Source organism: Pseudomonas sp. SB113 (assembly GCF_040754745.1).
Taxonomy (GTDB): domain Bacteria; phylum Pseudomonadota; class Gammaproteobacteria; order Pseudomonadales; family Pseudomonadaceae; genus Aquipseudomonas; species Aquipseudomonas grimontii.
Window position 1 is genome coordinate 115,344 of record NZ_JBFMHW010000008.1, and the last position, 113,697, is coordinate 229,040.

Genomic DNA, 113,697 nt, shown 5'->3' on the forward strand with positions numbered 1-113,697 from the left:
CCGCCGCCAAGAACGCCCTGACCAACCTTGAGCAACAACTCAAGACCAGCAACGCGCTGGTGGACGACACCGTGATCTCGTCGCACCCGGACGTGCAAGCGGCCGCTGCGCAACTGCGCCAGGCTTACCTGGCCAACGCCCGCAGCACCTTGATCGCACCGGTCACCGGCTATGTGGCCAAGCGCACCGTGCAACTGGGCCAGCGTGTGCAGCCGGGCACTGCGTTGATGGCGGTGATCCCGCTGAACCAGCTGTGGATCGACGCCAACTTCAAGGAAACCCAACTGCGCGACATGCGTATTGGCCAGCCGGTGGACATCGAGTCGGACATCTATGGCAGCGATGTGAAATACAGCGGCACCGTGGATAGCCTCGGCGCCGGTACCGGCAGTGCGTTTGCCCTGCTGCCGGCGCAGAACGCCACCGGTAACTGGATCAAGATCGTGCAACGGGTGCCAGTACGCATCCACATCAATGCCGAAGAGCTGGCCAAGCACCCGCTGCGGGTCGGCTTGAGCACCGTCGTCAATGTCGACCTGCATGACCAGAGCGGCCCGGTGCTGGCGCAACAGGCGCCGCAGAAGGCTTCGTTCACCACCAACGTGTATGACCGACAATTGGCCGAGGCTGACGCCATGATCACCCAGTTGATCCATGACAACAGCATCGCCGCGCCCAAGGCTGTGCAACGCTGATGAGCAATAACGCCTCCTTCACGCCACCCAGCCTGTTGATGGCCACTATTGGCCTGTCGCTGGCGACCTTTATGCAGGTGCTCGACACCACCATCGCCAACGTGGCGTTGCCGACTATTTCCGGCAACCTCGGCGTGAGTTCGGAGCAGGGCACCTGGGTGATCACCTCGTTTGCGGTGAGCAACGCCATCGCCTTGCCGCTGACCGGCTGGCTGAGCCGGCGTTTTGGCGAAGTGAAGCTGTTCTTGTGGGCCACCATTCTGTTTGTGCTGGCCTCGTTCCTGTGTGGTATTTCCACCTCGATGCCCGAGTTGATCGGCTTCCGGGTGCTGCAAGGCCTGGTGGCCGGGCCGTTGTACCCGATGACCCAGACGTTGCTGATCGCGGTCTACCCCCCAGCGAGGCGTGGCATGGCCTTGGCGCTGCTGGCGATGGTCACGGTGGTGGCGCCGATTGCCGGGCCGATCCTCGGTGGCTGGATCACTGACAGTTACAGCTGGCCGTGGATCTTCTTTATCAACGTCCCCATCGGCATCTTCGCGGTGATGGTGGTGCGTGCGCAGCTCAAGAAACGCCCGGTGGCGACCAGCTACCAACCGATGGATTACGTCGGGCTGCTCAGCCTGATCGTGGGCGTCGGCGCGTTGCAGATCATCCTCGACAAGGGCAACGACCTGGACTGGTTCGAATCCAACTTCATCATTGTGGGCGCGGCGATTTCGGTGATTGCCCTGGCGGTGTTCATCATCTGGGAAATGACCGATAAGCACCCGGTGGTCAACCTGCGGCTGTTTGCCTACCGTAACTTTCGCATCGGCACGATTGTGTTGATCCTGGGCTACGCGGGCTTCTTCGGTATCAACCTGATCCTGCCGCAATGGCTGCAAACCCAGATGGGCTATACCGCCACCTGGGCCGGCCTGGCGGTGGCGCCGATCGGCATCCTGCCGGTGCTGATGTCGCCGTTTGTGGGCAAGTACGCGCACAAGTTCGACCTGCGCCTGCTGGCAGGCCTGGCGTTCCTGGCAATTGGCTTGAGCTGCTTTATGCGCGCGGGTTTCACCAATGAGGTGGACTTCACCCACATCGCCCTGGTGCAGTTGTTCATGGGCATCGGCGTGGCGCTGTTCTTCATGCCGACCTTGAGCATCCTGATGTCCGACCTGCCACCGCACCAGATTGCCGACGGCGCCGGTCTTGCGACCTTTCTGCGGACCTTGGGCGGCAGTTTTGCGGCATCGTTGACCACCTGGATCTGGATCCGCCGGGCTGACCAGCACCATGCGTACATGAGCGAGAACATGACCACCTATGACGCGGCCACCCGCGACGCGCTGCAGGCGCTTGGTGGGGCAGGGCACAAGGCCTATGCGCAACTGGACCAGATCCTCACCAGCCAGGCGTACATGATGTCCACCGTGGATTACTTCACGTTGCTGGGGTGGATGTTCATGGGGTTGATGTTGCTGGTGTGGCTGGCGAAGCCGCCGTTTGGCGCCAAGGCCGGGCCGGAAGCAAGCGGCCACTGATCCGCACGGATTGGAATGCAATCAAATGTGGGAGGGGGCTTGCCCCCGATAGCGGTGTGTCAGCCAAAAATAGGCTGACTGATCCACAGCCATCGGGGCATAAGTATCTACACAACTTCAGTAGGATAACGCGTAGCAGCTGTCGAGCCTTGGCGAGGCTGCGTCGGCCGCGACTCGAGCTTGAATCGGCAGCGCGCCTGACGCAGCCTCGCTTGCGCTCGGCAGCTGCTACGGGGGGAGGCATTGATGTGGATTGGCTTTCGTAGCTGTCGAGACTTGGCGAGGCTGCGTTTGCGGCGCGTCTGACACACCGCCGACGCAGCCTCGCCAAGGCTCGACAGCTGCTACGCAGGGGGCTCGGCTCAAGATGTGTAGATACTTATGGCCATCGGGGGGCAAGCCTCCTCCCACATTTTGATCTCTGTTCACATTGGATCAGTGGTGTTTGATATATCAGGCGCCAGGCAACGCCAGCTGCGGATTGACGAAGTCAAACGCCGCCAACTGAAACCCTTGCTCATCCGCCTGCAACGCCCAGCCCTGCTTGTCCCAATCCCCCAGCACAATGCGCTTGGCCGCCTGGTCACCAATCTGCAACTTATGGATCGCCGGGCGGTGCGTATGGCCGTGGACCAGGGTGCGTACGCCGAACTGCTGCATCACCCGCGGCACTTCCTCGGGCGTGACATCGACAATGTCGTTGGCCTTCATGCGCGTTTGCGCGCGGCTTTCACTGCGCAGCTTGCGCGCCAGCCGGTGGCGGGTGCGCAACGGCAAGTGACGCAGGATAAACAGCACAACCGGGTTACGCAGGATGCGCCGCAGCTTCATATAGCCAAGGTCGCGGGTGCAGAGGCTGTCGCCGTGCATCAACAGCACGGGTTCGCCTGCGAGCTGCACGACACTCGGATCCTTGAGCAAGGTGGCGCCTGCCGCTTTGCAGAACGCCTTGCCGAGCAGGAAGTCGCGGTTGCCGTGCATGATAAAAATCGGGGTGCCGCTGTCGCTCAGCTCGCGCAGAGCCTCGCAGATCGAACGCTGGAAGGGCGTCATCCCATCGTCGCCAATCCAGGCTTCAAAGAAGTCCCCCAGAATGTACAACGCCTGGGCGCCACGGGCGCGGCCGTGGAGCAGATCCAGAAACGCCCGGGTAATGTCCGGGCGCGTATCGATCAGATGCAGGTCTGAAATCAGCAATATCACCCAACGATCTCGGCTTTCTCGATGATCACGTCTTCTGCTGGAACGTCCTGGTGACCGGCCTTGGAGGTGGTCTGCACGCCTTTGATCTTGTCGACGACATCAGTGCCTTCGGTGACTTTACCGAACACGGCGTAGCCCCAGCCCTGGGTGTTCTTGCCGCTGTGGTTCAGGAAGGTATTGTCGGCCACGTTGATGAAAAACTGCGCGGAGGCCGAATGCGGCTCCATGGTACGGGCCATCGCGACGGTGTACTTGTCGTTGGAAAGGCCGTTGTCCGCTTCGTTCTGGATGCTTGGGCGCTTGTCTTTCTTTTCTTTCATGCCAGGCTCGAAACCGCCGCCCTGGACCATGAAGTTGCCGATGACACGGTGGAAAACCGTGTTTTCGTAGTGGCCGGCGTTAACGTATTCGATGAAGTTGGCGACGGTGATCGGCGCTTTCTCGGCGTTCAGCTCGATGACGATGTCACCGTGGTTGGTGGTCAGTTTGACTTGAGTCATGTTCACTACTCTTTTCAGGGAATTCGTGGGTTTGGACGCCTGGGGCGCCTTACCGGGTTGGCGCAATGGCGACCAAGGCGCGCAGTTTAGCGTGCCCAGCAGGAATTTCGAGGTGGTTTTTTACCAGCGGTGCGTTAAATGCACCTCAACGCTGTCAGCGCCTTGACAGCATCAGCTATGATACGGCCTTTGTTTTATCTGGCCCCACCTGGCCACGAACCTGTCTGTTCAAGGATCCTATGAGCAAGCCCACTGTCGACCCTACCTCGAATTCCAAGGCCGGACCTGCCGTCCCGGTCAATTTCCTGCGCCCGATCATCCAGGCGGATCTGGATTCGGGCAAGCATACGCAGATCGTCACCCGCTTCCCGCCAGAGCCCAACGGCTACCTGCACATCGGTCACGCCAAGTCGATCTGTGTGAACTTCGGCCTGGCCCAGGAGTTCGGTGGCGTCACGCACCTGCGTTTCGACGACACCAACCCGGCCAAGGAAGATCAGGAATACATCGACGCCATCGAAAGCGACATCAAGTGGCTGGGCTTCGAATGGTCCGGTGAAGTGCGCTATGCCTCCAAATATTTCGACCAACTGTTCGATTGGGCCGTCGAGCTGATCAAGGCCGGCAAGGCCTACGTCGACGACCTGACCCCGGAGCAGGCCAAGGAATACCGTGGCACCCTGACCGAACCGGGCAAGAACAGCCCGTTCCGCGACCGTTCGGTAGAAGAGAACCTCGACTGGTTCGCCCGCATGCGTGCCGGTGAGTTCCCGGACGGCGCCCGCGTGCTGCGTGCCAAGATCGACATGGCCTCGCCGAACATGAACCTGCGCGACCCGATCATGTACCGCATCCGCCACGCCCACCACCACCAGACCGGCGACAAGTGGTGCATCTACCCGAACTACGACTTCACCCACGGTCAGTCGGACGCCATCGAAGGCATCACCCACTCCATCTGCACCCTGGAGTTCGAGAGCCATCGCCCGCTGTACGAATGGTTCCTCGACAGCCTGCCGGTACCGGCGCACCCGCGTCAGTACGAATTCAGCCGCCTGAACCTGAACTACACCATCACCAGCAAGCGCAAGCTCAAGCAGTTGGTGGATGAAAAGCATGTGCATGGCTGGGATGACCCGCGCATGTCGACGCTGTCGGGCTTCCGCCGTCGCGGCTACACCCCGGCGTCGATCCGCAACTTCTGCGAGATGGTCGGCACCAACCGTTCCGACGGTGTGGTCGACTACGGCATGCTCGAGTTCAGCATTCGCCAGGACCTCGACGCGAACGCGCCGCGCGCCATGTGCGTGCTGCGTCCGTTGAAAGTCGTGATCACCAACTACCCGGAAGACAAGGTCGACCACCTCGAACTGCCGCGTCATCCGCAAAACGAAGCACTCGGCGTGCGCAAGCTGCCGTTTTCGCGTGAAATCTACATCGACCGCGATGACTTCATGGAAGAGCCGCCAAAAGGCTACAAGCGCCTGGAGCCGAACGGCGAAGTGCGCCTGCGCGGCAGCTACGTGATCCGTGCCGACGAAGCGATCAAGGACGCCGATGGCAACATCGTCGAACTGCGTTGCTCCTACGACCCGGAAACCCTGGGCAAGAACCCTGAAGGCCGCAAGGTCAAGGGCGTGGTCCACTGGGTGCCGGCCGCTGCCAGCATCGAATGCGAAGTGCGCCTGTACGATCGCCTGTTCCGTTCGCCGAATCCTGAAAAGGCCGAAGACAGCGCCAGCTTCCTCGACAACATCAACCCTGACTCCCTGCAAGTACTCACGGGTTGTCGTGCTGAACCCTCTTTGGGCGACGCACAGCCGGAAGACCGTTTCCAGTTCGAGCGCGAAGGTTACTTCTGCGCGGATATCAAGGACTCGAAACCCGGTCATCCGGTATTCAACCGTACCGTGACCTTGCGTGATTCGTGGGGCCAGTGAAGCCTTTGGCGGCTTTGCGTAGAAAGAAGGATTTGTCGTGCTAACGATCTACAACACACTCAGCAAGACCAAAGAAGTCTTCAAACCGCTGGATGGCAACAAGGTGCGCATGTACGTGTGCGGCATGACCGTGTACGACTACTGCCACATCGGCCACGGCCGCAGCATGGTTGCCTTCGACCTGGTGACCCGCTGGTTGCGTTTCAGCGGCTATGACTTGACCTATGTGCGCAACATCACCGACATCGACGACAAGATCATCAACCGCGCCAACGAGAACGGCGAGTCGTTCGACGCGCTGACCGAGCGCATGATCGCCGCCATGCACGAGGACGAGGCGCGCCTCAACATCCTCAAGCCGGATATGGAGCCGCGCGCCACGGACCACATCCCTGGCATGCACGCGATGATCCAGACCCTGATCGACAAGGGTTACGCCTACGCCCCGGGCAATGGCGACGTGTACTACCGCGTCGCCAAGTTCATGGGCTACGGCAAGTTGTCGCGCAAGAAAATCGAAGACCTGCGCATTGGTGCGCGCATCGAAGTCGACGAAGCCAAGCAGGACCCGCTCGATTTCGTGCTGTGGAAAGGCACCAAGCCCGGCGAGCCGAGCTGGGAATCGCCCTGGGGCGCCGGGCGTCCGGGCTGGCACATCGAATGCTCGGTGATGTCCACCTGCTGCCTGGGCGAGACCTTCGACATTCATGGCGGCGGCAGCGACCTTGAGTTCCCGCACCACGAAAACGAAATCGCCCAGAGCGAAGCCGCTACTGGCAAGACCTACGCCAACGCCTGGATGCACTGCGGCATGATCCGCATCAATGGCGAGAAGATGTCCAAGTCCTTGAACAACTTCTTCACCATCCGCGACGTGCTGGCAAAGTACCACCCGGAAGTGGTGCGTTACCTGCTGGTGTCCAGCCACTACCGCAGCGCCATCAACTACTCGGAAGACAACCTCAAGGACGCCAAGGGCGCCCTGGAGCGGTTCTACCACGCGTTGAAAGGTTTGCCCGCCGTTGCCCCGGCTGGCGGCGAAGCGTTCGTGGCCCGGTTCACCGAAGTCATGAACGACGACTTCGGCACCCCCGAAGCCTGCGCCGTACTGTTCGAGATGGTGCGCGAGATCAACCGCCTGCGCGAGAGTGATCTCGACGCAGCGGCTGGCCTGGCTGCGCGCCTGAAGGAACTGGCCAGTGTGTTGGGCGTGTTGCAGATGGAAGCCGACGACTTCCTGCAAGCCGGCGCCGAAGGGCGTGTGGATGCGGCTGAGGTCGATGCGCTGATCCAGGCGCGCCTGGCGGCTCGTGCCAACAAGGACTGGGCGGAATCCGACCGTATCCGCGACCAACTGACCGCGATGGGCGTGGTGTTGGAAGACGGCAAGGGCGGGACGACGTGGCGGTTGGCTGATCAGGCTTGATGGGTAAACGCTGAATGAAAAACGCCCCGACTGGTTCGGGGCGTTTTTTTGCACACCGTTTTAGTGAGTGGCTCACCCGATCCAGTGTGGGAGGGGCGGTGCGACGATTCGACTTGCCCCCGATAGCCAAGGGTATCTACACAACTTTTCAGACCCTGACAAATCTCCCTGTGGCGAGCGGGCTTGTCCCGCGTTGGGCTGCGTAGCAGCCCCAGTAAAGAAGAACGCGGTGTATCAGACAGTTTGTAGAGGCTGGTTTTGGGGCTGCTACGCAGCCCAACGCGGGACAAGCCCGCTCGCCACAACAGCCCTATCTGCCGGGCGTTCAGCGTTGAGCATAGGAGCAGTCAGCTCATCTGTAGCTGACCACCGCCATCGGGAGCAAGTCGAATCGTCGCACCGCCTCTCCCACATTTTTAACCGTGTTCGCCTCAGCGCTCAGCGGCGGCTGCTGACCTCGGCCGGTACATCATCACCAGCCATACGCTTGCGGAACAGCGCCGTACGGGCCAGCAGCAACGTGGTCACCGGCACGGTGATCGACAGCAAAATCGGAATCAACCAGCCGTGCAACACCGGCCCGGACTTGAGCACCGAAAAATAGATAATCGACGCCAACGCCACACTCCACGCGCCCAGCGTCGAGGCCAGTGCGGGCGGGTGCATGCGCTGGAAGAAGTCTTTCATGCGCAGCAAGCCAATCGCGCCGATCAGGGCGAAGACGCTGCTCAACACCAGTAGGACCGCGACGACGATTTCCATCCATAACGGCATCATTCAATCACCTCGCCACGCAGCAGGAATTTGGCCAGGGCAAACGAGCCCACGAAGCCGAACAGCGCGATCAGCAATGCCGCTTCAAAGTAGGTGTCACTGGCATAACGAATACCCAGCACCAGCATCATCAACATTGCCAGGATGTACAGGTAGTCCAGCGCCAATACGCGGTCCTGGGCCGACGGGCCTTTGAACAGGCGGATCAACGTCAGCACCATGGCCAGGGAGAACAGGAACAGGCTGAACAGGATCGCATTGGAGAGCAGGGCGCTCATTCGAAGATCTCCATCAGGGGTCGCTCGTAGGTGGTCTTGAAGTGCTCGATAAACGGCGCTTCATCCTCCAGGTCGAATACGTGCAGCAGCAGGATGCTGCGGTCCAGCGCCAGTTCCGACCAGATGGTGCCGGGGACCACGGTGGTGATCATCGACAGGGCGGCGAGGCCGTTGGGGTCGCGCAGGTCCAGGGGGATTTTGACGAAGCGCGAACGCGGTGGGCGCGAGCCGCATATCAGCACGCCCCAGGCCACTTGCAGGTTGGAGACGATCACGTCGCGACCGACCACGAAGAACAGGCGGATGATCACGCCGGGGCGGCGGATGCGGATCGGCAGCGGTCGCAGCGGCGCCATCAGCAGCGGTGCAAGGAAGCCCAGCAGCGCGCCCAGCAGCAGGTTGCCGGGGCTGACGGACAGGTTCAGCACCAGCCACAGCAACCACAACGCCAGGGACAGCCACGGGGCAGGCAACAAGCGCTTCATGGTTGCACCTCCAGCGCGGCGGTCTTGGCTTCGGGGCTTGGGACCGGGCGGGTCGCCATCACCGCCATGACGTAGTTCTCCGGATTGTTCAGGCTCTGGGCGGTGGCCTGGGTGTAGCGCATCAGCGGCTCGGCCTTGAAGGTCAGCAGGATACTCAGGCCCAGCAGGAAGAAGATCGGCACGCACTCATAGCGGCGCAGCAAAGGCGATGGGCGTTCTTCCGGGGTCCAGAAGCGCTGGATGCCCAGGCGGGCGAAGGCGATCAGCGAGGCCAGGCCGGACAGGATCAGCAACGCCATCAGGCCCCATGCCGCAGGGCGGATCGGGCCTTCCTGGCCACTGCCCAGGCCCAGGGGATTAACCAGTGCACTCAACAAACTGAGCTTGCCGATAAACCCGGACAGCGGCGGCATGCCGATAATCAGCAGGGCGCAGGCGACAAAGCTCAAGCCGAGGAAAGCCATGGTCCAGGGGATTACCTGGCCGACCACGGCTTTCTGCTCGTCATCCAGGTTGACGCCAGGACGCGGATGCAGCGACTCCATGGCCTTGGGCAGTGCGTCGATCTCTTCATCCAGCGGCAGGTCGTTGGCCGAGCGCGAACGCTCGATCAATTCGGCCAGTAGGAACAGCGCGCTCAGCGCCAGCGTGGAGCTGACCAGATAGAACAGCGCCCCGGCGGTCAGGCTTGGCTGGGCGAAACCGATGGCCGACAGCAGGATCCCGGCCGAGACCAGGATGCTCAAGCTGGCCATGCGCTCCAGCCGCTGCGCCGCCAGCATTGCCAGCGCCGCGCAGATGATCGTGGCCATGCCGCCGTACACCAGCCAGTCGCCGCCAAACAACGCCGAAGCGCCGGCCTGGCCGGAGAATAGCAGGGTCCACAAGCGCAGCACGGTGTACACGCCGACCTTGGTCATGATCGCAAACATCGCCGCCACCGGCGCACTGGCCGAGGAGTAGGCGGGGGCCAGCCAGAAGTTCAGCGGCCACATGCCGGCCTTGGCCAGGAACGCGGTGGCGAGGATCGCCGCACCCGCATGCAACAGGCCACGATCCGCCTCGGGCACCAGTGGGATTTTCAGTGCCAGGTCGGCGAAGTTCAGCGTGCCGGTAACGCCGTAGATCATCGCCGCGCCAATCAGGAACAGCGACGACGCCAGCAGGTTGATCGCGATGTAATGCAGGCCCGACGACACCCGCGCCCGGCCCGAGCCGTGCAGCATCAAGCCGTAGGACGCCGCCAGCAGCACCTCGAAGAATACGAACAGGTTGAATAGGTCCGCCGTGAGGAACGCGCCGTAGAGGCCCATCATCTGGATCTGGAACAGCGCATGGAAGCTGGTGCCGGCACGGTCCCAGCGGGCCATGGCGAACAGCAGCGCGCTCACGCCGATGATCCCGGTGAGCACCAGCATCAGTGCAGAGAGTTGGTCGACCACCAGCACAATCCCGAACGGCACCTGCCAGTTGCCCGGAAGGTATACGCCAATCGAGCCGGGGCCGCCTTTTTGCGTCCAGTACAACAGCAGGATCGCGATGCCCAGGCCGATGACGCTGGAGAACAGATTGATCTTGGCCTTCAGCGGGCGGCGTTTTTCGCCGAGCATCAGCATCAGGGCGGCGGTGAGCAACGGCAGCAGGATGGGGGCGACGATCAGTTGGTTGACCCAATTCATTCCTTGGGCTCCCGGCCGTCCACATGGTCAGTGCCGGTCAGTCCCCGTGACGCCAGCAGCACCACCAGGAACAGCGCAGTCATGGCGAAGCTGATCACGATCGCCGTGAGCACCAGGGCCTGGGGCAGGGGGTCGGTGTAGTTGAGCAGGTCTTGCGGCACGCCGTCCTTGATGATCGGCTCCTTGCCGATAAACAGGCTGCCCATGCTGAAAATGAACAGGTTGACCCCGTAGGACAACAGGCACAGGCCCATCACCACCTGGAACGTCCGCGGCCGCAGGATCAACCAGACGCCGGAGGCCGCCAGGACCCCAATGGCAATTGCGATGACTTCTTCCATCAGGCGGCTCCTTCGGTGGCGGCGACTACTTTGGCCTGGTTGCTCGGTTTATGCGCGCGCACCGACTGGTGCCCGAGGGCGGTGAGCATCAGCAGCGTCGAGCCGACGACCATGGCGTACACGCCGACGTCGAAGAACAAGGCGCTGGCGATATGAATATCGCCCAGCAGCGGCAGGCTGAAGTGCCAGGTATGGGTGGTGAGGAACGGGTAGCCGACAAACAACGCGCCGATCCCGGTCAGCGTCGCCGAGAACAGGCCGAAGCCCATCCAGCGCATCGGCCGCAGGCTCATCTGCGCCTCGACCCACTGGGTACCGGCGACCATGTATTGCAGGATAAACGCCACCGACATCACCAGGCCCGCGACAAACCCGCCGCCCGGTTGGTTGTGGCCGCGCATGAACAGGTAGAACGACACCACCACTGCAATCGGCAGCAGCAGGCGCACCAGCACCGCCGGCACCATCATGAAACCCAGGGCGGTGTCGCTGGCCTGGCGCGGGTTGACCAGGTCGGTGGCCACGTCCGGTGCCAGTTGGCGCTGTTGCGCGGGCAGTTGCATGCTTTCCTTGGACGGGCGGAAGCGCCGCAGCAGGGCGTACACGGTCAGCGCCACGGCGCCGAGCACGGTGATTTCGCCCAAGGTATCGAAGCCACGGAAGTCCACCAGCATCACGTTCACCACATTGCTGCCACCGCCCTCGGGCAGGGCGCGGCTCAAGTAGAACGAGGAAATATCGTTAGGCGTCTGGCGCGTCAGCATCGCGTAGGACAGCAGCGCCATGCCGCCGCCCACCACGGTGGAGAGCAGGAAGTCGCGCACCCGGCGAATCCGCGCCTTGCGCAAGGTATTGGGCAGTGGCCACACCTCTTCGATCCGTCGTGGCAACCAGCGCAGGCCGAGCAGGATCAGTACCGTGGTGACGACTTCCACCACCAACTGGGTCAGCGCCAGGTCGGGTGCCGAGAACCACACGAAGGTGACGCAGGTCATCAGGCCGCACACGCTGACCATGGTCAGGGCCGCGAGCCGGTGGTACTTGGCTTGCCAGGCGGCGCCCAGGGCACAGGCAATAGCCAGCAACCACAGGGTGACGAATACGATGGAGCCCGGGATCTTCGGCCGGTCGCCCCAGGTAAGGCCGCTGTTGAGCATCGGGATCATGGCGCCGATCACTGCGACGATCACCAGCAGGAACAATTGGGTTTGCAGGCGCTTGGTGCTGATGCGTTTCTCGATCTTGCGCACCCCACGCATCATCACCACCAGGCTGCGCTCGAAGCCGCGCTTGCCGTTGAAGTAGCTGATGATCGGTGGGTACTTGAAGCGGCCACGCTTGAGTTGCTTGCGCAGCAGCAGGTAAAGCACCACGCCACCGGACATGGCCACCAGGCTCATGATCATCGGCGCATTCCAGCCGTGCCAGATCGCCAGGCTGTACTCCGGCAGCACGCCACCGACCACCGGCAGCGCGGCGGCGGCGAGGATCGAACCGACCACCTGGGCCGGGAAGATGCCCACCAGCAGGCAGGTAAACACCAACAGCTCAACCGGCGCGCGCATCCAGCGCGGCGGCTCGTGAGGCGTATGGGGCAGGTCGGTGGCGGGCGGGCCGAAGAACACATCGACCGTAAACCGCAGGGCGTAGGCCACGCTGAACGTACCCGCGATGGTGGCGATCACCGGCAGGGCGATTTCCACCCATTGGGTCGCCGAGATAAACACCGTTTCGGCGAAGAACATCTCTTTGGACAGGAAACCATTGAGCAACGGCACGCCGGCCATGGATGCACTGGCAACCATGGCCAGGGTCGCGGTAAACGGGATCAAGCGCACCAGGCCACTGAGTTTGCGGATGTCCCGCGTGCCGCTTTCGTGGTCGATGATGCCCGCCGCCATGAACAGCGAGGCCTTGAAGGTGGCGTGGTTGAGGATATGGAACACGGCTGCGACGGCGGCCAGGGGACTGTTGAGGCCCAGCAGCAGGGTGATCAGCCCGAGGTGGCTGATGGTGGAATAGGCTAAAAGGCCCTTGAGATCATTCTGGAACATGGCGCAGTAAGCGCCGAGGAGGAGGGTGAGGGCGCCGGCACCGCCGACGATCCAGAACCATTCTTCGCTGCCGGACAGCGACGGCCACAGGCGGGCCAGCAGGAACACGCCGGCCTTCACCATCGTTGCCGAATGCAGATACGCCGACACCGGCGTGGGGGCCGCCATCGCGTGGGGCAGCCAGAAGTGGAACGGGAACTGCGCGCTTTTGCTCAGGGCGCCGATCAGCACCAGCGCGAGCATCACCGGGTACAGCGAATGTGCGCGAATCTGGTCGCCGGCAGCCAGCACCAGGTCCAGGTCATAGCTGCCGACGATATGCCCCAGCAGCATCACCCCGGCCAGCAGGCACAGGCCGCCCGCGCCGGTGACCATCAGCGCCATATAGGCACCGCGTCGCGCATCGGCGCGGTGGTGCCAGTAGCCGATCAACAGGAACGAGAACAGGCTGGTCAGTTCCCAGAAGAACACGATCTGGATCAGGTTGCCGGAAATCACCAGCCCGAGCATGGCACCCATGAAGGCCAGGAAAAACGCGAAGAAACGCGGCACCGGATCGTCCGGCGACATGTAGTAACGCGCATACAGCGACACCAGCGTGCCGATGCCGAGCACCAGCATCGAGAACAACCAGGCGAACCCATCCATGCGCAAGACGAAATTCAGGCCGAGGCTGGGCAACCACATGAATTCTTCGCGGATCACGCCACCGTGGGCGATCAGGGGGTAGAGCAGGGCGACTTGAACGGTTCCGACCAGGGCCACGAGGCCAGCCAGCAGGGATTCGGTGTTACGTGCATTATGCGGCAGCAAGGCCGCCAGACAGCTGCCAATGAACGGCAGAAGCAGTAGAACTATCAGGGACATAGGCTTCTAATCTGCGGGAGTTTGGGATGCATCATACGTGCCGCTTTCACGATCACCAAACGGCAAGATGTGGCAGGATCCTACAGAGGCAGTGGAAGGCGGCTACAAGCGGCAAGCTGCAAGATAATAGCCGACCGCGTATTTCTTGCAGCTTGCAGCTTGCAGCTTGCAGCTTAAAGCATCACCTGCGACTCTCCGGTTCAACTTCGGCCTCGGCATCGACAACTTTCGAGCTGCTCCTCTTCATCTCACTCACAATCACCGCCACCACAATCAACGCCGCACCCAGCATCGCAATCGGCGGGAACCGCTCGCCGGCGATCCGCCCGACTACCCCTGCCCACACCGGCTCACCGGCATAGATCAACGTGGCCCGTGTCGGCGAAACGCTCTGCTGCGCCCAGTTCATCGCGACCTGGATCACCGCACTGGTCAGGCCCAGGCCCACCGCGCTGAACAGCAGCAGCCACGAAAACCCTGGCAGCGCCTCACCCATGGGCACCACCATCAGGAACGACAGCAGCGACGCGGTAGCCAGTTGCACCACCGTCACCCGGCGTACGTCCACCTGCCCGGCAAACGCACTGATCAAAATGATCTCGGCCGCAATCGCTATCGCGCCGATCAATGTGGCGATTTCACCGGGGCTGAAATTCAACGAGGCACCGGCAGGACCGGTCAACAACATCAACCCGGCAAACGCCAGCATGATGCCGATGCTCGGCATCAACCCCGGACGACGGCCCAGCACCAGCCACTGTAATAAAGGTACGAACGGGACATAGAGCGCGGTGATGAACGCCGACTGGCTGCTCAAGATCGTCTGCAGGCCAATGGTCTGCAAGCCGTAGCCGAACATGATCGCCACGCCGATGAACACGCCGGCCTTCAGTTCGAACAACGTCAGGTCGCGCAAGGTACGCAAGGAAAAGAACCCCACCACAATCGCCGCCGCCGCAAAGCGCAGGCCCACGAAAAACATCGGCCCGCTGACGGTCATGGCATGCTGCACCAGCAAAAACGTGCCGCCCCAAATCATGGTGATAAACACCAGGATGCATTCGGCTTTGCTGAAGCGGTTGAAACGCGACGGGGAGTTCGGGGTAGTCATGGCGGCTCGGTCTTGCAAGGGAAAGGCACGGACCGCACAATGCGCCGCACGCTGGGCAGTATACTGCGCACACCCACCCATTGAGCAATATAGTGCACAAAGAAAATCCACAACGGGCCTCGGTCCTGCAGCACGTCAGCCAGAACGTTCGTCGCTTGCGCCACGCCGCCGACCTGAGCCAGACCGCGCTCTCGGAAAAGTCCGGGGTCAGCCGGCGTATGCTGGTGGCCATCGAGGCCGGGGAGAAGAACGTCAGCCTGTCCACCCTCGACCGCGTGGCCGAAGCGTTGGATGTGGCGTTCAGCGACCTGATCCAGGCGCCGGATGCACCCGACCACAGCCGCATCAACGAACTGGCCTGGGCCGGTGAAATTGCCGGCAGCAAGGCGGTGTTGCTGGCCAAGGCCACCGCGCGGCGCGAAGTCGAGTTGTGGGAAATGCGCCTGGAGCCGGGGGACCGCTACAGCCCTGAGCCAGACCCGGAAGGCTGGAGCGTGCAGGTGTTCGTGTTCGAAGGCAGCTTGACGTTGGTGGTGGGCGAGCAGGAAAACGCCATCAATGCCGGCGAATTCTTCATGTTTTCCAGCCACCAGCCTCATTCTTATCGCAACCCAGAGGGTGTGGTAGTGCGGTTCGTGAGAAATATAGTGATCTGACGATCACTGTTATTTATGCCTGTCAACTGTCAGGTTTCACAGCTTATTTTCTTTGGATAGGGGGATTAGAGTCGGTATTGCCATTCAATAAGTTGATTCATGCCAAACCAGTGAATGTTGAGTGGTTTTTATAATCTCATGGAGGAAATACTGATGAAAGCAAAACACCTATCCAGGGAACAGCTGTTACCCGCTCCAGAAATTAGACCCTCTCATGGCAATACTGTGAAGTACATTGAGGTGATCGGTGGCAAAGGCCGGATTGTTATTCCGCAGTATCCAGGGATATCGATAGGGCATAAGATTTACTGGAGTGTGAAAGGGAACGGTACTGAATTTTCCGTGATCACCGTTGAGAAGTTGGAACCCTCTTATGAGGCTGTTTTAAAGTTTGCTATCGTATTCGATTCGGAGTCCGTCTTTGCCAGTTATTTTGTTATGCTCGATGATGAAGTACTGGGTTACTCTCATGAGAGTCCATATATCGTGTTGAGATGATCCTGGATTGCTATATGCTGGTGGTTCCAATACTCAGGGCCATCGCCCTGAGTATTTAAGTTGGGTATCGAATGAATCGCAAGGTCGTAGTCTTCGAAAGGTCCAACTGTTTACGGCACCACACTGTTGGGGTAATTGTTTCTCGGCTTGGCCGAATAGTCCCGCATTTCTTTCGACTATCTGGTTTTATTGAAAGTCCCGCTATAACTCCGATATGCCATCCCTCAACGGCAACGCCGCGCGCATGAGCGTAGACCCGGACAACGCCGACGACCTCACCCAATGGCTTACCGATTGCATCGCCGCCGACCGTTGGCTGGAGTCGGCCGAGCAGCCGGTGCCGATCAGCGAGCTGTTCCCGCCGCGCGGGGTTGTTCGCCAGCCACCGACCCCATGCCTATCGCAATGACGGCCACGTCGCCGTGCGCTTCGTACGCAACGGGGCGATCTAACTGTTTACCAGCCAACAGTGGATGGACACTTTGCTGGTTTGAAACCGCGGTTGTACGTCTGTTTACGCAGCAACCGCCTGATTTTACTGACGATTAAATTCAGGCACGACTCCTGCAATCACTCCAGTATCCCATCGGAGCCTGGAGTCGGCCCATGTCTGCCCACCCTCAACAACCTGCCCATATCATCCGCTCGGACGCGGAGGCCATCGAGGTCGCCAAGCGCCTGGCCGAACGCTTTGCCGTCGACGCCAGCGAGCGTGACCGTGAGCGTCGCCTGCCTGTCGCCGAGCTTGACGAATTTTCCGCCAGCGGCCTGTGGGGCATCACCGTTCCCAAGGCCTATGGCGGCGCCGAGGTGTCCTATGTGACGGTGGCCGAGGTGATCAAGTTGATCTCCGCCGCCGACCCGTCTTTGGGACAAATTCCGCAGAACCATCTGGGCGTAGTGGACATCCTCGTGCAAACCGCCACCGAGGAACAAAAGCTCCACTACTTCGGAAAAGTCCTGGCGGGTTATCGCTTCGGTAACGCCTTCTCCGAGGCCAAGAGCAAAAACGCCGGTACCTTCGATACCCAGATCCGCTTTCACGGCGACACCGCGCAAATCAACGGCGAGAAGTTCTACTGCACCGGCGCGTTGTTCGCGCATATCGTGCCCACCGTGGGTAATAACGAAAAGGGTCAGGCGTTCATCGGCCTCGTCGAGCGCGATGCGCCAGGCCTTACCGTCATCGACAACTGGGACGGCTTCGGCCAGCGCACCACCGCCAGCGGTGGTGTGACCCTCGACGGCGTGACCGTGCCCTTGAGCGCGGTGATTCCCGCCCACCTGGCGTTTGACCAACCCACGGCCGATGGGCCGATTTCGCAAATCATCCAGGCCGCCGTTGACACCGGCATTGCCCTCGGCGCCCTTGAACAGGCAAAAATCTTCGCGCGCCAGGCCCGCCCGTGGATCGACAGCCAGCAGGATCACGGCTGGCAGGATCCATTCACCATCGCCGCCATCGGTGATCTGGAATGGCGTGTGCACGGCACCGAAGCCATCCTCGCCAAGGCCGGCCTGGCTGTCGACCGGGCCCTCGCCGAACCGAATGAAGACACGGTTGCCCAAGCCTCGCTGGTGGTCGCCCAGGCCAAGGTCCTGTCGGCCGAAACCGCGTTGCTCGCCAGCAGCAAACTCTTCGAACTGGCCGGGACCCGCTCGGTCACCGCCAAGCACAACCTCGACCGCTTCTGGCGCAACGCGCGCACCCACACCCTGCACGACCCGGCCCGCTGGAAATACCACCTGATCGGCAACTTCGTGCTCAACGGCGTGAAACCTGCGCGCCACGCCTGGAACTGAGGACCTGACCCATGACCGCACTGACGCTCGCACGCCAACTGCTGGACAGCACCCGTCGCCACGTCGAAAAAAGCGATGACCCCTACGTGATCAGCCGCTTCGGCGATTTGCAGATCCGCGTCGACGTGGCCGCTGCCTTGCTTGAACGCGCCGACACCCATCCCAGCCCGGTGGCCGCCACCGAAGCGCAGATCGCTGCCGCCGAGGCCCTTATCGCGGCCAGCAACGCTGAGTTCGAACTGACCGGCCAACGCACCGCGCTGCCACCGACCCTGGATGATCCGTTGCGCTGGAAGTACCAGGTCGTCGGCAACTACCACCTCAACGGAGTGCTGTGATGTCCCGTGAAATCCGCTTGAACGCCTTCGACATGAACTGCGTCGGCCACCAATCGCCGGGCCTGTGGGCACATCCGCGTGACCGCTCGTGGCAGTACAAGGATCTTGAGTACTGGACCGACTTGGCGAAGATCCTCGAGCGCGGCAAGTTCGACGGCCTGTTTATCGCCGACGTACTGGGCATCTACGACGTGTACAACGGTAATGGCGACGCGGCGATTCGCCAGGCGACCCAGGTGCCGGTCAACGACCCGTTGTCGCTGATCGCACCGATGGCGCTGGTCACCGAGCACTTGGGTTTTGGCCTGACCGCGTCGCTGTCGTTCGAACATCCGTATCCGTTTGCGCGCAGGCTCTCGACCCTCGACCACCTGACCAAGGGCCGCATCGGCTGGAACATCGTCACGTCCTACCTGGAAAGCGGCGCCAAGAACCTTGGCCAGAAAGCCCAGACCGAACACGATGCGCGCTACGACTACGCCGAGGAATACCTAGAGGTCTGCTACAAACTCTGGGAAGGCAGTTGGGAAGAGGGCGCGGTACTGCGTGACCGTGAACGGCGGATTTTCAGCGATCCAAGCAAAATCCACGAGATCCGCCACGTCGGCAAACACTTCCAGGTACCCGGCATCCACCTGTGCGAACCGTCGCCGCAGCGCACGCCGGTGCTGTACCAGGCCGGTGCCTCCAGCCGTGGCAAACAGTTCGCCGCCGAGCAGGCCGAATGCGTGTTCGTTGCCGCGCCGTCCAAGGTGTTGCTGAAAAAGACCGTCGCCGACATCCGCCGCCGTGCGGCCGAAGCCGGGCGCGACCCGAAGAAAATCCTGATCTTCAACTTGCAGACGGTGATCGTCGACGAGACCGATGCCAAGGCCAAGGCCAAGTTTGACGAGTACAAATCCTACGTCAGCTATGAAGGTGCGATGGCGCTGATCTCCGGCTGGACCGGGATCGATTTCAGCCAGTTCAAGCCGGATGAACCGCTCAAGCACGTGCACACCAATGCGATTCAATCGGCCGTGGAAGCCTTCTCTACGGCGGACCCGAACAAGGTCTGGACCCCCAACGAACTGGCCGATTGGGTCGGTATCGGCGGCTTTGGCCCGCTGTTCGTCGGCGGCCCGCAGACCGTCGCCGACCTGTTGCAGGAGTGGGTCGAAGAGACCGACGTCGACGGCTTCAACCTCGCCTATGCGCTGACTCACGAAACCTTTGTCGACGCCGTCGAGTGGCTGGTGCCGGAGTTGCAGAAGCGCGGCGTGTACAAGACCGAATACGCCCAGGGCACGTTGCGCGAGAAGTTGTTTGGCGACGGTGCAAGGTTGGGCTCGAACCACCCGGGCGCCGGCTACCGTGATCTATCAGGCTCACATAAAACCAATGTGGGAGGGGGCTTGCCCTAATGCCAGTCAGTTAAGGAGGAACACTGTAACTGTGGCGAGCGGGCTTGCCCCCTCCCACAGTTGTCCCGTGTCGATCCAAATAATCAAGCCAGCGGACCACCGCACGCACACCCCCCCAATAGGAGCAACCCCCTATGAGCGTGCACGAACCAACGGCCCTCCTGGAACACCTGCGCCACTGGGCGCAACTCACGCCGTTGCACATCGCCCTGCGCCACAAGCGCCAGGGCCAGTGGTATGCCTGGCGCTGGATCGACACCTTGCGCGACGTCGAACGCCTGGCCGGCGGTTTGCGCCAGCACGGTTTAAGTGAACAGTCACGCGTGGTGCTCAGCGGCGCCTTTGAGCCGAACCTGCTGTTGCTGGCGTTGGCGGCCCAGTCCGTGGGCGCACAGGTGCTGACGCTGGCCGATAACCTCGAGCCGCAGGCTCTGGAGCAACAGCTGTGGCGTATTCATCCCAGTCACGCCTACGTTCAAGGTCGCCAGCGCGATTGGACGTTCACCCAGCGGTTGGATTTCGCTCAACTGTTGGGCCCGGTCGAGCCGGCGCAATACCAGCAGCGCTGGTGGCAACCCACAGGCGAAACCGCGCTATGGAGCGAAGAAGGCACCCAGTGGCAAGGCGGCCTGGCCGTGGTGCTGGAGCAGTGGCTGAACAGCGGCCACGGCCTGGCCTTCCCGGAAAGCCTGGCCTCGGCGCGGCGTGATCGCAGTGAAGTGGCGCCCACCGGCCTGCTGCTGTCGCCCGCGCGCCTGCAGCACCTGGCCGACGACATCGAAAGCCGCCTGGCACCCCACGGCACCTGGCGTCGGCGCCTGTGCGACTGGGCCATTGCCCATCCGCAAAGTGGCCTGCGCCGCCTGCTGAAAAACCGCGTGCGCAAACTGCTGGGCTTCCAGCGGCTGGCTTATATCTGGCAGCCCCTCAAATCCAATGCTGAGCCGACGTGGCTTGCCGAATTCAAACGGGAACGTGCATGAGCCAAGCCATCCTCCAGGTGCGGGACATCTCGCTGTCGTTCAAGGGCGTCAAGGCGATCAATGCGTTGTCGTTTGAAGTGCAGCGCGGTGAAATCTGCGCGTTGATCGGGCCCAATGGCGCCGGCAAGAGTTCATTGCTCAACGTACTTAACGGCGTGTATCGCTTCGATGCCGGCGAGATCGTTTTCGAGGCGCAACACTTCCACCGCATCGACCCCTTGGGCGCCGCGCGCCGGGGCATTGGCCGTACGTTCCAGAACAACGCCCTGTTCAAGAAAATGAGCGTGCTCGACAACCTCCTCACCGGTCTGTCGCGGCATATGCGCACCAGCTTTATCGAACAGGCCCTCGGCTTGCCGCGCGCACGCCGTGAAGCCGACACCTTCCGCCTGCGTGCCCAGGGCATCCTCGAATTCCTTGAACTGCAAGCCCACCGCGATGTGCTGGTGGGCAACCTGTCCTATGGCCTGCAAAAACGCGTGGAACTCGGCCGCGCGTTGATCGCCGGGCCGAGCCTGTTGTTGCTGGACGAACCCATGGCCGGCATGAACGCCGAGGAAAAACAGGACATGGCGCGCTTTGTCGCCGACGTGAACCGCGACCTCGGCACCACCGTGGTGTTGATCGAGCATGACATGGGCGTGGTCATGGGCCTGTCCGACCATGTGGTGGTGCTCGACTACGGGCGCAAGGTCGGCGATGGCACCCCGGCGCAGGTGCAGGCCAACCCCGAGGTGATCGCGGCCTACCTGGGAGTGGCGCACTGATGACGTTCTTCTTCGAAACCCTGTTCGGCGGCCTGCTCGCCGGCACCATGTACTCGCTGGTCGCCATCGGCTTCGTGCTTATCTACAAGGCCAGCGGCGTGTTCAATTTTGCCCAGGGCTCGATGCTGCTGTTTGCCGCGCTGACCTTCGTCAGCCTGCACGACCAGGGCGTGCCGTTTGCCCTGGCGTTGCTGTTGACGGTGATCGTGATGATCGTCGGCGCCTTGCTCATCGAACGCCTGGTGCTGCGGCCGCTGGTGAACCGCTCGCAAATCACGCTGTTCATGGCGACGTTGGGCCTGTCATTCATTATCGAAGGCCTGGCCCAAGGTGTGATGGGCTCGCAAGTGCGCGCCCTGGACCTGGGCATCGACGATGTACCGCTGTTCGTCGGGCCGCTGATGCTCAGCCAATTTGACCTGATCGCCGCGGCCGTTGCCGTGGTGCTGGTGACGGTACTGGCGCTGCTGTTCAACAAGACCCGCATCGGTGTGTCGCTGCGCGCGGTGGCGGATGACACCACGGCGGCGCTGTCCATCGGTATCAACCTCAACCGCATCTGGCAGATCGTCTGGGCGGTGGCCGGCATCGTCGGGCTGGTGGCGGGGTTGTTGTGGGGCGCGCGCCAGGGCGTGCAGTTTTCGCTGTCGCTGGTGGTGCTCAAGGCGTTGCCGGTGTTGATCATCGGCGGCTTCACCTCGATTGGCGGAGCGATTGTCGGCGGGCTGATTGTCGGCGCGGCGGAGAACCTCGCCGAGGTGTATATCGGCCCGCTGATCGGTGGCGGCATCACGCCGTGGTTCGCCTATGTCCTGGCGTTGTCCTTCCTGTATATCCGTCCCGCCGGCCTGTTCGGCGAGCGTGCCATCGAGCGAGTCTGAAAGCATGTCGATCCCTGTTGCTGAACACACCGCACCGTTGCTGCTGATCCAGCGGCGCGTGCCCTGGGGCCTGCTCGGCCTGCTGGCGTTGGCGTTTATCGTGGTGCCGCTGTGGGGCAATGACTATTGGCTCAATGCGATCCTCATCCCGTTCCTGGTGCTGTCACTGGCCGGGCTGGGCCTGAATTTACTCACCGGCTATACCGGGCAGACCTCGGTCGGTGCCGCCGGGTTCATGGCCGTCGGCGCCTTCGCCACCTATGGGTTTTTGCTGCGCCTGCCGGAGCTGGGCCTGCCGGTGGCGCTGCTCGGCGGCGGGATCATCAGCGCGCTGGTCGGGCTGCTGTTTGGCTTGCCCAGCTCGCGGATCAAAGGCTTCTACCTGATGGTCACCACCTTGGCCGCGCAGTTTTTCCTGGAGTGGCTGTTCGTCAAATTCCCCTGGTTCTACAACTACGGTTCGTCCGGGACCATCTCGGCGCCGAAGCTGGTGCTGTTCGGCCATGACCTCAACACGCCGCTGGGCCGCTACTGGCTGACCCTGGTCACGGTGCTGTTGTTGACCTGGGCCGCCGTCAACCTGGTGCGCAGCCAGGTGGGCCGCAACTGGATGGCGATCCGCGACATGGACACCGCCGCCGCCGTCGTCGGCATCCCGGTGGTGCGCTACAAGCGCCTGGCGTTTGCGGTCAGTTCGTTCTACCTCGGCATCGCCGGCGCGTTGTGGGCGTTTGCCTACCTGGGCACGGCCAGCGCCAGCAGCTTCGACATCAATCGCTCATTCCAGATCCTGTTCATCATCATTATCGGCGGCATGGGCAGCATCGCCGGCAACTTCGTCGGCGCGGCGTTTATCAGTTTGCTGCCGATTTTCCTCAGCCATGCCGGGCAGGCGTTGTTCGGTGGCTCGGTGGACGCGGGGCAGTTGCAGAACCTGCAGAAAATCATTTTTGGCGTGTTGATCATCGTGTTCCTGATCAAGGAGCCCGAGGGCTTGATTCGCCTGTTGCACAACCTTCGCGATCGGCTGCGTCAGTGGCCCCTGCGTTTCTGACTTGAAGAAGAGAATCCCAATGCGTGCATCCTTGAAACGCTCCCTGGCCGGCGCCGCCTTCGCGCTGGCAGCCCTGGCCGGTGCCGTGCCACAGGCGATGGCTTCGGCCGACCAGCAGTTCTTTCCCCTGGCCACCTACCGGGTGGGTGCCTACGCGTCCAGCGGCGTGCAGGTGTGGGCCGGAATGATCGACTACCTGCGCTATATCAACGAGGTCGAAGGCGGCATCAATGGCGTCAAGCTGGTGTGGCAGGAATGCGAGACCGAGTGGACGGCGGAGAAGGGCATCGAGTGCTACGAGCGCTTCAAGAACGGCCTGGATGGCGCGCCGGTCGCGGTGTACCAGCCCAACGGTGCACCGGCGGCCTATGCGCTCAGTGAAAGGGCAGAGGTGGACAAGATCCCGCTGATCACCCTCGGCTACGGTCGCACCGAAGCCACCGACGGCACGGTGTTCCCGTACAACTTCCCGGTGATGCTGACGTTCTACAGCGAGGCGTCGACCCTGGTGAATTACATCGCCCAGCGCGAAGGCGGCTTCGACAAACTCAAGGGCAAGAAGATCGCCACGGTCTACCACGACTCGGCCTACGGCCGCGAAACCCTTGGCCCGCTGAAGTTGCTGGCGGAAAAATACGGCTTTGAAAATATCCAGATTCCGGTGGCCGACCCGGGTAACGAACAGTCCGCGCAATGGCGCCAGGTGCGCCAGGCCAACCCGGATTGGGTGTTCCTGCGTACCTGGGGCGTGTCTACCCCGGTGGCGGTGAAAACCGCCGCGCGCTTCGGCTTCCCGGTGGACCATATCATCGGCGATATATGGGCCAGTTCCAGCGAAGACGTATTGCCCGCAGGCGCCGCCGCCAAGGGCTACCTGGCGCTCACGCCTTACCCGGCAGGCGCGGATTTCGAGATCCACAAACGCCTCAAGCAGTACATCCTCGACAAGGGCCACAGCGACCTCAAGGACCTGAAGAATTTCGGCAGCGTCTACTACAACTCCGGCCTGGTGAACGCCGCCGTCGCCGTGGAAGCGATCCGCACCGGCCAGGCCAAGTTCGGCAAGCGCCCGCTCAATGGCGAAGAAGGCCGCTGGGGCCTGGAACACCTGAATATCGATGACGCGCGCCTGAAGGACATGGGCTACCTGGGCCTGATGCAGAACCTCAAGCTGTCGTGCCGCGACCACGAAGGTGGCGGTTCAGCGCGCGTGCAGCAATGGGACGGCGCCCACTGGACGCTGATCAGCGACTGGATCGCTGCCGACCGCGCCCTGTTACGCCCGCTGATCGATGAAAAATCCGCGGCCTTCGCCAAGGAAAAAGGCCTGACGCCACGCACCTGCACCGGGGATGAATAAATCATGAGCCAACTCGCTACCGAAGCCACGCGCCCGTCGTTGTTGACGGTCAACGATATTGAAGTGATCTACGACGGCGCGATCCTCGCCGTGGCCGGCGTGTCGCTGAGCGTACCCAAGGGCGCCATCGTCGCCTTGCTCGGGGCCAATGGCGCCGGCAAGAGCACCACCCTCAAGGCGATCTCCGGGTTGGTGCGTGCCGAGCGCGCCGAAGTCAGCCGGGGCGTGATCGAATACGCCGGCGTCGACCTGGCCGGCGTCGACCCCAGCCAGCGCGTGCGCCAGGGCATGGTGCATGTGCTGGAAGGCCGCCATGTGTTCGGCCAGCTCACCGTGGAAGACAACCTGCGCAGCGGCGGCTTTGTGCGGCGCCTGAGCCGAAAGGCCATGGAACAAGACCTGGAGCGCATCTACGCCTGGTTCCCCCGGCTCAAGACCAAACGCCACACCCGCGCTGGCCTGACGTCCGGCGGCGAGCAGCAAATGGTCGCCATCGGCCGCGCGTTGATGACCCGTCCTACTTTGGTACTGCTCGACGAGCCGTCCATGGGTTTGGCGCCTATGATCGTGCAGGAGATCTTCGAGATCATCGCGCAGCTCAACCGCGAGCAGCAGGTGAGCTTCCTGATCGCCGAGCAGAACATCAACGTCGCGCTCAACTATGCGTCCCAGGGCTACGTGCTGGATACTGGGCGCGTGGCCTTGAGTGGCAGCGCCGCCGAGCTGTTGGCACGCGGCGATTTGCACGATATTTATCTGGGTAAACAGTAAAGGCGAATGTGCATGACTGAATCCCTCCGCAACGCTGATGTCCTGATCATCGGCGGCGGCCTGAGCGGTACGATGCTGGCCGTGCAACTGCTGCGCCTGCCTGGGCAGCGCCGGATCCTGGTGATCGAACCGCGCGCCGAACTCGGCCGAGGCGAGGCGTACAGCGCCGTCGAACTGGGCCACACCTTGAACGGCAACGCGGCGCGCATGAGCGTCGACCCGGACAACGCCGATGACCTGACCCAATGGCTCACCGCCTACATCGGCGCCGGCGGTTGGCCGGAGTCGGACCAGCAGCACGTGCCCATCAGCGAACTGTTCCCGCCACGCGGGATCTTTGGCCTGTATGCGCAGCAGCGGCTGGCTGAGGCCAAGGCGTTGTCGGCGTCCACCGTCGAGCATATCCGCGCCGAAGTCGTCGACCTGCAAGTCGGCGACGACTCAGTGTTGCTGACCCTCGACAATGGCCAGCAACTACGCGGCGCCCAGGCGGTGTTGGCCACCGGCATGTTCCCGGCGGCGCGCACGCCGCAGACCGACTCCAGCGGGTTGAACGCCGCCGCCGTGGACCCCTGGGACGTGCAGGCCATGACCCGGATCGACCCGCAGGCGCCCGTGCTGATCATCGGCTCCGGGTTGACCATGGTGGACGCCGTGGTGTCCCTGGAACAGGCCGGGCATCGTGGGCCCATCGAGGTGTTTTCACGCCACGGTTTGTTGCCCCATGTGCGCCGGCAACCACCGAGCTGGGAAGATTTCCTCGCCGCTGACCACGCCTTGCGCAGCCCTCGGCAACTGCTGCGCGAGGTGCGTCGCCAATGCCGCCTCGCACTGGCGCAGGGTATCGATTGGCAGGCGCCACTGGACACGGTGCGCGCCCATATCGGCCGGCTGTGGAGCCAGGCCAGCGAAGGCCAGAAACATCAGTTCGTACGGCATGTACGGCCCTGGTGGGAAAGCCATCACCACCGCTCGCCGCCGTTGAGTGCGCAGTTGGTGGCAAGGCTGCATAAAGAAGGGCGGTTGCGCATTCGTGCGGCGTCGTTCAAGGGGCTGGAGCCGGCGGGTGAGGGCGTGACCATTCGTTTGCGTTATCGGGGCGAACAGGCGATCACCTTGGTGTCGGGGGCGGCGTTGATCAACTCCAGCGGCATCGAATACGACTGGCGCCGCGTGGCCCGGCCGTTGCCCCGGCAGTTGCTTCAGCGCGGGCTGATCACGCCTGGGCCGTTGGCGTTGGGGATTGCGGCGGACACCTGCGGCGCAGTGCTGGATGCCCAGGGCGAGGTCAGTACGCGATTGTTCGCCATGGGCCCGCCGTTGAGGGGGATGTGGTGGGAGAGCACAGCAGTAACGGATGTGGCGCTTCAGGCTAAAGCCCTGGCATCGAAGTTGGCGCAACTCTAAATGTGGGAGGGGGGTTGCCCCCTCCCACAGGGGTTCTCCATTTATTTTGAGGTCTTTACGAAGCCGGGTGTTAGGCCGAACACCTCCACGCCCTGCGCCGTCGATTGCCCGGTGGTTACCTTCACCCGCTCCACCGGCTTATCCATCGCTGCTCGATACTCCACCGTCATATCCGCCTGGATCGCCTCGCTCGGAATCACCATCGCCTGCGCATTGTTGTAGGTGACGATGGTCAACCGCGCACTCATGCCCAGCCGCACCCGCTGCAACTGTTGCGGGGTCAGCTTGGGGATCGACAGGGTCACCGGAAACTGCGCGCTGCCCTGGCTGTCGCTGGCAATCGCCAAGCCGCTGACCACACTCACCGAGCCGCTCAGTCGTTCGCCGTCAAAGCCATCGCCCAGCACTTCCACCGCCTGGCCCTGGTGCAGTTGGTTGATGTCCAGCTCAGAGACCTTGGCGACGATTTTCAGCCGCTCGATATTGGCCAGGCCGAACAGCACCTGGCCCTGACTGACCTTGCTGCCGGCCTGAATGGGCGCGTTCGTGCCGCCGCCTTGGGGCGTATTGTTGCCGGGCGCCGGCACGACGATGCCGGAGAACGGCGCCTTCACCTCCTTGCCCGCCAGCAGTGCGCGCAGGGCGTCGTATTTCACCGTGGCGTTGGTCAGTTCCATGTCGGCGATCTGGCGGTATTCGCCCTTGCCCTGATCGAGTGCCTGTTGCAGTTCGCTGCGGGCGGAGGCGAGGTCCAGCTGTTGCTGCTGGGCCTGTTGCTTGAGATCGTCCAGCTCATTGCGCGGGATGATGCCGCGCTTGAACAGGTTTTCGCTTTCGGTGAGTTTGCGCTGGGTGTTGCCGGCGGTCATCTCGGCGGTACGCAGGCTGCGGCGCGCACGGCTGACGGTGGGGCCGCTGTCCCAGTCCTGCAGCTCTTGCACGGTGCGGCGGGCCTTGAGCTGGGCGGAGAGGGCGTCGCGCAATTGCACTTCAAGGGTGGCCGGGTCCATGCGCAGCAGTACCTGGCCGGCCTCGACCCGCTGGCCTTGCTCCACCAGATTGGCCTGCACATTGCCGTCGAACGGCGCGGTGAGGGTGAGGGTGGTGTCGGGCTCGATCTTGCCCACCAGGCCGATCTGGTGCACCAGCGGGTCGGGCTTGACGGCCAGCCACTGTTCGGTGGCGCCGGCCGGGCCTTCTGCGGGGCTGCGCAGGGCCAGCCCCGCGCCGGCCAGCAGCAGGATCAACGCGGCGCCCAGCAGGCGTTTTCGATTAGTAGTCATTGAGGGCGATTTCCCAACTTTCCAGCGTCATGCCCAGGGTCAAGTCGAGCTGGGTCTGGGCGTTCAAATAAGCGATCAGTGCGTTGAGCTGTGCATTTTCGGCATTGCGCAGGTCGGTCTCGAAACTCAGCACCTGGAAGTTGGTGGAGCGCCCGGCGCTGAGTTTCTCGCGTTCGATCTCGATCTTGCGCCGCGACAATTCCACCGCGCGCTGGGAGATTTCATATTGGCGCCAGCGGGTGCCGAGGTCTCGCACCACATCGTTGACGTTGCGTTCCAGTTCCTGGCGGGCGTCGGTGATGCGGATCTCCTGGTCCTCCACGTTGACCCGCGCGCGCACTTCGGCCTGGCGCGTGCTGATGTCGCCGATGGGGATCTGCACCTGCACCCCGGCGTAGCTGTCCCAGGTGCGGTTGTTGGTGCTGCCGGCGTCGTTATTGTAGGCGTCGCGTATCTGGTTCGCGCCGGCTACCAGGTCCACTTGCCAGCGCCCGGAGTCCTTGGCGATCACCAGGTTGAGGTCGGCCTGCTGGCTGCCGAGCAGGGCGGCGAGGTATTCCGGTTGCTGGGTCTGCGCGAGGTTGAAGGCTTGGCGTTTATCGATCTGCATGGGTTTGGCCTCCAGGGCTTCGCTGGCGCGAATCGGCGTGGACAGGTCCAGGGCCAGCAGGCGCAACAGCGCCAGGCGGCTGGTGTCGAGCTGGTTCTGCGCCTCTTCCACGCCCAGTTGCTGGGTGGCGATGTCGGCTTCGGTCTGCACGATTTCGAATTCGGCCATGCGCCCGGCACTGATCAGGGCCTTGTTCACTTCCAGCAAGGTGCCGGAGCGCTTGAGGGCGTCCTGCACGATGCTCAGTTGCTCCTGGGCGCGCAGCAGTTCGCGGTAGGTGGCGATGATCTGGCTGATGGTCTGCGCCACGGTCGCCTTGAGGTTCAGGCGGTTGGCCTGCTCCGACAGGCGTGACAGGCGCAACGGTGCGGTGGTGGCGTCCCAGCCTGCGCCGCGCAGCAGCGGCTGGATGATCGCCAGGTCGAGGCCGTCGCTGCGGTAGCGGCCGGCGCGGTCGGCGTTGTTCAACTGCTGGGTCCAGGCCATGCTCAGGCGGGTGCCGTACTCACTGAGCAAGCTGGTGGCCGGCGCCACGTTGGCATTGCGCGCACTGTCCTGGGAGCCGCGGGTGCTGCGGTAATAGCTGTTGAGCGTGAGCTTGGGGTTGAACACGTCTTCGGCGACGCGCAGGTCGAATTTCTGCGCGACCCGTTGCAGGTACGCGCTGCGGATCGCAGGGTTGTTGCGCAGGCCCAGGTACACCGCGTCACCCAGGGTCATGGTGGTGACCTGGGCATTCAAGGACACGCCCCGGTCGTAACCGCTGCGGGTGCTGCTGGGGGCTGACGGCTTGATGAGCACATCAGCGGCCATGCCGTGCAGGCTGATCAACACGAGCAACCCTAGCCATTTACTCATCGCGCAAGGCCTCCACCGGCTGCAACCGTGAGGCCGAGACCGCCGGGTAGATGCCAAAGAACAAGCCCACCAGCAACGTACTGCCCACCCCCAATGGCAGGGCGGCGACGGCCAGGTCGAAAATCCAGCCCGACAGCCAGGCGTAGAGCCAGGCGGCCGTCATCCCGAGCACCGCGCCGCACAGCGCGCCGACGGCGGTGAGGGTGACGGCTTCGAGCAGAAACAGGTTGCGGATGTCGCGCTGGCGAGCGCCCAGGGCCATGCGAATGCCGATCTCGCGACGGCGTTCCGACACGTTCATCAGCATCACGTTCATCACCCCCACACCGCCGCCGACCAGGGAGATGGCGCCGAGGGCCAGCAGCAGGTAGGCGAAGGTGCGGCTTTGCCGGGTCATGCCGTCGATCATTTGCTGGGGCACCTGGATGTCGACAGTGTGGTCGGTGAGCTGGGTCTGCAAGGCGCTGGCGGCTTGCTTGGCAATGCGCTCCATGTCCTGGCCGGGCGCGGCGCGGATAATCACATTGCCGATCTGCGGCGTGGGGAAGATGCGGCGCATGCCGTCGGCGGGAATGAACAACGAATCGTTGGCCTGTACCGGCATCAGCATTGCCCGGGGTTGGTTATGCAGAATGCCCACCACCAGGAACAGGTAATCGTTGATGCGCACGCGGTCGCCCAGTTGCAGCGGATCGCCCGGCGTTCCAAGGGCCTGGGCCACCTGGTCACCGATCACGCCATAGGTTTCGTTGGCATCGAAGCTCGACAGGAAGCGTCCCTGCTGTACCACCAGGCGCATGGCCGCCTGGATGTCCGGCGTACTGCCGACGAAGTTGGCGTTGGTGGTGCGGCCATGGAACACGATGGGCCCGCTGAACAAGCTGAGCGCGCCGATATGGGCGATGCCCGGCACGGCTTGGCGCACGGCCTCCAGGTCGAGCCTGGCGGGCGCCGGCACAGTGCTGCTGCCCTTGGGCGGGAACTGGGCGACCAGGGTGTCGGTGCCCATGTCCTTGAAAATCATCGCGGCATCCACCGCCGCGTTATGGCCGATATTGATCAACGCCACCACCGACGAACTGCCGATGACGATGCCCAGCAGCGCCAGGACCGAGCGCTTGCCCAGGGTGCGCAGGCTGACGAAGGCTTCGTGCAGTAGTTGGCTGAAGCTCTGTTCGACCCGCAGGCTCATAGGCGCCCGACCTCGTGCACCACGCCGTTGCGCACCAGGATCTTGCGCTCCAGGCGTTCGGCGATATGCGAATCGTGGGTAACGATGATCAGCGTGACCTGTTGCTCGCGGTTTAACGCCAGCAGCAGGTCCATGATGTCCTGGGCGGTGGTGCTGTCGAGGTTACCGGTGGGTTCGTCGGCCAGGATCACCGACGGTTTGCCCACCAATGCACGGGCAATCGCCACACGTTGGCGCTGGCCGCCGGAGAGGTCGGCGGGACGGTGGTGGGCGCGCTCCGCCAGCCCGACCTGTTCGAGCATACGCAGGGCCTGCTCCACCGATTCATGCCGTGACACACCGCGATAGCTCAGGGGCAGGGCGACGTTGTCCAGGGCGCTGAGACGCGGCAGCAGGTTGAAACTCTGGAACACAAAACCGATCTGCTGGTTACGGATTGCCGCCAGTTGATCCGCAGTGGCGTTGAAAATATCGTGGCCGGCAAAGTGGTACTGGCCGCCATTGGGCAGGTCCAACAGGCCGAGGATATTAAGCAGGGTGCTTTTGCCGGAACCTGAGGCACCGAGGATGCCGCAGCTGTCACCACGGGCGATGGACAGGCACACATCATTGAGAATGGTCAGTTCTTGCCCGGCGAGCTGATAGCGCTTGCCGATGCCTTGCAGGGAAATCAAGCCTGGGTGCGCGGGGGTCTCTGTCATCATGACTACGCCTGCAGTCTCGACACCGCCGTCACGCCCCGTGTAAAGCCTTGTAACAAGTTCGGGAGCTGTCTGGTGCGCGTCACGGACTGGTTTTATTTCTTGTTTTTAAAATATTGTTTGAATACTAACCGTGTTCCCTGCGGTTCGCCAGCCATGGGTGTAGAGCGGTTTTACCCTTTGAAACGATTTCACCCATTGGCGTGGTGGGCTGCCAAAATACCCCTGACCAGCCTCAAAATGCCCGCCGGCAAAGGCTTTGGATAGTATGGCGGTGTGTCACTACTTGCTTTCGATCGGCCGCCCCGGTATAAAAAATCAAATTATTTTTTAAAACAATATTTCCCCCGTGGAACTTTTATGGCCGCGAAGAAACTTAGCGCTCCAAACATTACCAAGACTCGATTGCTGGATGCGACAGAGGCTCTCTTCATCAAATACGGCTATGACGCCGTTCTGCTGCGGCAGATTACCGAGCGTGCGCAGGTGAACCTGGCCGCCGTGAACTACCACTTCGGGGACAAGGACTCCCTGATGAAGACCCTGCTGATGCAACGCCTGGAGCCGCTCAACGAGCAGCGCCTGGAGCTGCTGGCACGCTGTGAAGCGGAGTCCGATGGCCCCCTCGATTGCGACACCTTGCTCGGCGTACTGTTTGCCCCGGCCATGGGCCTGGAGCGCAGCGACCCGGCCAGCGCCAGCGGGGAAGGGCGTTCCTTCATCCGTTTCCTTGGGCGGGTGTACAGCGACACCTCACCGTTTATCCAGGAATACCTCAAGGTGCATTACCAGCCGGTGTTCCAGCGTTTCTTCGAAGCCTTCGCCCTGGCCTTGCCGGATCTGCCGCGCAACGAACTGGGAGTGCGCCTGCAATTTGCCCTCAAGGCGATTTCCGGGGTGATGGCCGGCACCGAGCTGCGCCTGCTGATGAATTCCATGAGCCTGGGCCGCCCGGCGACGGATGCCGAAGTGATGGCCAAGCTGATCACCCTGGTGTCGGCAGCGATTCGTGTGCCGCAGCAGAGCCCGGAAGCGGAAACCGCTTTGGCCAAGGTGCTGGATACCCAGCGGGCGATTCGTGAACAGGCGTCGGCATCGGTGAGTAAGGCTGCAAGCTGAGCGCAACGCATGCCACCACAGGGGCGAACGTGCTCGCTCCTGTGAGGCTTTTTAGCTTGCTTTACACGGTCATTGGCCCGCACCGTCAAATATCATCCGGGAGGTGCACAAGATTGGCAGGCTACAGCGACGCTACGCTGCAGCGCACCGGTCCTGAAGGTTTATGGCTGTTTGAGTATCGGCGTTTTTGCTTCCCTGAACTCTGCTATCCAGGCGTCATCCAGCGGACTTTCAAAGGTCCCCGTGATACCGAAGCTGCGGGAAGTCCAAATCGTTTTTCCTTCGCGCTCCCATTGGGCCATTCGACGTTCAAACATCCGGGTGTAGTCTTTGGCTTCGCAGGTTATGCCTGCCCATGGGTCGACGATCCAGGCATCCTTCCATTCGGGCTCTGCGAAATCTACCGTAGCTCTTTCAACCGCAGAATCAGGGCCGCCAATCACGGTAAACACATGGCCCTCCTGGGCCGTACTCCATATTTTTGCCTCACCACCACTTTGCTTGATGATATAGGACGTGACTTGCGCCATTTCTCCGCAGTTACCCGCGCCGGATGTCAATATCTGGTCCATTTTTATGGATTTATCCCAGTTCGGTTTACTGCGTAGCCACGATACGACATCACTCGCAAGTGCTTGTCGCTCAAAGTCGGCTGGCGTAGGGGTGAGCTTGTTACCTGCTCCTAGACCCGTCGCGGCCATTTGTTCGTTGACGGCCTTTACCGAGCCTTTTGCATAAAATTCATTTTTTTCAAACGCTGATAAGCTGTCAAAGTTCGCAGGTTTTTTCAGGGGCAATGCTTGAATGGGCGCCAAGGCAACCTTGCCGTCTCTGCCATAGGCTTTGCTATAGACTTCATTGAGGAATTCGCGTTTTTGTATATCGGTATATTTTGAGGTTTTTTTATCCAGCGACTTCAATTCGGTTTCAGTAACGCCGTTGTTTTTCAGTTTCTCTACAAGTGACTTGTAAGTGGGTAACTGATACAGATTGGGTTTTTTTGGAATGCCAGCGGAGGCGTAAAGTGCCTCCTTTTCAGTGTTGTAAAGATTTATAAGGGGCGTTGTTGCCTTCGTGAAGGCGCCGGAACTCTCTCCAAACTTTCGGGCGTAAAAAATACCAGTGTCTGCTTCGGCGACCACGTATTTTTCGGGAGTGGGACCTTTTGTTTCTATGATCAATCCCCTCACTTCCCGTTGGTCCGCAACGCTTTTACTTATTGCGCCAAATCGGACGACGGCGGTGTTCTCTTCTATATTGCTGAACGTAGTATCACCTACGATACCGAAGCGTCGATCGTTCTTGATTGTACCCATTACAGTGTTTTCATAAATAATAGGTTTATTTCCTGTACGAATAGGGATGAACGTCTCATTTTCTATGTTGTAAATTCGGCGATCACGGATGACAGAGGGTACTTCACCGTTGATCCCTTTTGATGGGAAAAAGCGTTGATGCTCAAGCGCCTGAATCAGTTGTGCATTCGGACTAAGGTCGTGACTGAGCATTTTTGTGAAGCACAACGCCGCTGTTTCGCGTCGGCTTCTATTTACGGAGGGCGCCGGACAGAACGCCTCGATGTCCGTCGGGCTACGATAATTAGCGGCCGACTCCAGGTCGATCAAGCGATCAGGGGTTTTGGAGTCGTAGCGGTAAACTTTACCTGCGTCAACGACATCCAATCCGTTTGAGCGTCGGATTGTATAGGCCTGTTCTGACAGAGGCTTGCCGGTCACCAATGCTTGCGTGCCATCGGAAAAGGTTTCTTGGTTAAGAGGAATCGAGGCGTCAGAAGTAAATCTCTTTGGCGTCCCGTAAAAGTTCTTGGTTTCAACATCGTAGGTGTACCAGTTACCCTCTTTATACCCTGCGGTTACTCTTGTCAGTTGCCCGGCATTACCTTGCTGGCTGACGGTACCTTCGCTGATATCGGGTCGTTGTTTCAGTGCAGTCAGTGCCTCATCTGGATGACTGCCCTGCAGTCTAGCCAGGCGTGTCGTACTCCCGGAGATGGCAGATACGCTCACATCCTTGGAAGCGGCCATCTCAATGCCACTGGCCGAATTATAAAATGTCCGATACAGAGGTTTCAAAATTGCTTTTTCTGCCCCGGTGACCAAGGAACGTGTAACCGACTCTTCCACCAATGACCACACTTTAGCCGCTCCACCCGTGAGGGCGATGGACGCGGCATCGATTACCAAGTCTCTGACGGCGTCCAGGTAGTTCCCTTGATAAATGTCTTCAATGCTCGAAACGCCCGGTATTATGCGGATTGCCTCGCCCAGCCATTCAAGTGGTGTCTCCGCTGTTTCAAGGGGATTACTGCCACGCTGTGTCCGTTTGAATATGTCATGCACCAAGAAGTGTGAGTCGACCACAGTAGTTGCGATGTCATTGAGAGCGGCGTTGTCATAACTCTTAGGGATTTTATTAGCGTCGATCAGGTTGGGTGGCATGGGGCGCCTTATTGCATCGACCATTTCACCATTATAGTAATGCTGAGGAAGCAGATGATAAACAAGCACGTCCGAGGTGGCCCCCGGCGTTGGTTCGGTGGTTGAACTGAATGCGTTGAAGTCTAATGGAAGTTTGCGCTCGCCTTCATCTCCGGCCCCGAAAATAACCCCGAAACTTCCCTGGGTTCCTCCAAGCGGCATGGGGGTGGGCAGGTTTGATATTTTTTCGATGGAATTGGCCATGGGGAACACACCAAAGTCCTTCACGACGCCATTAAAGGTTGAACGGATAATTATTCCGTTATTTCCTCTGGCTCCGGTTAAACTGATACTGCCTAATGCATTGGCGGTGTCCGTTTTTCTTACCATGTAATAATCTAACTTTCCGTATACCAAGGACTTCCGATCATCGAGTTCAAGTTTTGAAAAGAGGTTCTTGATAATGTTTGTCATGTGGGTTTTACGCGCCGAGAAGTCTTGTTCAATGGCGGTCTCAAATGCCTCATTGATAGCGGGGAGGTTATGACTCTGGCGCTTTATTTTTTCCAGGGGGATTCTATGGCTGCTCGGGCTGTTATTGAACCAGTCATCGTCAAGTCCGTTGGTTTCGTAGATGTCGGCGATGCTCGCCGGAACACCTGAAAATAGCCCAAGTACTTTTTTCTTTTCAAAGTCTTTGGCTTCAAAGTCGATTCCCGTTCCGAACTCCTTAGTCAAGGCTTCAAGGGTCATGGACCGTCGGGCTGGCGCGATCGTCGTTCTTAAAAAGTCTCGGGCCGCTGTTGTTTCCCGTATTTGCTGATTCAGACTGTTCTGACAGGCCTGTAGTTGCACCAGTGTGTATTGATCTTTTTCGTTTTTTTCAATCACACCATTGACGATCCCCCAGTCCAGGATGGGGTTCATTTGAGCTCTGGCCAGATGCGTTTCTTCAACGGCAGAAATTGGCCTGATGGCACCGAAGTCCATGACTTGCTTGTAGGTCATGGTCGGAGCGGCCCCAGGTGCCATTTGCTCAATGCGGTTGACTGCGGTACAAAAGTTTGCCCAGGCAGGTGTGCCGTAGGTCAGCGTGGTGGGCAGTTCTTTTACAAGAAACTGTGGAGCCTTGCCCGAAAGCAATACATAGGCCGCCGTGGGCGCGATGGAGGACCCAATCTTGTGGGTATTCGTCAGGTGCTGGTTGAACTTGCCCTGCACCTCGCTGGCAGGTCGCCCCCAGTGGCTGCGATCCATGAAGTCAAAACCGGCGATTGAATTGCGTTTTTCATCGGCCTTGGGGTCAAGTTCAAGTACCAGAGCCGTGAGAACCCACTGACGGATGCTGGTCGGCGTAGGGAAGCCCTTCAGTTGGGTTTGCAATGCCTGTCCCAGTGCCTGGGCCTTTTCGCTGGAGAGTAAGTGCTCAAGGTTCTGTTTAAGGTTGGTACCGAGGGTGGCGGATGACGGCGCGAGAGAGTTGAACAGCCCAGTAGTTGCCCCCGGTTGTGTATTAACAACCTCGACTACTGCTTCGCGTTCAGTGGCGGTCAGTGGCACAGGCGTAGACAGAAAGCCCCAAAGGTCTGCCAAGGGTTCCCTTTGCGGGACGGGTACTCGTAGGGCCAGCAGCAGGTTAAGGGTTTCTTCTCTGGTTTGCGGCGCTTTCCAGCCATTCTCGGTAATGAACGCTTCTGCCGTCTTGTACCCTTTGGATGGATGCGATGAGTGCGAGTCGACCTGCAGGTGAAGATTTGCCAGGCGCGAGCCGCTGAGTGCTGCGTCCAAGCGGCTGATGAGCGCGTAGCGATCATTGTGGTTGCCAAGCGTTGTCTTCTGATTTTTAAGTGCTGCTTCGCTACGCTCCGGGTTTTCGGAAATGACGGGGAAAGCCTTGGCGCGCTTCATGTCGCCGGCCAGCTTGATGAAGCCTGGGCTGCTCAGGTCGCCGATATCGCCGCCGTAAAAGTTGAACACGAGGCCAAACGGTGCCGTCGTGGCGCTGGTTGGCTTGGCGATCATGATCGGTTGGTGGTAGGGCACCAGGACATTTGCTGCGGCCGCCAGCGGGGTGAGGGCGTCAAACAGTTCTGGAAAGTCATGGGCAAAATCCTTGATAAAGAACACCCGGTCGACCCCGTCAGCTTTGGCCTTCAAGGCATTGATCGCGGGGTCGAAAACCAGGGTGTCCGCATCGACCTTCTGGCCCACCATCCATTCATTGAGAGCCCGTCCTTCAAAGGCATTGCAGATATGTTCCCACCACTGTCCAAATGTCGAATGTGCGGGAATGTTTTCAAGCATTCTTGATGCGTCGGACGAGTTATCCCTTTTTAAGGCCTGCATCATGTCGCCGACGAGCACCGCCAACTCGCTATCACCGCTGGCGCGGGTTTTCGCGGGGAGTGGCGTCGATTCGGGGAGGGCAACGTGAGGCGGCGGCAGTGTATTGGCCAACGTCTGTTTGAGCGCTTGCTGTTGTTCTCTGACCGCACGAAACCGCTCATGGGTGCCAGGAGCGGTCGGCGCGAAGGCGCTGAACGAGTTGTTATTCAATTGCGTGACCTTCTGAAAAACCTGGTCAACCCCACCCTGCGCAATGACCTCCCCGTAAAAACGTAATACCAGGCTCAAAGGCGCGGTTTCCAGGGTGGAATAGCTGGCCCCGTCGCTTTTGCCAGCGGTCAGGCGTGCGGCCGCCTCGACGATAGGCGAAGCAATATCCGACCAGCCAGATAAGTCATTCAGACTGAAAACGGTGTCTTTACCCCGGGCCTTGCAGATCAAACTGCCAGTGACAGGGTCGACAGTGACGCTGCTCAGATCAATGCCTTGTTCTGTAATAAACGTCTTAAACTCGGCTGTGCTCAATGAGTGTCGGAATTGCTTCTGCGCCTGACCAAATGTCGAGTATTCAGGTATTTCGTTAATGACCTCCTGCGACTCATTAATGTCCCGTGTCTTGAACGCACTGCCGATCATGGACCGGCTGCAAAGCCGAGCCAGGCGTTGGTCGTCTGCGTCAACTCGTTGAGCCGGCGTCTGCTCGATATTTGCCCCAGACAGCTCATCGCGCTGCGCTTGCGTCAATCCATTTACATAATCAATGGCCGCCCGCTGGTGTTGTGAAAAGCCATGGGGCGATTCGGCTGTCCTGTTGCCATGAAAGGTTTTAAGGGTATTCAGGTACTTAATGGCATAGAGCCGTCCATTAGGGTGAGGGTTGGCGTCGAGATTGAGGTTGTAGAAGTGACTGACAATGTTGAGCGGGGCTTTGTCACTGGCTTTGAAGTCGATTCGGTGATCGTGACCCGGTGTCAGCCTTCCGGCCGCTGCCAATACGGCCGACGACGCGCTTGACCAGCCTGAGTTGTCACGTAAGGAAAACGTGCGAGGCCGGTCATTGGCTACACAGTTCAGGTCTCCCGTTCGGGTGGAGATTTGTACGGTGGACGGATCAATGCCGTTGTTCCGTGCAAACGTTGTAAACGGTTCGCTGCCAAGCGCTTGACCCAGCTTTGCCCACGCAATACCGAAGGTTGAGAGCGCAGGGATGTTGCGGATGTTTTCCTCTCCGGGCGCTTCACCGTTGATGAGGGTGTAAGCGTAACTGGCAGCCATTTCATCGGCACAGAGTAGGGCCATCTCGCTGTCACCATTGAGTACCAATGCTCCAGGTGTAATCGCTCCAGGGCTTGCGGCAAGGGCCATCAGGTCGCGCTTTGCTCTTGACGCTGTCGTTGCTCCTTGCGGGCCATCACTGGTCAGTTGCTCGTTGGTTTTTTGCGCATCGACTGTTGAACTGGTTCCTGTTGAACTCAGTGGGGATACGGCAGTTTGTGCCAAAGGTATATGGCGTAGAGTGTTGGCAGTTTTCATCGGGGACTTCTCGCGATTTTGAAATGGTCGCTCTCAACTGGAGGCGCCATTGAGTGGTCGCGGGATAGGTAGGGTTCCGGTATGTGCCGTGGCTTGGGACATGGACGCAGGCCTGCTGCTGGTTACATTGATCGCCCGGGCAAGGAACGCTGGACCGAGCACAGGTAACCCCCGATCACCGTAATGGCCTTCACCGACAAAAAAAGAACAAAAAAAAGCCCGCTGGGGCGGCGGGCTTGATGTGCAACATTTGTAACGGATGAGGCTTCACCCTACGTCTCGGGATGTGAATAAAACGTGAAAAATATGTCAGAGAAAGTGTGAAAGTGCTGATGTGGGTAAACAAATCAACGAGCCACCTTTCTAGATCCTCCAACGCCCGGCGCTTTTAGCCAGGCGTTGGCGCATCGCATCCACATTCGCCGCCAGTTGCACCGTCAGCAATCGATACCCATCCAGCGCGCTGTAAACCGGAGCATCCAGCGTGGGCTCGCTACCGGTGATAGGGCTGGGCCGCTGCAACCGCTCCGTCACCCCCGACTTCAATGCCCGCGCCATCCCTACCAACTGCACGCGAATCTGCCGGTGCTCGGCTTTCAATACCACCTGCATCCGCGCCATCGCCTGTTCGTCACGCGGGTTCGGGCGGGTGTTGCCGAGAATCTCCAGGGTGCTGATGCACATGCGCAGGTGGCGCTGGATCGCGTCCAACTCGGTCATGGAAATCCGTACTTCCTTGGACACCGACGGCATCAGCGAGCGCAATTGCAGCATCGCCGCGTTCAAGCGGTTGAGCAGTTTGAGGTGTTCATCGTCAGTGACCGACTGGCCATTGATGATCCGGCTATAGATCGCGGCACAATCGCGCAACGCGCTGGCCAGGTTGTAGCGCCACGAGTACACCGCATACAGCGGCAGCGCGAAGGAGAACGCCAGGGCCAGCACGATACCGATCAGGATGTCGACCGTGCGCCACAAGCCATCCGAGATCGGATTGTCACCGTGCCCGGCAACGATAAACACCGTGATCGCCGACAGCAGCGCGATGTAGCCGCCCTTGCCGATGGCGTGATAGGAGAAGAAGCCGCACACCACCGACATCAACAGGTACGTCAGCAGCGGCTGGCCGAAGTAGGCCTGTTGCACCACCAGCAACAAGCCGACGCTGGCGCCGATCAAGGTACCGTAGGCGCGCTCCATGGCTTTCTTGCCGATATTGCCGTGGTGCTGCAAGCCGCCGATCACAATCAGCATGGTCACCGACGCCCACTCACCGTGGGGCAGGTTGATGCCGGTGGTCAGCAGGATCGTCGCCAGCAAGCCGATGGACACGCGCACGGCGTGGATCAGTTTGGCATGGCGATAGCGGCGGTACGGGTCGAGCAAGGGGCGCACCAGGCGCCGGGCGAGGAGTGGCAGGTTCATCGGTACTAAAGTGGCCTCGGTTCTGGAGATGTACACAATCCAAATGTGCTTAGAAAATGTAGTCAGTGGTCAGGAAGCTCGAATCACGGTTGCGCAGGATGTCGCTGACCAGCGCCTTGTTGCTCTCCTGGAACTTGGTGGCAACCAGGGTGCGGATCGAAAACACCCGCAGCGCGTCATGTACCGACAGCGTACCCTCGGCCGAGTTCTTGCGTCCGTTGAACGGGAAGGTGTCTGGCCCGCGCTGGCACTGGGCATTGATATTGATGCGGCCGACCTGATTGGCAAAGGTGTCCACCAGGCGCCCGACTTCCACCGGGTTGCTGCCGAAGAGACTCAACTGCTGGCCGAAGTCCGAGTCGAGTACGTACTCGATCACCGTGTCCAGATCACGGTAGGGCACGATGGGCACCACCGGGCCGAACTGTTCCTCGTGGTACACGCGCATCTGCGGGTTCACCGGGTACAGCACCGCCGGGTAGAAGAACGAACCACGGCTGCTACCGCCATTGGCATTCACCACCTGGGCGCCGTGTTGTTGCGCATCGGCCACCAGCTCGTTGAGGTAATCCACCTTGCCGACTTCCGGCAGCGGTGTCAGTGAAACGCCGTCTTCCCAGGGCATGCCGGGCTTGAGGGTTTCCAGTTTGCGGTTGAATTTCTCGATGAAACTGTCGACCACGTCTTCATGCACAAACAGGATTTTCAGCGCGGTGCAGCGCTGGCCGTTGAAGGACAATGAACCGGTGACGGCCTCGCTGACGGCATTGTCCAGGTCCACCTCGGGCATCACGATGCCGGGGTTTTTCGCATCCAGGCCCAGGGCGGCACGCAAGCGGTGCGGCTTGGGGTGCAGCTTTTTCAAGTCACTGGCGGCCTTGTTGGTGCCGATAAAGGCAAAGATGTCGATCTTGCCGCTGGCCATCAACGCACTGACGGTCTCGCGGCCGCTGCCGTAGATCACGTTGATCACCCCGGCCGGGAAGCTGTCGCGGAAGGCCTCCAGCAACGGTCGAATCAACAGCACACCGAGCTTGGCCGGCTTGAACACCACGGTGTTGCCCATGATCAGCGCCGGGATCAGCGTGGTAAACGTCTCGTTGAGCGGGTAGTTATAGGGGCCCATGCACAGCGCCACGCCCAGGGGCACGCGGCGGATTTGCCCGAGGGTGTCCTGTTCCAGTTCAAAGCGGCTGCTGCGGCGGTCGAGTTCCTTGAGGGCATTGATGGTGTCGGTGATGTAGTCGCAGGTGCGGTCGAACTCTTTCTGTGAGTCCTTGAGGTTCTTGCCGATCTCCCACATCAGCAGCTTGACCACTGCGTCGCGCTGTTCGCGCATACGCCGCAAAAACGCCTCGACGTGCTGGATACGCTCCACCACCCGCATCGTCGGCCATTCACCCTGGCCACGGTCATAAGCGCGCACGGCGGCATCGAGGGCGGTGAGGGCGGTCTCGGCGTCCAGCAACGGCGTGCTGCCGATCACCACGCGGCGGTCGCCCAATTGCACCGGGCTCTGCACCTGGGCCAAGGGGCCCTTCCACACCTGCAACTGGCCGTTGACCAGGTAATCACGCTGTTCGATGGGCGCCGCCAGGCGGTATTGCTCGGGAATATCGGCGACGCTGGTGGGAAACAGCTGGTCGAGCAGGTTGCTGGTGGTCATGTCACTTCCCCTGGAATAGTTGCAAAATATGACTAGAGAGTCACCCAACACAGGGCTCTGTGGCAAGGCTTGTGCGCTTTGCAGTACGCACCGGGGCGTGTGGCCTGCTCTTCGAGATAGTAGACTGCGCGCCTTTCTTGAAGGAGTTCACATGAGTCAGTACCAGCCGGGCATTCTTGCCGCACCGGTGCCTTTGCAGGCACGCCATCTGTTTTTTGCCGTTGAAACCCTGGAAACCGTGCCTGGCGCGTTGGACGCGCTGTTGCAGCTTGTGGATTCGATGGCGGTGGTCGGCTTCGGTGAACCGCTGGTAAACGCGCTGGGCGCACAGATCGATGGCCTGCGCGCCTTCCCAGCGGTCAGCGGTCCGGGCGCGAATAACCCATCGACCCAGCAGGCGCTGTGGGTCTGGCTGCATGGTGTCGATCGCGGCGAGTTGTTGTTGCGCAGTCGCGCTTTCGAGAAGGCCCTGGCCCCGGCGTTTCGCCTGGTGCAGTCGACCGAAGGCTTCCGCTACAAGACCGGCTTCGACCTCACCGACTACGAAGACGGCACCGAAAACCCCCACGACGACGCTGCCGTTGAAGCAGCCCTGACCGACAGCGGCGCCAGCTTCGCCGCGATCCAGCAATGGCAGCACGACCTCGATGGTTTCGCCGCATTGCCCGCCCAGGAGCGCGACCACATCATCGGCCGCCGCCATGGCGACAACGAAGAGCTGGAAGACGCCCCCGAGTCCGCCCACACCAAACGCACCGCCCAGGAAAGCTTCACCCCGGAAGCCTTCGTGGTGCGCCGCTCGATGCCGTGGGCCGAGAACGGCCAGGCCGGGTTGATGTTCCTTGCATTCGGCCATTCCTTCGATGCGTTCGAAGCGCAACTGCGCCGCATGAGCGGGTTGGAAGACGGGATTGTCGATGGCCTGTACCGCATCAGCACGCCGTTGACCGGTGGTTACTACTGGTGCCCGCCGATCCTCGCTGGGCGGCTGGACCTGAGCGCTCTGGCCGGCTGATTGTCTCTGACTGGCAATCGTGGCTGAACATGAACATTCGGACAGCCACGCAATCCCCCACTGAAAAAATCCCCTTCTGCCCGTAATCTAGATGCCTCCGCCACCCTGTACGGATTGTTCATGTCTTCTGTTGCCGATGGGCTGCCCCTCAATAAACGCCTGCCTGCCGTGATCGCGATCTCCCTGGGGATCGGCATGGCGACCCTGGACACGGCCATCGTCAACACGGCGCTGCCGACCTTGGCCGAAGGGATTGGTACCGATTCCGCCTCGGTGATCTGGGTGGTCAATGCCTACCAGTTGGCGATTATCGCCACGGTGCTGCCGTTTGCGTCGCTCAGTGATGTGCTGGGGCACCGCCGGGTCTATCTCGGCGGATTGCTGCTGTTTATCGTCTCGTCGCTGTTTTGCGGGCTGGCCGGCTCGCTGGTGACCCTCACGGCAGCCCGTGTGGTGCAGGGGCTGGGGGCGGCGGCGATCATGAGCGTGAACACGGCGTTGCTGCGGCATATCTACCCGTCAAAAATGCTCGGGCGTGGCCTGGGTTATAACTCGTTGGTGGTGGGGCTGGCCTTCACCCTGGGGCCGACCGTCGCTTCGGCGATTCTGTCGGTGGCGACCTGGCACTGGCTGTACCTGATCAATGTGCCGTTGGGGCTGTTGGCGCTGGGATTGGGCCTGCGTTCATTGCCGACCCTGCCGATGACCGGGCATGCCTTTGACCGCCTCGCGGCCGCGCTGTGTGCCGGGTTGTTCGCCTTGCTGGTGTTGGGGCTGGGCACGGCGGTGCACGGTGCGCAGGGGGCGTTGCCCCTTGGCTTGATTGCGGTGGCGCTGGTGTGTGGCACCTTGCTGCTGCGCCGCCAGGCCTGTCACCCGGCACCGATGTTGGCCCTGGATCTGTTCAAACGCCCGGTGTTTGCCTTGTCTTCCCTCACGGCGATCTGCGCCTTCAGCGCCCAGGGCCTGGCCTTTGTGTCGCTGCCCTTTCTGTTGCAGGCGGTGCTGGGGCATAGCCAGGTGGAAACCGGGTTTCTGATGACGCCGTGGCCGGCGGTCGTGGCGGTGATGGCGCTGGTCGCTGGGCGCCTGGCTGACCGTGTGTCCCTGGGCCTGCTGTGCGGTATCGGGCTGTTGATGTTGAGCGTGGGGATGGCCGCGTTGGCGACCTTGGGCACCGGCGCAACGGCCTTCGATATTGGCTGGCGCATGGCGTTGTGCGGTGCCGGGTTCGGCTTCTTCCAGTCGCCCAACCTCAAGGCCTTGATGACCAGTGCGCCGTTGGCGCGCAGCGGCGGGGCCAGCGGCATCGTGGCGATTTCGCGGTTGCTGGGGCAGACGCTGGGGGCGTCGTTGGTGGCGCTGTGCTTCCACGTGTCCCTCGGCAGTGGCCCGCTGTATGCGCTGTGGTTGGGGTGTGTATTTGCGCTGGTGGGCGCCGTGGCCAGCGGCCTGCGTTTGCTGCCCTACGGGAAAAAGCCGTTGTAAAACCAGCGGCGGGAGGGCTACCGTGGCGACCTGAATATTTCGGGATGTTTCAGATTTATGTCAAGCCTGGCCCTCCGCACTGCTGATACCCATTCCCGCCGCGCTGCGTTGACCCTGGCTTTATGCCTGCCCAGTGACGTGTTGCTCTATCTGCTGCTGCCCATGGAGTCCCAGGCCTTCGGCATCACGCTGGCCCAGGCCGGGGTGTTGCTGGCGGCCAACCGCCTGGTGCGGATTTTCGGTTACCGGCATGTGTTGAATTTCTATGCGCGCAACGGTGATCGCCTGACCTGCATGATCGCCGCCGGCGCCGCAACGCTGTGCGCCCTGGGCAATTCGGTGCTGTCGGGCTTTGCCGCACTGTTGGGACTGCGGCTGGTGTGGGGCCTGTGTTTCGCTGCGTTGAACCTGTCGACCCAAGTATTGGCCACCTCCGAGCCCGAGGGCGCCGCGCGCCGGGCCGGGCGTTCGCGGGCCTTGATCGCCTGGGGGCCGATGCTGGCGTTACCGTTCGGTGGCTGGCTGACGCTATGGGCCGGGCCACGTCCGATCTTTGTGATCCTCGCCGGCTGTTGCCTGCTGGGGCTGTGGATGGCGCGCAGCCTGCCCAGCGCCGGGCATGATTTGCACAGCACTCCCGGGCGCCGCTTCAAGTGGCCCGACAGCGTGGCGATGTGGTCGTTTATCGAAGGCGTGGCGCTGGACGGACTGTTTATTTTCGGCCTGTCGATCCAGGCGCAGAAGCTGCTCGGCGGCGATGCGGTGCTGATTGCTGGCGGCTTGATGGCGCTGCGTTATGTCTCGGAAATGCTCCTGAGTCCGTTGGGCGGCCGCGCGGCGCAACGCTTTGGCGCCACCTCGATGTTGTTGCTGTTTTCGTTCCTGAGTGCCTTGGCCTTGATGGCGTTCGGCAGTTACTGGGTGATTGTCGGCGCGGCAGCGGTGTTGGTGCTGCGCGCGTTGCAACTGCCGCTGGTGACCACTTTGGTCGCCGAGCGCAACCCCGGTTCGATGCGGGTGTCGGCCCTGGCCTCCAATGCGGTATGGCGTGACATCGGCGCAGGCCTCGGGCCGCTGCTGGCGGGCCTGCTGTTGCCGGTGGCCTCGGCACCCCTGGTGTTTGGCGTGGCAGGCGCGGCGATTGCGCTGAGTGCAGTGTTTTGCTGGCGCACACGCGTGGCTGCAGACTGACTTACGCGCTTTTCAAACCTTCCAGCCAGGTGGGATCAAAGCGGGTTTGCTCGGTGTCGATCCCCAGTGCCTGCATCGTGTTCTTATGCGCGTCCATTTCGCCGACCAACTGCGCCTGGGCGCTGGAATTGGCGTCCAGGGCGTGCATCTGCGTCAGCCCCAGGTGATAGAAGCGCAGCACCTTCATGGCCGTCGGATCATTCGCCTGCACACGCTCGGTGACGGTGTGCATCACATTGGTCACGCGCATCAGGTTGCGCTTGAGCTGCCAGCCATACACGGCCGACGCCAGCCACGGTTGGGTCCAGAACGGGCCGCGCACCAGGGCGACGGTAATCAACACGCCGGCGAATACGCCGCCGACATTGAAGCGCAAGTTGTCGCCGCCGGGTTCGCCGAACAGCATCACCGCCAGGCTCGACAGCAGCATGGCCAAGGCCATGAACAGCACGGCCACGATCAGCGTGCTGCGGCGGGTCTGTTGGCGGTAGGTGACGGGGTCGCAGGGTTTGAGTTCGAACATCCGGTCCAGGTCTCCAGGGCGGGTAGGGGGGGCATCTTCTCATGGTCAGCGGTCAGGGGTGGGGCAATCAAGTTGAACCATGATCTGGAGCAGTTTCTCTAAACCGGTGAAGTCCCTTTGAGGTGAACCACCATGCCCGAATACAAGCAACCACCGCCCGGTACACCCGACCCTGATCGCACACCCGGTGAAGAGGAGCGCGACAACGATGCCCTGCGCCCCAATGACCCGAAAGAACGTGACGAACAGGATGATGTGGAGCGCGTCGAAGAAGACCTGGAAAACCTTCACGACAAAGCTCGCCCGCTCTAACAGGAGACCATGATGAACAAGCGCTCGGATGGGCCCCCCTCCAACGAACACGCCAGCGGCAAGGATGAGCTGGGATTTGATCCGGACTCGCCCGATGTGGCTGATCCCCAGGTTGATCCGGTAGGTCCGGCCATCGCCCCATTGGATAAAAAGGACAAGGACGAAGCGAAAAAAAAGCCGCCCTACGATCCGTTGGGCGACTTGAAAAAATAAGCTGAGCCCCGCCGTTGTGCGGGGCTTTTGTTTATTTGGGCGGTGCCCAGGTGACTTCGGTAATGCCGTACTTCTCGGCCCATGGGCGGGTGGTTTTTTTCACCTGCTCATGGCCAACCCGGCCGATACGACTGACATGCGCAATGTCAGCGTCAACGGCCGCCCAGTGCCAGGCCTCGGCGTTGTTCATCACTTCGGCACGCACCACGAAGGACTTCGGTTGGCCGTGCAGTTGGTAGTGGATGGTGTAGATTTTTGCGGTACTCATGTTGCCTCCCTGTCTTGTTATAGATGGATAGGGAACGGTTTAAAAAGGTTCATTCAAAATGACAATCTGCATGCTTGCGCGGCATAGTGACGCATTCCTCCCGCGCTCAAGGATCGCGCCATGACCCTCCTGAACCACAGCCGTCTGTACCTGCAACGCCTGGGTTACGAGTCGCCGCCACCGCCCACCCTGCAAACCCTGCGGGATTTGCAACTGCGTCATGTATGCACCTTCGCCTTTGAAAGCCTGTCGACCCTGCTGCGCCTGCCGGTGCCGATCGACTTGCCCAGTGTCGAGCAGAAAGTCTTGCTCGATGGGCGCGGTGGGTATTGCTATGAGTTGAACCAGATGTTCCTGGCGCTGTTGCAGGAATTGGGCTTCGAGGCGCGCGGCATTACCGGGCGGGTGGTGATGGGCGGCCCGCCGGACGCACGTACGGCACGCACCCACCGCCTGAGCCTGGTGACCCTGGACGGCGTGCGCTATATCACCGACGTTGGCTTTGGCGGCATGGTACCCAGCAGTCCGTTGCAGTTGGACACGCAGGCCGTGCAGGCCACGGCCCATGAGCCGTATCGCCTGACACTCAATGAGCAGGAAGGCAGCTACACCTTGTGGGCCGAGGTTTCGGGGGAGTGGCGTGGCTTGTATGTGTTCGACCTGCAAGTGCAGGCGGCCATCGATTACGAAATCGGCAACTGGTACGTCTCGACCCACCCGGCTTCGCCGTTCCTGGGGCAATTGAAAGTTGCGCTGTTGGCGCCCGGTAAACGCCATACCTTGAACAACGCCCATTACGCGATCCACGCCCTGGATCAGCCCAGCGAAAAGCGCGTGCTGAACAACGTGCAAGAACTGAGGGCATTGCTGCGGGACACCTTCGGTATCCGCGTGCCGGTGCACCCGTCGCTGGATGAGGTATTTGCCGGCGGGTAACTGACACAAGGGCACGCGTCGGCGTGTTTGAATAGGCGCCTTCAACCCACCCACGCTGCATTCGCAGCTTATTCCTACGCCCTGCCATGACACTGCCTGCATTCGCATGTAGGCGTATCGCTATATAAATCCGCCCACGCTGAACATTTTCGGCAGTAGGCATAGCGATAGGCTTCAACCGCCTCAGTTTTTCTGAGCCGTTGGATTCGACCTCCCGACGCGTTGCTCTACCGCCCGAGCAATTTGCACGAGGGACACATGATGGGGTTGCCCGCCGACGTTCAATCACTGGATTTCACCCGACTGTCCTTGCCACTGGGCGAGGCCGAGGGCGGTGGCCAGAACTTCGAATATTCGGCGCAATTCTTCGAACTTGAAGAAGAGGGCCAGGGTAAACCCGAGGTGCAGTACGGCGACACGCTCACCCAGGCCATCGAACCGAACTGGAAGCGGGTCATGGCCCTTGCACTGCCAATGATGGAGCACAGCCGCGATCTGCGCCTGGCCATCTGGGCCACTCGTGCCCAACTCAATGTGCACGCCTTCGCTGGCCTGGCCAGTGGCCTGGGACTGGTAGAGGGACTGTTGAAAAACTGCTGGGACGGCCTGTACCCAAGACTCGACCCGGATGACGGCTACGACCCGTTGCTGCGGATCAATATCCTCGCGTTTCTGTGCGCGCCCGACGGCCTGGTGCACGACGTGTTGGATGCGCCGTTGATCAGCGCCCGTGGTATCGGCGCGGTCAGCTTGAGGCTGATCGACCTGGTCATGTCCGATCCTGGCGGCGAGGGCGGTCAGCCGAGTCTGGCGATGATCGAAGGGGCTTTTACCGATACCGATGTGCAGCAGTTGCGGGCCGTTCACAGTGCACTGACCCAGGCGTTGGCGCACAGCGTGCAGATTGAGCAGTGGCTGACGGAAAAAGTCGGCGTAGGGCGCGCCATCGACCTCAGTGGCTTGGCTGCACCACTGCGCCGAGCTGCGGAAATAGTCAGTCGGTTCCTGCTCGATCCAGCGCCATACGAGGCCGCTGCGGCCACTGTCGCAACCTCAGCCGTGGTCGCACCGAAGCCACCGTACGCGGAGGTCCGCAGCCGCGAAGAGGCGCGCCAGGTCATCGACCGACTGTGCAGCTATTTTCAGACCCACGAACCCGCAAGCCCGGTGCCGTACCTGCTGCAACGGGCAAAGACCCTCATCGACAAGAACTTCATCGAGTTGTTGCAAGACCTCGCACCCGATGGTCTCGCGCAACTGGCGCAGGTCAGCGGCGTCCATACCCGCGACAACTGAACCTTTATCTCTCAACTCCACTCACCGGAGCCAGTTCCGTGGCCAAAGAAAGCAGCCAGAAGTTCATCGCCCGCAATCGTGCGCCCCGCGTCCAGATCGAATACGACGTGGAGATCTACGGCGCGGAAAAAACCGTGCAATTGCCTTTTGTGATGGGGGTGTTTTCAGACCTCTCCGGTAAACCGGCTGAGCCGTTGCCGCCGGTGGCCGAGCGCAAGTTCCTGGAGGTCGATGTCGACAACTTTGACGAACGCCTCAAGTCCATGAAGCCCCGGGTCGCCTTCCAGGTGCCCAATACCCTGACGGGTGACGGCAACCTGCCGGTGGAAATCACCTTTGAGAGCATGGACGACTTCACCCCAGGCGCCATCGCCAGCAAGGTGCCGAGCCTCAACCAGTTGCTGACCGCGCGCCGTCAGCTATCGAACCTGTTGACCTATATGGACGGCAAGGTGGGAGCCGAGGAATTGCTGGCCAACGTGCTCAGCGATCCCGGCTTGATGCAAGCCCTGTGCGCGGCCCCCCAGCAACCCGAATAACTGACTGACCGTTGACTCTGCCGGAGCCCCGTATGCCCCGGTATGGGGACGCTGTTGCCCACTTTTCAAGGATACCGTCATGTCCACTCCGCAATCGGAACAGCCAGCCCAGGAAACCGTGGCCACGGCATTCGACGCCGGCGACTTCGCCAGCCTGCTGCAAAAAGAATTCAAGCCCAAGACCGACAGGGCCAGGGATGCCGTGGAAACCGCCGTGCGCACCCTGGCTGAACAGGCGCTGCAGGGCACGCAACTGATGTCCCATGACGTGCTGGGCACCATTGAAGGCCTGATCGCCAGCCTCGACCAGAAGCTCACCGAGCAGGTCAACCATATCCTCCACCATGAGGAATTCCAGGCCGTGGAAAGTGCCTGGCGCGGCTTGCACTACCTGGTCAGTAACACCGAGACCGACGAGTCCCTGAAGATTCGGGTGATGAACATTTCCAAGGCCGAGGTGCACAAGACCCTGCGCAAGTTCAAAGGAGTGGCCTGGGACCAGAGCCCGATTTTCAAGAAGCTGTATGAGGAGGAATACGGTCAGTTCGGCGGCGAGCCCTACGGTGCCTTTGTCGCCGATTACTACTTCAACAACAGTGCGCCGGACGTCGAGCTGTTGACCCAGATTGCCCGCGTCAGCGCCGCCGCGCACTGCCCATTGATCACCGCCGCCGACCCCAGTGTGATGCTCATGGAGTCCTGGCAGGAACTGGCCAACCCGCGCGACCTGACCAAGATCTTCCAGACCCCGGAACATGCGGCGTGGCGCAGCTTGCGCGGCAGTGAAGACTCGCGCTACGTGGGCCTGGCCATGCCGCGTTTCCTGGCGCGCGCCCCGTACGGGGCCAGGACCAACCCGGTGGAAGACTTCGATTTTGAAGAAACCACCGATGCCGCCGACGCCAAGGATTTCACCTGGGCCAACGCTGCCTACGCCATGGCCGTGAACATCAACCGTTCGTTCAAGCACTACGGCTGGTGTTCGCAGATTCGCGGCATCGAATCCGGTGGTGTCGTGGAGGGCTTGCCGGTGCACACCTTCCCGACCGACGACGGTGGTGTGGACATGACTTGCCCGACCGAGATCGCCATCAGCGACCGGCGCGAAGCGGAGCTGGCCAAAAACGGCTTCATGCCGCTGGTGCACAAGAAAAACAGCGACCTGGCCGCCTTTATCGGCGCGCAGTCGCTGCATAAACCGGCGGAGTACGACGACCCGGATGCCACCGCCAACGCCAACCTGGCCGCGCGCCTGCCGTACCTGTTTGCCACCTGCCGTTTCGCTCACTACTTGAAGTGCATCGTGCGCGACAAGGTCGGTTCGTTCAAAGAGCGCAACGACATGCAGACCTGGCTCAACAACTGGGTCGGCCGTTACGTGGAACACAACCCGGCGACCGCCACCGATGTCGACAAAGCGCGCAAGCCGTTGGCCGGTGCCGAGGTCGTGGTGGAAGAAGTGGCAGGTAACCCCGGCTTTTACAGCGCCAAATTCTTCCTGCGACCGCACTACCAGCTTGAAGGGTTGACCGTGTCGTTGCGGTTGGTCTCCAGGCTGCCCTCCACCAAAGCGTCATAACCCCGCTGTTCAACCCTGAAAGGTACTCATCATGATCCTGCTGAACTTCAAAGGCACAAAAATCAAAGGCACTGCTACCGTCGACGGTCACAAGGACTGGATCACCGTCGACGCCCTCCAGATGGCCGTCTATCGGGGAATTAGCAGTAGCGGCGGCGGAGACCGTGACCCCAGCACCCCGAATTTCACGGAATTGTCCTTGAGCAGGGCCACCGACCCGGCTTCGCCCGACCTGTTTATGCAAGCCGTGTGCGGCATAAGCATGGGCGATGCCGAGATTGACTTTATCCAGACGGGCGGCTCGGACAAAAAACAACAGGTGTACCTCAAGCTCGTCCTGGGCGGCGCGATCATCAATTCCTACTCGGTCAGCAGTAACGGCGAGCGCCCGGTCGAAAACCTCACGATCAACTTCACCACCATCAATTACACGTTCAGCGCCTTCAGCGGTGACGCCGTGACTTCCACTACGGAGAGGGGCTGGAATTTGCAAGATGGTCAGTCACTCTGATTCGGATGCCAGCGGACGGACGGGTTCGCCCGTCCGCCGCACCGTCGATAGAGGTCTCACGCCATGGCTGAACTGACCAGTCTCGAACGCTTGCAGCCGTCCTTGCTCGATCGCTTGAGCGACGACGACACCGAGCAGGTCGCAGAGCCTCGCGACCAGCGCATTTTATCCATGCGCGGCTTGCGCAAGGCGGTACTGCGCGACTTGGGATGGCTGCTCAACAGCATCAGCCTCGGCAGCTTTCGCGACCTGAGTGAGTCGCCATTGGTGGAGCAATCGGTGGTCAATTTCGGCCTGCCCGACCTTGCTGGAAAAACCGCAGCCGGCCTGGACCGTGAAGCATTGGGGCGGCGCATTCGCCAGGCGATCTGGCGTTTCGAACCGCGAATTTTACGCGACAGCCTGCGTGTGGTGCCGGTTGCACCCTCGGGCACACCCTGCAGTCCGAACCAGATGGCTTTTGAAATTCATGGCGAACTCTGGGGCCAACCGTTGCCCGAACGCCTGTACCTGAAGACCGAACTTGACCTGGAAGCGGGTGAAGCGCGGATCTTTGATATTGAGACAAGGGACGTGCGGTGAACGCCAAACTGTTGCGCTATTACGAACGTGAACTGGCCCACCTGCGCGAAGTCGGCGGTGAGTTCGCCCGCGACTATCCCAAGGTGGCCGGGCGCCTGGGGCTGGAAACCTATGCCTGTGCCGACCCTTATGTGGAACGGCTGTTGGAGGGTTTCAGCTTTCTCGCCGCACGGGTGCAACTGAAGATCGATGCCGAATTCCCACGCTTTACCCAGCACCTGCTGGAACTGGTCTACCCACACTACCTGGCACCGACGCCATCGATGGCGGTCGTGCAATTGCAGCCGGACATGGGCGAAGGCAGCCCGGTCTCAGGCTTCAAGGTGCCGCGCAACACAGCACTGCACAGCCAATTGGGTAAGGGTGACCAGACCGCCTGCGAGTTTCGCACGGCGCACGAGGTGACCCTGTGGCCGGTGGAGTTGGTCGAGGCACGTTACTTTGCCTGCGGCACGCACGTGGCCGGGGTCGACCTGTCGCGCCTCGGCGGGGTCAAGGCCGCCTTGCGCCTGCGTCTGAGCGTGGGGGCTGGGCTGGCGTTCAGCGATCTGGCCCTCGACACGCTGGCGCTGCACATCCGTGGTGGCGACGCCCTGCCTTCGCGTGTCCTGGAGCAATTGCTGGCCCAGGCGGCCGGTGTGGTGGTGATGCCGGTGCAAGCGTCTGCGGACTGGCACCAGATCCTGCCCAAAAGTGCGATCCGCAGTGTGGGTTATAGCGACGGCGAAGCCTTGCTGCCTCCCGGGCCACGAGCGTTCCAGGGCTATCGGTTGTTGCAGGAATACTTCGCCCTGCCGCAACGCTTCATGTTCATCGATGTGGTGGGGTTGGCGGCCAGTGTCCGCCGCTGCACCGCCGGGCAACTGGATGTGATTGTGTTGTTCAAGCAGGTGGACCCGCTGCTGGAGCAGAACCTCAGTGCGGCCAATTTTGCGCTGCATTGCACGCCGGTGATCAACCTGTTCCCGATGCGCACCGAGCGTGTGCATCTGGTGCAGCAACGCTCCGAGTACCATGTGAGTCCGGACCGCATGCGGCCAATGGATTACGAGATTTACCAGATTGAAGCCGTGACCGGCTATGGCAGCGGCGCCGAAGCCAGCCAGGCGTTCGAACCCTTCTACCGTGCCAACGACCTGCATGGGCGCAAGCCGCCGCGCGCGTATTACCAGGTGCGGCGCGACGCACGGGTATTGTCCGAGCCGCAGCGCAGTCGTGGCCCGCGTTCCAGCTACGTGGGCAGCGAGTTGTTTCTATCGCTGGTGGACGGCGAGCAAGCCCCGCATCGCAGCGACCTGCGTCAATTGGGCATCGACGCCCTGTGCAGCAACCGCGACCTGGTGCTGAGCATGCCGGTGGGCAGTGGTCGCACTGACTTCAGTTGCGAATCCGCCGCGCCGCTGCAGTCGGTGCGATGTGTGGCGGGGCCGACGCTGCCGGCGCCATCGTTTGCCGAAGGTGAAACCGCGTGGCGCCTGGTCAGCCATTTGTCCCTCAACTACCTGTCGCTGCTGGACCAGGACACCGAGCAGGGCGCCGTCGCCTTGCGTGACCTGTTGCGCCTGTATTGCCGCGTCGACGACGCCGTCGCGCACAAACAGATCGAAGGCCTGCGCTCCGTGACCGCTGTGAGCATCGTGCGGCGCCTGCCGTTGCCGGGGCCTGTCACCTACGGGCGGGGCTTGCAGATCAGCGTGAGCGTGGACGAGTCGGCCTTCGAGGGCACGGGCGCCTATGTGCTGGGCTCGGTACTGGAACAGTTTTTCGCCAAGTACGTATCGCTCAACTCATTCACCGAGACGCGCATCATGAGCACGGCACGTGGCGTGATCATGCAGTGGCCGGCGCGGGTGGGCAGATGCGAGATCCTTTGACCCTGCTCGGTGCCCTTGAAGCGCACCCGAGGCTTTTTGATTTCTACGCGGCTTTGCGCCAATTGGAGTGCGCCTTTGCGCACCTGCCGCGCATCGGCCAGGCCACGCGCCCGGCGGATGAGGCCGTGCGTTTCGGCCAGCATCCCTCGCTGGCGTTCGAGCCGGCAATGATTGCGGGGCTCATACCCGGTGCCACGCCCAAGCTGCTGCTCAACTTCTTCGGCCTGATGGGCGCCAATGGCCCGTTGCCGATTCACCTCACCGAATACATCCGCGATCGTCAACGCAACCTCAACGACCCCACGCTGGCGGCGTTTTGCGATGTGTTCCATCACCGCATGATCAGCCTGTTCTACCGCGCCTGGGCGAGTGCCCAACCGACGGTGAGCCTGGACCGGCCGGGGGCGGATCGCTTTGCCGGCTATTTGGGCGCATTGATCGGTATCGGCATGCCCTCGCTGCAGGCGCGCGACAGCGTGGCGGACGTCGCCAAGCTGCATTTTGCCGGACGCCTGGGGCCGCAGACGCGCAATGCCGAGGGCCTGGCGGCATTGCTGGGCGACTACCTCGGCGTGCCTGTGCAGGTCGAGCAATTTGTCGGCCACTGGATGAGCTTGCCCAGCGACGGCCTGTGCGCCTTGCGCAGCGGCCCCGATGCGGCCGTGCTTGGCCAGGCCACGGTGCTGGGCAGGAAGGTCTGGAATGCCCAGCACAAGTTTCGCCTGCTGATCGGCCCCCTGGACCTGGCGCAAACCCGCCGCCTGCTGCCCGGTGGTGACAGCCTGCAACGCGTGCAGGACTGGGTGCGCCAGTACGTCGGCCTGGCGATGGATTGGGACATCAACCTGATCGTCAAGAAACACCACCGGCCTCGCTTTCGCCTGGGGGTCACGCCATTGGGCTGGACCAGTTGGCTGAGCAGCAAGGTGCCCGAGCAGGATGATCGGCAGTTGCTGATCAATCCTCGAACTTCATCGTCTTCTCAAGGACCTGCCCATGGCTGATATCAGTCGCGTCGCGCTTTTCGGCAAGCTCAACCGCCTGTGCTACCGGGCGATTGAAAGCAGCACCGTATTCTGCAAGCTGCGGGGCAATCCCTATGTGGAGCTGGTGCACTGGTTGCAACAACTGCTGCAATTGAGCGACTCGGACCTGCTGCGCCTGACCCGCCATTACGGCATCGATGCGGCGGTGCTGGAGCGTGATCTCACCGCCGCCCTCGACCGTTTGCCACGCGGTTCGACGTCGGTCACGGACCTGTCTTCCCAGGTCGAGGAAACCGTCGAGCGTGCCTGGGTCTACGCCACCTTGATGCTGGGCGAGTCCCAGGTGCGTTCTGGGCACTTGCTGCTGGCGCTGCTGAAAACCCCGGCGTTGCGCAACGGTTTGTATGGTGTGTCCCGTGAGTTCAGCAAGGTCAGTGGCGAAGACCTCAGCGTGCAGTTTGGCGCACTGCTCCAGGGCTCGCCTGAGGCGCAGATGACGGCCAGCGATGGCTATCAGGTACCGGGCGAGGAGGTTGGCGCACTGGCACCCGGCCGGTTGCACGCCTTGCAGCGCTTCACCGTCGACCTGACCGAGCAGGCGCGCCAGAACACCCTGGACCCCATCGTCGGGCGCGATGAGGAGATCCGGCAGGTCATCGACATCTTGCTGCGGCGTCGCCAGAACAACCCGTTGCTGGTGGGCGAGGCGGGCGTGGGCAAAACCGCCGTGGCGGAAGGGTTCGCCCAGCGCATTGCCCGCGGCGATGTGCCGCCGAGCCTCAAGGACGTGCAATTGCTTGCCCTCGATGTTGGCTTGTTGCAGGCCGGCGCGAGCATGAAAGGTGAGTTTGAACAGCGCCTGCGCTCGGTCATCGAAGAGGTTCAGGCCAGCGAACAACCGGTGGTGCTGTTCATCGATGAAACCCACACCCTGGTCGGTGCGGGTGGCGCCGCCGGGACTGGCGACGCCGCCAATCTGCTCAAGCCGGCGCTGGCCCGTGGCAGCTTGCGTACCCTGGGCGCAACCACCTTCAGCGAGTACAAAAAACACATCGAAAAAGACCCGGCGCTGAGTCGGCGCTTCCAGACTGTGCAGGTCGATGAACCGGATGAAAGCCGCGCGCTGCTGATGTTGCGTGGCCTGGCCGACACCCTGCAGGCGCACCATCAGGTGCATATCCTCGATTCGGCGCTGGAAGCGGCGGTGCGCCTGTCCAACCGGTATATCCCGGCGCGCCAGCTGCCCGACAAGGCGGTCAGCCTGATCGACACCGCCTGCGCCCGCGTCGCCGTCAGCCTGCACGCCACCCCGGCTGAAGTGGATGACAGTCGCCGGCGTATCGAATCCCTGGAAACCGAACTCGGGATCATCGGGCGTGAAACCGCTATTGGCGTGGACACCGCCAGCCGTCCAGCGTCGGTCCAGGCGTTGCTGGCGACCGAGCGCGAGCGCCTGGATACGGTGCAAGGGCGTTGGGCCAACGAGCTGGCCTTGGTGGAGCAGATCCAGCGCCTGCGCAGCCAACTTGCCGAGTCAGCCGACCGCGCAGCCGGCCTGGTGGAGCTGCGCCAATTGCAGCAGCAACTGGCGGCTTTGCAAGGCGAGCACCCGCTGGTGCTGATCAACGTCGACGAACACACGGTGGCCGCCGTGGTGCAGGACTGGACCGGCATTCCTGTGGGGCGCATGGTCAAGGACGAAATCGCAACCGTGCTGTGCCTGGCAGAACGCCTGGGCCAGCGCATCGTCGGCCAGGACCATGGGCTGGAGATGATCGCGCGGCGCATCCAGACGTCGCGCGCCGGCCTCGACAACCCTGGCAAACCGGTCGGTGTGTTCATGCTCGCCGGTACCTCCGGGGTCGGCAAGACCGAGACGGCCCTGGCTCTTGCGGAGGCGTTGTATGGCGGCGAGCAGAACGTCATCACCCTCAATATGAGCGAGTACCAGGAAGCCCATAGCGTCTCCACCCTCAAGGGTGCACCGCCCGGTTACGTGGGGTACGGCGAAGGCGGCGTGCTCACCGAGGCCGTGCGGCGCAAACCCTACAGCGTGGTGCTGCTGGACGAAGTGGAGAAGGCCCACCCGGATGTGCACGAGGTGTTTTTCCAGGTGTTCGACAAGGGCTGGATGGAGGACGGCGAAGGTCGAATCATCGACTTCAAGAACACCCTGATCCTGCTCACCACCAACACCGGCACCGACCTGATCAGCCACCTGTGCCGTGATCCGCACACCCTGCCTGCGCCGGACGCGATAGCCAAGGCTCTGCGCAAGCCGCTGCTGGAGGTGTTCCCGCCGGCCCTGCTCGGGCGCCTGGTCGTGGTCCCGTATTACCCCCTGAGCGACGCCATGCTCGCTCGCATTATTCGGCTGCAACTGGGCCGCATCGCGAAGCGCATTGCCGAAGGCCACAAGATCCCATTCACCTACAGCGATGACGTGGTGCAGTTGATCGCCAGCCGCTGCACCGAGCTGGAGAGCGGTGGGCGGATGATCGACGCAATCCTGACTCATTCGATGTTGCCAGCGATCAGTCGTGAGTTTCTCAACCGCTTGTTGCTGGGTTCCCCCGCGAGTCAGGTGCAGGTGCGTGTTGAGGACAGCGAATTTATTTATGTGTTTACGGAGCAGGAGTAAAAATGCCTTATATCGCTTGGAAGACGCCCCTCACAATGAAGTGGCACCGCGTCGCGAAGTTCAAGCAGCGTGCGCAATTGGAAAAAAATCCCCGCCTGAGGGCCATCCCCAGCCTGGCCGGCGGAGCCTGCGTCGGACTGAGCTTCGTCTGGTTGAGCCGGCATCTTCAGTTTCCCGCAGAGTCTGCGACCGGGCGATGCGCTTTTTTGAGCCGGGGCGATACCTGGTTTCTTATCGAACGCCATTGCAGCGCCTTCAACACGACCTTGACCCTGGATAACACACGCCGCATTCAGATCAACTTGCCGAACATCTGCGGCCGATCGAGCACGTCGTCGATAGAAGCCCGGGGACGTGAAGGGTTGAAGACGCTCGTGCAGCATGTAAAGAACACGCAGCCCGGCTACTACGTATGGCAAATGACCTTCGAGTGCGGTGGGGCGAGCCACATGTGCGCGTTCCACGCCAACAGTAAACACTTGCGTTTCTTTGATGCCAATTCAGGTGAGTACCTAATCCACGCTGATCGCGCGTCGGATTTTTTCAAACAGCTCTACACGCATTACCTCAATTACCTGTCGGGAGCGGGTGTGAGGAAGGAACTCAAGTTTGATGAGCATTGCCTGGTGCAGATGGGGACATAAAACCGGCGGTCGCTAATCAACGCCTCATCTGCCATCGCTGTGCCCTGTGAGTGGAGCCCATCCGTTCGCCTGGCGGTCCTGGGCAGCTTTTTTCCAATTGCTTTGTAGGTAGAACGACTATGGCGACGACTCAACGCCACCGCGAAATCCAGCTCACCAGCGTATTGCCTGTCGATGTGCTGCTGTTTCGGCGCATGCAGGCGTTCGAAGGGCTGTCCCAACTCAGCGAGTACACGCTTGAGCTGTACAGTGAACGCGTCGACGTGAACATCGATGACTTGCTGGCGACCCCGATGACCGTGGCGGTGAACCTGCCCAAGGGTGGCAGCCGCTACTTCAGCGGGCACGTCAGCCACTTTTGGTTGACCGGTCGCCAAGGCCGCTATGCCACCTATAAGGCGGTATTGCGCCCTTGGTTGTGGTTCCTGACGTTGGCCAGCGACTGTCGGATATTCCAGGCCCTGAGCGTGCCGGAGATCCTCAAGCAGGTGTTCGCACCCTATAGCATCGCCGACGTCGACACCTCGGGCCTGAGCGGCAGCTACCCCGCGCTGAACTACTGCGTGCAGTACCGCGAGAGCGATTTCAACTTCGTCAGCCGGCTGATGGAACAGGAGGGCATCTACTACTTCTTCAAAAGTACGGCCGGGCGTCACACCTTGGTGCTGGCCGATTCCTATGGGGCGCACGCGCCGGCGCCGGGGTACGCGCAGGTGCGCTTCATGCCGACCGACGACCCTGCCATCCGCGACAGCGAGGTGATTTATGCCTGGCGCGTGGGCGGCCAGGTGCAGCCAGGAGGCTACACGCTGCAGGATTTCGACTTTGAGAGGCCTGCTGCCAACCTGCTTGCCAAGTCGGCCCTGGCCGGCGGTTATCCGCAGTCGCACCATGAGCATTATGACTATCCGGGCAAGTACACCGAGCGCAAGCACGGCGAAACCTATGCACGCACCCTGCTCGAATCCCAGCAGCTAGGTACCTGGCGCGTCACCGCTGCCACCCATGCGCGCGGCCTGTTTCCGGGGGCGTTAATGACTCTGGCGGAGCACCCGCGCAGCGAGCAGAACGCGCAGTTTCTGTTGCTGGAGGCGCGCTATAGCTTGTCATCAGACACCTATGAACCGACACCCGCGGAGCATCCCGCACCGGTATTGACCTGTGAGTTCGTTGCGCTGTCGTGCCAACAACAATTCCGCGCGCCGTGCCTGGCGCGCAAGCCGCTGATGCACGGCCCGCAGACGGCCATTGTGGTGGGTAAACAGGGCGAGGAGATCTGGACCGACAAGTACGGGCGCATCAAGGTGCAATTCCACTGGGACCGCGAGGGCCAGCGCGACGAAAACAGTTCGTGCTGGATTCGCGTGGCCCAGGGCTGGGCCGGCAAGCGCTGGGGCAGCCTGTATCTCCCGCGAATCGGCCAGGAGGTGGTGGTCAGCTTCCTGGAAGGCGACCCCGACCGGCCGCTGGTCACCGGCAGCGTCTATAACGCCGACACCCTGCCGCCGTATGCCTTGCCGGAGCATGCCACGCGCTCGACGATCATGAGTCATTCGTCCAAGGGCGGCGGTGGCTACAACGAGCTGCGTTTCGACGACAAGAAAGGTGCGGAACAGGTGTTCCTGCACGCGCAGAAGAACCTCGATCAGCGTGTGCTCGAGGATTCCCTGGAGTGGGTGGGCGGCGACCGTCATACCAAGGTCGACAAGGACCTGTGCGAGAAGGTCGGCGGTGACCGGCACTCCTCGGTCGGCGGTGATCGCAACGAAAACACCGAGGGCGCGCTGTCGATGAGCGCCGGCACCGAGCTGATCCTCGCGGGCACGTTGAAGACAGGTGTCAGTGCCGGGACCGATGTGCATATCAACGGCGGCATGAACGTGGTGATCGAGGCTGGCGCGGGCATCACCCTGAAAGTCGGCTCGACCTGCCTCAACATCACCCCGGGCGCGATCCTCGCCTCGGTCGCCCCCGTGCCCTCGCCAGCGGCCGCTATTGCCGGCACGGCGGCGGCGCAGTCGGCGGCCACCGGACCTGCCGGCGTACCGCAACTGCCCAAGGAAGCCGATGATGGCAAGTAACGTCCTGCCGCTGGCACGTCTGCACAAGTGGGAATCTTATGGCTTGGAATAACAAAGTAATCTGGTCTGAAGGCATGCTGTTACAACCCCAGCATCTGCAACAACACGACCGTTTCCTGCAGGCCCAACTGGAAGCACGGGTCAGTCGATTGCGCGCTTATGCGTGGGGCTTTTCCACACTTGAAATTGACCGGCAGCAACTGGCCTTGGGCAAACTGGCCTTGCTGTCCTGTGACGGTGTATTCCCGGACGGCACGCCCATGGGCCTGCCGTTTACCGATGAGATGCCGCTGCCCCTGGACATCCCTGCAGACGCCCGTGACTTGAATGTGGTGCTGGCTCTGCCCAGCTGGCGTCCCGGCAGGGTGGAAGTGGACGATGATCCCGGTTGGGAAAATTTCGCCCGCCATCGCAGCGTTGAATACGAAGTGTGGGACAGCAACGGCCTCGACACCAGTGCGCTGATGAGCATCGGTAAACTGCGATTGCGCCTGGCATTTGCAGGTGATGTGGCCGACGCCCATACCACCCTGGGCATCGCTCGAGTGGTGGAGAAACGCGCGGATAACAGTGTGCTGCTTGACCGCGATTACTGCCCGCCGTGCCTGGATATTCGCGCCGCCGAGCCTCTGGGAAGGTGCGTTGATGAGCTGTTGGGGCTGTTGCAGCAACGGGTCGATGCCCTGGCCATGCGCCTGATTGGCGCCGATGGCAGTGGGGAGAAGCACATCGCCGATCTCCTGTTGCTACAGGTCCTTAATCGCAGCGTGCCGTTGGTGCGCCACTTGTCGCTTATGACTGGCCTGCACCCCGAGCAGCTATACCGCGACCTCGCAAGCCTGGCCGGGGAGTTGGCAACGTTTACCGGCGCCGATAAACGCGCGGCGACGTACCCGGTCTATCGTCATACCGCGCTTGCTGAAACCTTTGCCCCAGTGATGGACGACCTGCGCCGTACGCTGTCGATCATCATGGATGTGCGTGCCATTGCCATCCCATTGGAAGAACGTCAGTTCGGGATACGCGTGGCGGCATTACCGGACAAGGCGCTGCTGAGTTCGGCCACCTTCATCCTGGCGGTGCAGGCGCAGGTGCCTGCCGAAAGCCTGCGCGACAGCTTTCCACGTCGGGTCAAGATCGGCTCGGTGGAGAAGATCCGTGACCTGGTCAACCTGCAGCTGCCGGGGATCGGTTTGCTCGCGCTGACGGCCGCACCACGGCAATTGCCGTTCCACGCAGGCGTCACTTATTTCGAACTGGATCGCGCCAGCGAGTATTGGCAGTTGCTCAGCCAGTCGGCCGGCTTTGCCCTGCATGTGCCGGGGGCATTCCCGGGGTTGGTCATACAGTTCTGGGCTATTCGCGACTGACGGTGGGGGCTGCCCTGGAAATGCAAAAACGGCGCCCGAAGGCGCCGTTTTGTTTACCGCATCGACTAACCGATCAAACGCCCAGCACCGCGTGCTGCACCAGGGTGAGCAACGGTTGTGGGTACACGCCCAGGAAGAAGGCGAGCAGGGCGATGGCCAGCAGCATCACGCCACCGGCTTTCTGTTCCCAGTGCAGCTCGGCATCCACACGGCGCAGGTTTGGCTCGATCAGGTACAGGGTGACCATCACGCGCAGGTAGTAGAACACCCCGATGGCACTGCCCAGCACCAGGGACGCAACCAGCCACCACTCGTGGGCTTCGACACCGGTAGCGACGATGTAGAACTTGCCGATGAAGCCTGCGGTGAGCGGGATACCAGCCAGGGACAGCATCATCACGGTGAGTACGGCGGTCAGGTACGGACGGCGCCAGAACAGGCCGCGATACTCGTACAGGGCGTCGGCGTCACGGCCTTTGTAAGGCGAGGACATCAAGGTGATCACGCCGAACGCGCCCAGGCTGGTGATCACGTAGGTGACCAGGTACACGCCGATGGCTTCCACGGCCAGGCCTTTGCTCGCCACCAGGGCGATCAGCAGGTAGCCGAAGTGAGCGATGGACGAGTAACCCAGCAGACGCTTGAGGTTGTTCTGGGTCAGCGCCAGCAGGTTACCGAACAGGATCGACGCGATGGCGATCACGGTCAGCACGTTGCTCAGCACGCCGGTGTTGGCGGCAGGCGAGATCTGGAACAGACGCACCATCACCGCAAACACCGCAACCTTGGACGCGGTCGCCAGGAACGCCGCCACCGGCGCCGGGGCGCCTTCGTACACGTCCGGGGTCCACAGGTGGAACGGCACCAGCGACAGCTTGAACGCCAGGCCGATCAGCATCATCGCCAGGCCCAGTTGGGCAATCGGCGCGGGGCTGTTGGTGGCGGCCAGGGCGTGGCCGATACCGGTGAAGCTCAGGCTGCCGGCTTCGGCGTAGAGCAGGGCCATGCCGAACAACAGGAACGCGGAACCGGCGGCCGACAGCACCATGTACTTGATGCCGGCTTCCAGGGAGCGCTTGTTGAAGAAGGCATAGGCCACCAGGCCGTAGGTCGGGATCGACAGCAGTTCCAGGCCGATGAACAAGCCGGCCAGGTGCTGCGCGCTGACCAGCACGATACCGCCGGCCGCAGCCAGCAGGATCAGCAGGTACAGCTCTTCGCGGTTGCCCGGGTAGCCGGTGCCGCCTTCGCCGAGGTAGGCGTGGGCGAGGGTGACGCAGGCGAGGGTGGCGACGAGGATCAGCGCGATATACAGCAGCGCAAAGTCATCGACCATCATCAGCGGGGTCACCGCCAGTGGCGCGACCTTGAGTGCCGGGATAATCGACAGCAAGGCCAGGTTCAGACCGGCGCAGGACAGCAGGAACGTTTGTGAGTGATTGCGGCGCCAGGCGATCGCCAGCATCACCACCACGATGGTGAGGCTGGTGATCAGCAGCGGCGCAAGCGCGATAAAGTGTTGGATCGTGAATTCCATAGCGCTCTTACCGGGCCGAAGCGAGTTGAGAGAAGGCGGTGCCGAACCACTGCTGCACGCCATGCATCGTCGCGGCAGAAGTGTCCAGGAACGGTTGCGGGTACACGCCGATGTAGATCAGCAATACCGCAAGGCCGAGCACCATGATCAGTTCACGAGCATCCATCCCTTTCAGGACGGCGTCGGACTTGGCCGGGCCGAAGTAGGCGCGGTGGATCATGATCAGCGAGTAGACCGAACCGAATACCAGGCCGGACGTAGCAATGGCGCTGATCCACGGCGTTTGCACGAAGGTACCCATCAGGATCAGGAACTCGCCGATGAAGTTACCGGTACCCGGCAAGCCCAGGGAAGCGGCGGCGAAGAACAGGCTGATCGCCGGCAGGTACGCGATGCGCGACCACACGCCACCCATCTCACGCATGTCACGGGTGTGCAGGCGCTCGTACAACTGGCCACTCAGGATAAAGAGTGCGGCGGCCGAGACACCGTGGGCCAACATCTGGATCACTGCGCCTTGCAACGCCAGCTGGCTGCCGGAGTAGATGCCGATCAGTACGAAGCCCATGTGGGAAACGGACGAGAAGGCGATCAGGCGTTTGATGTCGGTTTGCGCGAACGCCAGGAAGGCACCGTAGAAGATCCCGATCAGACCGAGGGTCATGGCAATCGGCGCGAACTCGGCCGAGGCGTTCGGGAACAGCGGCAGGGCGAAACGCAGCAGGCCGTAGGCCGCCGTCTTCAGCAGGATACCGGCCAGGTCAACCGAACCGGCGGTCGGCGCCTGGGCGTGCGCGTCAGGCAGCCAGGAGTGGAACGGCACCACCGGCAGCTTCACCGCGAAGGCGATGAAGAAGCCCAGCATCAGGATGTACTCGGTGGTCAGGGACATCTTGGTTTTCAACAGGTCGGCGTAGTTGAAGGTAATCACGCCCGTGCTGTTGAAGTTGACCAGTACCAGGCCCAGGATCGCCACCAACATGATCAGGCCGGAAGCCTGGGTGAAGATGAAGAACTTGGTCGCCGCGTAGATCCGGGTTTTCTTGCCGTCCGAAGAACTGTGACCCCAGAGCGCGATGAGGAAGTACATCGGCACCAGCATCATTTCCCAGAAGAAGAAGAACATGAACAGGTCGAGGGCGAGGAACACGCCGACAACGCCGCCCAGGATCCACATCAGGTTCAGGTGGAAGAAGCCCACGTGACGCTGGATCTCTTTCCAGGAGCAGAGTACCGAGAGGATACCCAGCAGGCCGGTCAGCAGGATCATCAACAGCGACAGGCCATCGAGGGCCAGGTGCACGTTGATGCCGAAGCGCTGGATCCACACGTGCTTGAATTCAAGCGCGAACGTCGGATCGACACCCGGTGCCGGAGCAAATGAATAGTCGCCATGGGCCCACAGCCAGAGGCCGAGCGCGAGTTCCAGGGACATGGTCAGCAACGCAATCCAGCGGGGGAGGGTGGCGCCGAAGCGTTCACCCATCCAGCAGAGCAGGCCGCCGATAAAGGGGATCAGGATTAGCCAGGGCAGAATCATGACGGGCTCGTTTCCTTTCGCAAGTTCGCAAAGTACGCAGTGCACTTAAACATAGTCAGACCGCTACCACGACGATGGCGCCGATCACCAGCACGGCACCAGCAGCCATGGAAGCTGCATACCAACGCAATTGACCAGTCTCGGTACGGCTCAGGGCGGTGTGACCGCCTTTGGCAGCGCGCGGGATCAAACCGATGGTCTGGTCGAGCGGGTCTTTACGCAGTACATGACTGATGGCCAGGTATGGCTTGACGAACAGTTTGTCGTAGATCCAGTCGAAGCCCCAGGCAGCGAACCACCAGGCCGAGAGGAAACGGCCAACGCCACTGTTGGCCACGGCGGTCACGAAGCGACGCTTGCCGAGGAACAGCATGGCCGCCAGCAGGATACCGGCGATGGCAATGGCGCCCGAGGCGATTTCCAGGCTGTGCTTGGCGGCGCCGCCGGCATGGCCGGCGCTTTCCGGCAGTACACCGGCCAGTGGCGGGGTGATCAGGGCGCCGATGAAGGTCGACAGGATGATCAACACCGACAGGGGCAACCAGTGGGAAATGCCATGGCCTGCGTGGGCTTCGGTCTTGGCTTCACCGTGGAAGGTGATGAAGATCAGGCGGAAGGTGTACAGCGAGGTCATGAACGCACCCACCAGGCCTGCGTACAGCAGGTTCTGGTTACCGCTGGCAAAGGCTTCCCAGAGGATTTCGTCTTTGGAGTAGAAACCGGCGGTCACCAGCGGCAGGGCTGCCAGGGCGGCACCACCGACGATGAAGCTGGCGTAGGCCAGTGGCAGTTTCTTCCACAAGCCGCCCATCTTGAAGATGTTCTGCTCGTGGTGGCAGGCAACGATCACCGCGCCGGAGGCCAGGAACAGCAGGGCCTTGAAGAACGCGTGGGTCATCAGGTGGAAGATCGCCGCGTCCCAGGCGCCGACGCCCAGGGCCAGGAACATATAGCCGATCTGGCTCATGGTCGAGTAAGCGAGGATACGCTTGATGTCGGTCTGCACCAGCGCGGCGAAGCCGGCCAGTACCAGGGTCACGCCGCCGACCACGCCCACCAGGTGCAGGATGTCCGGCGCCAGGGTGAACAGGCCGTGGGTACGGGCGATCAGGTAGACACCGGCGGTGACCATGGTGGCGGCGTGGATCAGTGCCGACACCGGGGTAGGACCGGCCATCGCATCCGCCAGCCAGGTTTGCAGCGGCAGTTGCGCGGACTTACCCACGGCGCCGCCCAGCAGCATCAGGGTCGCCAGGGTGATCCAGAAGTCGCCGACCTGGAATTTCTGCGGTGCCAGCACCAGCAGTTCCTGGATGTTCAGCGTGCCCACCTGTTGGAACAGGATGAACAGGCCGATGGCCATGAACACGTCGCCGATCCGGGTGACGATAAACGCCTTGAGTGCCGCGTTACCGTTGTTGCGGTTGCTGTAGTAGAAACCGATCAACAGGTACGAGCACAGGCCCACGCCTTCCCAACCGAAGTACAGGAACAACAGGTTATCGCCGAGCACCAGGAACAGCATGCTGGCGATAAACAGGTTGGTGTACGAGAAGAAGCGCGAGTAGCCCGCTTCACCGCGCATGTACCAGGACGCGAACAGGTGGATCAGGAAGCCCACGCCCACCACCACGCCGAGCATGGTGATCGACAGGCCGTCGACGTAGAGGGCGAAGTTAGGCTTGAAGCCTTCCACCGACATCCACTGCCACAGCACCAGGGTGTAGTGACCACCTTCCGGCGGCGCCACGTTGAATTGCCAGATGACGTAGGCGGCGACAATGGCCGACAGGCCAATGGAGCCCACACCGATCAGGGCAGAAAGGTTTTCCGACCAGCGTCCGCGAGAGAACGACAGCAGCAGGAAACCGATCAGGGGAAATACGAAAGTCAGAAAGATCATGTTCATCCGCGCATCTCACTGGCAGCGTCGATATCAAGCGTGTGGAAGCGACGATACAGTTGCAGCAGGATCGCCAGGCCGATACTGGCCTCGGCGGCTGCCAGGCTGATCACCAGGATGAACATGACTTGTCCATCCGGCTGGCCCCAACGTGCACCCGCAACGATGAACGCCAGTGCCGCAGCGTTCATCATGATTTCCAGGCTCATCAACACGAACAGAATGTTACGGCGAACCATCAGGCCGACCAGGCCAAGGCAGAACAGGATGCCGGCGACCGCCAGACCATGCTCCAAAGGGATAGCAGGCATCGTCATTGCTCCTTGGCTTCGTTGCGGCCCAAGTGGAAGGCGGTGATGGCTGCGGCGAGCAGCAGCATCGAAGCCAGTTCGACCACCAGCAGGTACGGACCGAACAGGCTGATGCCCACGGCTTTCGCGTCCACGGTGGTGTGGCCGATGGCCTGGCCGCTCTGGTGAGCGAACAGCACATACAGCAGTTCACCCAGCAGCAGCGCTGCGAGGACAACCGGGCCGAGCCAGATGCCGGGCTTGAGCCAGACGCGTTCCTGGGCGACCGAGGCCGGCCCGAGGTTGAGCATCATCACCACAAACACGAACAGCACCATGATGGCGCCGGCGTAGGCGATCACTTCGAGTACACCGGCGAACGGCGCGCCGAGGCTGAAGAAGGTCATGGCCACGGCGATCAGCGAAATGATCAGGTAGAGCAGGGCGTGCACGGGGTTGGTGTTGGTGATCACGCGAAGCGTGGACACCACTGCAATACCCGATGCGAAATAGAAAGCGAATTCCATCTTTCTTCCTTAAGGCAGCAAGCTCTTCACGTTGATCGGCTCGGCTTCGTTTTGTGCGGCGCCTTTCGGCTTACCGGCAACGGCCATACCTGCAACACGATAGAAGTTGTAATCAGGGTTTTTACCGGGACCAGAGATCAGCAGATCTTCTTTCTCGTACACCAGGTCCTGACGTTTGAACTCGGCCATCTCGAAATCCGGTGTGAGCTGGATCGCGGTGGTCGGGCAAGCTTCCTCGCAGAGGCCGCAGAAAATGCAGCGCGAGAAGTTGATGCGGAAGAAGTCCGGGTACCAGCGACCGTCTTCGGTTTCAGCTTTCTGCAGGGAGATGCAACCCACCGGGCACGCCACGGCGCACAGGTTGCAGGCTACGCAACGCTCTTCGCCATCGGGGTCGCGGGTCAGCACGATGCGGCCGCGATAGCGCGGCGGCAGGTACACCGCTTCTTCCGGGTATTGCAGGGTGTCGCGTTTGCGGAAGCCATGGCCGAAAACCATCACCAGGCTTCGCAACTGGGTACCGGTACCCTTAACGATGTCGCCAATATATTTGAACATGGGTCAAATCCTCACTGAACCGCGCCCGCTGGCGTGTTCAACAACACAACGGCAGCAGTCACCAGCAAATTGATCAGGGTCAGCGGCAGGCAGAAACGCCAGCTGAAATCCATCACCTGGTCATACCGTGGACGCGGAATGGAAGCGCGCAGCAGGATAAACAGCATGATGAAGAACGCGGTCTTCAGGAAGAACCAGAAGAACGCCAGCTGCGGCAGGATGCCGAATGGACCGTGCCAGCCGCCGAAGAACAGCGTGACCAGCAGGGCCGAGATCAAGATGATGCCGATGTACTCACCGACGAAGAACATGCCCCATTTCATGCCGGCGTATTCAATGTGGTAACCGTCGGCCAGTTCCTGTTCCGCTTCCGGCTGGTCGAACGGGTGACGGTGAGTCACGGCGACGCCGGCGATGAAGAAGGTACAGAAGCCGAAGAACTGCGGAATGATGAACCACAGGTTCTGCGCCTGGTACTCGACGATGTCGCGCATGTTGAACGAGCCGACCTGCACCACGATGCCCATCAGCGCGAGGCCCATGAACACTTCGTAGGACACGGTCTGGGCCGAGGCCCGCAAGCTGCCCAGCAGGGCGAACTTGTTGTTGCTCGACCAACCGGCGAACAGCACCGCATAGACCGACAAACCGGCCATGGCGAAGAAGAACAGCAAGCCGATGTTCAGGTCCGCCACGCCCCAGGTCGGGGTGATCGGGATGACCGCGAAGGCGATCAGCAAGGCGCTCATGGCCACGACGGGTGCCAGGGTGAAGATCACCTTGTCGGCAAACGGCGGGGTCCAGTCTTCCTTGAAGAACATCTTCAGCATGTCGGCAGCGATCTGGAACATACCGAACGGGCCAACGCGGTTCGGACCGTAACGGTCCTGCCACCAGCCCAGCAGGCGACGTTCGACGAAGCTGAGCAGGGCGCCCGCGACGACCACGGCCAACAGGATCACGATGGCCTTGACGACCGAGATGATCACGTCGATCACTTCAGGGGTGAACCAGGTCATTGCGCTGCCTCCTGCAGACCGTCAACGGTTTTGCCAAAGATCGCAGGTGGGATACCGGCGAGGCCTTTAGGCAGTGCAACCAGGCCGGCGCCCAACGCTTCGTTGATGCGCAGCGGCAGACGCAGGGTCTGGCCGCCCACGCTCACGCTGAGCAGGGCACCGTCGTTGACGCCCAGGCGGTCGGCTTCGGACTTGGCCAAGGACACGTAGGCTTCGGGAATGCGCTCTTGTACCGGTGCGGCCTTGGAAGAGGTCTCTTCGCTGCCGAACAGGTGGAAGAACGGCACAACCTGCCAGGTGCCCTGGGCCGGGTTGAACGGACGCGGGACCGCCGCGAACCAGTTCAGCGAGTCGCCCTGGGTTTCGATCAGGCGGGTGCCCGGGTCGCCAGCGCGGATATGCCCACCGACTTCGTCCTGGAACTTGTTCCAGGCCTGTGGCGAGTTCCAGCCCGGCGACCAGGCAAACGGCACCTGCTGACGGGGCTCGACCGAACCCGAGTAACCTTCCATGGAGAAGGCGAACGCGGTGTCGTTGTCTTGTGGAGTGCGCGGTTCGTGCACGCTGATGTCGGCGCGCATGGCGGTACGACCGGAGTAACGCAGCGGCTCACGGGCGAGTTTCATGCCCTTGATGCGGAACGCGGCGGACGGTGCGGCGTCGACGATACGCGCCAGCTGCGGCGCGCTCGCGGCGGCGGCGGCGGTCACGTGGTCCAGCTGGGTCCAGTCGATCGGCTGGTTCAGCAAGGTGGCGCGCAGGGCATGCAGCCAGCGCCAGCCTTCGTGAACCAGGATGCTGGCGTCCATGTACTTCGGATCGAACACCTGGAAGAAGCGCTGGGCACGGCCTTCCTGGCTGACCAGGGTACCGTCGCCTTCGGCGAAGGTGGCGGCTGGCAGTACCAGGTGGGCGCGATCGCTGGTGGCGGTCTTCTGGTGGTCGGCGACGATCAGGACCTTGGCGGCGTTCAGCGCAGCGTCAACCTTGGCGGCGTCGGTGCGGGTGTACAGGTCGTTTTCCAGCACCACGATCGCATCGGCGGTGCCGTCGATAACGGTTTGCAGGGCGGCGTCCAGGGACTCGCCACCGAGCATGGCCAGGCCGAGGCTGTTGGCTTCCGGCACGACCAGGCTGATGGAACCGTTCTTGTCGCGCAGCTTCAAGGCCTTGGCGATGTTGGCGGCGGCTTCGATCAATGCCTTGGAACCCAGCGAGGTACCGGCAATGATCAATGGACGCTTGGCTGCCAGCAGGGCGTCGGCAATGCGTTGGGCCAGTTCGACGGCTTCAGTGTCCAGGCCTTCGACCGCCGGTGCGCTGGCGTCGAGGGCGTGGGCCACGGCGAAACCGATGCGCGCCAGGTCATCCGGCGCAGCGTGCACGCATTCTTCGGCGATGTCGTCGAGCTTGGTTTCCGCCAGGCTGGCGATAAACAGCGGGTTCAGCGCGTGCTGGCCGATGTTTTTCACCGCGGCGTCGAGCCAAGGCTGTACGCGCATGGCGTCGGCCATGTCTTCGGCCTTGCCTTTGACCGATTGACGCAGGGACAACGCGATACGCGCGGCGGTCTGGGTCAGGTCTTCACCGAGCACGAAGATGGCGTCGTGGTCTTCGATGTCGCGCATGTTCGGCACCGGCAGCGGGCTGTCGTTCAGCACTTGCAGGACCAGGCGGATGCGCTCCAGCTCACCGGCTTCGATACCGCAGTAGAAGTGCTCGGCACCCACCAGTTCGCGCAACGCGTAGTTGCTTTCGAGGCTGGCGCGGGGCGAACCGATACCGACGATGTTACGGCCGCGCAGCAGGTCGGCGGCTTTATCCAGCGCTGCGTCGAGGCTCAGCTTGGCGCCATCGGCCAGCAGCGGCTGGCGTGGGCGGTCTTCGCGGTTGACGTAGCCATAGCCGAAACGGCCACGGTCGCACAGGAAGTACTGGTTGACCGAACCGTTGAAGCGGTTTTCGATGCGACGCAGTTCGCCGTAGCGCTCGCCCGGGGAGATGTTGCAACCGCTCGAGCAGCCATGGCAGATGCTCGGCGAGAACTGCATGTCCCACTTACGGTTGTAGCGCTCGGAGTGAGTTTTGTCGGTGAACACACCGGTCGGGCAGACCTCGGTGAGGTTGCCGGAGAACTCGCTTTCGAGCACACCGTCTTCAACGCGACCGAAGTACACGTTGTCGTGGGCGCCGAATACGCCGAGGTCGGTGCCGCCGGCGTAGTCTTTATAGAAGCGTACGCAGCGGTAGCAGGCGATGCAGCGGTTCATTTCGTGGGAAATGAACGGGCCCAGCTGCTGGTTCTGGTGGGTACGCTTGGTGAAGCGATAACGGCGCTCGTTGTGGCCGGTCATCACCGTCATGTCTTGCAGGTGGCAGTGACCGCCTTCCTCACAGACCGGGCAGTCGTGGGGGTGGTTGGTCATCAGCCATTCGACAACGCTGGCGCGGAACGCCTTGGATTCATCATCGTCGATGGAGATCCAGGTGTTGTCGGTGGCTGGCGTCATGCAGGACATGACGATACGACCACGGGTGTCGTTTTCGTCGGTGTACTGCTTGACCGCACACTGGCGACAGGCACCGACGCTACCAAGCGCGGGGTGCCAGCAGAAATAAGGGATGTCGAGGCCTAGTGACAGACACGCCTGTAACAGGTTGTCCGCCCCATCGACTTCGAGCGCTTTGCCGTCTACGTGGATAGTGGCCATGGTTCAAAGTTCTTCGTTGGCCCGTTGTCAGCGGGCGTGGCTAATGGAATCTTGTTGTTCATGGGCATCAACACAGCCTTTACGGCGTCAGCCCATGAGAAAGCGAAGGGCACGAACCCTTCGCTTTTTAAGCGTTACGCGCCGACTACGATCGGCCTTGCCAGAGGCGGGACGGCGGCGCTGACAGGCGCGATGCCGGCTTCGAACTCCGAGCGGAAGTATTTGATTGCGCTGCCCAATGGCTCCACGGCGCCCGGTGCGTGAGCACAGAAGGTCTTGCCTGGGCCGAGGAAACCGACCAGCCCCAGCAGGGTCTCGATGTCACCCTCGCGGCCTTCGCCGTTTTCCAGGGCCATCAGCAGCTTGACGCTCCACGGCAAGCCGTCGCGGCATGGGGTGCAGAAACCGCACGATTCACGGGCAAAGAACTGCTCCATGTTGCGCAGCAGCGAGACCATGTTCACGGTGTTGTCCACCGCCATCGCCAGGCCGGTACCCATCCGGGTGCCCACCTTGCCGATGCCGCCGGCATACATCTGTGCGTCGAGGTGCTCGGGGAGCAGGAAGCCGGTGCCGGCGCCGCCTGGCTGCCAGGCCTTGAGGGTGTAGCCGTCGCGCATGCCGCCGGCGTAGTCCTCGAACAGCTCGCGTGCGGTCACGCCGAACGGCAGTTCCCACAGGCCAGGGTTCTTGACCTTGCCGGAGAAGCCCATGAGCTTGGTGCCCATGTCTTCACTGCCTTCGCGGGCCAACGATTTGTACCAGTCCACGCCGTCGGCGATGATCGCCGGCACGTTGCACAGGGTCTCGACGTTGTTCACGCAGGTCGGCTTGCCCCACACGCCCACGGCGGCAGGGAAGGGCGGCTTGGAGCGCGGGTTGGCGCGGCGGCCTTCGAGGGAGTTGATCAGTGCGGTTTCTTCACCGCAGATGTAACGCCCGGCGCCGGTGTGCACGAACAGTTCGAAGTCAAAACCCGAACCGAGGATGTTCTTGCCCAACAGGCCTGCTGCCTTGGCTTCTTCCACGGCACGGTTGAGGTGCTTGGCGGCGGTGGTGTACTCGCCGCGCAGGAAGATGTAGCCACGGTAGGTTTTCAGCGCGCGGGCGCTGATCAGCATGCCTTCGATCAGCAGATGGGGCAGTTGCTCCATCAGCATGCGGTCTTTCCAGGTGTTGGGTTCCATTTCATCCGCGTTGCACAGCAGGTAGCGGATATTGATGGATTCGTCTTTGGGCATCAGGCCCCACTTCACGCCCGTGGGGAAGCCTGCACCGCCGCGCCCCTTGAGGCCGGCGTCCTTCACGGTCTGGACGATGTCGTCCTGGGCCATGTCGGCAAAGGCCTTGCGCGCAGCGGCGTAGCCGTTCTTGGCCTGGTACTCGTCAAGCCAGACCGGCTCGCCGTCGTCACGCAGGCGCCAGGTCAGCGGGTGGGTTTCGGCCGAACGCTTGATCAGGTTGGCCGGGCCGAAGGAAGTCAGGGTCATGGGTAGCCCTCGAGCAATTGGGTCACGCCAGCAGGCTGTACGTCACCGAATGTGTCGTCGTCGATCATCAACGCCGGCGCCTTGTCGCAGTTGCCCAGGCAGCACACCGGCAGCAGCGTGAAGCGGCCGTCCGGGGTGGTTTGGCCAAGGCCGATGCCCAGCGTGCTCTGGATCTCGCTGACCACCGACTCGTGGCCACCGATGTAGCAAACCATGCTGTCGCACACGCGAATGATGTGGCGGCCGACCGGCTGGCGGAAGATCTGGCTGTAGAACGTGGCCACGCCTTCAACGTCGCTGGCGGGGATGCCGAGGATCTCGCCGATGGCGTAGAGGGCGCCGTCCGGCACCCAGCCACGTTCCTTCTGGACGATCTTCAAGGCTTCGATCGACGCCGCGCGCGGGTCTTCGTAGTGATGCAGCTCGTGCTCGATGGCCGAGCGCTCGGTTTCACTCAGGGTGAAACGGTCTGTCTGGATAAGCGTGCTGTTCATGCTTAGCGGTCCACGTCGGCCATAACGAAATCGATACTACCAAGGTACGCAATCAAGTCCGCGACCATCTCACCTTTGATCACCGAAGGGATCTGCTGCAAGTGGGCGAAGCTTGGGGTACGAATCCGGGTGCGGTAGCTCATGGTGCCGCCATCGCTCGTCAGGTAATAACTGTTGATACCCTTGGTCGCTTCGATCATCTGGAAGGATTCGTTGGCCGGCATCACCGGGCCCCACGAAACCTGCAGGAAGTGCGTGATCAGGGTTTCGATGTGCTGCAGCGTGCGCTCTTTCGGCGGCGGCGTCGTCAGCGGGTGATCCGCCTTGTACGGGCCGGCCGGCATGTTGCGCATGCACTGCTCGATGATCTTCAGGCTCTGGCGCATTTCTTCGACGCGCACGATGCAACGGTCGTAGGCATCGCCATTGGCCGCCAGCGGCACTTCGAACTCGAAGTTTTCGTAGCCGGAATAGGGGCGCGCTTTACGCAGGTCGAAGTCGCAACCGGTCGAACGCAAGCCTGCACCGGTGACGCCCCATTCCAGGGCCTCTTTGGTGTTGTAGGCGGCAACGCCGATGGTCCGACCCTTGAGGATGCTGTTGTCCAGGGCGGCTTTCTGGTACTCGTCCAGACGCTTGGGCATCCAGTCGATGAATTCCTTGACCAGGCGTTCCCAGCCATTCGGCAGGTCGTGGGCGACGCCGCCGATGCGGTACCAGGCCGGGTGCAGGCGGAAACCGGTGATGGCTTCGATGACCTTGTAGGCGCGCTGACGGTCGGTGAAGGTGAAGAACACCGGGGTCATGGCGCCGACGTCCTGGATATAGGTACCCAGGAACAGCAGGTGGCTGGTGATCCGGAAGAACTCGGCCATCATGATGCGGATGGTGTCGACGCGGTCCGGGACCTTGATGCCGGCCAGCTTCTCGACCGAGAGCACGTACGGCAGGTTGTTCATCACGCCGCCGAGGTAATCGATACGGTCGGTATAGGGGATGAAGCTGTGCCACGACTGACGCTCGGCCATCTTCTCGGCACCACGGTGGTGGTAGCCGATGTCCGGCACGCAGTCGACGATTTCTTCGCCGTCCAGTTGCAGGATGATGCGGAAGGCACCGTGGGCCGAAGGGTGGTTCGGGCCCAGGTTGAGGAACATATAGTCCTCGTTGGTGCCGGAACGCTTCATGCCCCAGTCTTCCGGACGGAAGCGCGCGGCCTCTTCTTCAAGCTGCTGCTTGGCGAGGTTGAGGCTGAACGGGTCGAACTCGGTGGCGCGGGCAGGGAAGTCCTTGCGCAGCGGGTGACCTTCCCAGGTCGGCGGCATCATGATGCGCGTCAGGTGCGGGTGGCCCGGGAAGTCGATACCGAACATGTCCCAGACTTCGCGTTCGTACCAACTGGCATTCGGCCAGATACCGGTCACGGTCGGGATGCTCAAGTCGCTTTCGGACAGCGCGACCTTGATCATCACGTCGCTGTTACGTTCCAGCGACATCAGGTGATAGAACACGGTGAAATCGGCGCCGCTCGGCAGCCCCTGGCGCTTGGTACGCAGACGCTCGTCCACGCCATGCAGGTCATAGAGCATGACGTACGGCTTGGGCAGGTTGCGCAGGAAGGTCAGGACTTCGACGAGCTTGGCGCGCGCCACCCACAGCACCGGCATACCGGTGCGTGTGGCCTGGGCGGTGAAGGCGTCAGGGCCAAAACGGTTGTTGAGTTCGACGACCACATCCTGGTCGTCTGCCTTATAAGGCGGGATGTACAGAGCACTGCCTGTAGTCATGGTTTTTTATCGCTTTCGGTCAACGTAAAGAATGAAGCCAGGTTTTCGTTCTATAAAAGAAGCGGTGCTGGATCAGACTTCGTCGGGGCTGCGCAGGTTGGTGACTGCGATTCGCTGTTCGCGGCGCTGTTCCTTTTGCGACGGCATCTCGGCGCGGTACACGCCTTGATCACCGACGACCCAGGAAAGCGGGCGACGCTCCTTGCCAATCGATTCCTGCAACAGCATCAAGCCTTGCAGGAATGCTTCGGGGCGGGGCGGGCAGCCAGGCACGTAGACGTCCACGGGCAGGAACTTGTCCACCCCCTGAACCACGGAGTAGATGTCGTACATGCCACCGGAGTTGGCGCACGAACCCATGGAGATAACCCACTTCGGTTCGAGCATTTGCTCGTAGAGACGCTGAATGATCGGCGCCATCTTGATAAAGCAGGTACCGGCGATAACCATGAAATCCGCCTGGCGCGGTGATGCCCGGATAACTTCGGCGCCAAAGCGCGCGATGTCGTGGGGCGCCGTGAAGGCGGTGGTCATTTCCACGTAGCAACACGAAAGACCGAAGTTGTACGGCCACAGGGAGTTCTTACGTCCCCAGTTGACCGCGCCACTCAGCACGTCTTCCAGCTTGCCCATGTAGATGTTTTTGTGGACTTGGTCTTCTAACGGGTCGGAAACGGTTTCCCGTTCGCCGATGGGGTACTGCTCGTTAGGAGCATCCGGGTCGATCCTGGTGAGATTGTATTGCATCGCCAAAGCCTCATTGTTTCAGCTTCGCTTGCCGCTTACGACGAGCTTCCGGAGCCCAATCAAGGGCGCCCACTCGAAATAGGTAGACAAGGCCTGCCAACAGAATTGCTATGAAAACGAGGGCTTCGACGAATCCGGTCCAGCCGCTTTCGCGGACGGACACAGACCAGGCAAAGAGAAAGAGGGCTTCGATGTCGAAGATCACGAAGAGCATCGCGACCAGATAGAATTTGGCTGAGAGCCGCAAGCGGGCGCCACCTGTAGGCAGCATGCCGGATTCGAACGGTTCATTCTTGCTGCGGCCCCAGGCTTTTGACCCGAGGAGGCTGGAAACACCGAGCATGAAGGCGCAAAGGCCGACAACACCGAGGAGGAAAATGGCAAAGCCCCAGTTGTGGGCCATGAGTCCTGTCGCTTCGGTCATGCTGGAAATCCTTAACAGAGAGCAAAGGTCTCTGAGCTCGAAAAAGTAACGATGCAGTGACGATATGTCGCACTGCAATCAATCGCGGTGATTTTATGGCTAAACACCGGGCAAGTAAAATTCCTATAGCGAAATTATTCGATGGAATAAGCACATAGTGCACCTTCTTGGGGCTGTAGCCCTTGCGGGGCGGGCATTAGCGGGCATTTGATCAATTATGTTTTGTTTAATCTGCAACGAAGTTTTCATGTTCCAAATGATAATGAATATTGTTTGCGTGGGGTTTAAGCGATTGTTTCTCATGCCGCGGGGTAAGTTGCCGTTACTTGCTTGATTAGCGCTAGTTGCCAGAGCGGATCTTTTAACCGATTTATCTGCAGCGAATACCGCTCTGGATCAAGGTTTTGTACAAAATCTTCAGGTTGCATGGGTTGCCCTTGTAGGAGGGGGCTTGCTCCCGATTGCTGAGTGTCAGTCAATAACGCTGTTGCTGGTCCACCGCTGTCGGGGGCAAGCCCCCTCCCACATTTTGCCCTTATTGAATCAGTGAGATAGGTAGCGGCAAAAAAACGCCCCGAACCAGTCGGGGCGTCAGATCGTGCGGCACTGCGGTTAGCTCTTTAACGGGTCCGCAGTGGCCGTGTGCTCACATCGATCAGTGGAACTGCTCTTCTTCGGTCGAACCGGTCAGCGCGGTCACGGACGAGGTGCCGCCCTGGATCACAGTGGTCATGTCGTCGAAGTAGCCGGTGCCCACTTCCTGCTGGTGCGCCACGAAGGTGTAGCCCTTGGCGGCGTCAGCGAATTCCTGTTCCTGCAGCTTCACGTAGGCGGTCATGTCGTTGCGGGCGTAGTCGTGCGCCAGGTTGAACATGCTGTGCCACATGTTGTGAATGCCGGCCAGGGTGATGAACTGGTGCTTGTAGCCCATGGCGGACAGTTCGCGCTGGAACTTGGCGATGGTCGCGTCGTCCAGGTTCTTCTTCCAGTTGAAAGAAGGCGAGCAGTTGTAGGACAGCAGTTGGTCCGGGTATTCCTTCTTGATCGCTTCGGCAAAGCGGCGGGCTTCGTCCAGGTCCGGCTTGGCGGTTTCGCACCAGATCAGGTCGGCGTACGGCGCGTAGGCCAGGCCGCGGGCGATGGCCTGGTCGAGACCGGCGCGCACTTTGTAGAAACCTTCCTGGGTGCGTTCGCCGGTCACGAACGGCTGGTCGTAAGGGTCGCAGTCCGAGGTCAGCAGGTCCGCAGCGTTGGCGTCGGTACGGGCCAGGATGATGGTCGGCGTGCCGGCAACGTCAGCCGCCAGGCGCGCAGCAGTCAGCTTCTGTACGGCTTCCTGGGTCGGTACCAATACCTTGCCGCCCATGTGGCCGCATTTTTTCACCGAAGCCAGTTGGTCTTCGAAGTGCACGCCGGCAGCGCCAGCTTCAATCATGCTCTTCATCAGCTCGTAGGCGTTCAGTACACCGCCGAAACCGGCTTCGGCGTCAGCCACGATTGGCGCGAAGTAGTCGATGTAGCCTTCGTCGCCCGGGCCTTTGCCGGCTTTCCACTGGATCTGGTCGGCACGACGGAACGAGTTGTTGATGCGCTTGACCACGGTCGGCACGGAGTCCACCGGGTACAGCGATTGGTCGGGGTACATGGATTCAGCGGAGTTGTTGTCCGCTGCCACTTGCCAGCCGGACAGGTAGATCGCCTGGATACCGGCTTTCACCTGTTGGACTGCCTGGCCGCCAGTGAGGGCGCCCATGCAGTTGACGAAATCTTTCTCGGGGCGGAAGGACGGCTTGGCACCTTGGGTGACCAGCTTCCACAGCTTCTCGGCGCCGAGTTTTGCAAAGGTGTGCTCAGGTTGAACCGAGCCACGCAGGCGGACGACGTCAGCAGCGGAATAAGCGCGGGTTACGCCTTTCCAGCGTGGGTTTTCAGCCCAGTCTTTCTCGAGGGCTGCAATTTGCTGTTCGCGTGTCAGTGCCATGGGGGAAAACCTCGTCGCATAGGTCTAGGTGGAAAATTCCATTTGCCAGCCACGTAGTGAATGCGTGGTTGTGGCCGCTCGCTGACCAGAAGCTTAGGTGTTCAAGTCAAGTTCGGCGGGGTAGGCGACGGGATGAACGATGGCTCAAGGGCGGGAGTTGAGCAGGTAAGGGCGAACTGCGAACGGTCTTCGGGCATCGTGGGCCTTTGTACGATCCATCAGTGTGTAGCCGGGTTACCTGGTTAGCTTCCGTCCCTCGGGACAACTTCGTTCCAGTCGCAACCTCGTCAAACACACCTTGTGGGCGGTACAGACACGAATCGGCTCGGGTGGGTAGCTTTGAGCGTCGATTCGAAGGCCCTTGCCAGGGCCCCTGATTAGCGGGAGCGAGGCCATCATGCCCATGCTTTTTTGGATCGTCAAATGTTTTGTAGTGCTTTTTTTATGGCACTACATCTTTAGTCTAATACGACTCATCAGTCAGTTTTTGGTGCTTCAGTTCAGGGTGTCGACTTTAACCCGCAACGTCAGGTCATCACGGCCCTGAGTAGAATAGCTGCGGGTTGTAGAGGATTTATCGGCCTGGGTCTCACGGTTGATGCCGGCCAGGGGGATCCATTCGCCGAGACGCCCACTGACGGTTGTGTCGGTACTTTGCACATTCACTACATCGGGACGTTCCTGGCTCATGCGGTCACGGTTGGTACTGATCGCCAGATGCACGGTCTCGCCGGTGACGCTGGCGGTGACGTAGAAGCCCTGGGTGACGTTGCGGTACTGGGTCTGGTTCTGCGGGCGACCGTAAGCATCCGGTTGGGTTGTGGTCAGTGGCACGCTCTGCCCGACCTGGATCAGCGCGGGCACGCCTTCGCTGGCCTGGATCTGCTGGATGCCGCCGTCGCGGCTGGCGGTGCCGTAGCTGATGATGCGGGTCTGGCTGTCGCCGCTGTTCTGCTGGTTGTTTTCATTGGTGTCGACGGTGATCAGCAGGCGCCTGGCCGGTGTGTCCAGTTGGGCAAGCAGTGCGCGCAGGTCCTGGATCTTGCCGGGGGCGGCGTTGACAATAAGCTGGTTGCCGTAGGCGCTGACGGTGCCGTCCTTGCCGATGAAGTTTTGCGCCACGGGCAGCAGGTCGGTGCTGGTGCGGTTGCTCAGGTTGACGACTTCGGTGTCGGCCATTGCTGAGCAACTGGCGGTCAGGAGGAGGGCGGTGAGCAGGGTGCGTAGGGACATGTCCGTTATCTCTGCGAGTCATTTAGGCTTGATAGTGCCAGTTTGTCGGCCTGGTGGGTCGCAAGTTGAATTGTAGACGGCAAAATGCCCTGGCATGGCAGGGCATTTGGGGTGTTGCTGAAGCAGCTATCGGGGGCAAGGCCTCGGATCAGCCCCCGCGCACCATATCAACATGGGGAATCCCGACTTCCAGGAATTCCTCGCTGACGATCTTGAAACCCAGCCGCTCATAGAACGGTGCCGCATAGACCTGCGCACTCAGGAACTGCTTAGCCTGGCCGCGCTTCTCGGCCACGCCAATCACCGCCTCCATCAGCTTGTCGCCGACCTTCAGCCCGCGCCAGTCCTTGAGGACCGACACACGGCCGATCTCGCCGCTGGGCAGCAGGCGCGCGGTACCAATCGGAAAGTCGCCTTCGAATGCAAGGAAATGCACCGCGTCTGCGTCGTCCGCGTCCCACTCCAGTTCGGGTGGGACCGATTGTTCCGCGATAAATACCGTTTCACGAATGCGCCGAATCTCGGCGATATCCTTATGCCAGTCCGCGACACTTACGTGAATCTTATTCATCGGCAAACCCCAGGCTTCCTTGCTTGACCAGCTCGCACAGCAGGTCGCGGGCGTCTTCGTCCAGCAGCCATTCGCCGAGGTTTTCGGCGTGCAGTGCATCGGCGGCGCAGACCAGTTTCAGCAGTTCGCGCAGTTTGCCCGGCAGGTAACGGCTCTGGCCGCTGGCGAACAGCAATACGTCGTCGTCTACTTCCGACCAGGCCATGCGGGCGCTTGGGTTGCGCACCAGGATCGCGCCGTCTTGCAGGCTGCTGATGAAGTCGTCTTCGCCCAGTTCTTCGCCCGCCACCATTTCCGGGTAGCGCGGCTCGGTCATGAATTGGCCGAACCAGGTCAGCAGCATGCGCTCGTCGCTCATGTGCTCGGCCAGCAGGCTCTTGAGGCGGTCGAGGGCGTCGCTCTGGATCTGGTGCGGGTCGCTGACCGGCTGCGCGTCGGCGTCGGTGTAGCGCTCTTCGTCGGTCAGGTACTGGGCGAGGAAGTCGGTGAAGTGGGTCAGTACTTCAGCGGCGCTTGGTGCGCGAAAGCCTACCGAGTACGTCATGCAGTCATCTTCGGCGATGCCGAAATGCGCCAGGCGCGGCGGCAGGTAGAGCATGTCGCCCGGCTCCAGCACCCATTCGGCGCTTTCTTCGAATTCGGCGAGGATGCGCAGGTCGGCGTGCTGCAGCAGCGGGCTTTCGGAGTTGCACATCTGACCGATTTTCCAGTTGCGCTTGCCCTGGGCTTGCAGCAGGAATACGTCGTAGTTGTCGAAGTGCGGGCCTACGCTGCCGCCGGGTGCGGCAAAGCTGATCATTACGTCGTCGATACGCCAGCTTGGCAGGAAGCGGAACTGCTCCAGCAGTTCGGCCACTTCCGGCACGAACTGGTCGACCGCCTGTACCAGCAGGGTCCACTCACGCTCAGGCAGGGTGCTGAAGGCGTCTTCGGCGAACGGGCCGCGGCGCAGTTCCCACGGGCGCTCGCCGTGCTCGATCACCAGGCGCGATTCGACTTCTTCTTCCAGGGCCAGGCCGGCGAGTTCGTCGGCGTCGATCGGGCTTTCGAAGTCAGGGATCGCCTGGCGGATCAGCAGTGGTTTTTTCTGCCAGTAGTCGCGCAGGAATTCCCGTGCCGTGATGCCGCCCAGAAGTTGAAGAGGGATATCAGGATTCATGTGTAACCTATTGAAAAAAAGCACTTTTCAGACTGGAATAAAAACGCCCGGCGCGGCCGGGCGTCTCAAGGGGGCTTGCGCGAATCAGATGCGCTTGGCTTGCTCTACAGCGTTGCCGATGTAGTTGGCCGGGGTGAGCAGTTTCAGCTCGGCCTTGGCCGCGGCTGGCATGTCCAGGCCGTCGATGAAAGTTTGCAGTGCTTCAGGGCTGATGCCCTTGCCACGGGTCAACTCTTTCAGCTTCTCGTAAGGGTTTTCGATGTTGTAGCGGCGCATCACGGTCTGGATCGGCTCGGCCAGCACTTCCCAGCACGCGTTCAGGTCAGCGGCGATTTTCTGCGCGTTGAGCTCCAGTTTGCTGATGCCTTTGAGGCTGGCTTCGTACGCGATCACGCTGTGGGCAAAGCCCACGCCGAGGTTGCGCAGCACGGTGGAGTCGGTCAGGTCGCGCTGCCAGCGGGAGATCGGCAACTTGCTGGCCAGGTGCTGGAACAGGGCGTTGGCGATGCCGAGGTTGCCTTCGGAGTTTTCGAAGTCGATCGGGTTGACCTTGTGCGGCATGGTCGACGAACCGATTTCACCGGCAATGGTGCGCTGCTTGAAGTAGCCCAGGGAGATGTAGCCCCAGATATCGCGATCGAAGTCGATCAGGATGGTGTTGAAGCGCGCAATGGCGTCGAACAGCTCGGCGATGTAGTCGTGCGGTTCGATCTGCGTGGTGTACGGGTTGAAGCCCAGGCCCAGCTCGTCTTCGATGAAGGCGCGGGCGTTGGCTTCCCAGTCGATCTCTGGGTAGGCCGACAGGTGGGCGTTGTAGTTGCCGACGGCGCCGTTGATCTTGCCCAGCAGTGGGACTGCGGCCACTTGGGCGATCTGACGCTCCAGGCGGTACACCACGTTGGCGAGTTCTTTGCCCAGGGTGGTCGGGGAGGCTGGCTGGCCGTGGGTGCGCGACAGCATCGGCACGTCGGCGAAGCGGATGGCCAGCTCGCGGATGGCTTCGGCGGTCTGGCGCATCAGCGGCAGCATTACGTCATCACGGCCTTCGCGCAGCATCAGGGCGTGGGACAGGTTGTTGATGTCCTCGCTGGTGCAGGCAAAGTGGATGAATTCGCTGACCTGGGCCAGTTCCGGCAGCTTGGCCGCCTGTTCCTTGAGCAGGTATTCGATGGCTTTGACGTCGTGGTTGGTGGTGCGCTCGATCTCTTTCACACGCTCGGCGTGCTCCAGGGAAAAGTTTTCCGCCAGGGTGTTGAGCACAGCATTGGCTTCGGCGGAGAACGCCGGCACTTCGCTGATGGCGGGGTGAGCGGCCAGGCGCTGGAGCCAGCGCACTTCAACCAGGACACGAGCACGGATCAGACCGTATTCGCTGAAAATAGGGCGCAGGGCCTGGGTTTTGCCGGCGTAGCGGCCGTCAACAGGGGAAACCGCAGTGAGCGAAGAGAGCTGCATGGGGTGTTCTCGGACAGTCGGGCAACGAAATGGGGCGCGTATCATACATGAAAAAATCCGCCGGTCCGTTGCCAACTGACCGGCGTATTACGCGTAACGGCTTGAAAATAGCCTGTTGATGCGACTTATTCGTTGCGCATCAACGGGTAAAGCTCTTTGAGCAATTTGCGTCGGCTGATCACCAGCTGCCAACGATGACCGCCCAATTGCCGCCACAACCGCGCCGAACGAATACCGGCCAGCAGCAGGGCACGGATTTTCGAGGCGTTGTTCGGTTGCTGCAGGTTGCGCATGTCGCCGTGCACCTGGATGCGCTGGCGCAAGGTGCTCAAGGTGTCCTGGTACAGCGCACCGCAGGCGGCGATCACGTTTTCGTGGGCCGGACCGAAGTGTTCTACCTGTGACTGGATCTGTGGCAGGCGTTTGCCGATGGTTTCCAGCATGTCTTCGCGCTTGGCCAGTTGGCGCTCGAGGCCGAGCATCGACAGGGCGTAGCGCAGCGGCTCGCGCTGCAAGGTGCTGGGGTCGCGCTCCAGGGCGCCGACCAGGGCGCGATAACCTTCACGCAGTGCCAGGTCGTCGCCGCCGTAGACTTCCAGGGTGTCCTTGGGGTCGCGGATCAGCAGGCTGCCGAGCATGCAGGTCAGGCCGGCTTCGGTGACCTGGCCGGTCTTGGCGATCTTGTCCACGAGCACGGCGGAGAGAAATACCCCGCCGAGTGCCGTCAGTTGCTCCTGGGTCGGGCTCATGCCGGGTTGCTCCAGGCTTCGGCGACTTCAATCACGCCGCCGCCCAGGCAGATTTCGCCGTCATAGAACACCACCGACTGGCCAGGCGTGACCGCACGTTGCGGGTCATCAAAGGTGGCGCGGTAGCCCGTCGCGGTTTTTTCCAGGGTGCAGGGCTGGTCGCTTTGGCGATAGCGCACCTTGGCAGTCAGGCGGCGCGGAGTGCTCAAGTCGATCGGGTTGACCCAATAGATCTCCGAGGCCAGCAGCGCGCCCGAGAACAGCAGCGGGTGCTCATTGCCCTGGCCGACGATCAGCACGTTGTGCTCCAGATCCTTGACCAGCACGTACCACGGCTCTTCGCCGGCGTCTTTCAAGCCGCCGATGCCCAGGCCCTGGCGCTGGCCGATGGTGTGGTACATCAGGCCGTGGTGACGGCCGATCACTTCACCCGCGGTGGTCTTGATCTCGCCCGGTTGTGCCGGCAGGTATTGCTTGAGGAAGTCGCTGAAGCGGCGCTCGCCGATAAAGCAGATCCCGGTGGAATCCTTCTTCTTGGCGGTCGCCAGGCCATGTTGCTCGGCGATCCTGCGCACTTCGGGTTTTTCCAGCTCACCCACCGGGAACAGGGTCTTGGCGATCTGTTCGCCGCCGACGGCGTGCAGGAAGTAGCTTTGGTCCTTGTTCGGGTCCAGGCCCTTGAGCAGTTCGGTGCGGCCATCGATGTCGCGGCGGCGCACGTAGTGGCCAGTGGCAATCAGGTCGGCGCCGAGGATCATGGCGTAGTCGAGGAACGCCTTGAACTTGATTTCGCGGTTGCACAGGATGTCCGGGTTCGGCGTGCGACCGGCCTTGTATTCGGCCAGGAAGTGCTCGAACACGTTGTCCCAGTACTCGGCGGCGAAGTTGGCGGTGTGCAGCTTGATACCGATCTTGTCGCACACGGCCTGGGCGTCCGCCAGGTCGTCCATGGCGGTGCAATATTCCGTTCCATCGTCTTCTTCCCAGTTCTTCATGAACAGGCCTTCCACCTCATAACCCTGCTCCATGAGCAGAACGGCGGAAACGGAAGAATCCACGCCGCCGGACATGCCGACGATGACGCGCTTCTTTTGTGTGTCAGAAGGGGCTGGATCACGCATAGGGTTTCAACGGGTGTCTTGAAAAAGGACGCGATTCTAGCAGGCCTGGGCCCGCAAGGCTAAAGAGAAGGGCGGATCAATTCCAGACTGTGACGCTGGCCGCTCAGATAATCATCGATACAGCGGATAATCAGCTCGCTGCGCCAGTCGTCGCGCACGGCCATCAGCTCGTCGCGGGTCAGCCAGCGGGCGCGCACGATACCTTCGTCGAGCGGATAGTCCGGGTGGTGTTTCAAGGCCTTGGCGGTGAAGCACACCCGTTGGTAAGTCACGCCATTGCTGGGTGCGGTGTACAGGTAGATGCCGACGATGCCCGTGGCTTCCACGTCCCAGCCGGTTTCCTCGAGGGTTTCGCGCACGGCGGCCTCGGTCAGGGTTTCATGCGGGTCGAGGTGGCCGGCGGGCTGGTTGAGCACGGCGCGGCCGCCCTTGAGTTCTTCGACCATCAGGAACTTGCCGTTGTCTTCGACGATGGTGGCGACAGTGATGTGGGGTTGCCAGGTCATTGGAGGCCTCGATTCAAGATATGACGCGGTGTTTGGGCGCAATTGCGATCAGTGTGGGAGGGGGGGCTTGCCCCCGATGACGGTGTGTCAGTTACCAATAGCTCGACTGATCCATCGCTATCGGGGGCAAGCCCCCTCGCACATTTGATCCGGTTTCTTCCGTTGAACGGTAGAAACAGAAGCCCCGGCACGGGGCCGGGGCTTCTTTGCAACCTTACAACCTTACTTCAACTTGGCAATTGCCGCGTTGAGGGTGTTGCTTGGGCGCATGGCCTTGCTGGTCAGCTCCGGGTTCGGCGCGTAGTAGCCGCCGATGTCCACTGGCTTGCCCTGTACGGCATTGAGCTCGGCAACGATGGTTGCTTCGTTCGCGGCCAGGGTCTTGGCCAGTTCGCCGAATTGACCTTGCAGTGCAGTGTCTTCGGTCTGGGCGGCCAGGGCTTGGGCCCAGTACAGCGCCAGGTAGAAGTGGCTGCCGCGGTTGTCGATGTTGCCGACTTTGCGCGATGGCGACTTGTTGTTGTCGAGGAACTGGCCGGTGGCCTGGTCCAGGGTCTTGGACAGCACCAGGGCTTTCGGGTTGTTGTACGTCACACCCAAATGCTCGAGGGAAGCGGCCAGGGCCAGGAACTCGCCCAGGGAATCCCAGCGCAGGAAGTTCTCTTCCAGCAGCTGTTGCACGTGCTTCGGTGCCGAACCGCCGGCGCCGGTTTCGAACAGGCCACCGCCATTCATCAGCGGCACGATCGACAGCATCTTGGCGCTGGTGCCCAGTTCCATGATCGGGAACAGGTCGGTCAGGTAGTCGCGCAGTACGTTACCGGTTACCGAGATGGTGTCCAGGCCCTTGCGGGTACGTTCCAGGGTGAACTTCATCGCGTCGACCGGCGACATGATGCGGATGTCCAGGCCTTCGGTGTTGTGGTCTTTCAGGTAGGCCTGGACTTTCTCGATCACTGCGCCATCGTGGGCGCGCTGCGGGTCCAGCCAGAAGATGGCCGGGGTGTTGCTGGCGCGAGCGCGGTTGACGGCGAGTTTGACCCAGTCCTGGATCGGCGCGTCTTTGGCCTGGCACATGCGGAAGATGTCACCGGTTTCGACTTTCTGCTCCATCAGCAGGTTGCCCTTGCTGTCGGTGACGCGGACGACGCCGTCGGCCTTGATCTGGAAGGTCTTGTCGTGGGAGCCGTATTCTTCGGCCTTCTGTGCCATCAGGCCAACGTTCGGCACGCTGCCCATGGTGGTCGGATCAAACGCGCCATTGGCCTTGCAGTCTTCGATGACGGCTTGGTAGATGGTGGCGTAGCAGCGATCCGGGATCACGGCCTTGGTGTCGTGCAGCTGGCCGTCGGTGCCCCACATTTTGCCGGAGTCACGGATCATGGCCGGCATCGAGGCGTCGACGATCACGTCGCTCGGCACGTGCAGGTTGGTGATGCCTTTGTCGGAGTTGACCATCGCCAGGGAAGGGCGAGCGGCGTAGACCGCCTGGATGTCAGCTTCGATCTGCGCCTGTTGCTCGGCCGGCAGGGCCTTGATGCGGGCGTACAGGTCGCCGATGCCATTGTTCAGGTTGAAGCCGATCTGTGCCAGCACGTCTGCGTGCTTGGCCAGGGCGTCTTTATAGAACTCGGCAACGATCTGGCCGAACATGATCGGGTCGGAGACCTTCATCATGGTGGCTTTCAGGTGGACCGACAGCAGCACGCCTTGTTTCTTGGCGTCTTCGATTTCAGCGGCGATGAAGCTGCGCAGGGCGTTCTTGCTCAGTACGGCGCTGTCGATGATTTCGCCGGCCTTCACGGTGGTCTTTTCTTTCAGGACGGTGGTGGTGCCGTCTTGGGCGACCAGCTCGATTTTGACCGCGTCAGCGGCTTCGATCTGCACGGCTTTTTCGCTGCCGTAGAAGTCGCCGTTGCTCATGTGGGCAACGTGGGACTTGGAGTCGGCAGCCCAGGCGCCCATCTTGTGCGGGTGCTTGCGCGCGTAGTTCTTGACCGACAGTGGTGCGCGGCGGTCGGAGTTGCCTTCGCGCAGTACCGGGTTCACGGCGCTGCCCTTGACCTTGTCGTAACGTGCGCGGGTTTCTTTTTCCGCGTCGGTGGTTACGGTTTCCGGGTAGTCCGGCAGGGCGTAGCCCTGGGCCTGCAGTTCCTTGATCGCGGCTTGCAGCTGCGGGGTCGAGGCACTGATGTTAGGCAGCTTGATGATGTTGGCTTCAGGCGTAACGGCCAGGTCGCCCAGTTCGGCGAGGTGGTCCGGGATAGCCTTGTCGCCCAGTTGCTCGGGGAAGCTTGCGAGGATGCGCCCTGCGAGGGAGATGTCGCGGGTTTCCACGGCAATATCAGCGGAAGCGGTGAAGGCCTCTACGATAGGCAGCAGTGAATAGGTGGCGAGGGCTGGGGCTTCGTCGGTGAAGGTGTAGATGATCTTCGAGCGGGTGGGCATATTCGGATTAACTCTCTTCTTTGCTGAAAGCGTGCGCAGAAACTCGAGATGCGCCGGGTGGAGCGCGTTCGTTCAAAGTCATCCATGAGCGAAAGGTCGAGGTTTCTTCGCGGTGATGTTGGGTTGCATCAGTCGAGCGTCAAGCGGGTGGACTATTGTATTAGTCCTGCTTTGTAGCGGAGGGCCCTGTTCCAGAGCGGTCTGCCATCGTGACTCTTTGGTCAGCGGCGGCATTATACATAGGTCGCTATGCTTACGCCGAGCCTTCATACAAAAGGTGTGTCGTCCATTGGTCTAAAGGTCGCAGGTACCGGGTTACGCCTAAAGTCGCACGATGTGCTCAAGATTGGCGCTTTTCCCTTTGCTTTCAGGCTTGTAGGCGACAATTTATGCTGTTTTCGAAGCAAATGAGCATGGCGCGAGGTTTCAGTCGCCATTTATCTGGAGTAGGCTCGAACGCAGCCAGATGTTCAATCCATAGATGGAGTTCAGCATGGGATACAAGAAGATTCAGGTTCCGGCAGTCGGCGACAAAATCACCGTCAATGCAGACCATTCTCTCAATGTTCCTGACCAACCGATCATCCCTTATATCGAAGGTGACGGTATTGGCGTCGACATCAGCCCGGTGATGATCAAGGTGGTCGACGCAGCTGTTGAAAAGGCCTACGGCGGCAAGCGTAAAATCTCGTGGATGGAGGTGTACGCCGGCGAGAAGGCGACCCAAGTCTACGACCAGGACACCTGGCTGCCCCAGGAAACCCTGGATGCGGTCAAGGATTACGTGGTGTCCATCAAGGGCCCGCTGACTACCCCGGTGGGCGGTGGCATTCGTTCGTTGAACGTGGCCCTGCGTCAGCAACTCGACCTGTACGTGTGCCTGCGCCCGGTGCGCTGGTTCGAAGGCGTGCCCAGCCCGGTCAAGAAACCAGGCGACGTGGACATGACCATCTTCCGCGAAAACTCCGAAGATATTTACGCCGGGATCGAATGGAAGGCCGGCTCGCCGGAAGCGACAAAGATCATCAAGTTCCTCAAGGAGGAAATGGGCGTCACCAAGATTCGTTTCGACCAGGATTGCGGCATTGGTATCAAGCCGGTATCGCTGGAAGGCACCAAGCGCCTGGCGCGCAAGGCCCTGCAATATGTAGTGGATAATGATCGCGATTCGCTGACCATCGTGCACAAAGGCAACATCATGAAGTTCACTGAAGGGGCCTTTAAGGAATGGGCTTACGAAGTGGCGGCCGAAGAGTTCGGTGCGACCCTGCTGGATGGCGGTCCGTGGATGCAGTTCAAGAACCCGAAGACAGGCAAGAATGTAGTGGTCAAGGACGCCATCGCCGATGCCATGCTCCAGCAGATCCTGCTGCGTCCGGCTGAGTATGACGTGATCGCGACCCTTAACCTAAACGGCGACTACCTGTCCGACGCCCTGGCGGCGGAAGTGGGCGGTATCGGGATTGCGCCGGGTGCCAACCTGTCCGACACCGTGGCCATGTTCGAGGCGACCCACGGTACTGCGCCCAAATATGCGGGCAAGGACCAGGTCAACCCGGGCTCATTGATCCTGTCGGCGGAAATGATGCTGCGTCATATGGGTTGGACCGAGGCGGCAGACCTGATCATCAAGGGTACCAACGGCGCTATCTCGGCCAAGACCGTGACCTACGACTTCGAGCGCCTGATGGATGGCGCGAAGCTGGTGTCGTCGTCGGGCTTTGGTGATGCGCTGATTTCGCATATGTAAAAGAGAGCAAATAAAAACGGCCACCTCAACTTGATTGGGGTGGCCGTTTTTTTTATCGCAAACTACACACCCTGTGGCTGATCAGGCCAATTGCTTCTTCTTATGAGTGGGCAGTGGTGCGGTGTTTTCCAATGTTTCAGTTTTCACTACATCAATGTTCACAGCATGCAGCCCTTTGGGTCCTTGAATGATTTCAAAGGTTACCGCTTGGCCCGCTTTCAGCGTTTTGTACCCGTCCATGGTGATCGCTGAATAATGAGCAAAAAGGTCCTCGCTTTTACCTTCTTGAAGAACAAAGCCATATCCCTTGGCATTGTTGAACCACTTGACCTTGCCACTGATCTTGACGCCAGACATACCCATTTCCCTCTGCACCAGACTCCATCACTGGAGTATCATCCAGTTTATCCGTCCTAACCCGAATAAATAAGGTTGACTGCGCGGACCTTTTTTACCCACTGTGGGTTCTATTGGTTGTAACACCGATTTGCCGATAGTCAAGGCGACCGGGTGGTCAGGAGTTGAAATTCTGACAGGTCGCCCCCATCACTGTATTTGAACCACTGACGAACCTTTCTTTCCATGCATGCAATCAGCCAGATTCGACTAACATTCAATCAGGATCGACCGGATCACGAACACGATGACGACGGTTCTGCAGGCATTGCTGTTCAGGAGGCCAAGCCTGCTTTACAGGCGCCGCCGATGTACAAGGTGGTTTTGTTCAACGATGACTACACACCGATGGATTTCGTGGTCGAAGTGCTCGAGGTGTTTTTTAACCTGAACCGCGAGTTGGCGACCAAGGTAATGCTGGCCGTTCACACAGAAGGACGGGCAGTATGTGGAGTGTTTACCCGTGACATCGCCGAGACAAAGGCCATGCAGGTCAACCAGTACGCCAGGGAAAGCCAGCATCCGCTACTCTGTGAAATCGAGAAGGACGGTTAACGCCGACCACTTGGGTATGAGGTGAAGCTATGTTAAACCGCGAGCTCGAAGTCACCCTCAATCTTGCCTTCAAGGAGGCTCGTTCGAAGCGTCATGAATTCATGACCGTCGAACACCTGCTGCTGGCACTTTTGGATAATGAAGCTGCCGCCACGGTTCTGCGTGCGTGCGGCGCCAATCTCGACAAGCTCAAGCATGACCTGCAGGAGTTTATCGACTCCACCACGCCACTGATCCCCGTGCATGACGAGGACCGCGAGACCCAGCCAACCCTGGGCTTTCAGCGGGTATTGCAGCGTGCTGTTTTCCACGTACAGAGCTCCGGTAAGCGTGAAGTCACAGGCGCCAATGTGCTTGTGGCGATTTTCAGCGAACAGGAAAGCCAGGCAGTGTTCCTGCTCAAGCAGCAGAGCGTTGCCCGTATTGATGTCGTCAACTACATCGCCCACGGTATCTCCAAGGTGCCTGGGCACGGCGATCATTCCGAGGGTGAGCAGGATATGCAGGACGACGAGGGCGGTGAGTCTTCTTCTTCAAGCAACCCGCTGGATGCCTATGCCAGCAACCTCAACGAGTTGGCGCGCCAGGGGCGGATCGATCCGTTGGTGGGGCGTGAGCTGGAGGTCGAGCGTGTAGCGCAGATCCTCGCGCGTCGTCGCAAGAACAATCCGTTGCTGGTGGGTGAGGCGGGCGTGGGCAAGACCGCGATTGCCGAAGGCCTGGCCAAGCGCATTGTCGACAACCAGGTGCCGGACCTGCTGGCCAACAGTGTCGTCTACTCCCTTGACCTGGGCGCGTTGCTCGCCGGGACCAAGTACCGTGGCGATTTCGAGAAGCGCTTCAAGGCGCTGCTCGGCGAGCTGAAAAAACGCCCGCAGGCGATCCTGTTCATCGACGAAATCCATACCATCATTGGTGCCGGTGCGGCATCCGGTGGGGTGATGGACGCCTCCAACCTGCTCAAGCCGCTGCTGTCGTCGGGTGATATCCGCTGCATCGGTTCGACCACTTTCCAGGAATTCCGCGGCATCTTCGAAAAAGACCGTGCCCTGGCGCGTCGCTTCCAGAAAGTCGATGTGTCCGAGCCGTCAGTTGAAGACACCATCGGCATCCTGCGCGGGCTCAAGGGGCGGTTTGAAGCGCACCACGGCATCGAGTACACCGATGAGGCGCTGCGTGCGGCTGCTGAGCTGGCATCGCGCTACATCAATGACCGGCATATGCCGGACAAGGCCATCGACGTGATCGACGAGGCGGGGGCCTACCAGCGCCTGCAGCCGGTCGAGAAGCGTGTGAAGCGCATCGACGTGCCTCAGGTCGAGGACATTGTCGCGAAGATCGCGCGGATTCCGCCAAAACACGTCAACAGTTCCGACAAGGAGCTGCTGCGTAACCTGGAACGCGACCTCAAGCTCACCGTGTTCGGCCAGGATGCCGCGATCGACGCGCTGTCCACCGCGATCAAACTGTCGCGTGCGGGCCTCAAGTCGCCGGACAAGCCTGTCGGCTCGTTCCTGTTCGCCGGTCCTACCGGTGTCGGCAAGACCGAGGCGGCACGGCAATTGGCCAAGGCCATGGGGATCGAGCTGGTGCGCTTCGACATGTCCGAATACATGGAGCGTCACACCGTGTCGCGCCTGATCGGTGCGCCTCCGGGCTATGTCGGTTTCGATCAGGGCGGTCTGTTGACCGAAGCGATCACCAAGCAGCCGCATTGCGTACTGCTGCTCGATGAAATCGAGAAGGCCCACCCGGAAGTCTTCAACCTGCTGCTGCAGGTGATGGACCACGGGACCCTGACCGACAACAACGGGCGCAAGGCGGACTTCCGCAATGTCATCGTGATCATGACCACCAACGCCGGTGCCGAGACGGCTGCGCGGGCTTCGATCGGCTTTACCCATCAGGACCACTCGTCTGATGCGATGGAAGTGATCAAGAAGAGCTTCACGCCGGAGTTCCGCAACCGCCTGGACACCATTATCCAGTTTGGTCGCCTCAGCCATGAGGTTATCAAGAGCGTGGTGGACAAGTTCCTCACCGAGCTCCAGGCGCAGTTGGAAGACAAGCGCGTGCAGCTGGATGTCACGGAGGCGGCGCGCAGCTGGATCGCCGAAGGTGGCTACGATGCGGCAATGGGCGCTCGTCCGATGGCGCGTCTGATCCAGGACAAGATCAAGCGGCCGTTGGCCGAAGAGATCCTGTTTGGCGAGCTTTCCGACCATGGTGGCGTGGTGCACATCGACCTGAAGGATGGCGAGCTGACCTTCGAGTTCGAAACCACGGCTGAAATGGCCTGATCGTTCTGCAATAACGCAAAAGGCGCCGAAAGGCGCCTTTTTGCTGTCTGAAATGCAATTCTCAGGACAATGGATATCCAATGTGGAAGGGGCAAGCCCCCTCCCACAGGATCCCTCGGTGTTGGAGAAATCCCATGCACACAAAAACGCCCGGCATAACCGGGCGTTTTGTATTGACTTGCTTAGCGAGCGCGGTAAGTGATGCGCCCTTTGCTCAAGTCATAGGGCGTCAGCTCGACGCGCACTTTGTCACCGGTAAGAATACGAATGTAGTTCTTGCGCATCTTGCCGGAGATATGCGCGGTTACGACGTGCCCATTTTCCAACTCCACACGAAACATGGTGTTGGGCAGGGTGTCGACGACAGTGCCTTCCATTTCGAAGCTGTCTTCTTTCGACATGCAGTAAAGCCCTCGGTATCCAGTGAATGGCCCGGTGCAACTGCGCCAGGCAAAAGCGGCGTGCATTGTGCCCGAAAAAGGGTGTTTAAGCCAAGGGGTTCTAGTTAAGCGTGACCCATCTTTGATTAATTAGCAGTTCTATGGGGCGATATTGGGTCTTGTAGTTCATTTTTTTGCAGTTCTTGATCCAGTATCCGAGGTACACCGCCTCCAGTTCCAGGCGCAGCGCCTCACCGATTTGCCAGAGGATCGCGAAGCGCCCGAGGCTGCGGCGCTCTTCGGCCGGCTCGTAGAAGGTGTAGACCGCTGACAGGCCGTTAGGCAGCAAATCGGTCACGGCGACGGCCACCAGGCGGCCGTCCGCGCGGAATTCGTAGAAGCGCGAGAACGGCAGGTCGCGCACCAGGAAAGTGGAAAACTGGTCGCGGCTGGGTGGGAACATATCGCCGTCGGCGTGGCGTTGCTCGATATAGCGCTGGTACAGGTCGAAGTACTCTTCGGTGAATCGTGGTTTTGCCGCCGTCACCGTCAGGTCGGCGTTGCGCTTGAGAATGCGCTTCTGATTGCGGTCCGGGAGAAACTGCGCCACGGGAATGCGTGCCGGCACGCAGGCATTGCAGTTCTGGCAGTGAGGCCGGTACAGATGATCGCCGCTGCGCCGGAAACCCATTTCCGAGAGATCGGCATACACGTGCACATCCATTGGCTGGCTGGGGTCGAGGAACAGTGTGGTGGCCTGCTCGTCGGGCAGATAGCTGCAAGAGTGGGGTTGAGTGGCATAGAACTTCAAACGCGCCAACTCGGTCATGATCAACCCTCGGATAAGCTTTGAAATAAGTGTAAGCCAGGAGCGCGCAAGTCGCCTAAGAAACCCACGGTCCTGCGTTGGGTTGGTCCAGATGGTCACGCAGGAAACCTGCGAAGTCGCTGCGGGATATGGCACGGGCGCCCAGGCTGTGCAGGTGATCGTTGGGCATCTGGCAGTCGATCAGTACAAAGCCCCAGGCCTGCAATTGCCGGGTCAATGTAGCAAAGCCGAATTTCGAGGCGTTGTCGGCGCGGCTGAACATGGACTCGCCGAAGAACAACTGTCCCATCGCCAGGCCGTACAGGCCGCCCACCAGCTCGCCGTCGTCCCATACCTCTACCGAATGGGCGTAACCGCGCTGGTGCAGCGTCAGGTAGGCGCTCTGTATGCCCTTGGTGATCCAGGTGCCATCGGCATACGTGCGCGGCGCGGCGCACGCCTGGATGACGGCGGCAAAGTCCTGGTCGAAGGTCACGGTATAGCGCTGCTGGCGCAATAGTTTGCCCAGGCTGCGGGAGATATGCAGTTCGTCGGGGAATATCACAGTGCGCGGGTCGGGCGACCACCAGAGGATCGGCTGGCCGTCCGAGAACCAGGGAAAGCAACCATGGCGATAGGCTTGCACCAGTCGCTCGGCCGACAGGTCGCCACCGGCGGCGAGCAGGCCATTGGGTTCGCGCATGGCCTTGGCCAGCGGGGGGAATGTCAGTGAGTCGCGTTGTAACCAGGTCAGCATGGCATCCAGGCTTACGGAAGGGGAGGGGAGTGGCAGGCAACTCGCCTGCGCCAAGGGTGTGATTATTGTCGACGCAGCGCTGTGGGGCCAGCCCGAATCGGCCATTGGCGCGCATTAGCGTGAGCGGGTGTTTCTGCAACTCTCTGCGTGAGGCGTGGTCGTAATCGGGTCTGGCCGATGCAGGCCATTTGCCAAGCTTGCCTGGATTGGTAAAAACAGCTCATAAGCCTTTGTCAGCAAAGACAATGCATGCTCAAATTGAACATGTTGTGACACACAATTGGCTATCCTGCTTGAAGAAAGCCAAGTGGCGTGGCAACAGGAACACAAACCCGTACAATGCGGCCATTGTGGCGTTATCGCCATTTCATCCAGCAATCGCCCAGTGTTAAAAGTAGATTCCACGACGTTCGTTCATTTTTCAGCTGCTCGGATTGGGCAGTATTTGCAGTTATTCAACAGATGGACGCGCTAACAGGCGCAGGAAAAGACCCGTTTTGAAGAAATCCGCCGCAACACCTAAAGCAGCAGTCGTGCCGGCCTGGCGCCAGCACCTGCATTATCGACTCAAGGAAGGCGCGCTGATCGCTATCGGCGCGCTGTGCCTGTTCCTGATGATGGCCTTGCTTACCTATGGCAAGGACGATCCGGGCTGGAGCCACAACAGCAAGATCGAAGACGTGCAGAACTTCGGTGGGCCTGCCGGTTCCTACAGCGCCGATATTCTGTTCATGGTGCTGGGTTACTTCGCTTACATTTTCCCCTTGCTGCTGGCGATCAAGACCTGGCAGATCTTCCGCCAGCGTCATGAGCCGTGGCAGTGGAGCGGCTGGCTGTTTTCGTGGCGTCTGATCGGCCTGGTATTCCTGGTGTTGTCCGGCGCCGCCCTCGCGCATATTCATTTCCATGCCCCCACCGGCCTGCCGGCGGGCGCGGGTGGGGCGCTGGGCGAGAGCCTCGGCGACCTGGCGCGCAAGACCCTGAATATCCAGGGCAGCACCCTGATGTTTATCGCGCTGTTCCTGTTCGGCCTCACCGTGTTCACCGACCTCTCGTGGTTCAAGGTGATGGACGTGACCGGCAAGATCACCCTCGACCTGCTGGAGCTGTTCCAGGGCGCAGCCAACCGCTGGTGGGCCGCCCGGGTTGATCGCAAGCGCATGGTGGCCCAGCTGCGGGAGGTGGACACCCGCGTCAACGAAGTGGTGGCCCCAAGCACGCCGGACCGCCGCGAGCAGGCCAAGGTCAAGGAGCGCCTGATCGAACGCGAGCAGGCCCTGAGCAAGCACATGTCGGACCGCGAGAAGCAGGTGCCGCCGGTGATCGCCCCGGCGCCACCCAAGGCCGCCGAGCCAAGCCACCGCGTGCAGAAAGAGAAACAGGCGCCGTTGTTTGTCGACAGCGCCGTGGAGGGCACCTTGCCGCCGATCTCGATCCTCGACCCGGCCGAAAAGAAACAACTCAACTATTCCCCTGAGTCCCTGGCGGCCGTCGGCCATTTGCTGGAAATCAAACTCAAGGAGTTCGGCGTCGAAGTGTCGGTAGACTCCATCCACCCCGGCCCGGTGATTACCCGTTACGAAATCCAGCCGGCTGCCGGCGTCAAGGTCAGCCGCATTTCCAACCTGGCCAAGGACCTGGCGCGCTCCCTGGCCGTGACCAGCGTGCGCGTGGTGGAAGTGATCCCCGGCAAGACCACCGTGGGTATCGAGATTCCCAACGAAGACCGCCAGATCGTGCGCTTCTCCGAAGTACTGTCGACCCCTGAGTACGACAACTTCAAGTCGCCGGTCACCCTGGCCCTGGGCCACGACATCGGCGGCAAGCCGGTGATCACCGACCTCGCAAAAATGCCTCACCTGCTCGTGGCCGGTACCACCGGTTCGGGTAAGTCGGTGGGCGTGAACGCGATGATCCTGTCGATCCTGTTCAAGTCCGGCCCGGAAGACGCCAAGCTGATCATGATCGACCCGAAGATGCTCGAGCTGTCGATCTACGAAGGCATTCCGCACCTGCTGTGCCCGGTGGTCACCGACATGAAGGACGCCGCCAACGCCCTGCGCTGGAGCGTTGCCGAGATGGAGCGCCGCTACAAGCTGATGGCGAAGATGGGCGTGCGTAACCTGTCGGGCTTCAACGCCAAGGTCAAGGAAGCCCAGGACGCCGGCACGCCGCTGACCGACCCGCTGTACAAGCGCGAAAGTATCCACGACGAAGCACCGCTGTTGAGCAAGCTGCCAACCATCGTGGTGGTGGTCGATGAGTTTGCCGACATGATGATGATCGTCGGCAAGAAGGTCGAAGAGTTGATCGCGCGTATAGCCCAGAAGGCGCGGGCGGCTGGTATTCACTTGATCCTCGCCACCCAGCGTCCGTCGGTGGACGTGATCACCGGCCTGATCAAGGCCAACATCCCGACCCGCATGGCGTTCCAGGTGTCGAGCAAGATCGACTCACGGACCATCATCGACCAGGGCGGCGCCGAGCAACTGCTGGGCCACGGCGACATGCTCTATATGCCGCCCGGCACCAGCCTGCCGATCCGGGTTCACGGCGCCTTCGTGTCCGACGATGAAGTGCACCGCGTGGTGGAAGCCTGGAAGCTGCGTGGCGCGCCCGAATACAACGACGACATCCTCGCGGGCGTTGAAGAGGCCGGCAGCGGCTTCGACGGCGGCAGCAGCGGTGGCGACGACGATGCCGAAACCGACGCGCTGTATGACGAAGCCGTGGCGTTCGTGCTGGAAAGCCGCCGCGCCTCGATTTCTGCGGTGCAGCGCAAGCTGAAGATCGGCTACAACCGCGCCGCTCGTATGATCGAAGCCATGGAAAACGCTGGCGTCGTCACTGCAATGAACACCAACGGCTCGCGTGAAGTCCTTGCTCCTGGGCAGGCGCGCGACTGATTCCGTGCCGCGTGGCTGCACGCGGCGCGCCCTTACGACTCAATGAGGACTCCCATGCGTCTTATCCGCATGCTGTTGTTGCCGGCACTGGCCCTGACCGCTGTTTCGGCCCACGCTGACCCGGCCTCCGTTGCCAGCCTGAAGAACCTGTTGGACAAATCCCAGACCCTGACCGCGCGCTTTTCCCAGCTCACGCTGGATGCCGGCGGCACCCAGTTGCAGGAAACCGCCGGCGAGATGGCCGTGCAGCGCCCAGGGCTGTTCTACTGGCACACGGAAGGCAAGGCCGAGCAGACCATCGTCTCGGACGGCCAGAAAGTCACCCTGTGGGACCCGGACCTGGAACAGGCGACCATCAAGAAGCTCGACCCGCGCCTGAACCAGACTCCGGCGCTGCTGCTGTCGGGCGACGTGTCGAAAATCAACGACAGCTTCGACATCACCTCCAAGCAGACCAGCAACGTGATCGAGTTCACCCTCAAGCCGAAATCCAAGGACACGCTGTTTGACACGTTGTCCCTGTCGTTCGGCAACGGCGTGATCAATAACATGCGCCTGGTAGACAGCGTCGGCCAGCGCACCGATATCCTGTTCTCCGGGGTCAAGGCCAACCAGCCGGTACCGGCGTCCAAGTTCAAGTTCGACATCCCCAAGGGTGCCGACGTGATCCAGGAATAAACTGCCCAGAGGTTTCAAACGCTGCCCATGGATCTGTTTCGAAGTGACCCGATTGCCCAGCCTTTGGCCGCGCGCTTGCGCTCGACCAACCTGGATGAGTACGTCGGTCAGGAACACCTGCTCGCTCGCGGCAAGCCTTTGCGCGAAGCCCTGGAGCAGGGTGCGCTGCACTCGATGATTTTCTGGGGGCCGCCGGGCGTGGGTAAGACCACCCTGGCGCGGCTGCTGGCAAAAGTCTCGGATGCGCACTTCGAAACGGTCTCGGCCGTACTGGCCGGGGTCAAGGAGATCCGCCAGGCTGTCGAGGTGGCCAAGCAGCAGGCTGGGCAGTACGGCAAGCGCACCATCCTGTTTGTCGATGAAGTGCATCGCTTCAACAAGTCGCAGCAGGATGCGTTTTTGCCGTATGTCGAGGACGGCACGCTGATTTTTATCGGTGCGACCACCGAGAACCCTTCCTTCGAATTGAATAACGCCTTGCTCTCGCGTGCGCGGGTCTACGTGCTTAAAAGCCTGGACGAAGCCGCGATGCAAAAGCTGTTGCACCGCGCCTTGAGCGAAGACAAGGGCCTGGGCAAGCGCCAGCTGAGTCTCAGCGACGAAGGCTTCAAGATCCTGCTCACCGCCGCAGACGGCGACGGTCGCCGCTTTCTCAACCTGCTGGAGAACGCCTCCGACCTGGCCGAAGACGGCAGCGAGATTGGCGTCGAGCTGCTGCAAAGCCTGCTCGGCGATACGCGTCGGCGTTTCGACAAGGGCGGCGAAGCCTTCTACGACCAGATTTCGGCGCTGCACAAATCCGTGCGCGGCTCCAACCCGGACGGCGCGCTGTATTGGTTTGCGCGCATGATCGACGGCGGCTGCGACCCGCTGTACCTCGCCCGTCGCGTGGTGCGCATGGCCAGCGAAGACATCGGTAACGCCGACCCACGCGCCCTGAGCCTGTGCCTGGCCGCCTGGGAGGTGCAGGAGCGCCTCGGCAGCCCGGAAGGCGAGCTGGCGGTGGCCCAGGCCATCACGTACCTGGCCTGCGCGCCGAAAAGCAACGCGGTGTACATGGGCTTCAAGTCCGCCCTGCGTGCGGCCGCCGAACACGGCTCCCTCGAAGTGCCGCTGCATCTGCGCAATGCGCCGACCAAGTTGATGAAACAACTGGGCTACGGTGATGAATACCGCTATGCCCATGATGAGCCGGACGCCTATGCCGCCGGCGAAGACTATTTCCCCGACGAGCTTGAGCCGCAGCCGTTCTATCAGCCGGTGCCCCGTGGCCTGGAGCTGAAGATCGGTGAAAAGCTCAATCACCTCGCCCAACTCGACCGCCTCAGCCCCAAACAGCGGAGAAAGTAGTGTTCAAGACGATTCTTGCCGTGTCCGCAGCCGGCATCGCTGGTACATTATTGCGTTTCGCCACCGGTACGTGGGTGAGCGCCAATTGGCCGAAGCATTTTTATGCAGCGACCCTGGCGGTCAACCTGGTGGGTTGCCTGATCATCGGCTTGTTGTACGGCTGGTTCCTGTTGCGCCCGGAAGTACCGATTGAAATTCGCGCCGGCTTGATTGTCGGCTTTGTAGGCGGTCTGACGACCTTTTCATCCTTTTCACTGGATACGTTGCGCCTGCTGGAAAGCGGGCAGGCCCTGGTCGCCTTCGGGTACCTGGGCATCAGCGTGTTCGGCGGGCTGCTCGCCACCTGGGCCGGCCTGTCCTTGACCAAACTTTGATAAACGAGAGACCGACATGCTCGATTCCAAACTGTTACGTAGCAACCTTCAGGACGTAGCGGACCGCCTGGCATCCCGTGGCTTTGCCTTGGATGTTGCGCGCATCGAAGCGCTGGAAGAACAGCGCAAGACCGTCCAGACCCGCACCGAAGCACTGCAGGCTGAGCGGAATGCGCGTTCCAAATCCATCGGTCAGGCCAAGCAACGCGGCGAAGACATTGCGCCGTTGATGGCGGACGTCGAGCGCATGGGCACCGAGCTGTCCGACGGCAAGGTCGAGCTGGAAGGCATTCAATCCGAGCTGGATTCGATCCTGCTGGGCATCCCCAACCTGCCGCACGAGTCCGTGCCGATTGGCGAAGACGAAGACGGCAACGTCGAAGTGCGCCGCTGGGGCACGCCAACGGCGTTTGATTTCGAGATCAAGGACCACGTCGCCCTGGGCGAATTGACTGGTGGCCTGGATTTCGAAACCGCCGCCAAGATGTCCGGTGCGCGTTTTGCCTTGCTGCGCGGCCCGATTGCGCGGATGCACCGTGCCCTGGCGCAGTTCATGATCAACCTGCACACCGGCGAACACGGTTACGAAGAGGCTTACACCCCGTACCTGGTGCAGGCGCCGGCGCTGATGGGCACCAGCCAGCTGCCGAAGTTCGAGGAAGACCTGTTCAAGATCAGCCGCGATGGCGAAGCCGATCTGTACCTGATCCCGACCGCCGAAGTGTCGCTGACCAATATCGTTGCCGGCGAGATCCTCGACGCCAAGCAACTGCCGCTCAAGTTCGTCGCCCACAGCCCGTGCTTCCGCAGTGAAGCCGGTGCGTCGGGTCGTGACACCCGCGGGATGATCCGCCAGCACCAGTTCGACAAGGTCGAGATGGTGCAAGTGGTTGAGCCGTCGACCTCCATGGACGCCCTGGAAGGCCTGACCGCCAACGCCGAACGCGTCCTGCAGTTGCTGGAGCTGCCGTACCGCGTCCTGGCGCTGTGCACCGGCGACATGGGTTTCAGCGCCGTGAAGACCTACGACCTCGAGGTGTGGGTACCCAGCCAGGACAAATACCGCGAGATTTCGTCGTGCTCCAACTGCGGTGATTTCCAGGCCCGGCGCATGCAGGCGCGTTTCCGTAACCCGGAAACCGGCAAGCCGGAGCTGGTGCACACCCTCAACGGTTCGGGCCTGGCTGTAGGCCGTACCCTGGTGGCGGTGCTGGAAAATTACCAGCAGGCTGACGGTTCGATCCGTGTACCTGAAGTACTCAAGCCGTACATGGCGGGCGTTGAGGTCATCCGCTAAATGGAATTTCTGCCGCTGTTTCATAACCTGCGCGGCAGTCGTGTGCTGGTCGTCGGTGGGGGGGAGATTGCCTTGCGCAAATCCCGCCTGCTGGCTGACGCCGGCGCAGTGCTGCGGGTGGTTGCTCCCCAGATCGAAGACCAGTTGCGTGAGTTGGTGCAGGGCAGTGGCGGGGAACTGATTTTGCGCGGTTATCAGCAGGCCGACCTTGAAGGCTGCACCTTGATTATCGCGGCGACCGACGACGAGCCGCTGAACGCGCAAGTGTCCAGTGATGCCAAGCGTCGTTGCGTACCCGTCAACGTGGTGGACGCGCCGGCCTTGTGCAGCGTGATCTTCCCGGCGATTGTCGACCGTTCGCCTTTGGTGATCGCGGTGTCCAGCGGCGGTGATGCACCGGTGCTGGCGCGCTTGATCCGCGCCAAGCTGGAAACCTGGATTCCCTCCACCTACGGCCAGTTGGCCGGGCTGGCGGCGCGGTTTCGTGCGCAGGTCAAAGGTTTGTATCCGGACGTGCAGCAGCGTCGGGCGTTCTGGGAAGAAGTGTTCCAGGGCCCGATTGCCGACCGTCAGTTGGCCGGGCAGGGCGATGAGGCCGAGCGTCTGTTGATCGAAAAGGTCAACGGCGCGCCACCTTATGCGCCGGGCGAGGTGTATCTGGTCGGTGCCGGCCCGGGTGACCCGGACCTGCTGACCTTCCGTGCCCTGCGCCTGATGCAGCAAGCCGATGTGGTGCTGTACGACCGCTTGGTGGCTCCGGCGATTCTGGAGCTGTGCCGTCGTGATGCCGAGCGCATCTACGTCGGTAAACGCCGCGCCGACCACGCCGTGCCGCAAGACCAGATCAACCAGCAACTGGTGAACCTGGCCAAGCAAGGCAAGCGTGTGCTGCGCCTCAAGGGTGGCGATCCGTTCATCTTTGGCCGTGGCGGTGAAGAAATCGAAGAACTGGCGGCCCATGGCATCCCGTTCCAGGTGGTGCCGGGGATCACCGCAGCCAGTGGTTGCGCGGCCTATGCCGGGATTCCGCTGACCCATCGCGACTATGCACAGTCGGTACGCTTTATCACCGGGCACTTGAAGAATGGGACGTCGGACCTGCCTTGGAGTGACCTGGTAGGGCCGTCGCAGACCTTGGTGTTCTACATGGGCTTGATTGGCTTGCCGATCATCTGTGAGCAACTGATCAAGCACGGTCGCGCCGCGGATACCCCGGCGGCGTTGATCCAGCAGGGCACCACGTCCAACCAGCGCGTGTTTACCGGCACCCTGGCGGACCTGCCGCGCATGGTGGCGGAGCATGAAGTGCATGCGCCGACGCTGGTGATCGTCGGTGAGGTGGTGGTGTTGCGCGAGAAGCTGAAGTGGTTTGAAGGTGCCCAGTCACAAGTCTGAGCACCTGCACACACACTTCAATTGTAGGAGCGAGCTTGCTCGCGAAAATCGTCAACGATAACGCGCCCACCCTGAATGCACGCGGTGTTTTTGAGTTCTTCGCGAGCAAGCTCGCTCCTACGGGTTTTGTATCAGCTCCAAACGCCTTTGCTGGTTAGCTTCACTCGATCATGCCCGGCATCAAACGCCTGCAACGGCCCCTTCGGCACAATCCCCGTCGGGTTGATCGTGCGGTGGCTCGCATAGTAATGCCCCTTGATGTGCTCGAAATCCACCGTCTCGGCCACGCCCGGCCACTGATGCATCTCCCTCAACCAGTTCGACAGGTTCGGGTAATCGGCAATCCGCCGCACATTGCATTTGAAGTGGCTGTAATACACCGCATCAAAACGAATCAGCGTGGTAAACAACCGCACATCCGCTTCGGTCAGGTACTCGCCAGCCAGGTAGCGATGGTCGCCCAAGTGCTGCTCCAGGTGATCGAGTTCGGCAAACACATCATCAAACGCGCTTTCATACGCGTGTTGTGAGGTGGCAAAGCCTGCGCGGTACACGCCATTGTTCACGGCCGGGTAGATCCGCTCGTTCAGCGCATCGATGGTCGGGCGCAGTGCCTCGGGGTAGAAGTCCAGGGTGTTGCCGGTCAGCCCGTTGAACGCGCTGTTGAACATGCGGATGATCTCCGCCGATTCATTGCTGACGATGCGGTTGAGCTTCTTGTCCCACAGCACCGGCACGGTGACGCGACCGGTGTAGTCGGCGGTGTCGGCGGTATAGCGCTGGTGCATGAATTCGAAACCATCGAGCTTATCGCCGGTGGAGCCTTGGGCCTTGTCGAAGGTCCAGCCGTTTTCCAGCATCAGCCAGCTGACCACGGACACGTCGATCAAGCTTTCCAGGCCCTTGAGCTTGCGCAGGATCAGGGTGCGGTGGGCCCATGGACAGGCCAGGGACACGTAGAGGTGATAACGACCGGCCTCGGCCTTGAAGCCGCCTTCGCCGCTGGGTCCAGGCTGGCCATCGGCGGTCACCCAGTGGCGGCGCTGTGCCTGTTCCCGCTGGAAAGCGCCATCTGCGCTACTTTCGTACCACTGGTCTTTCCAGTGTCCTTCGATCAGCAAACCCATGACTGGCTCCTTGGCTAATAAGCGTTGGAGCCCAGTCTAAAGGGATGAGTTCGAACTAAAAGCGCAAAGACCGGGCGTGAATGATCGATTAAATCGATTTGTCCCGAGCGTCCCAATATTGCCGGGCTAATTCGAACGCCTGTTCCCGTGAGTGACCGAGGCCGCGCAGAGCCAGGGCCATGGTGGCGATCAGCGCCAGTTGTGGGTAGCTGTCCTCTACGTCGCCGCGCCACACGGCCTTCAAGTGCTCCGGCTCCAGGGTTGCCGGCTTGACGTGGCGCTGGTCGGAGAGGGCGGGCCATTCTTCATCCCAGCTTTCGCCACCGGTGGTGCCGTAGAGGTGGCTGATCGTGTCGGGGTTGATCTCGACTTCGCCGCCGTCGCCCTTCACCACAATCACATGGTCGCCGAGCAGGCCGCTGGCATCGCGGTGCACGCCCTGGTAACCGGGGTGGAAAATGCTTTGCAGGCCGCAGCGCGCATTCAGCGGGTTGAGCAGGCGCGCCAGGGAGTGGATCGGCGAGCGTAGGCCGAGGGTGTTGCGCAGGTCGATCATGCGTTGCAGTTGCGGCGCCCAATCGCCCAGCGGGATAAACGCCAGGTTGCCTTGTTCAAACGCGGTCCCGACCTGCTGCCAGTTGCGGCATAACGGAATTTGCAGGGTTTGCAGCAATTGTTCGGTGTACAGCCGGCCCGCCGTGTGTGCGCCGCCGCCGTGCATGAGGATGCGCACGCCATTTTGCGCCAGGCACTTGGCCGCCAGCAGGAACCAGGGCAGGTGGCGTTTCTTGCCGGCGTAGGTCGGCCAGTCGACATCCACATTCAGTGCCGGGGCGTTCAGGCGTTCGCGCACGGCTTCGGTAAAACCGGCGAGTTCTTCCGGGCTTTCTTCCTTGTGGCGCAGCAGCATCAGGAAGGCGCCGAGCTGGGTGTCTTCGACTTTTTCGTCGAGCAGCATGCCCATGGCTTCGCGGGCCTCGTCGCGGGTGAGGTTGCGCGCGCCGCGCTTGCCTTTGCCCAGGATGCGCACGAACTGCGCAAACGGATGCTCGGCAGGGGTTTCAAGGGGCAGTGGGGCAAAGTCGGTCATAAGCAATTCGTCGGCCGGGGCAGGCCCGCCAGCTTGGCGGCGAGTTTGGCGGGAGTGCCGTTGAACAGTGTGTTGAGGTGCAGGCTGTTGCCCTTTTGCGGGCCCAATTTCAAGGCGGTGTACTTGATCAGCGGGCGCGTGGCGGGGGACAGCTGGAATTCGGCATAGAACTGGCGCAGCAATTCGAGGATCTGCCAATGGTCCGGGGTCAATTCCAGGCCTTCGGCGGCGGCCAGGGCGTTGGCCACCTCAGGGGACCATTCGCTCAGGTCGACGAGGTAACCGTCCTTGTCCAGATCCAGGGTGCGCGCGCCTACGGTCAGGGTGTTCATAGCCAGGTGTTGACCTTGCTGTAGTCGAGCGACAGCTGCACGAAACCCGGGTAGTCCACGCTGTCGGCCCAGTCGGGCAGCGGCAGATTGCGCGCCAGCATGTCTTCGGCCAACACAAAGACCTTCACGCCCTTGGTGTGCAGGGCTGGGTTGTGCAGCCCGTAGGCGCCATCGCCGCAAAGCAGGATCGCATCCTCGGCGCCACAGATACGCAGGCAACTGGCGAGGCGGCTATCGGTAAAAGGAGAGTGAGATACCACATGTAAAGTCGACATCAGAGGGTTATCACCTGGTCGTAACGGTCAATCAGCCTGGAGATCGCCTCGCTGTCCAGCGACTGGGCATTGGCCGGCTGTGTCAGCCCGCGCTCACCCAGGCTGTGGCTGCAGGCGAACACGTCATCGATGCCGAACAGGCCCAATGCCTGCAGGTTAGCGCCGAGGTCCTTTTGCTGCACGGCCTTGGCGTCCTGGTGCGGCGCCAGTTGGAACACGCCGTCATCCATGAACAGCACGCCGATCGGCAGATCAAACGCGCCCCCGGCCAGCACGATATCCAGCGCTTCGCGCGCGCTCGGCCCGGCCCATGGCGCCTGGCGGCTGATCACTAACAAGGATTTGGACATGTCACGGCCCTCCAAAACAGATCAGGCGGTCGGCGGCTTGGGCGGCGTCGTGCAATTGTCCCAGGCCCGACAGCGCCCAGGGCGCACCCAGGTTGGCCGCGCTGCGTTGATAGCGGGTGGCTTCCTCGGCGTTAAGCACGCCACGACGCAAGGCGGCGGCGATGCACACCACGCCGTCGAGCTGATGCGTGCTGACCAACTCGCGCCATTGGCGGGCGATGTCCTGCTCATCCTGGGGCGCAACGATGGTGTTGGCGGCGCTGTAGACGCCATCCTGATAGAAGAACAGCCGCACAATCTCATGCCCGCCGGCAAGCACCGCCTGGGCGAACAGCAAGGCGCGGCGCGAGGAGGGCGCGTGGGCGGCGGAAAACACTGCAATCGCAAACTTCATGGAACACTCTGCAAGCAAACGTGGGCCAATGATAAAGCCGCCGCCGCGAAAAAGCCCGCCGTGATCAAAACGGTCACCCTCGATGATCGTTCTGACGATTGCCGGTATGCGCCACGCTGCCTAGTCTGTGTGAATTCGAAACCCAAATGGAGTCCCCATGTCAGGTCCCTTGGCGTCCCTTAAAGTGTTGGATTTTTCCACCTTGCTGCCCGGCCCGTTTGCCTCCTTGATGCTGGCGGACATGGGCGCCGAGGTACTGCGTATCGAATCGCCCACGCGCGTGGACCTGCTGCGGGTGCTGCCGCCCCATGACCAGGGAACTTCGGCCAGTCATGCCTACCTCAATCGCAACAAGCGCAGCCTGGCGCTGGATTTGAAGCAGGCCGAAGCGTTGGAGATCGTGCGCGCACTGGTCAAGGACTACGACATTGTCCTCGAACAATTTCGTCCCGGAGTGATGGAGCGCCTGGGCCTGGGTTACGAGGCGCTGAAGGCGATCAACCCGCGGCTGATTTACGTATCGATCACTGGTTACGGCCAGACCGGCCCTTACAAGGACCGCGCCGGGCACGACATCAACTACCTGGCGCTGGCCGGGGTCGCCAGTTACACCGGCCGCCAGGACAGCGGGCCATTGCCACTGGGCGTGCAGTTGGCGGACGTGGGCGGCGGTTCGCTGCATGCGGTGGTGGGGCTTCTCGCTGCTGTCATTTCCCGGCAGCAGAGCGGTGTCGGCCAATACCTGGATGTCAGCATGACCGATTGCTCCTTCAGCCTGAACGCCATGGCCGGAGCGGGTTACCTGGCCTGCGGGGTCGAGCCGGAATGGGAGAGCCATGTACTCAATGGTGGCAGTTTCTACGACTACTACCGCTCTCGGGACGGACGCTGGATGTCAGTGGGCAGCCTGGAACCGGCCTTCATGCAGCAATTGTGTGAAGCGTTGGGGCGCCCGGAACTTGCCGCGCAGGGTTTGAAGCCAGAGCAGCAGCCGGCGCTTAAGCAGGCCTTGCAGGTGGAATTCGAGAAGCGCAGTTTCGAGCAATTGTGCGAGTTGTTTGCCGGGGTGGATGCCTGCGTGGAACCTGTGCTGACGCTGAGTGAGGCCGTGGCCCATCCGCAGTTAACGGCGCGGGCGCTGGTCAGCCAGGTGCCCAGGGGCGATGGCTCGAGCCAGGCGCAGATAGCCTGCCCGTTGAAATTCTCCGAGGGTTTGCCAGCGCCCCGGCACATTGGCGCCGCCGTGGGCGCGCACAGTGATGACGTATTGGCGGAGCTGGGCTTGAGCCCACAGCGCATCAGCGAGCTGCGCAGCTCCAAGGTGATTATGTAGTGGCTGGGCGGACGCTATCGGGAGCAAGCCCCCTCCCACATTTTGATCGTATTCACAGGCCTGAATGTGGGAGGGGGCTTGCTCCCGATGAGGCCTTTATTCCACCCTGGTTTCCCCGGTAAACACCAAGGTCTGCCGACAGCGCCGACACAGGTACCGCCGCCCCTGAGCCACCATGCCATGGCGTTGCGACGAAAACGGAAAGTCACTGTCCGCACACGGGCAACGGTAGATATAGCGGGTCACCTGGCGACGCTTCACGGCATAGGTGTGGCAGCGGTCCGGCGGTAGTTCATAGACCCCACGCATGATCAGTTGCCATTCCTCGCCATGGGGCTGGATGCGTTCGCCGAACAATTGGTGGGCAATCAGGTGCGCCACCTCATGGGCCACGGTCTGTTTCAGGAAGTGTTGGCTGTTTTCTCGGTACAACTGTGGGTTGAAGCGCAGCAGGTTCTCGTGCAAATGCGCGACACCGGCCTTCTGGCCCCGCAGCTTGAGGCTGACCTGGGGGCGTTTGAAGCTTCGTTTGAAAAAGGATTCGGCTTGCAGGAAACAATCTTCGACGCGGGTATTGAGTTGCTCGGGCATGCTGTACATATCTCCAGAGACATGCAGTATGCCGCAAAGCTGGGTGTTTCCGAATCTGTCAGGCGCCGAATGGTCATTCATCACGCACAAAGCCACCTTGCGGTGGCCTTGCCTTCACGGTTGGACGCGTCAGTTAGTGTAGATCGGGCCTACGCCCAGGCCCCAGACAATCACGGTAAACGCCATGATCGCTACCAGCACCACCAGGCCCACGGCCAGTACCGAGCTGGAAAACAGGAAGCCTTCGTCGGGATCGATGCTCATGAAGGTCGGCAGCCCCACGTACAACAGGTAGACCGTGTAGCAAATCGCTGCCGTGCCCACCACCATGCCCAGCCACATATGCGGGTAGAGCGCCGCCAGCCCGCCGATGAACAGCGGTGTCGCGGTGTAGGTGGCAAAGGCCACGCAACGCGCCATGCTGGGGCTGGCGTCGTAGGTACGGGCCATCCAGTGAATGAACGCGCCCATTACCGCCACGCCGCCGAGCATGGCCGCGTACGACATGAGGGTCATCCACAGCGCACTTTCCTGGGTCAACATGACCGGCGCGCGGTTGCCGATGACCCAGCCGACCTGGGTGGTACCGATAAACGCTGATACGGCGGGGATCGCCGCGAGAATCAGGGTGTGAGTGAGGTACATGTGGCCGATGCTTTCTTCTTTATCGCCACGAATTTCCCGCCATTCCTGGTCGGGATGGGTAAACAGCCCCACGACGTGATGGATCATGCCAGTCACTCCTGTCGTTATTACCATCGCCCCCCATCGGAGCGCCCACGGGCCAAATGGCCACAAAGGTCTGGATATATGTGTGCGACCTCAAGTCGCAGTATAGGAAGGGATGACCGGAATAACTGTAGGGCCTTTAGAGCAAATTGCGCTGTAAACAGGGGGCCTAATCGCGGCGGGGTCTTTTACTGTTAGCCCTTTAGCTGTTTTTTTTGCGTAAAATACCCGGCTTTTCGTCACACACCTCCTGCGGATCCAAGCGCCATGGGCACTCTTACGGTCAACCAGAACAAACTGCAAAAACGCCTGCGCCGCCTGGCCGGTGAGGCGGTCGCCGATTTCAACATGATCGAGGACGGCGACAAGGTCATGGTCTGCCTCTCCGGCGGCAAAGACAGCTACACCATGCTCGACGTGCTGTTGCACCTGCAAAAGGTCGCGCCGATCAAGTTCGAGATCGTTGCCGTCAACATGGACCAGAAACAACCGGGCTTCCCCGAGCACGTGCTGCCTGCGTACTTGAAGGCGCTGGGCGTTGAGTACCACATCGTCGAAAAAGACACCTACTCGGTGGTCAAGGAACTGGTTCCTGAAGGCAAGACCACCTGCTCGTTATGCTCGCGCCTGCGCCGTGGCACGCTCTACACCTTTGCCGATGAGATCGGTGCAACCAAGATGGCCCTGGGTCACCACCGCGACGATATTGTCGAGACCTTCTTCCTCAATATGTTCTTCAACGGTTCGCTCAAGGCCATGCCGCCCAAGCTGCGTGCCGATGACGGGCGCAACGTGGTGATCCGCCCGCTGGCGTATTGCAACGAGAAGGACATCCAGGCCTACTCCGACCTCAAGCAATTCCCGATCATCCCGTGCAACCTGTGCGGCTCCCAGGAAAACCTGCAGCGCCAGGTGGTCAAGGAAATGCTGGTGGATTGGGAGCGCAAGACCCCCGGGCGTACCGAAAGTATCTTCCGCAGCCTGCAGAACGTGCAGCCGTCGCAATTGGCCGATCGCAACCTGTTCGACTTCGCCAGCCTGAAAATTGATGAGACTGCCGCGTCGCGCTTCGTCAATGTTGTGAACCTCTGAGCTCATTCAACGCTCTGACACACGGCGCTTGCGGGCGCCGTTTTCAATTCAATTGCCAGCATTCAACAGCAGGAGAGGGCATGCGTGATTACAAGTGGCTGCACGAATACTGTCTGAACCGCTTCGGTTCAGCGGCCGAGCTGGACGCCCACCTGCCGGTGCCCAAGACTCCGGCGCAGTTACGCAAGATCAGTGATGATCGCTACCTGTCGACCTTGGCGCTGCGCGTGTTTCGCGCGGGCTTGAAACACAGCGTGGTGGATGCCAAGTGGCCGGCGTTCGAGCAAGTGTTCTTCGGCTTCGACCCGGAAAAAGTCGTGCTGATGGGCGCTGAGCATCTTGAGCGCCTGATGCAGGACACGCGCATCATCCGTCACCTGGGCAAGCTCAAGAGCGTGCCGCGCAATGCGCAGATGATCCTGGATATCGAGCAGGAAAAAGGCAGCTTCGGCGCATTTATCGCTGACTGGCCGGTGACCGATATCGTTGGGTTATGGAAATACCTGAGCAAGCACGGTCATCAGCTGGGCGGGCTGTCGGCACCGCGCTTCTTGCGGATGGTGGGCAAGGATACCTTTGTGCCGAGCTACGACGTGGTCGCGGCATTGAATGCGCAGAAGATTGTCGACAAGGCGCCAACCAGCCTGCGCGACCTGGCGACGGTGCAGGCCGCGTTCAACCAGTGGCATGCCGAAAGTGGACGGCCGATGTGCCAGCTGTCGATGATGCTGGCGTACACCGTCAACCATTGACCGGGGTCTATTGTGTGGCGAGCAGGCTCGCCACACAGTTACTCGGCCAACCGGCGGTTCAGTTGGTGCCGCCAGCGCACATACAGCAGCGCCGTACAAAACACCGCCAGGCTCGCCAGCATCTCCAGCACCCCGAACCACTGCCGGTTCGGGTCATACGCCGCCAGCGCGCCTTTGATGAAGTACAGGTTCACCACAAAGCACATCCACGAATGCCCGCGCGCACTGCCGACGATCATCCCCGGTGCCAGCACCAGCAGCGGTATCAGTTCGATCAGCAGGATCACCCACGGACGCGCGCCGTGCAGGTCGGCGACGAACAGGTAGTACCCGCACAGCAAACCCACCAGGGCGAAAAACGCCAGCAAGCTTAACGCGCGTGCAGCCTTGACCCGTGGCTCCAGCCACGCTTGCGGCGGTAGAACCTTAGGCTTCCTGGCCACGGCCGTTCTCCAGCAGCGTGGCGGTCTTGGCCAGGCGCAGGCCCAGGGCCCGGCACAGGGTGATTTCATGCGGGTCGAGCAGGCGTTTACCATCCGGTCCGGCATGGTGGCTGGCGCCATACGGCGTGCCGCCGCCCTGGGTGTCGAGCAGCGCCTGTTCGCTGTAGGGCAGGCCTGTGATCAGCATGCCGTGGTGCAACAGCGGCAGCAGCATCGACATCAGCGTGGTTTCCTGGCCGCCATGCAGGCTGGCGGTGGAGGTGAACACCCCGGCCGGTTTGCCGACGAGCGCGCCGGTGAGCCACAGGTTGCTGGTGCCATCGAGGAAGTACTTGAGCGGCGCGGCCATGTTGCCGAAGCGCGTCGGGCTGCCCAGGGCCAGGCCCGAGCAGTTTTTCAGGTCATCGAGGCTGGCGTACAGCGCGCCTTCGTCCGGGATGCTCGGCGCCACGGCTTCGCATTCGGTGGAGATCGCCGGCACGGTGCGCAGCCGCGCTTCCATCCCGCCTTGCTCGATGCCCCGGGCAATCTGCCGAGCCATTTCGCTCACCGAGCCATTGCGGCTGTAATACAACACCAGCACATACGGCGTAGTCACGACAGGATCTCCAGCACGTTCTCTGGCGGGCGGCCAATGATGGCTTTATCGGCGGTTTCCAGGATCGGGCGTTCCATCAGCTTGGGGTGTTCGGCGATGGCGGCAAGCAGTTGCGCTTCGCTGAGGCTGGCATCGGCCAGGTTGAGGGCCTTGTATTCGTCTTCGCCGGTGCGCAGCAGTTGGCGTGCGCTGATACCCAGCTTGGTCAGCAGCGCCTTCAATTGCGCGGCATTCAGCGGGGTTTCCAGGTAACGCACCACGGTGGGGGCGAGGCCTCGGGCTTCCAGCAGTTCAAGCGCACCGCGGGATTTCGAGCAGCGCGGGTTGTGATAAAGCGTCAGATCGGTCATGTGCGGGTCGCATCTTGCGTAAGGTGGCGGGTATTCTACCCGCGCGGCGTCCTGTCCTTAAACCGTAAGAGGCGATAGGTCGCAGCCAACGTTCATTTTTGCGAAGGATTACCCCATGACAAGGCGACTGATCGGTGCATTGGCGATCATCACAACCCTGCTGCTCAGCGGCTGCGGCAATGACTACGGCGTTGACCAGTACGGCCAGAAGGTCGCGGCCGAGCGCCTGGACAAACAGTGGCTGGTGGTCAACTACTGGGCGGAATGGTGTGGCCCGTGCCGCACGGAAATCCCTGAACTCAACGCCCTGGCGGAACAGTTGAAGGGGCAGGGTGTGGGGGTGTTCGGGGTTAACTTCGACAATGTGCAGGGTGCAGAGCTGAAAGAAGCCAGCGACAAGCTGGGGATCAAGTTCACCGTGCTGGCACAGAACCCGGATGGGATCTTCGACATTCCGCGCAGCGAAGCATTGCCGGTGACCTACATCATCGATGACAAGGGTAAGGTGCGCGAGCAGTTGATGGGTGAGCAGACGGCGGAAGGGGTGCTGGCCAAACTCAAGGCCTTGCGCGGCTAGAGTATTGTCCCCTCCCACATTCGGGTCCCATCAATCCACAGATTGGGGAATCAGCCTTCTTCAAGCCACAGGCGAATCGGCTTGCCCTCGGCCGGCCAGAAGCGGGTCTGCTCGATCGGCGAGATGTCCCAGCGCTGTACGCCTTGCAGGGCCTGGAAGAAGCGCTGTTCCTGCTCCATCAAGGCCTCGGCGCAGAGCTTGCGGGTGCTGCCGAGCTTGCCGAAGCTGAGCTTTTCACCCTCGACGGTGTACGGCGCGAACCAGTGGTTGCAACCGCCATTGCCGTAGGCACGCCCATCGGCGCCGAGGGTGACGGTCAGGTGTGCGTAATCCATCAGCGGCCGCTCACCAATCCATTCCACCACGTAACTGTGATCCTGCTTGAGCTTGACCGCATCACCGGCGCAGCCACTCAGGGCCGCACCGACGGCGGCGAGCAGAAGCA

Annotated in this window: 103 protein-coding genes and 1 pseudogene (2 of these 104 running past the window's edge); 48 read left to right on the top strand and 56 right to left on the bottom strand. The window is 61.2% G+C overall.

Features of this window, described 5'->3' with window-relative positions; translation table 11 throughout:
- Together AB1462_RS12960 and AB1462_RS12965 are read left to right on the top strand one after the other, a co-directional pair.
- A protein-coding gene (locus AB1462_RS12960) for an HlyD family efflux transporter periplasmic adaptor subunit (RefSeq protein WP_367246813.1) crosses the window boundary here: on the top strand, positions 1-695 show its 3' portion. Its footprint begins 505 nt before the window's first position; 695 of the gene's 1,200 nt are visible here — the last part of the coding sequence; the start codon falls outside the window, past its left edge; its stop codon occupies positions 693-695.
- The gene (locus tag AB1462_RS12965; protein WP_090402712.1) at positions 695-2,224 is read left to right on the top strand and encodes a DHA2 family efflux MFS transporter permease subunit; all 1,530 of its coding nucleotides are present in this window, start codon (positions 695-697) and stop codon (positions 2,222-2,224) included. The genes AB1462_RS12960 and AB1462_RS12965 overlap by 1 nt, the downstream gene beginning before the upstream one ends.
- Positions 2,225-2,677: 453 nt before the next feature.
- Here AB1462_RS12965 and lpxH read toward each other — a convergent pair whose 3' ends face one another.
- Positions 2,678-3,427 carry a UDP-2,3-diacylglucosamine diphosphatase gene (lpxH, locus tag AB1462_RS12970; protein WP_259193303.1) on the bottom strand — a complete coding sequence of 250 codons (750 nt, stop codon included), beginning with the start codon at positions 3,425-3,427 and terminating at the stop codon, positions 2,678-2,680.
- Positions 3,424-3,927 (bottom strand): peptidylprolyl isomerase, encoded by a 504-nt coding sequence (locus AB1462_RS12975; RefSeq protein ID WP_090402716.1) that lies wholly within the window; start codon positions 3,925-3,927, stop codon positions 3,424-3,426. The genes lpxH and AB1462_RS12975 overlap by 4 nt, the downstream gene beginning before the upstream one ends.
- Before the next feature lie 239 nt (positions 3,928-4,166).
- On the opposite strand from AB1462_RS12975, the gene AB1462_RS12980 reads away from it, so the two are divergent.
- Positions 4,167-5,867 (top strand): glutamine--tRNA ligase/YqeY domain fusion protein, encoded by a 1,701-nt coding sequence (locus tag AB1462_RS12980; RefSeq protein WP_090402718.1) that lies wholly within the window; start codon positions 4,167-4,169, stop codon positions 5,865-5,867.
- A 37-nt stretch (positions 5,868-5,904) separates the two neighbouring features.
- Positions 5,905-7,293: a cysteine--tRNA ligase gene (gene cysS, locus AB1462_RS12985; RefSeq protein ID WP_090402720.1), complete on the top strand. Its 1,389-nt coding sequence runs from the start codon at positions 5,905-5,907 to the stop codon at positions 7,291-7,293.
- 438 nt (positions 7,294-7,731) lie between these two features.
- Here cysS and AB1462_RS12990 read toward each other — a convergent pair whose 3' ends face one another.
- From AB1462_RS12990 to AB1462_RS13020, 7 genes are all read right to left on the bottom strand, one after another.
- Complete coding sequence (locus tag AB1462_RS12990; RefSeq protein WP_069076526.1) at positions 7,732-8,070, bottom strand: Na+/H+ antiporter subunit G; 339 nt, start codon at positions 8,068-8,070, stop codon at positions 7,732-7,734.
- Complete coding sequence (locus AB1462_RS12995) at positions 8,067-8,345, bottom strand: K+/H+ antiporter subunit F (protein WP_005789171.1); 279 nt, start codon at positions 8,343-8,345, stop codon at positions 8,067-8,069. Before AB1462_RS12995 ends, AB1462_RS12990 begins: the two co-directional genes overlap by 4 nt.
- Positions 8,342-8,830, bottom strand: coding sequence for a Na+/H+ antiporter subunit E (locus tag AB1462_RS13000; protein WP_090402722.1), 489 nt, complete (start codon positions 8,828-8,830; stop codon positions 8,342-8,344). Before AB1462_RS13000 ends, AB1462_RS12995 begins: the two co-directional genes overlap by 4 nt.
- Positions 8,827-10,509: a monovalent cation/H+ antiporter subunit D gene (locus AB1462_RS13005; RefSeq protein WP_090402724.1), complete on the bottom strand. Its 1,683-nt coding sequence runs from the start codon at positions 10,507-10,509 to the stop codon at positions 8,827-8,829. Before AB1462_RS13005 ends, AB1462_RS13000 begins: the two co-directional genes overlap by 4 nt.
- Positions 10,506-10,850, bottom strand: a complete 345-nt coding sequence (locus AB1462_RS13010; protein WP_003192163.1) for a Na+/H+ antiporter subunit C — start codon at positions 10,848-10,850, stop codon at positions 10,506-10,508. Before AB1462_RS13010 ends, AB1462_RS13005 begins: the two co-directional genes overlap by 4 nt.
- Positions 10,850-13,771, bottom strand: a complete 2,922-nt coding sequence (locus AB1462_RS13015) for a monovalent cation/H+ antiporter subunit A (protein WP_315339240.1) — start codon at positions 13,769-13,771, stop codon at positions 10,850-10,852. Before AB1462_RS13015 ends, AB1462_RS13010 begins: the two co-directional genes overlap by 1 nt.
- 181 nt (positions 13,772-13,952) lie before the next feature.
- The gene (locus tag AB1462_RS13020; RefSeq protein ID WP_090402728.1) at positions 13,953-14,882 is read right to left on the bottom strand and encodes a DMT family transporter; all 930 of its coding nucleotides are present in this window, start codon (positions 14,880-14,882) and stop codon (positions 13,953-13,955) included.
- Between the two features lie 92 nt (positions 14,883-14,974).
- On the opposite strand from AB1462_RS13020, the gene AB1462_RS13025 reads away from it, so the two are divergent.
- The 13 genes and pseudogenes from AB1462_RS13025 to AB1462_RS13085 all read left to right on the top strand — a co-directional run bounded on the left by AB1462_RS13025 (position 14,975) and on the right by AB1462_RS13085 (position 26,803).
- Positions 14,975-15,538, top strand: a complete 564-nt coding sequence (locus tag AB1462_RS13025) for an XRE family transcriptional regulator (RefSeq protein ID WP_323147036.1) — start codon at positions 14,975-14,977, stop codon at positions 15,536-15,538.
- 153 nt (positions 15,539-15,691) lie between these two features.
- Positions 15,692-16,036: a hypothetical protein gene (locus AB1462_RS13030; protein ID WP_315339238.1), complete on the top strand. Its 345-nt coding sequence runs from the start codon at positions 15,692-15,694 to the stop codon at positions 16,034-16,036.
- Positions 16,037-16,256: 220 nt separating this feature from the next.
- Positions 16,257-16,409: pseudogene (locus AB1462_RS13035) on the top strand (pyridine nucleotide-disulfide oxidoreductase); the annotation flags it as partial.
- Positions 16,410-16,642: 233 nt separating this feature from the next.
- A complete protein-coding gene (locus AB1462_RS13040) occupies positions 16,643-17,839 on the top strand; it encodes an SfnB family sulfur acquisition oxidoreductase (RefSeq protein ID WP_090402732.1) in 1,197 nt (398 codons plus the stop codon).
- Positions 17,840-17,850: 11 nt separating this feature from the next.
- The gene (locus AB1462_RS13045; protein ID WP_259193310.1) at positions 17,851-18,177 is read left to right on the top strand and encodes an acyl-CoA dehydrogenase; all 327 of its coding nucleotides are present in this window, start codon (positions 17,851-17,853) and stop codon (positions 18,175-18,177) included.
- Positions 18,177-19,580 (top strand): LLM class flavin-dependent oxidoreductase, encoded by a 1,404-nt coding sequence (locus tag AB1462_RS13050; protein ID WP_367246815.1) that lies wholly within the window; start codon positions 18,177-18,179, stop codon positions 19,578-19,580. Before AB1462_RS13045 ends, AB1462_RS13050 begins: the two co-directional genes overlap by 1 nt.
- Positions 19,581-19,714: 134 nt before the next feature.
- Positions 19,715-20,563 (top strand): AMP-binding protein, encoded by an 849-nt coding sequence (locus tag AB1462_RS13055; RefSeq protein ID WP_367246816.1) that lies wholly within the window; start codon positions 19,715-19,717, stop codon positions 20,561-20,563.
- The gene (locus AB1462_RS13060; protein ID WP_315337823.1) at positions 20,560-21,330 is read left to right on the top strand and encodes an ABC transporter ATP-binding protein; all 771 of its coding nucleotides are present in this window, start codon (positions 20,560-20,562) and stop codon (positions 21,328-21,330) included. Before AB1462_RS13055 ends, AB1462_RS13060 begins: the two co-directional genes overlap by 4 nt.
- Complete coding sequence (locus AB1462_RS13065) at positions 21,330-22,211, top strand: branched-chain amino acid ABC transporter permease (RefSeq protein ID WP_090402741.1); 882 nt, start codon at positions 21,330-21,332, stop codon at positions 22,209-22,211. Before AB1462_RS13060 ends, AB1462_RS13065 begins: the two co-directional genes overlap by 1 nt.
- A gap of 4 nt (positions 22,212-22,215) precedes the next feature.
- Positions 22,216-23,265, top strand: a complete 1,050-nt coding sequence (locus AB1462_RS13070; protein ID WP_367246817.1) for a branched-chain amino acid ABC transporter permease — start codon at positions 22,216-22,218, stop codon at positions 23,263-23,265.
- Between the two features lie 19 nt (positions 23,266-23,284).
- Positions 23,285-24,625, top strand: a complete 1,341-nt coding sequence (locus tag AB1462_RS13075) for an ABC transporter substrate-binding protein (protein ID WP_053128440.1) — start codon at positions 23,285-23,287, stop codon at positions 24,623-24,625.
- A 3-nt stretch (positions 24,626-24,628) separates the two neighbouring features.
- Positions 24,629-25,396: an ABC transporter ATP-binding protein gene (locus tag AB1462_RS13080; RefSeq protein ID WP_090402747.1), complete on the top strand. Its 768-nt coding sequence runs from the start codon at positions 24,629-24,631 to the stop codon at positions 25,394-25,396.
- Positions 25,397-25,408: 12 nt separating this feature from the next.
- Positions 25,409-26,803, top strand: a complete 1,395-nt coding sequence (locus AB1462_RS13085) for an FAD/NAD(P)-binding protein (protein ID WP_367246818.1) — start codon at positions 25,409-25,411, stop codon at positions 26,801-26,803.
- A 41-nt stretch (positions 26,804-26,844) separates the two neighbouring features.
- Here the strand turns inward: AB1462_RS13085 and AB1462_RS13090 are convergent, their stop codons facing one another.
- The 4 genes from AB1462_RS13090 to AB1462_RS13105 are packed head-to-tail and all read right to left on the bottom strand — an operon-like array spanning position 26,845 to position 31,450.
- The gene (locus AB1462_RS13090; RefSeq protein ID WP_315337826.1) at positions 26,845-28,086 is read right to left on the bottom strand and encodes an HlyD family efflux transporter periplasmic adaptor subunit; all 1,242 of its coding nucleotides are present in this window, start codon (positions 28,084-28,086) and stop codon (positions 26,845-26,847) included.
- Entirely contained in the window at positions 28,076-29,554 is a 1,479-nt protein-coding gene (locus tag AB1462_RS13095; RefSeq protein ID WP_090402754.1) for a TolC family protein, read from the bottom strand. Before AB1462_RS13095 ends, AB1462_RS13090 begins: the two co-directional genes overlap by 11 nt.
- A complete protein-coding gene (locus AB1462_RS13100) occupies positions 29,547-30,746 on the bottom strand; it encodes an ABC transporter permease (protein ID WP_259193317.1) in 1,200 nt (399 codons plus the stop codon). The genes AB1462_RS13095 and AB1462_RS13100 overlap by 8 nt, the downstream gene beginning before the upstream one ends.
- Entirely contained in the window at positions 30,743-31,450 is a 708-nt protein-coding gene (locus tag AB1462_RS13105) for an ABC transporter ATP-binding protein (RefSeq protein WP_259193318.1), read from the bottom strand. Before AB1462_RS13105 ends, AB1462_RS13100 begins: the two co-directional genes overlap by 4 nt.
- A gap of 357 nt (positions 31,451-31,807) precedes the next feature.
- Here AB1462_RS13105 and AB1462_RS13110 point away from each other — a divergent pair, with 357 nt between their 5' ends.
- Positions 31,808-32,566, top strand: a complete 759-nt coding sequence (locus tag AB1462_RS13110; protein ID WP_259193319.1) for a TetR/AcrR family transcriptional regulator — start codon at positions 31,808-31,810, stop codon at positions 32,564-32,566.
- A gap of 161 nt (positions 32,567-32,727) precedes the next feature.
- On the opposite strand, the gene AB1462_RS13115 is transcribed toward AB1462_RS13110, so the two are convergent.
- From AB1462_RS13115 to AB1462_RS13125, 3 genes are all read right to left on the bottom strand, one after another.
- Positions 32,728-38,883, bottom strand: coding sequence for a hypothetical protein (locus tag AB1462_RS13115; protein ID WP_367246819.1), 6,156 nt, complete (start codon positions 38,881-38,883; stop codon positions 32,728-32,730).
- Positions 38,884-39,246: 363 nt separating this feature from the next.
- On the bottom strand, positions 39,247-40,308 hold the full coding sequence (locus tag AB1462_RS13120; protein ID WP_259193321.1) for an FUSC family protein: 1,062 nt from the start codon (positions 40,306-40,308) through the stop codon (positions 39,247-39,249).
- Between the two features lie 49 nt (positions 40,309-40,357).
- The gene (locus AB1462_RS13125; RefSeq protein ID WP_367246820.1) at positions 40,358-41,974 is read right to left on the bottom strand and encodes an NADP-dependent glyceraldehyde-3-phosphate dehydrogenase; all 1,617 of its coding nucleotides are present in this window, start codon (positions 41,972-41,974) and stop codon (positions 40,358-40,360) included.
- Positions 41,975-42,125: 151 nt separating this feature from the next.
- Here AB1462_RS13125 and AB1462_RS13130 point away from each other — a divergent pair, with 151 nt between their 5' ends.
- The 3 genes from AB1462_RS13130 (at position 42,126) to AB1462_RS13140 (ending at position 45,668) form a co-directional block, all read left to right on the top strand.
- Positions 42,126-42,989, top strand: coding sequence for a Dyp-type peroxidase (locus AB1462_RS13130; protein ID WP_259193323.1), 864 nt, complete (start codon positions 42,126-42,128; stop codon positions 42,987-42,989).
- A 120-nt stretch (positions 42,990-43,109) separates the two neighbouring features.
- A complete protein-coding gene (locus tag AB1462_RS13135; protein WP_367246821.1) occupies positions 43,110-44,477 on the top strand; it encodes an MFS transporter in 1,368 nt (455 codons plus the stop codon).
- Between the two features lie 57 nt (positions 44,478-44,534).
- Complete coding sequence (locus AB1462_RS13140) at positions 44,535-45,668, top strand: MFS transporter (protein ID WP_315337829.1); 1,134 nt, start codon at positions 44,535-44,537, stop codon at positions 45,666-45,668.
- A 1-nt stretch (position 45,669) separates the two neighbouring features.
- Here AB1462_RS13140 and AB1462_RS13145 read toward each other — a convergent pair whose 3' ends face one another.
- Positions 45,670-46,191, bottom strand: a complete 522-nt coding sequence (locus AB1462_RS13145; protein WP_090402774.1) for a DUF3087 domain-containing protein — start codon at positions 46,189-46,191, stop codon at positions 45,670-45,672.
- A 132-nt stretch (positions 46,192-46,323) separates the two neighbouring features.
- Between AB1462_RS13145 and AB1462_RS13150 the strand changes: the two genes are divergently transcribed.
- Together AB1462_RS13150 and AB1462_RS13155 are read left to right on the top strand one after the other, a co-directional pair.
- On the top strand, positions 46,324-46,503 hold the full coding sequence (locus tag AB1462_RS13150) for a hypothetical protein (RefSeq protein ID WP_090402776.1): 180 nt from the start codon (positions 46,324-46,326) through the stop codon (positions 46,501-46,503).
- Between the two features lie 12 nt (positions 46,504-46,515).
- Positions 46,516-46,716, top strand: a complete 201-nt coding sequence (locus tag AB1462_RS13155) for a DUF6021 family protein (protein WP_032889722.1) — start codon at positions 46,516-46,518, stop codon at positions 46,714-46,716.
- 31 nt (positions 46,717-46,747) lie between these two features.
- On the opposite strand, the gene AB1462_RS13160 is transcribed toward AB1462_RS13155, so the two are convergent.
- Entirely contained in the window at positions 46,748-46,984 is a 237-nt protein-coding gene (locus AB1462_RS13160; RefSeq protein WP_090402778.1) for a DUF6555 family protein, read from the bottom strand.
- A 120-nt stretch (positions 46,985-47,104) separates the two neighbouring features.
- Here AB1462_RS13160 and AB1462_RS13165 point away from each other — a divergent pair, with 120 nt between their 5' ends.
- From AB1462_RS13165 to tssK, 12 genes are all read left to right on the top strand, one after another.
- Positions 47,105-47,920: an arylamine N-acetyltransferase gene (locus AB1462_RS13165; RefSeq protein WP_090402781.1), complete on the top strand. Its 816-nt coding sequence runs from the start codon at positions 47,105-47,107 to the stop codon at positions 47,918-47,920.
- 258 nt (positions 47,921-48,178) lie between these two features.
- Positions 48,179-49,216, top strand: a complete 1,038-nt coding sequence (gene tssA, locus AB1462_RS13170) for a type VI secretion system protein TssA (protein ID WP_259193326.1) — start codon at positions 48,179-48,181, stop codon at positions 49,214-49,216.
- A gap of 38 nt (positions 49,217-49,254) precedes the next feature.
- Entirely contained in the window at positions 49,255-49,755 is a 501-nt protein-coding gene (tssB, locus tag AB1462_RS13175) for a type VI secretion system contractile sheath small subunit (protein ID WP_090402783.1), read from the top strand.
- A gap of 79 nt (positions 49,756-49,834) precedes the next feature.
- Complete coding sequence (gene tssC, locus AB1462_RS13180) at positions 49,835-51,334, top strand: type VI secretion system contractile sheath large subunit (RefSeq protein ID WP_367246822.1); 1,500 nt, start codon at positions 49,835-49,837, stop codon at positions 51,332-51,334.
- Positions 51,335-51,365: 31 nt separating this feature from the next.
- Positions 51,366-51,845 (top strand): type VI secretion system tube protein Hcp, encoded by a 480-nt coding sequence (locus AB1462_RS13185; protein WP_259193327.1) that lies wholly within the window; start codon positions 51,366-51,368, stop codon positions 51,843-51,845.
- Positions 51,846-51,908: 63 nt separating this feature from the next.
- On the top strand, positions 51,909-52,427 hold the full coding sequence (tssE, locus tag AB1462_RS13190; RefSeq protein WP_259193328.1) for a type VI secretion system baseplate subunit TssE: 519 nt from the start codon (positions 51,909-51,911) through the stop codon (positions 52,425-52,427).
- Positions 52,424-54,301 carry a type VI secretion system baseplate subunit TssF gene (gene tssF, locus AB1462_RS13195; protein ID WP_315337833.1) on the top strand — a complete coding sequence of 626 codons (1,878 nt, stop codon included), beginning with the start codon at positions 52,424-52,426 and terminating at the stop codon, positions 54,299-54,301. The genes tssE and tssF overlap by 4 nt, the downstream gene beginning before the upstream one ends.
- On the top strand, positions 54,286-55,305 hold the full coding sequence (gene tssG / locus AB1462_RS13200) for a type VI secretion system baseplate subunit TssG (protein ID WP_244176284.1): 1,020 nt from the start codon (positions 54,286-54,288) through the stop codon (positions 55,303-55,305). The genes tssF and tssG overlap by 16 nt, the downstream gene beginning before the upstream one ends.
- Positions 55,298-57,928, top strand: coding sequence for a type VI secretion system ATPase TssH (tssH, locus tag AB1462_RS13205; RefSeq protein ID WP_367246823.1), 2,631 nt, complete (start codon positions 55,298-55,300; stop codon positions 57,926-57,928). The genes tssG and tssH overlap by 8 nt, the downstream gene beginning before the upstream one ends.
- 2 nt (positions 57,929-57,930) lie before the next feature.
- Complete coding sequence (locus tag AB1462_RS13210; protein ID WP_259193332.1) at positions 57,931-58,572, top strand: YopT-type cysteine protease domain-containing protein; 642 nt, start codon at positions 57,931-57,933, stop codon at positions 58,570-58,572.
- A gap of 119 nt (positions 58,573-58,691) precedes the next feature.
- The gene (locus AB1462_RS13215; RefSeq protein WP_259193333.1) at positions 58,692-60,653 is read left to right on the top strand and encodes a type VI secretion system Vgr family protein; all 1,962 of its coding nucleotides are present in this window, start codon (positions 58,692-58,694) and stop codon (positions 60,651-60,653) included.
- A gap of 38 nt (positions 60,654-60,691) precedes the next feature.
- A complete protein-coding gene (gene tssK, locus AB1462_RS13220; RefSeq protein WP_259193334.1) occupies positions 60,692-62,023 on the top strand; it encodes a type VI secretion system baseplate subunit TssK in 1,332 nt (443 codons plus the stop codon).
- A gap of 73 nt (positions 62,024-62,096) precedes the next feature.
- Here the strand turns inward: tssK and nuoN are convergent, their stop codons facing one another.
- The 22 genes from nuoN to AB1462_RS13330 form a co-directional block, all read right to left on the bottom strand.
- The gene (nuoN, locus tag AB1462_RS13225; RefSeq protein WP_003174731.1) at positions 62,097-63,560 is read right to left on the bottom strand and encodes an NADH-quinone oxidoreductase subunit NuoN; all 1,464 of its coding nucleotides are present in this window, start codon (positions 63,558-63,560) and stop codon (positions 62,097-62,099) included.
- A 7-nt stretch (positions 63,561-63,567) separates the two neighbouring features.
- A complete protein-coding gene (nuoM, locus tag AB1462_RS13230; protein WP_090402804.1) occupies positions 63,568-65,100 on the bottom strand; it encodes an NADH-quinone oxidoreductase subunit M in 1,533 nt (510 codons plus the stop codon).
- Between the two features lie 55 nt (positions 65,101-65,155).
- Positions 65,156-67,009, bottom strand: a complete 1,854-nt coding sequence (nuoL, locus tag AB1462_RS13235) for an NADH-quinone oxidoreductase subunit L (RefSeq protein WP_090402806.1) — start codon at positions 67,007-67,009, stop codon at positions 65,156-65,158.
- The gene (gene nuoK / locus AB1462_RS13240) at positions 67,006-67,314 is read right to left on the bottom strand and encodes an NADH-quinone oxidoreductase subunit NuoK (RefSeq protein WP_003174727.1); all 309 of its coding nucleotides are present in this window, start codon (positions 67,312-67,314) and stop codon (positions 67,006-67,008) included. Before nuoK ends, nuoL begins: the two co-directional genes overlap by 4 nt.
- 2 nt (positions 67,315-67,316) lie before the next feature.
- The gene (gene nuoJ, locus AB1462_RS13245; protein WP_003174726.1) at positions 67,317-67,820 is read right to left on the bottom strand and encodes an NADH-quinone oxidoreductase subunit J; all 504 of its coding nucleotides are present in this window, start codon (positions 67,818-67,820) and stop codon (positions 67,317-67,319) included.
- Positions 67,821-67,829: 9 nt separating this feature from the next.
- On the bottom strand, positions 67,830-68,378 hold the full coding sequence (nuoI, locus tag AB1462_RS13250; RefSeq protein WP_003174725.1) for an NADH-quinone oxidoreductase subunit NuoI: 549 nt from the start codon (positions 68,376-68,378) through the stop codon (positions 67,830-67,832).
- A gap of 11 nt (positions 68,379-68,389) precedes the next feature.
- A complete protein-coding gene (gene nuoH, locus AB1462_RS13255; RefSeq protein WP_057721782.1) occupies positions 68,390-69,397 on the bottom strand; it encodes an NADH-quinone oxidoreductase subunit NuoH in 1,008 nt (335 codons plus the stop codon).
- A complete protein-coding gene (gene nuoG, locus AB1462_RS13260) occupies positions 69,394-72,108 on the bottom strand; it encodes an NADH-quinone oxidoreductase subunit NuoG (RefSeq protein ID WP_259193335.1) in 2,715 nt (904 codons plus the stop codon). Before nuoG ends, nuoH begins: the two co-directional genes overlap by 4 nt.
- Positions 72,109-72,242: 134 nt before the next feature.
- Positions 72,243-73,598, bottom strand: a complete 1,356-nt coding sequence (nuoF, locus tag AB1462_RS13265) for an NADH-quinone oxidoreductase subunit NuoF (RefSeq protein WP_367246824.1) — start codon at positions 73,596-73,598, stop codon at positions 72,243-72,245.
- Positions 73,595-74,092, bottom strand: a complete 498-nt coding sequence (gene nuoE / locus AB1462_RS13270; RefSeq protein WP_367246825.1) for an NADH-quinone oxidoreductase subunit NuoE — start codon at positions 74,090-74,092, stop codon at positions 73,595-73,597. The genes nuoF and nuoE overlap by 4 nt, the downstream gene beginning before the upstream one ends.
- A 2-nt stretch (positions 74,093-74,094) precedes the next feature.
- Positions 74,095-75,879 carry an NADH-quinone oxidoreductase subunit C/D gene (gene nuoC, locus AB1462_RS13275; protein WP_090402815.1) on the bottom strand — a complete coding sequence of 595 codons (1,785 nt, stop codon included), beginning with the start codon at positions 75,877-75,879 and terminating at the stop codon, positions 74,095-74,097.
- Positions 75,880-75,951: 72 nt separating this feature from the next.
- Positions 75,952-76,626, bottom strand: a complete 675-nt coding sequence (locus AB1462_RS13280) for an NADH-quinone oxidoreductase subunit B family protein (protein ID WP_003174719.1) — start codon at positions 76,624-76,626, stop codon at positions 75,952-75,954.
- Positions 76,627-76,636: 10 nt separating this feature from the next.
- Entirely contained in the window at positions 76,637-77,050 is a 414-nt protein-coding gene (locus AB1462_RS13285) for an NADH-quinone oxidoreductase subunit A (protein ID WP_003219575.1), read from the bottom strand.
- Between the two features lie 655 nt (positions 77,051-77,705).
- Entirely contained in the window at positions 77,706-79,031 is a 1,326-nt protein-coding gene (aceA, locus tag AB1462_RS13290) for an isocitrate lyase (protein ID WP_003219577.1), read from the bottom strand.
- 495 nt (positions 79,032-79,526) lie between these two features.
- On the bottom strand, positions 79,527-80,264 hold the full coding sequence (locus AB1462_RS13295; protein WP_090402817.1) for a secretin N-terminal domain-containing protein: 738 nt from the start codon (positions 80,262-80,264) through the stop codon (positions 79,527-79,529).
- 148 nt (positions 80,265-80,412) lie between these two features.
- The gene (locus AB1462_RS13300; protein WP_090402820.1) at positions 80,413-80,835 is read right to left on the bottom strand and encodes a GNAT family N-acetyltransferase; all 423 of its coding nucleotides are present in this window, start codon (positions 80,833-80,835) and stop codon (positions 80,413-80,415) included.
- Positions 80,828-81,994 (bottom strand): cupin domain-containing protein, encoded by a 1,167-nt coding sequence (locus tag AB1462_RS13305; protein WP_367246826.1) that lies wholly within the window; start codon positions 81,992-81,994, stop codon positions 80,828-80,830. The genes AB1462_RS13300 and AB1462_RS13305 overlap by 8 nt, the downstream gene beginning before the upstream one ends.
- A gap of 84 nt (positions 81,995-82,078) precedes the next feature.
- Positions 82,079-83,449 carry an adenylosuccinate lyase gene (gene purB / locus AB1462_RS13310; protein ID WP_367246827.1) on the bottom strand — a complete coding sequence of 457 codons (1,371 nt, stop codon included), beginning with the start codon at positions 83,447-83,449 and terminating at the stop codon, positions 82,079-82,081.
- A gap of 125 nt (positions 83,450-83,574) precedes the next feature.
- Positions 83,575-84,198, bottom strand: coding sequence for a high frequency lysogenization protein HflD (gene hflD / locus AB1462_RS13315; RefSeq protein ID WP_090402824.1), 624 nt, complete (start codon positions 84,196-84,198; stop codon positions 83,575-83,577).
- Complete coding sequence (gene mnmA, locus AB1462_RS13320; protein ID WP_090402826.1) at positions 84,195-85,319, bottom strand: tRNA 2-thiouridine(34) synthase MnmA; 1,125 nt, start codon at positions 85,317-85,319, stop codon at positions 84,195-84,197. Before mnmA ends, hflD begins: the two co-directional genes overlap by 4 nt.
- A gap of 59 nt (positions 85,320-85,378) precedes the next feature.
- Complete coding sequence (locus AB1462_RS13325; protein ID WP_090402828.1) at positions 85,379-85,825, bottom strand: NUDIX hydrolase; 447 nt, start codon at positions 85,823-85,825, stop codon at positions 85,379-85,381.
- 222 nt (positions 85,826-86,047) lie between these two features.
- Positions 86,048-88,273, bottom strand: coding sequence for an NADP-dependent isocitrate dehydrogenase (locus tag AB1462_RS13330; RefSeq protein WP_259193337.1), 2,226 nt, complete (start codon positions 88,271-88,273; stop codon positions 86,048-86,050).
- Between the two features lie 493 nt (positions 88,274-88,766).
- Here AB1462_RS13330 and icd point away from each other — a divergent pair, with 493 nt between their 5' ends.
- The gene (gene icd / locus AB1462_RS13335) at positions 88,767-90,023 is read left to right on the top strand and encodes an NADP-dependent isocitrate dehydrogenase (RefSeq protein ID WP_090402832.1); all 1,257 of its coding nucleotides are present in this window, start codon (positions 88,767-88,769) and stop codon (positions 90,021-90,023) included.
- An 81-nt stretch (positions 90,024-90,104) separates the two neighbouring features.
- Here icd and cspD read toward each other — a convergent pair whose 3' ends face one another.
- On the bottom strand, positions 90,105-90,380 hold the full coding sequence (gene cspD / locus AB1462_RS13340) for a cold shock domain-containing protein CspD (protein ID WP_315337844.1): 276 nt from the start codon (positions 90,378-90,380) through the stop codon (positions 90,105-90,107).
- A gap of 225 nt (positions 90,381-90,605) precedes the next feature.
- Between cspD and clpS the strand changes: the two genes are divergently transcribed.
- Both clpS and clpA read left to right on the top strand, forming a co-directional pair.
- Positions 90,606-90,974 (top strand): ATP-dependent Clp protease adapter ClpS, encoded by a 369-nt coding sequence (gene clpS / locus AB1462_RS13345; RefSeq protein ID WP_010567912.1) that lies wholly within the window; start codon positions 90,606-90,608, stop codon positions 90,972-90,974.
- A 29-nt stretch (positions 90,975-91,003) separates the two neighbouring features.
- On the top strand, positions 91,004-93,274 hold the full coding sequence (gene clpA / locus AB1462_RS13350; protein ID WP_053128508.1) for an ATP-dependent Clp protease ATP-binding subunit ClpA: 2,271 nt from the start codon (positions 91,004-91,006) through the stop codon (positions 93,272-93,274).
- A gap of 182 nt (positions 93,275-93,456) precedes the next feature.
- Here clpA and infA read toward each other — a convergent pair whose 3' ends face one another.
- From infA to aat, 3 genes are all read right to left on the bottom strand, one after another.
- On the bottom strand, positions 93,457-93,675 hold the full coding sequence (gene infA, locus AB1462_RS13355) for a translation initiation factor IF-1 (RefSeq protein WP_002553999.1): 219 nt from the start codon (positions 93,673-93,675) through the stop codon (positions 93,457-93,459).
- Between the two features lie 100 nt (positions 93,676-93,775).
- Positions 93,776-94,483 carry an arginyltransferase gene (locus AB1462_RS13360; protein ID WP_053128509.1) on the bottom strand — a complete coding sequence of 236 codons (708 nt, stop codon included), beginning with the start codon at positions 94,481-94,483 and terminating at the stop codon, positions 93,776-93,778.
- A gap of 55 nt (positions 94,484-94,538) precedes the next feature.
- Positions 94,539-95,219: a leucyl/phenylalanyl-tRNA--protein transferase gene (gene aat, locus AB1462_RS13365; protein ID WP_090402834.1), complete on the bottom strand. Its 681-nt coding sequence runs from the start codon at positions 95,217-95,219 to the stop codon at positions 94,539-94,541.
- 497 nt (positions 95,220-95,716) lie between these two features.
- Between aat and AB1462_RS13370 the strand changes: the two genes are divergently transcribed.
- The 6 genes from AB1462_RS13370 to cysG are packed head-to-tail and all read left to right on the top strand — an operon-like array spanning position 95,717 to position 103,219.
- Complete coding sequence (locus tag AB1462_RS13370; protein WP_090402837.1) at positions 95,717-98,125, top strand: DNA translocase FtsK; 2,409 nt, start codon at positions 95,717-95,719, stop codon at positions 98,123-98,125.
- A gap of 54 nt (positions 98,126-98,179) precedes the next feature.
- Positions 98,180-98,803 carry an outer membrane lipoprotein chaperone LolA gene (gene lolA / locus AB1462_RS13375; protein ID WP_016975527.1) on the top strand — a complete coding sequence of 208 codons (624 nt, stop codon included), beginning with the start codon at positions 98,180-98,182 and terminating at the stop codon, positions 98,801-98,803.
- A gap of 27 nt (positions 98,804-98,830) precedes the next feature.
- A complete protein-coding gene (locus tag AB1462_RS13380) occupies positions 98,831-100,153 on the top strand; it encodes a replication-associated recombination protein A (protein ID WP_090402839.1) in 1,323 nt (440 codons plus the stop codon).
- A complete protein-coding gene (gene crcB, locus AB1462_RS13385; protein WP_027606345.1) occupies positions 100,153-100,527 on the top strand; it encodes a fluoride efflux transporter CrcB in 375 nt (124 codons plus the stop codon). Before AB1462_RS13380 ends, crcB begins: the two co-directional genes overlap by 1 nt.
- Positions 100,528-100,543: 16 nt before the next feature.
- Positions 100,544-101,824: a serine--tRNA ligase gene (serS, locus tag AB1462_RS13390; RefSeq protein WP_065927075.1), complete on the top strand. Its 1,281-nt coding sequence runs from the start codon at positions 100,544-100,546 to the stop codon at positions 101,822-101,824.
- Positions 101,825-103,219 carry a siroheme synthase CysG gene (cysG, locus tag AB1462_RS13395; RefSeq protein ID WP_090402841.1) on the top strand — a complete coding sequence of 465 codons (1,395 nt, stop codon included), beginning with the start codon at positions 101,825-101,827 and terminating at the stop codon, positions 103,217-103,219. It abuts the gene before it with no gap.
- 131 nt (positions 103,220-103,350) lie between these two features.
- Here the strand turns inward: cysG and AB1462_RS13400 are convergent, their stop codons facing one another.
- The 6 genes from AB1462_RS13400 to tusD form a co-directional block, all read right to left on the bottom strand.
- The gene (locus AB1462_RS13400; RefSeq protein ID WP_090402843.1) at positions 103,351-104,346 is read right to left on the bottom strand and encodes a glutathione S-transferase family protein; all 996 of its coding nucleotides are present in this window, start codon (positions 104,344-104,346) and stop codon (positions 103,351-103,353) included.
- Between the two features lie 88 nt (positions 104,347-104,434).
- Positions 104,435-105,436, bottom strand: coding sequence for a glycosyl transferase family protein (locus AB1462_RS13405; RefSeq protein ID WP_367246828.1), 1,002 nt, complete (start codon positions 105,434-105,436; stop codon positions 104,435-104,437).
- Entirely contained in the window at positions 105,433-105,768 is a 336-nt protein-coding gene (locus AB1462_RS13410) for a TusE/DsrC/DsvC family sulfur relay protein (RefSeq protein ID WP_367246829.1), read from the bottom strand. The genes AB1462_RS13405 and AB1462_RS13410 overlap by 4 nt, the downstream gene beginning before the upstream one ends.
- Positions 105,765-106,043, bottom strand: a complete 279-nt coding sequence (tusB, locus tag AB1462_RS13415) for a sulfurtransferase complex subunit TusB (RefSeq protein ID WP_090402850.1) — start codon at positions 106,041-106,043, stop codon at positions 105,765-105,767. Before tusB ends, AB1462_RS13410 begins: the two co-directional genes overlap by 4 nt.
- Positions 106,043-106,393 carry a sulfurtransferase complex subunit TusC gene (tusC, locus tag AB1462_RS13420; protein ID WP_090402852.1) on the bottom strand — a complete coding sequence of 117 codons (351 nt, stop codon included), beginning with the start codon at positions 106,391-106,393 and terminating at the stop codon, positions 106,043-106,045. Before tusC ends, tusB begins: the two co-directional genes overlap by 1 nt.
- 1 nt (position 106,394) lies before the next feature.
- Entirely contained in the window at positions 106,395-106,787 is a 393-nt protein-coding gene (gene tusD, locus AB1462_RS13425; protein WP_090402854.1) for a sulfurtransferase complex subunit TusD, read from the bottom strand.
- 157 nt (positions 106,788-106,944) lie between these two features.
- On the opposite strand from tusD, the gene AB1462_RS13430 reads away from it, so the two are divergent.
- Positions 106,945-108,120 (top strand): CaiB/BaiF CoA-transferase family protein, encoded by a 1,176-nt coding sequence (locus AB1462_RS13430; RefSeq protein WP_090402856.1) that lies wholly within the window; start codon positions 106,945-106,947, stop codon positions 108,118-108,120.
- Between the two features lie 96 nt (positions 108,121-108,216).
- On the opposite strand, the gene AB1462_RS13435 is transcribed toward AB1462_RS13430, so the two are convergent.
- Both AB1462_RS13435 and AB1462_RS13440 read right to left on the bottom strand, forming a co-directional pair.
- Positions 108,217-108,711 (bottom strand): SprT family zinc-dependent metalloprotease, encoded by a 495-nt coding sequence (locus tag AB1462_RS13435; RefSeq protein WP_027606355.1) that lies wholly within the window; start codon positions 108,709-108,711, stop codon positions 108,217-108,219.
- A gap of 129 nt (positions 108,712-108,840) precedes the next feature.
- On the bottom strand, positions 108,841-109,443 hold the full coding sequence (locus AB1462_RS13440) for a Yip1 family protein (RefSeq protein ID WP_090402858.1): 603 nt from the start codon (positions 109,441-109,443) through the stop codon (positions 108,841-108,843).
- Positions 109,444-109,707: 264 nt separating this feature from the next.
- Between AB1462_RS13440 and ttcA the strand changes: the two genes are divergently transcribed.
- Both ttcA and AB1462_RS13450 read left to right on the top strand, forming a co-directional pair.
- A complete protein-coding gene (gene ttcA / locus AB1462_RS13445) occupies positions 109,708-110,532 on the top strand; it encodes a tRNA 2-thiocytidine(32) synthetase TtcA (RefSeq protein ID WP_259193343.1) in 825 nt (274 codons plus the stop codon).
- Positions 110,533-110,612: 80 nt separating this feature from the next.
- Positions 110,613-111,284 (top strand): DNA-3-methyladenine glycosylase I, encoded by a 672-nt coding sequence (locus AB1462_RS13450; RefSeq protein ID WP_053128532.1) that lies wholly within the window; start codon positions 110,613-110,615, stop codon positions 111,282-111,284.
- A gap of 38 nt (positions 111,285-111,322) precedes the next feature.
- Here the strand turns inward: AB1462_RS13450 and AB1462_RS13455 are convergent, their stop codons facing one another.
- The 3 genes from AB1462_RS13455 to arsC are packed head-to-tail and all read right to left on the bottom strand — an operon-like array spanning position 111,323 to position 112,675.
- A complete protein-coding gene (locus AB1462_RS13455) occupies positions 111,323-111,727 on the bottom strand; it encodes a DUF2069 domain-containing protein (RefSeq protein WP_367246830.1) in 405 nt (134 codons plus the stop codon).
- Positions 111,711-112,325 carry an NAD(P)H:quinone oxidoreductase gene (gene wrbA, locus AB1462_RS13460; protein WP_090402864.1) on the bottom strand — a complete coding sequence of 205 codons (615 nt, stop codon included), beginning with the start codon at positions 112,323-112,325 and terminating at the stop codon, positions 111,711-111,713. Before wrbA ends, AB1462_RS13455 begins: the two co-directional genes overlap by 17 nt.
- Complete coding sequence (arsC, locus tag AB1462_RS13465; RefSeq protein WP_090402866.1) at positions 112,322-112,675, bottom strand: arsenate reductase (glutaredoxin); 354 nt, start codon at positions 112,673-112,675, stop codon at positions 112,322-112,324. The genes wrbA and arsC overlap by 4 nt, the downstream gene beginning before the upstream one ends.
- Before the next feature lie 115 nt (positions 112,676-112,790).
- On the opposite strand from arsC, the gene AB1462_RS13470 reads away from it, so the two are divergent.
- Positions 112,791-113,252, top strand: coding sequence for a TlpA disulfide reductase family protein (locus AB1462_RS13470; RefSeq protein ID WP_090402869.1), 462 nt, complete (start codon positions 112,791-112,793; stop codon positions 113,250-113,252).
- A 50-nt stretch (positions 113,253-113,302) separates the two neighbouring features.
- On the opposite strand, the gene AB1462_RS13475 is transcribed toward AB1462_RS13470, so the two are convergent.
- Positions 113,303-113,697: the 3' portion of an META domain-containing protein gene (locus tag AB1462_RS13475; RefSeq protein WP_090402871.1), read on the bottom strand. The gene runs 10 nt beyond the window's last position; the window shows 395 of its 405 coding nt (coding positions 11-405); its start codon lies off the right edge, out of view — the gene reads right to left on this strand; its stop codon occupies positions 113,303-113,305.

Excerpts from the sequence above, each read along its gene's own strand:
- AB1462_RS13185 (WP_259193327.1), top strand. The coding sequence starts at position 51,366 with ATGATCCTGCTGAACTTCAAAGGCACAAAAATCAAAGGCACTGCTACC.
- AB1462_RS13405 (WP_367246828.1), bottom strand. The coding sequence starts at position 105,436 with ATGACCGACTTTGCCCCACTGCCCCTTGAAACCCCTGCCGAGCATCCG.
- serS (WP_065927075.1), top strand. The coding sequence starts at position 100,544 with ATGCTCGATTCCAAACTGTTACGTAGCAACCTTCAGGACGTAGCGGAC.
- AB1462_RS13285 (WP_003219575.1), bottom strand. The coding sequence starts at position 77,050 with ATGACCGAAGCGACAGGACTCATGGCCCACAACTGGGGCTTTGCCATT.
- nuoJ (WP_003174726.1), bottom strand. The coding sequence starts at position 67,820 with ATGGAATTCGCTTTCTATTTCGCATCGGGTATTGCAGTGGTGTCCACG.
- tusC (WP_090402852.1), bottom strand. The coding sequence starts at position 106,393 with ATGTCCAAATCCTTGTTAGTGATCAGCCGCCAGGCGCCATGGGCCGGG.
- tssG (WP_244176284.1), top strand. The coding sequence starts at position 54,286 with ATGCGAGATCCTTTGACCCTGCTCGGTGCCCTTGAAGCGCACCCGAGG.
- AB1462_RS13095 (WP_090402754.1), bottom strand. The coding sequence starts at position 29,554 with ATGAGTAAATGGCTAGGGTTGCTCGTGTTGATCAGCCTGCACGGCATG.
- nuoG (WP_259193335.1), bottom strand. The coding sequence starts at position 72,108 with ATGGCCACTATCCACGTAGACGGCAAAGCGCTCGAAGTCGATGGGGCG.
- nuoH (WP_057721782.1), bottom strand. The coding sequence starts at position 69,397 with ATGACCTGGTTCACCCCTGAAGTGATCGACGTGATCATCTCGGTCGTC.
- AB1462_RS13075 (WP_053128440.1), top strand. The coding sequence starts at position 23,285 with ATGCGTGCATCCTTGAAACGCTCCCTGGCCGGCGCCGCCTTCGCGCTG.
- cysG (WP_090402841.1), top strand. The coding sequence starts at position 101,825 with ATGGAATTTCTGCCGCTGTTTCATAACCTGCGCGGCAGTCGTGTGCTG.
- AB1462_RS13020 (WP_090402728.1), bottom strand. The coding sequence starts at position 14,882 with ATGACTACCCCGAACTCCCCGTCGCGTTTCAACCGCTTCAGCAAAGCC.
- icd (WP_090402832.1), top strand. The coding sequence starts at position 88,767 with ATGGGATACAAGAAGATTCAGGTTCCGGCAGTCGGCGACAAAATCACC.
- AB1462_RS13010 (WP_003192163.1), bottom strand. The coding sequence starts at position 10,850 with ATGGAAGAAGTCATCGCAATTGCCATTGGGGTCCTGGCGGCCTCCGGC.
- AB1462_RS13100 (WP_259193317.1), bottom strand. The coding sequence starts at position 30,746 with ATGAGCCTGCGGGTCGAACAGAGCTTCAGCCAACTACTGCACGAAGCC.
- AB1462_RS13065 (WP_090402741.1), top strand. The coding sequence starts at position 21,330 with ATGACGTTCTTCTTCGAAACCCTGTTCGGCGGCCTGCTCGCCGGCACC.
- AB1462_RS13120 (WP_259193321.1), bottom strand. The coding sequence starts at position 40,308 with ATGAACCTGCCACTCCTCGCCCGGCGCCTGGTGCGCCCCTTGCTCGAC.
- AB1462_RS13325 (WP_090402828.1), bottom strand. The coding sequence starts at position 85,825 with ATGACCTGGCAACCCCACATCACTGTCGCCACCATCGTCGAAGACAAC.
- AB1462_RS13110 (WP_259193319.1), top strand. The coding sequence starts at position 31,808 with ATGGCCGCGAAGAAACTTAGCGCTCCAAACATTACCAAGACTCGATTG.
- AB1462_RS12965 (WP_090402712.1), top strand. The coding sequence starts at position 695 with ATGAGCAATAACGCCTCCTTCACGCCACCCAGCCTGTTGATGGCCACT.
- cspD (WP_315337844.1), bottom strand. The coding sequence starts at position 90,380 with ATGTCTGGCGTCAAGATCAGTGGCAAGGTCAAGTGGTTCAACAATGCC.
- AB1462_RS13360 (WP_053128509.1), bottom strand. The coding sequence starts at position 94,483 with ATGACCGAGTTGGCGCGTTTGAAGTTCTATGCCACTCAACCCCACTCT.
- AB1462_RS13080 (WP_090402747.1), top strand. The coding sequence starts at position 24,629 with ATGAGCCAACTCGCTACCGAAGCCACGCGCCCGTCGTTGTTGACGGTC.
- aceA (WP_003219577.1), bottom strand. The coding sequence starts at position 79,031 with ATGGCACTGACACGCGAACAGCAAATTGCAGCCCTCGAGAAAGACTGG.
- AB1462_RS13055 (WP_367246816.1), top strand. The coding sequence starts at position 19,715 with ATGAGCGTGCACGAACCAACGGCCCTCCTGGAACACCTGCGCCACTGG.
- AB1462_RS13040 (WP_090402732.1), top strand. The coding sequence starts at position 16,643 with ATGTCTGCCCACCCTCAACAACCTGCCCATATCATCCGCTCGGACGCG.
- nuoE (WP_367246825.1), bottom strand. The coding sequence starts at position 74,092 with ATGAACAGCACGCTTATCCAGACAGACCGTTTCACCCTGAGTGAAACC.
- AB1462_RS13105 (WP_259193318.1), bottom strand. The coding sequence starts at position 31,450 with ATGATGACAGAGACCCCCGCGCACCCAGGCTTGATTTCCCTGCAAGGC.
- nuoI (WP_003174725.1), bottom strand. The coding sequence starts at position 68,378 with ATGTTCAAATATATTGGCGACATCGTTAAGGGTACCGGTACCCAGTTG.
- aat (WP_090402834.1), bottom strand. The coding sequence starts at position 95,219 with ATGCTGACCTGGTTACAACGCGACTCACTGACATTCCCCCCGCTGGCC.
- clpS (WP_010567912.1), top strand. The coding sequence starts at position 90,606 with ATGCATGCAATCAGCCAGATTCGACTAACATTCAATCAGGATCGACCG.
- AB1462_RS13410 (WP_367246829.1), bottom strand. The coding sequence starts at position 105,768 with ATGAACACCCTGACCGTAGGCGCGCGCACCCTGGATCTGGACAAGGAC.
- nuoM (WP_090402804.1), bottom strand. The coding sequence starts at position 65,100 with ATGATTCTGCCCTGGCTAATCCTGATCCCCTTTATCGGCGGCCTGCTC.
- tssE (WP_259193328.1), top strand. The coding sequence starts at position 51,909 with ATGGCTGAACTGACCAGTCTCGAACGCTTGCAGCCGTCCTTGCTCGAT.
- AB1462_RS13440 (WP_090402858.1), bottom strand. The coding sequence starts at position 109,443 with ATGATCCATCACGTCGTGGGGCTGTTTACCCATCCCGACCAGGAATGG.
- AB1462_RS13090 (WP_315337826.1), bottom strand. The coding sequence starts at position 28,086 with ATGACTACTAATCGAAAACGCCTGCTGGGCGCCGCGTTGATCCTGCTG.
- AB1462_RS13215 (WP_259193333.1), top strand. The coding sequence starts at position 58,692 with ATGGCGACGACTCAACGCCACCGCGAAATCCAGCTCACCAGCGTATTG.
- infA (WP_002553999.1), bottom strand. The coding sequence starts at position 93,675 with ATGTCGAAAGAAGACAGCTTCGAAATGGAAGGCACTGTCGTCGACACC.
- AB1462_RS13145 (WP_090402774.1), bottom strand. The coding sequence starts at position 46,191 with ATGTTCGAACTCAAACCCTGCGACCCCGTCACCTACCGCCAACAGACC.
- tssC (WP_367246822.1), top strand. The coding sequence starts at position 49,835 with ATGTCCACTCCGCAATCGGAACAGCCAGCCCAGGAAACCGTGGCCACG.
- AB1462_RS13450 (WP_053128532.1), top strand. The coding sequence starts at position 110,613 with ATGCGTGATTACAAGTGGCTGCACGAATACTGTCTGAACCGCTTCGGT.
- AB1462_RS12990 (WP_069076526.1), bottom strand. The coding sequence starts at position 8,070 with ATGATGCCGTTATGGATGGAAATCGTCGTCGCGGTCCTACTGGTGTTG.
- AB1462_RS13155 (WP_032889722.1), top strand. The coding sequence starts at position 46,516 with ATGAACAAGCGCTCGGATGGGCCCCCCTCCAACGAACACGCCAGCGGC.
- AB1462_RS13305 (WP_367246826.1), bottom strand. The coding sequence starts at position 81,994 with ATGAATCCTGATATCCCTCTTCAACTTCTGGGCGGCATCACGGCACGG.
- AB1462_RS13115 (WP_367246819.1), bottom strand. The coding sequence starts at position 38,883 with ATGAAAACTGCCAACACTCTACGCCATATACCTTTGGCACAAACTGCC.
- AB1462_RS13165 (WP_090402781.1), top strand. The coding sequence starts at position 47,105 with ATGACCCTCCTGAACCACAGCCGTCTGTACCTGCAACGCCTGGGTTAC.
- AB1462_RS13015 (WP_315339240.1), bottom strand. The coding sequence starts at position 13,771 with ATGTCCCTGATAGTTCTACTGCTTCTGCCGTTCATTGGCAGCTGTCTG.
- tssK (WP_259193334.1), top strand. The coding sequence starts at position 60,692 with ATGGCTTGGAATAACAAAGTAATCTGGTCTGAAGGCATGCTGTTACAA.
- AB1462_RS13070 (WP_367246817.1), top strand. The coding sequence starts at position 22,216 with ATGTCGATCCCTGTTGCTGAACACACCGCACCGTTGCTGCTGATCCAG.
- AB1462_RS13280 (WP_003174719.1), bottom strand. The coding sequence starts at position 76,626 with ATGCAATACAATCTCACCAGGATCGACCCGGATGCTCCTAACGAGCAG.
- purB (WP_367246827.1), bottom strand. The coding sequence starts at position 83,449 with ATGCAGCTCTCTTCGCTCACTGCGGTTTCCCCTGTTGACGGCCGCTAC.
- tusB (WP_090402850.1), bottom strand. The coding sequence starts at position 106,043 with ATGTCGACTTTACATGTGGTATCTCACTCTCCTTTTACCGATAGCCGC.
- nuoL (WP_090402806.1), bottom strand. The coding sequence starts at position 67,009 with ATGAACATGATCTTTCTGACTTTCGTATTTCCCCTGATCGGTTTCCTG.
- tssA (WP_259193326.1), top strand. The coding sequence starts at position 48,179 with ATGATGGGGTTGCCCGCCGACGTTCAATCACTGGATTTCACCCGACTG.
- arsC (WP_090402866.1), bottom strand. The coding sequence starts at position 112,675 with ATGACCGATCTGACGCTTTATCACAACCCGCGCTGCTCGAAATCCCGC.
- AB1462_RS13000 (WP_090402722.1), bottom strand. The coding sequence starts at position 8,830 with ATGAAGCGCTTGTTGCCTGCCCCGTGGCTGTCCCTGGCGTTGTGGTTG.
- AB1462_RS13435 (WP_027606355.1), bottom strand. The coding sequence starts at position 108,711 with ATGCCCGAGCAACTCAATACCCGCGTCGAAGATTGTTTCCTGCAAGCC.
- AB1462_RS13300 (WP_090402820.1), bottom strand. The coding sequence starts at position 80,835 with ATGAATAAGATTCACGTAAGTGTCGCGGACTGGCATAAGGATATCGCC.
- nuoN (WP_003174731.1), bottom strand. The coding sequence starts at position 63,560 with ATGGAATTCACGATCCAACACTTTATCGCGCTTGCGCCGCTGCTGATC.
- lolA (WP_016975527.1), top strand. The coding sequence starts at position 98,180 with ATGCGTCTTATCCGCATGCTGTTGTTGCCGGCACTGGCCCTGACCGCT.
- AB1462_RS13050 (WP_367246815.1), top strand. The coding sequence starts at position 18,177 with ATGTCCCGTGAAATCCGCTTGAACGCCTTCGACATGAACTGCGTCGGC.
- hflD (WP_090402824.1), bottom strand. The coding sequence starts at position 84,198 with ATGAGCCCGACCCAGGAGCAACTGACGGCACTCGGCGGGGTATTTCTC.
- AB1462_RS13085 (WP_367246818.1), top strand. The coding sequence starts at position 25,409 with ATGACTGAATCCCTCCGCAACGCTGATGTCCTGATCATCGGCGGCGGC.
- AB1462_RS13150 (WP_090402776.1), top strand. The coding sequence starts at position 46,324 with ATGCCCGAATACAAGCAACCACCGCCCGGTACACCCGACCCTGATCGC.
- AB1462_RS13400 (WP_090402843.1), bottom strand. The coding sequence starts at position 104,346 with ATGGGTTTGCTGATCGAAGGACACTGGAAAGACCAGTGGTACGAAAGT.
- AB1462_RS13030 (WP_315339238.1), top strand. The coding sequence starts at position 15,692 with ATGAAAGCAAAACACCTATCCAGGGAACAGCTGTTACCCGCTCCAGAA.
- mnmA (WP_090402826.1), bottom strand. The coding sequence starts at position 85,319 with ATGCGTGATCCAGCCCCTTCTGACACACAAAAGAAGCGCGTCATCGTC.
- nuoF (WP_367246824.1), bottom strand. The coding sequence starts at position 73,598 with ATGACCCTGACTTCCTTCGGCCCGGCCAACCTGATCAAGCGTTCGGCC.
- ttcA (WP_259193343.1), top strand. The coding sequence starts at position 109,708 with ATGGGCACTCTTACGGTCAACCAGAACAAACTGCAAAAACGCCTGCGC.
- nuoK (WP_003174727.1), bottom strand. The coding sequence starts at position 67,314 with ATGCCTGCTATCCCTTTGGAGCATGGTCTGGCGGTCGCCGGCATCCTG.
- AB1462_RS13005 (WP_090402724.1), bottom strand. The coding sequence starts at position 10,509 with ATGAATTGGGTCAACCAACTGATCGTCGCCCCCATCCTGCTGCCGTTG.
- AB1462_RS13160 (WP_090402778.1), bottom strand. The coding sequence starts at position 46,984 with ATGAGTACCGCAAAAATCTACACCATCCACTACCAACTGCACGGCCAA.
- tssH (WP_367246823.1), top strand. The coding sequence starts at position 55,298 with ATGGCTGATATCAGTCGCGTCGCGCTTTTCGGCAAGCTCAACCGCCTG.
- AB1462_RS12975 (WP_090402716.1), bottom strand. The coding sequence starts at position 3,927 with ATGACTCAAGTCAAACTGACCACCAACCACGGTGACATCGTCATCGAG.
- AB1462_RS13210 (WP_259193332.1), top strand. The coding sequence starts at position 57,931 with ATGCCTTATATCGCTTGGAAGACGCCCCTCACAATGAAGTGGCACCGC.
- AB1462_RS12995 (WP_005789171.1), bottom strand. The coding sequence starts at position 8,345 with ATGAGCGCCCTGCTCTCCAATGCGATCCTGTTCAGCCTGTTCCTGTTC.
- AB1462_RS13295 (WP_090402817.1), bottom strand. The coding sequence starts at position 80,264 with ATGTCCCTACGCACCCTGCTCACCGCCCTCCTCCTGACCGCCAGTTGC.
- AB1462_RS13430 (WP_090402856.1), top strand. The coding sequence starts at position 106,945 with ATGTCAGGTCCCTTGGCGTCCCTTAAAGTGTTGGATTTTTCCACCTTG.
- nuoC (WP_090402815.1), bottom strand. The coding sequence starts at position 75,879 with ATGACTACAGGCAGTGCTCTGTACATCCCGCCTTATAAGGCAGACGAC.
- AB1462_RS13330 (WP_259193337.1), bottom strand. The coding sequence starts at position 88,273 with ATGCCCACCCGCTCGAAGATCATCTACACCTTCACCGACGAAGCCCCA.
- AB1462_RS13130 (WP_259193323.1), top strand. The coding sequence starts at position 42,126 with ATGAGTCAGTACCAGCCGGGCATTCTTGCCGCACCGGTGCCTTTGCAG.
- AB1462_RS13060 (WP_315337823.1), top strand. The coding sequence starts at position 20,560 with ATGAGCCAAGCCATCCTCCAGGTGCGGGACATCTCGCTGTCGTTCAAG.
- AB1462_RS12980 (WP_090402718.1), top strand. The coding sequence starts at position 4,167 with ATGAGCAAGCCCACTGTCGACCCTACCTCGAATTCCAAGGCCGGACCT.
- AB1462_RS13135 (WP_367246821.1), top strand. The coding sequence starts at position 43,110 with ATGTCTTCTGTTGCCGATGGGCTGCCCCTCAATAAACGCCTGCCTGCC.
- clpA (WP_053128508.1), top strand. The coding sequence starts at position 91,004 with ATGTTAAACCGCGAGCTCGAAGTCACCCTCAATCTTGCCTTCAAGGAG.
- AB1462_RS13125 (WP_367246820.1), bottom strand. The coding sequence starts at position 41,974 with ATGACCACCAGCAACCTGCTCGACCAGCTGTTTCCCACCAGCGTCGCC.
- tusD (WP_090402854.1), bottom strand. The coding sequence starts at position 106,787 with ATGAAGTTTGCGATTGCAGTGTTTTCCGCCGCCCACGCGCCCTCCTCG.
- AB1462_RS13140 (WP_315337829.1), top strand. The coding sequence starts at position 44,535 with ATGTCAAGCCTGGCCCTCCGCACTGCTGATACCCATTCCCGCCGCGCT.
- AB1462_RS13045 (WP_259193310.1), top strand. The coding sequence starts at position 17,851 with ATGACCGCACTGACGCTCGCACGCCAACTGCTGGACAGCACCCGTCGC.
- AB1462_RS13380 (WP_090402839.1), top strand. The coding sequence starts at position 98,831 with ATGGATCTGTTTCGAAGTGACCCGATTGCCCAGCCTTTGGCCGCGCGC.
- AB1462_RS13470 (WP_090402869.1), top strand. The coding sequence starts at position 112,791 with ATGACAAGGCGACTGATCGGTGCATTGGCGATCATCACAACCCTGCTG.